This window comes from Streptococcus gingivalis (genome assembly GCF_035544715.1).
Taxonomy (GTDB): Bacteria; Bacillota; Bacilli; order Lactobacillales; family Streptococcaceae; genus Streptococcus; species Streptococcus gingivalis.
Genome location: NZ_JAYKTO010000001.1, coordinates 979,516 through 1,094,858, shown reverse-complemented (window position 1 = coordinate 1,094,858; position 115,343 = coordinate 979,516). Strand labels below are relative to the sequence as shown.

General features: G+C 41.9%; 106 protein-coding genes, 4 tRNA genes, 3 rRNA genes and 2 pseudogenes (2 of these 115 only partly in view). 100 read left to right on the top strand and 15 right to left on the bottom strand.

Annotated features, from left to right (window positions below; translation table 11 throughout):
- From SM122_RS05420 to SM122_RS05280, 29 genes are all read left to right on the top strand, one after another.
- Positions 1 to 612, top strand: partial view of a B3/B4 domain-containing protein gene (locus tag SM122_RS05420; RefSeq protein WP_155169294.1) — the 3' portion only. The gene continues 84 nt to the left of window position 1, outside the view; the window shows 612 of its 696 coding nt (coding positions 85–696); its start codon lies off the left edge, out of view; its stop codon occupies positions 610 to 612.
- Positions 613 to 785: 173 nt separating this feature from the next.
- Complete coding sequence (locus SM122_RS05415) at positions 786 to 2,399, top strand: CTP synthase (protein ID WP_155169292.1); 1,614 nt, start codon at positions 786 to 788, stop codon at positions 2,397 to 2,399.
- A gap of 265 nt (positions 2,400 to 2,664) precedes the next feature.
- Positions 2,665 to 2,750 (top strand) — tRNA-Leu (locus SM122_RS05410).
- Between the two features lie 80 nt (positions 2,751 to 2,830).
- The gene (locus SM122_RS05405; protein ID WP_155169290.1) at positions 2,831 to 3,283 is read left to right on the top strand and encodes a hypothetical protein; all 453 of its coding nucleotides are present in this window, start codon (positions 2,831 to 2,833) and stop codon (positions 3,281 to 3,283) included.
- A 344-nt stretch (positions 3,284 to 3,627) separates the two neighbouring features.
- Positions 3,628 to 4,509 (top strand): class II fructose-bisphosphate aldolase, encoded by an 882-nt coding sequence (locus SM122_RS05400; RefSeq protein ID WP_003004573.1) that lies wholly within the window; start codon positions 3,628 to 3,630, stop codon positions 4,507 to 4,509.
- Between the two features lie 84 nt (positions 4,510 to 4,593).
- The gene (locus SM122_RS05395) at positions 4,594 to 5,532 is read left to right on the top strand and encodes an alpha/beta fold hydrolase (RefSeq protein WP_155169425.1); all 939 of its coding nucleotides are present in this window, start codon (positions 4,594 to 4,596) and stop codon (positions 5,530 to 5,532) included.
- A 361-nt stretch (positions 5,533 to 5,893) separates the two neighbouring features.
- Positions 5,894 to 6,886 (top strand): ABC transporter ATP-binding protein, encoded by a 993-nt coding sequence (locus SM122_RS05390; protein WP_013904684.1) that lies wholly within the window; start codon positions 5,894 to 5,896, stop codon positions 6,884 to 6,886.
- A gap of 1 nt (position 6,887) precedes the next feature.
- Entirely contained in the window at positions 6,888 to 7,706 is an 819-nt protein-coding gene (locus tag SM122_RS05385; protein WP_324737861.1) for an ABC transporter permease, read from the top strand.
- Between the two features lies 1 nt (position 7,707).
- Positions 7,708 to 8,493 carry an ABC transporter permease gene (locus SM122_RS05380; protein WP_003004561.1) on the top strand — a complete coding sequence of 262 codons (786 nt, stop codon included), beginning with the start codon at positions 7,708 to 7,710 and terminating at the stop codon, positions 8,491 to 8,493.
- Positions 8,494 to 8,531: 38 nt separating this feature from the next.
- Entirely contained in the window at positions 8,532 to 8,993 is a 462-nt protein-coding gene (locus SM122_RS05375) for a GNAT family N-acetyltransferase (protein WP_195487464.1), read from the top strand.
- Positions 8,994 to 9,039: 46 nt separating this feature from the next.
- Positions 9,040 to 9,112: transfer RNA gene (locus SM122_RS05370), tRNA-Thr, on the top strand.
- Between the two features lie 200 nt (positions 9,113 to 9,312).
- Positions 9,313 to 9,624, top strand: a complete 312-nt coding sequence (locus SM122_RS05365; RefSeq protein ID WP_324737902.1) for a LiaF transmembrane domain-containing protein — start codon at positions 9,313 to 9,315, stop codon at positions 9,622 to 9,624.
- Between the two features lie 300 nt (positions 9,625 to 9,924).
- On the top strand, positions 9,925 to 10,371 hold the full coding sequence (locus tag SM122_RS05360) for a LytTR family DNA-binding domain-containing protein (RefSeq protein WP_003004160.1): 447 nt from the start codon (positions 9,925 to 9,927) through the stop codon (positions 10,369 to 10,371).
- 4 nt (positions 10,372 to 10,375) lie between these two features.
- The gene (locus SM122_RS05355; RefSeq protein WP_324737860.1) at positions 10,376 to 11,071 is read left to right on the top strand and encodes a LiaF transmembrane domain-containing protein; all 696 of its coding nucleotides are present in this window, start codon (positions 10,376 to 10,378) and stop codon (positions 11,069 to 11,071) included.
- A gap of 118 nt (positions 11,072 to 11,189) precedes the next feature.
- A complete protein-coding gene (rpmB, locus tag SM122_RS05350; RefSeq protein WP_001140948.1) occupies positions 11,190 to 11,378 on the top strand; it encodes a 50S ribosomal protein L28 in 189 nt (62 codons plus the stop codon).
- A 312-nt stretch (positions 11,379 to 11,690) separates the two neighbouring features.
- A complete protein-coding gene (locus tag SM122_RS05345; RefSeq protein WP_003004393.1) occupies positions 11,691 to 12,056 on the top strand; it encodes an Asp23/Gls24 family envelope stress response protein in 366 nt (121 codons plus the stop codon).
- A 2-nt stretch (positions 12,057 to 12,058) separates the two neighbouring features.
- The gene (locus tag SM122_RS05340; RefSeq protein WP_324737859.1) at positions 12,059 to 13,723 is read left to right on the top strand and encodes a DAK2 domain-containing protein; all 1,665 of its coding nucleotides are present in this window, start codon (positions 12,059 to 12,061) and stop codon (positions 13,721 to 13,723) included.
- 284 nt (positions 13,724 to 14,007) lie between these two features.
- Positions 14,008 to 14,562, top strand: coding sequence for an SP0191 family lipoprotein (locus tag SM122_RS05335; RefSeq protein WP_023919327.1), 555 nt, complete (start codon positions 14,008 to 14,010; stop codon positions 14,560 to 14,562).
- A 135-nt stretch (positions 14,563 to 14,697) separates the two neighbouring features.
- Positions 14,698 to 14,889 (top strand): hypothetical protein, encoded by a 192-nt coding sequence (locus SM122_RS05330; RefSeq protein WP_014712940.1) that lies wholly within the window; start codon positions 14,698 to 14,700, stop codon positions 14,887 to 14,889.
- 72 nt (positions 14,890 to 14,961) lie between these two features.
- Positions 14,962 to 15,879 carry an ABC transporter ATP-binding protein gene (locus tag SM122_RS05325; RefSeq protein ID WP_324737858.1) on the top strand — a complete coding sequence of 306 codons (918 nt, stop codon included), beginning with the start codon at positions 14,962 to 14,964 and terminating at the stop codon, positions 15,877 to 15,879.
- Positions 15,848 to 16,588 carry an ABC transporter permease gene (locus SM122_RS05320; protein WP_324737857.1) on the top strand — a complete coding sequence of 247 codons (741 nt, stop codon included), beginning with the start codon at positions 15,848 to 15,850 and terminating at the stop codon, positions 16,586 to 16,588. Before SM122_RS05325 ends, SM122_RS05320 begins: the two co-directional genes overlap by 32 nt.
- Positions 16,585 to 17,682 (top strand): sensor histidine kinase, encoded by a 1,098-nt coding sequence (locus SM122_RS05315; protein WP_324737856.1) that lies wholly within the window; start codon positions 16,585 to 16,587, stop codon positions 17,680 to 17,682. Before SM122_RS05320 ends, SM122_RS05315 begins: the two co-directional genes overlap by 4 nt.
- 1 nt (position 17,683) lies before the next feature.
- Complete coding sequence (locus SM122_RS05310; protein WP_324737855.1) at positions 17,684 to 18,283, top strand: response regulator transcription factor; 600 nt, start codon at positions 17,684 to 17,686, stop codon at positions 18,281 to 18,283.
- Positions 18,284 to 18,625: 342 nt separating this feature from the next.
- Complete coding sequence (locus SM122_RS05305; RefSeq protein WP_003004603.1) at positions 18,626 to 20,326, top strand: acetolactate synthase large subunit; 1,701 nt, start codon at positions 18,626 to 18,628, stop codon at positions 20,324 to 20,326.
- Positions 20,319 to 20,795, top strand: coding sequence for an acetolactate synthase small subunit (ilvN, locus tag SM122_RS05300; RefSeq protein WP_023919316.1), 477 nt, complete (start codon positions 20,319 to 20,321; stop codon positions 20,793 to 20,795). The genes SM122_RS05305 and ilvN overlap by 8 nt, the downstream gene beginning before the upstream one ends.
- Before the next feature lie 66 nt (positions 20,796 to 20,861).
- Complete coding sequence (gene ilvC, locus SM122_RS05295) at positions 20,862 to 21,884, top strand: ketol-acid reductoisomerase (protein WP_195487449.1); 1,023 nt, start codon at positions 20,862 to 20,864, stop codon at positions 21,882 to 21,884.
- Positions 21,885 to 21,960: 76 nt separating this feature from the next.
- Positions 21,961 to 23,211 (top strand): threonine ammonia-lyase IlvA, encoded by a 1,251-nt coding sequence (ilvA, locus tag SM122_RS05290; protein ID WP_195487450.1) that lies wholly within the window; start codon positions 21,961 to 21,963, stop codon positions 23,209 to 23,211.
- 110 nt (positions 23,212 to 23,321) lie between these two features.
- Entirely contained in the window at positions 23,322 to 24,215 is an 894-nt protein-coding gene (locus tag SM122_RS05285) for an SPFH domain-containing protein (protein ID WP_049475093.1), read from the top strand.
- A gap of 108 nt (positions 24,216 to 24,323) precedes the next feature.
- On the top strand, positions 24,324 to 24,539 hold the full coding sequence (locus tag SM122_RS05280; RefSeq protein WP_003004771.1) for a capsule biosynthesis transcriptional regulator: 216 nt from the start codon (positions 24,324 to 24,326) through the stop codon (positions 24,537 to 24,539).
- Positions 24,540 to 24,659: 120 nt separating this feature from the next.
- Here SM122_RS05280 and SM122_RS05275 read toward each other — a convergent pair whose 3' ends face one another.
- Both SM122_RS05275 and SM122_RS05270 read right to left on the bottom strand, forming a co-directional pair.
- Positions 24,660 to 25,400, bottom strand: a complete 741-nt coding sequence (locus tag SM122_RS05275; protein ID WP_049498720.1) for an amino acid ABC transporter ATP-binding protein — start codon at positions 25,398 to 25,400, stop codon at positions 24,660 to 24,662.
- Positions 25,400 to 26,962, bottom strand: a complete 1,563-nt coding sequence (locus tag SM122_RS05270; RefSeq protein WP_195424583.1) for an ABC transporter substrate-binding protein/permease — start codon at positions 26,960 to 26,962, stop codon at positions 25,400 to 25,402. The genes SM122_RS05275 and SM122_RS05270 overlap by 1 nt, the downstream gene beginning before the upstream one ends.
- Positions 26,963 to 27,079: 117 nt before the next feature.
- Between SM122_RS05270 and SM122_RS05265 the strand changes: the two genes are divergently transcribed.
- The 10 genes from SM122_RS05265 (at position 27,080) to sufB (ending at position 37,224) form a co-directional block, all read left to right on the top strand.
- Positions 27,080 to 28,525 (top strand): DUF2207 domain-containing protein, encoded by a 1,446-nt coding sequence (locus SM122_RS05265; RefSeq protein ID WP_324737854.1) that lies wholly within the window; start codon positions 27,080 to 27,082, stop codon positions 28,523 to 28,525.
- Positions 28,410 to 28,916 (top strand): DUF2207 family protein, encoded by a 507-nt coding sequence (locus SM122_RS05260; protein WP_324737901.1) that lies wholly within the window; start codon positions 28,410 to 28,412, stop codon positions 28,914 to 28,916. Before SM122_RS05265 ends, SM122_RS05260 begins: the two co-directional genes overlap by 116 nt.
- Before the next feature lie 108 nt (positions 28,917 to 29,024).
- Entirely contained in the window at positions 29,025 to 29,861 is an 837-nt protein-coding gene (locus SM122_RS05255) for an undecaprenyl-diphosphate phosphatase (protein WP_013904699.1), read from the top strand.
- A 135-nt stretch (positions 29,862 to 29,996) separates the two neighbouring features.
- Positions 29,997 to 30,734: an adaptor protein MecA gene (mecA, locus tag SM122_RS05250; protein ID WP_003004768.1), complete on the top strand. Its 738-nt coding sequence runs from the start codon at positions 29,997 to 29,999 to the stop codon at positions 30,732 to 30,734.
- The gene (locus SM122_RS05245) at positions 30,731 to 31,888 is read left to right on the top strand and encodes a glycosyltransferase family 4 protein (RefSeq protein WP_070595575.1); all 1,158 of its coding nucleotides are present in this window, start codon (positions 30,731 to 30,733) and stop codon (positions 31,886 to 31,888) included. Before mecA ends, SM122_RS05245 begins: the two co-directional genes overlap by 4 nt.
- Before the next feature lie 134 nt (positions 31,889 to 32,022).
- Positions 32,023 to 32,793 carry a Fe-S cluster assembly ATPase SufC gene (gene sufC / locus SM122_RS05240; protein ID WP_003004238.1) on the top strand — a complete coding sequence of 257 codons (771 nt, stop codon included), beginning with the start codon at positions 32,023 to 32,025 and terminating at the stop codon, positions 32,791 to 32,793.
- Positions 32,794 to 32,859: 66 nt separating this feature from the next.
- Positions 32,860 to 34,122 carry a Fe-S cluster assembly protein SufD gene (sufD, locus tag SM122_RS05235; RefSeq protein WP_324737853.1) on the top strand — a complete coding sequence of 421 codons (1,263 nt, stop codon included), beginning with the start codon at positions 32,860 to 32,862 and terminating at the stop codon, positions 34,120 to 34,122.
- Between the two features lie 9 nt (positions 34,123 to 34,131).
- A complete protein-coding gene (locus SM122_RS05230) occupies positions 34,132 to 35,358 on the top strand; it encodes a cysteine desulfurase (protein ID WP_324737852.1) in 1,227 nt (408 codons plus the stop codon).
- Positions 35,345 to 35,779 carry a Fe-S cluster assembly sulfur transfer protein SufU gene (sufU, locus tag SM122_RS05225; protein ID WP_003010276.1) on the top strand — a complete coding sequence of 145 codons (435 nt, stop codon included), beginning with the start codon at positions 35,345 to 35,347 and terminating at the stop codon, positions 35,777 to 35,779. The genes SM122_RS05230 and sufU overlap by 14 nt, the downstream gene beginning before the upstream one ends.
- 32 nt (positions 35,780 to 35,811) lie before the next feature.
- On the top strand, positions 35,812 to 37,224 hold the full coding sequence (gene sufB, locus SM122_RS05220) for a Fe-S cluster assembly protein SufB (protein ID WP_003010279.1): 1,413 nt from the start codon (positions 35,812 to 35,814) through the stop codon (positions 37,222 to 37,224).
- 58 nt (positions 37,225 to 37,282) lie between these two features.
- On the opposite strand, the gene SM122_RS05215 is transcribed toward sufB, so the two are convergent.
- Positions 37,283 to 38,524, bottom strand: a complete 1,242-nt coding sequence (locus SM122_RS05215; protein WP_324737851.1) for a serine hydrolase — start codon at positions 38,522 to 38,524, stop codon at positions 37,283 to 37,285.
- Between the two features lie 205 nt (positions 38,525 to 38,729).
- On the opposite strand from SM122_RS05215, the gene SM122_RS05210 reads away from it, so the two are divergent.
- The 11 genes from SM122_RS05210 (at position 38,730) to SM122_RS05160 (ending at position 51,884) form a co-directional block, all read left to right on the top strand.
- Positions 38,730 to 40,715, top strand: coding sequence for a peptide ABC transporter substrate-binding protein (locus SM122_RS05210; protein ID WP_324737850.1), 1,986 nt, complete (start codon positions 38,730 to 38,732; stop codon positions 40,713 to 40,715).
- Positions 40,716 to 40,788: 73 nt separating this feature from the next.
- Positions 40,789 to 42,288, top strand: a complete 1,500-nt coding sequence (locus SM122_RS05205) for an ABC transporter permease (protein WP_155169260.1) — start codon at positions 40,789 to 40,791, stop codon at positions 42,286 to 42,288.
- Positions 42,288 to 43,214: an oligopeptide ABC transporter permease OppC gene (gene oppC, locus SM122_RS05200; protein WP_003010290.1), complete on the top strand. Its 927-nt coding sequence runs from the start codon at positions 42,288 to 42,290 to the stop codon at positions 43,212 to 43,214. Before SM122_RS05205 ends, oppC begins: the two co-directional genes overlap by 1 nt.
- Before the next feature lie 11 nt (positions 43,215 to 43,225).
- On the top strand, positions 43,226 to 44,293 hold the full coding sequence (locus SM122_RS05195; RefSeq protein ID WP_003010293.1) for an ABC transporter ATP-binding protein: 1,068 nt from the start codon (positions 43,226 to 43,228) through the stop codon (positions 44,291 to 44,293).
- 10 nt (positions 44,294 to 44,303) lie between these two features.
- Positions 44,304 to 45,230: an ATP-binding cassette domain-containing protein gene (locus SM122_RS05190; protein ID WP_003010296.1), complete on the top strand. Its 927-nt coding sequence runs from the start codon at positions 44,304 to 44,306 to the stop codon at positions 45,228 to 45,230.
- Between the two features lie 250 nt (positions 45,231 to 45,480).
- Positions 45,481 to 47,028: ribosomal RNA gene (locus SM122_RS05185) — 16S ribosomal RNA — on the top strand.
- A 53-nt stretch (positions 47,029 to 47,081) separates the two neighbouring features.
- A tRNA-Ala gene (locus tag SM122_RS05180) sits at positions 47,082 to 47,154 on the top strand.
- Positions 47,155 to 47,278: 124 nt separating this feature from the next.
- Positions 47,279 to 50,182: ribosomal RNA gene (locus SM122_RS05175) — 23S ribosomal RNA — on the top strand.
- 79 nt (positions 50,183 to 50,261) lie between these two features.
- Positions 50,262 to 50,377: ribosomal RNA gene (gene rrf, locus SM122_RS05170) — 5S ribosomal RNA — on the top strand.
- The 16S, 23S and 5S rRNA genes sit together here with 2 tRNA genes alongside, the layout of an rRNA operon.
- Positions 50,378 to 50,382: 5 nt before the next feature.
- Positions 50,383 to 50,456: transfer RNA gene (locus tag SM122_RS05165), tRNA-Asn, on the top strand.
- A gap of 79 nt (positions 50,457 to 50,535) precedes the next feature.
- Positions 50,536 to 51,884, top strand: a protein-coding gene (locus tag SM122_RS05160; RefSeq protein WP_324737900.1) for an IS3 family transposase whose coding sequence is annotated in 2 segments (ribosomal slippage) — positions 50,536 to 50,986 and positions 50,986 to 51,884 — 1,350 coding nt in all. Because the reading frame shifts where the segments join, the coding sequence is not laid out codon by codon here.
- A 105-nt stretch (positions 51,885 to 51,989) separates the two neighbouring features.
- Here SM122_RS05160 and SM122_RS05155 read toward each other — a convergent pair.
- Positions 51,990 to 53,345 (bottom strand): aspartate kinase, encoded by a 1,356-nt coding sequence (locus SM122_RS05155; protein WP_118398485.1) that lies wholly within the window; start codon positions 53,343 to 53,345, stop codon positions 51,990 to 51,992.
- 240 nt (positions 53,346 to 53,585) lie between these two features.
- Between SM122_RS05155 and fabM the strand changes: the two genes are divergently transcribed.
- The 13 genes from fabM (at position 53,586) to SM122_RS05090 (ending at position 64,254) form a co-directional block, all read left to right on the top strand.
- Positions 53,586 to 54,377, top strand: coding sequence for a trans-2-decenoyl-ACP isomerase (gene fabM, locus SM122_RS05150; RefSeq protein WP_182448499.1), 792 nt, complete (start codon positions 53,586 to 53,588; stop codon positions 54,375 to 54,377).
- Positions 54,378 to 54,473: 96 nt separating this feature from the next.
- Entirely contained in the window at positions 54,474 to 54,908 is a 435-nt protein-coding gene (gene fabT / locus SM122_RS05145) for a fatty acid biosynthesis transcriptional regulator FabT (protein WP_003003993.1), read from the top strand.
- Positions 54,908 to 55,882 (top strand): beta-ketoacyl-ACP synthase III, encoded by a 975-nt coding sequence (locus SM122_RS05140; protein WP_155170530.1) that lies wholly within the window; start codon positions 54,908 to 54,910, stop codon positions 55,880 to 55,882. The genes fabT and SM122_RS05140 overlap by 1 nt, the downstream gene beginning before the upstream one ends.
- 58 nt (positions 55,883 to 55,940) lie before the next feature.
- A complete protein-coding gene (locus SM122_RS05135) occupies positions 55,941 to 56,165 on the top strand; it encodes an acyl carrier protein (protein ID WP_003003892.1) in 225 nt (74 codons plus the stop codon).
- 114 nt (positions 56,166 to 56,279) lie between these two features.
- Entirely contained in the window at positions 56,280 to 57,245 is a 966-nt protein-coding gene (gene fabK / locus SM122_RS05130) for an enoyl-[acyl-carrier-protein] reductase FabK (RefSeq protein ID WP_037608323.1), read from the top strand.
- Between the two features lie 22 nt (positions 57,246 to 57,267).
- Entirely contained in the window at positions 57,268 to 58,188 is a 921-nt protein-coding gene (gene fabD / locus SM122_RS05125) for an ACP S-malonyltransferase (RefSeq protein WP_003010459.1), read from the top strand.
- 12 nt (positions 58,189 to 58,200) lie between these two features.
- The gene (gene fabG, locus SM122_RS05120) at positions 58,201 to 58,935 is read left to right on the top strand and encodes a 3-oxoacyl-[acyl-carrier-protein] reductase (protein ID WP_155170528.1); all 735 of its coding nucleotides are present in this window, start codon (positions 58,201 to 58,203) and stop codon (positions 58,933 to 58,935) included.
- A 61-nt stretch (positions 58,936 to 58,996) separates the two neighbouring features.
- A complete protein-coding gene (gene fabF, locus SM122_RS05115; protein WP_003010454.1) occupies positions 58,997 to 60,229 on the top strand; it encodes a beta-ketoacyl-ACP synthase II in 1,233 nt (410 codons plus the stop codon).
- Positions 60,230 to 60,232: 3 nt separating this feature from the next.
- Positions 60,233 to 60,721, top strand: coding sequence for an acetyl-CoA carboxylase biotin carboxyl carrier protein (accB, locus tag SM122_RS05110; RefSeq protein WP_049506156.1), 489 nt, complete (start codon positions 60,233 to 60,235; stop codon positions 60,719 to 60,721).
- A complete protein-coding gene (gene fabZ, locus SM122_RS05105; protein WP_003004019.1) occupies positions 60,718 to 61,143 on the top strand; it encodes a 3-hydroxyacyl-ACP dehydratase FabZ in 426 nt (141 codons plus the stop codon). Before accB ends, fabZ begins: the two co-directional genes overlap by 4 nt.
- 13 nt (positions 61,144 to 61,156) lie before the next feature.
- On the top strand, positions 61,157 to 62,521 hold the full coding sequence (locus tag SM122_RS05100; RefSeq protein ID WP_045760281.1) for an acetyl-CoA carboxylase biotin carboxylase subunit: 1,365 nt from the start codon (positions 61,157 to 61,159) through the stop codon (positions 62,519 to 62,521).
- A gap of 103 nt (positions 62,522 to 62,624) precedes the next feature.
- Complete coding sequence (gene accD / locus SM122_RS05095; RefSeq protein ID WP_205010718.1) at positions 62,625 to 63,491, top strand: acetyl-CoA carboxylase, carboxyltransferase subunit beta; 867 nt, start codon at positions 62,625 to 62,627, stop codon at positions 63,489 to 63,491.
- On the top strand, positions 63,484 to 64,254 hold the full coding sequence (locus SM122_RS05090; protein WP_195529439.1) for an acetyl-CoA carboxylase carboxyl transferase subunit alpha: 771 nt from the start codon (positions 63,484 to 63,486) through the stop codon (positions 64,252 to 64,254). Before accD ends, SM122_RS05090 begins: the two co-directional genes overlap by 8 nt.
- 41 nt (positions 64,255 to 64,295) lie before the next feature.
- On the opposite strand, the gene serS is transcribed toward SM122_RS05090, so the two are convergent.
- From serS to SM122_RS05055, 7 genes are all read right to left on the bottom strand, one after another.
- Entirely contained in the window at positions 64,296 to 65,573 is a 1,278-nt protein-coding gene (serS, locus tag SM122_RS05085) for a serine--tRNA ligase (protein ID WP_195529440.1), read from the bottom strand.
- A 217-nt stretch (positions 65,574 to 65,790) separates the two neighbouring features.
- Positions 65,791 to 66,159 (bottom strand): DUF956 family protein, encoded by a 369-nt coding sequence (locus SM122_RS05080; RefSeq protein WP_023920226.1) that lies wholly within the window; start codon positions 66,157 to 66,159, stop codon positions 65,791 to 65,793.
- 80 nt (positions 66,160 to 66,239) lie between these two features.
- Positions 66,240 to 67,151: a PTS system mannose/fructose/sorbose family transporter subunit IID gene (locus SM122_RS05075; RefSeq protein WP_023022256.1), complete on the bottom strand. Its 912-nt coding sequence runs from the start codon at positions 67,149 to 67,151 to the stop codon at positions 66,240 to 66,242.
- A gap of 18 nt (positions 67,152 to 67,169) precedes the next feature.
- Positions 67,170 to 67,973, bottom strand: coding sequence for a PTS mannose/fructose/sorbose transporter subunit IIC (locus SM122_RS05070; protein ID WP_023022258.1), 804 nt, complete (start codon positions 67,971 to 67,973; stop codon positions 67,170 to 67,172).
- A 27-nt stretch (positions 67,974 to 68,000) separates the two neighbouring features.
- A complete protein-coding gene (locus tag SM122_RS05065) occupies positions 68,001 to 68,990 on the bottom strand; it encodes a PTS sugar transporter subunit IIB (protein ID WP_117745211.1) in 990 nt (329 codons plus the stop codon).
- A 373-nt stretch (positions 68,991 to 69,363) separates the two neighbouring features.
- Positions 69,364 to 70,386 carry an alcohol dehydrogenase AdhP gene (adhP, locus tag SM122_RS05060; protein WP_155170522.1) on the bottom strand — a complete coding sequence of 341 codons (1,023 nt, stop codon included), beginning with the start codon at positions 70,384 to 70,386 and terminating at the stop codon, positions 69,364 to 69,366.
- A gap of 190 nt (positions 70,387 to 70,576) precedes the next feature.
- On the bottom strand, positions 70,577 to 71,389 hold the full coding sequence (locus SM122_RS05055; protein WP_049474385.1) for a Cof-type HAD-IIB family hydrolase: 813 nt from the start codon (positions 71,387 to 71,389) through the stop codon (positions 70,577 to 70,579).
- Between the two features lie 175 nt (positions 71,390 to 71,564).
- On the opposite strand from SM122_RS05055, the gene SM122_RS05050 reads away from it, so the two are divergent.
- From SM122_RS05050 to lytR, 4 genes are all read left to right on the top strand, one after another.
- Positions 71,565 to 72,986: an NCS2 family permease gene (locus SM122_RS05050; RefSeq protein ID WP_070464909.1), complete on the top strand. Its 1,422-nt coding sequence runs from the start codon at positions 71,565 to 71,567 to the stop codon at positions 72,984 to 72,986.
- A 382-nt stretch (positions 72,987 to 73,368) separates the two neighbouring features.
- Positions 73,369 to 73,824: a tRNA (adenosine(37)-N6)-threonylcarbamoyltransferase complex ATPase subunit type 1 TsaE gene (gene tsaE, locus SM122_RS05045; protein WP_031575203.1), complete on the top strand. Its 456-nt coding sequence runs from the start codon at positions 73,369 to 73,371 to the stop codon at positions 73,822 to 73,824.
- Positions 73,817 to 74,347 carry a GNAT family N-acetyltransferase gene (locus SM122_RS05040; RefSeq protein WP_155125302.1) on the top strand — a complete coding sequence of 177 codons (531 nt, stop codon included), beginning with the start codon at positions 73,817 to 73,819 and terminating at the stop codon, positions 74,345 to 74,347. Before tsaE ends, SM122_RS05040 begins: the two co-directional genes overlap by 8 nt.
- Before the next feature lie 13 nt (positions 74,348 to 74,360).
- Positions 74,361 to 75,554, top strand: coding sequence for a glycopolymer--peptidoglycan transferase LytR (lytR, locus tag SM122_RS05035; protein ID WP_070594438.1), 1,194 nt, complete (start codon positions 74,361 to 74,363; stop codon positions 75,552 to 75,554).
- Between the two features lie 21 nt (positions 75,555 to 75,575).
- Here lytR and SM122_RS05030 read toward each other — a convergent pair whose 3' ends face one another.
- Positions 75,576 to 75,866, bottom strand: coding sequence for a hypothetical protein (locus tag SM122_RS05030; protein WP_003012641.1), 291 nt, complete (start codon positions 75,864 to 75,866; stop codon positions 75,576 to 75,578).
- Between the two features lie 12 nt (positions 75,867 to 75,878).
- Positions 75,879 to 76,292: an HIT family protein gene (locus SM122_RS05025; protein ID WP_003012582.1), complete on the bottom strand. Its 414-nt coding sequence runs from the start codon at positions 76,290 to 76,292 to the stop codon at positions 75,879 to 75,881.
- Positions 76,293 to 76,359: 67 nt separating this feature from the next.
- Between SM122_RS05025 and SM122_RS05020 the strand changes: the two genes are divergently transcribed.
- From SM122_RS05020 to SM122_RS04930, 20 genes and pseudogenes are all read left to right on the top strand, one after another.
- Entirely contained in the window at positions 76,360 to 77,091 is a 732-nt protein-coding gene (locus SM122_RS05020; RefSeq protein WP_045760251.1) for an ABC transporter ATP-binding protein, read from the top strand.
- Positions 77,088 to 78,143, top strand: a complete 1,056-nt coding sequence (locus SM122_RS05015) for an ABC transporter permease (RefSeq protein ID WP_195327271.1) — start codon at positions 77,088 to 77,090, stop codon at positions 78,141 to 78,143. Before SM122_RS05020 ends, SM122_RS05015 begins: the two co-directional genes overlap by 4 nt.
- 40 nt (positions 78,144 to 78,183) lie before the next feature.
- Complete coding sequence (gene ccrZ / locus SM122_RS05010; protein ID WP_003003852.1) at positions 78,184 to 78,978, top strand: cell cycle regulator CcrZ; 795 nt, start codon at positions 78,184 to 78,186, stop codon at positions 78,976 to 78,978.
- A complete protein-coding gene (gene trmB / locus SM122_RS05005) occupies positions 78,975 to 79,610 on the top strand; it encodes a tRNA (guanosine(46)-N7)-methyltransferase TrmB (protein WP_024056398.1) in 636 nt (211 codons plus the stop codon). Before ccrZ ends, trmB begins: the two co-directional genes overlap by 4 nt.
- A gap of 97 nt (positions 79,611 to 79,707) precedes the next feature.
- Positions 79,708 to 80,187, top strand: a complete 480-nt coding sequence (gene rimP, locus SM122_RS05000; protein ID WP_003003953.1) for a ribosome maturation factor RimP — start codon at positions 79,708 to 79,710, stop codon at positions 80,185 to 80,187.
- 44 nt (positions 80,188 to 80,231) lie between these two features.
- Positions 80,232 to 81,374: a transcription termination factor NusA gene (nusA, locus tag SM122_RS04995; protein WP_003010402.1), complete on the top strand. Its 1,143-nt coding sequence runs from the start codon at positions 80,232 to 80,234 to the stop codon at positions 81,372 to 81,374.
- A gap of 14 nt (positions 81,375 to 81,388) precedes the next feature.
- On the top strand, positions 81,389 to 81,685 hold the full coding sequence (rnpM, locus tag SM122_RS04990) for an RNase P modulator RnpM (protein WP_003010401.1): 297 nt from the start codon (positions 81,389 to 81,391) through the stop codon (positions 81,683 to 81,685).
- On the top strand, positions 81,678 to 81,977 hold the full coding sequence (locus SM122_RS04985) for a YlxQ-related RNA-binding protein (RefSeq protein ID WP_023920256.1): 300 nt from the start codon (positions 81,678 to 81,680) through the stop codon (positions 81,975 to 81,977). The genes rnpM and SM122_RS04985 overlap by 8 nt, the downstream gene beginning before the upstream one ends.
- 16 nt (positions 81,978 to 81,993) lie before the next feature.
- A pseudogene (locus SM122_RS10915) lies at positions 81,994 to 82,117 on the top strand (translation initiation factor IF-2 N-terminal domain-containing protein); the annotation flags it as partial.
- Positions 82,118 to 82,215: 98 nt separating this feature from the next.
- Positions 82,216 to 84,708 (top strand): annotated as a pseudogene (gene infB / locus SM122_RS04980) (translation initiation factor IF-2); the annotation flags it as partial.
- A 73-nt stretch (positions 84,709 to 84,781) separates the two neighbouring features.
- On the top strand, positions 84,782 to 85,132 hold the full coding sequence (gene rbfA, locus SM122_RS04975; RefSeq protein WP_003003976.1) for a 30S ribosome-binding factor RbfA: 351 nt from the start codon (positions 84,782 to 84,784) through the stop codon (positions 85,130 to 85,132).
- A 449-nt stretch (positions 85,133 to 85,581) separates the two neighbouring features.
- Complete coding sequence (locus SM122_RS04970) at positions 85,582 to 87,213, top strand: Na/Pi cotransporter family protein (RefSeq protein WP_324737848.1); 1,632 nt, start codon at positions 85,582 to 85,584, stop codon at positions 87,211 to 87,213.
- A 152-nt stretch (positions 87,214 to 87,365) separates the two neighbouring features.
- Complete coding sequence (nagA, locus tag SM122_RS04965) at positions 87,366 to 88,523, top strand: N-acetylglucosamine-6-phosphate deacetylase (protein WP_049472479.1); 1,158 nt, start codon at positions 87,366 to 87,368, stop codon at positions 88,521 to 88,523.
- A gap of 173 nt (positions 88,524 to 88,696) precedes the next feature.
- A complete protein-coding gene (locus tag SM122_RS04960; protein ID WP_023920264.1) occupies positions 88,697 to 88,915 on the top strand; it encodes a hypothetical protein in 219 nt (72 codons plus the stop codon).
- Positions 88,912 to 89,754, top strand: coding sequence for an aldo/keto reductase (locus SM122_RS04955; protein WP_049472469.1), 843 nt, complete (start codon positions 88,912 to 88,914; stop codon positions 89,752 to 89,754). The genes SM122_RS04960 and SM122_RS04955 overlap by 4 nt, the downstream gene beginning before the upstream one ends.
- A 268-nt stretch (positions 89,755 to 90,022) precedes the next feature.
- On the top strand, positions 90,023 to 94,441 hold the full coding sequence (locus SM122_RS04950; RefSeq protein WP_155170513.1) for a S8 family serine peptidase: 4,419 nt from the start codon (positions 90,023 to 90,025) through the stop codon (positions 94,439 to 94,441).
- 509 nt (positions 94,442 to 94,950) lie between these two features.
- The gene (gene glyQ, locus SM122_RS04945; protein ID WP_049474374.1) at positions 94,951 to 95,868 is read left to right on the top strand and encodes a glycine--tRNA ligase subunit alpha; all 918 of its coding nucleotides are present in this window, start codon (positions 94,951 to 94,953) and stop codon (positions 95,866 to 95,868) included.
- Positions 95,869 to 96,075: 207 nt separating this feature from the next.
- Positions 96,076 to 98,112, top strand: a complete 2,037-nt coding sequence (glyS, locus tag SM122_RS04940; RefSeq protein WP_324737847.1) for a glycine--tRNA ligase subunit beta — start codon at positions 96,076 to 96,078, stop codon at positions 98,110 to 98,112.
- Positions 98,113 to 98,145: 33 nt separating this feature from the next.
- On the top strand, positions 98,146 to 98,403 hold the full coding sequence (locus tag SM122_RS04935) for a DUF896 family protein (RefSeq protein ID WP_003012632.1): 258 nt from the start codon (positions 98,146 to 98,148) through the stop codon (positions 98,401 to 98,403).
- A gap of 163 nt (positions 98,404 to 98,566) precedes the next feature.
- Positions 98,567 to 99,949 carry an amino acid permease gene (locus SM122_RS04930; protein WP_155170508.1) on the top strand — a complete coding sequence of 461 codons (1,383 nt, stop codon included), beginning with the start codon at positions 98,567 to 98,569 and terminating at the stop codon, positions 99,947 to 99,949.
- Positions 99,950 to 100,050: 101 nt separating this feature from the next.
- Here the strand turns inward: SM122_RS04930 and SM122_RS04925 are convergent, their stop codons facing one another.
- The gene (locus SM122_RS04925) at positions 100,051 to 100,230 is read right to left on the bottom strand and encodes a hypothetical protein (protein WP_042759811.1); all 180 of its coding nucleotides are present in this window, start codon (positions 100,228 to 100,230) and stop codon (positions 100,051 to 100,053) included.
- Positions 100,231 to 100,380: 150 nt separating this feature from the next.
- On the opposite strand from SM122_RS04925, the gene rsmH reads away from it, so the two are divergent.
- The 13 genes from rsmH to pepC all read left to right on the top strand — a co-directional run bounded on the left by rsmH (position 100,381) and on the right by pepC (position 114,030).
- A complete protein-coding gene (gene rsmH / locus SM122_RS04920; protein WP_049490974.1) occupies positions 100,381 to 101,331 on the top strand; it encodes a 16S rRNA (cytosine(1402)-N(4))-methyltransferase RsmH in 951 nt (316 codons plus the stop codon).
- A gap of 11 nt (positions 101,332 to 101,342) precedes the next feature.
- Positions 101,343 to 101,678 carry a cell division protein FtsL gene (gene ftsL, locus SM122_RS04915; RefSeq protein WP_003014937.1) on the top strand — a complete coding sequence of 112 codons (336 nt, stop codon included), beginning with the start codon at positions 101,343 to 101,345 and terminating at the stop codon, positions 101,676 to 101,678.
- Complete coding sequence (pbp2x, locus tag SM122_RS04910) at positions 101,671 to 103,953, top strand: penicillin-binding protein PBP2X (protein WP_324737846.1); 2,283 nt, start codon at positions 101,671 to 101,673, stop codon at positions 103,951 to 103,953. Before ftsL ends, pbp2x begins: the two co-directional genes overlap by 8 nt.
- Before the next feature lies 1 nt (position 103,954).
- Positions 103,955 to 104,947 (top strand): phospho-N-acetylmuramoyl-pentapeptide-transferase, encoded by a 993-nt coding sequence (gene mraY, locus SM122_RS04905; protein ID WP_155170504.1) that lies wholly within the window; start codon positions 103,955 to 103,957, stop codon positions 104,945 to 104,947.
- A 135-nt stretch (positions 104,948 to 105,082) separates the two neighbouring features.
- Entirely contained in the window at positions 105,083 to 106,426 is a 1,344-nt protein-coding gene (locus SM122_RS04900) for a DEAD/DEAH box helicase (protein ID WP_155170502.1), read from the top strand.
- Positions 106,427 to 106,622: 196 nt separating this feature from the next.
- A complete protein-coding gene (locus tag SM122_RS04895; RefSeq protein WP_023920283.1) occupies positions 106,623 to 107,423 on the top strand; it encodes an amino acid ABC transporter permease in 801 nt (266 codons plus the stop codon).
- Entirely contained in the window at positions 107,423 to 108,166 is a 744-nt protein-coding gene (locus tag SM122_RS04890) for an amino acid ABC transporter ATP-binding protein (protein ID WP_155170500.1), read from the top strand. Before SM122_RS04895 ends, SM122_RS04890 begins: the two co-directional genes overlap by 1 nt.
- Positions 108,167 to 108,247: 81 nt before the next feature.
- The gene (locus SM122_RS04885) at positions 108,248 to 108,475 is read left to right on the top strand and encodes a DUF4059 family protein (protein ID WP_003003995.1); all 228 of its coding nucleotides are present in this window, start codon (positions 108,248 to 108,250) and stop codon (positions 108,473 to 108,475) included.
- Positions 108,476 to 108,534: 59 nt separating this feature from the next.
- Entirely contained in the window at positions 108,535 to 109,446 is a 912-nt protein-coding gene (trxB, locus tag SM122_RS04880) for a thioredoxin-disulfide reductase (RefSeq protein WP_155170498.1), read from the top strand.
- Between the two features lie 139 nt (positions 109,447 to 109,585).
- Positions 109,586 to 111,046 (top strand): nicotinate phosphoribosyltransferase, encoded by a 1,461-nt coding sequence (locus SM122_RS04875; RefSeq protein ID WP_324737845.1) that lies wholly within the window; start codon positions 109,586 to 109,588, stop codon positions 111,044 to 111,046.
- The gene (gene nadE / locus SM122_RS04870; RefSeq protein WP_155170496.1) at positions 111,043 to 111,867 is read left to right on the top strand and encodes an ammonia-dependent NAD(+) synthetase; all 825 of its coding nucleotides are present in this window, start codon (positions 111,043 to 111,045) and stop codon (positions 111,865 to 111,867) included. The genes SM122_RS04875 and nadE overlap by 4 nt, the downstream gene beginning before the upstream one ends.
- A gap of 209 nt (positions 111,868 to 112,076) precedes the next feature.
- Positions 112,077 to 112,628: a GNAT family N-acetyltransferase gene (locus SM122_RS04865; RefSeq protein ID WP_031575284.1), complete on the top strand. Its 552-nt coding sequence runs from the start codon at positions 112,077 to 112,079 to the stop codon at positions 112,626 to 112,628.
- 67 nt (positions 112,629 to 112,695) lie between these two features.
- Positions 112,696 to 114,030 (top strand): aminopeptidase C, encoded by a 1,335-nt coding sequence (gene pepC, locus SM122_RS04860; protein WP_009732326.1) that lies wholly within the window; start codon positions 112,696 to 112,698, stop codon positions 114,028 to 114,030.
- Positions 114,031 to 114,462: 432 nt separating this feature from the next.
- Here pepC and pbp1a read toward each other — a convergent pair whose 3' ends face one another.
- On the bottom strand, positions 114,463 to 115,343 hold the end of the coding sequence (gene pbp1a / locus SM122_RS04855; protein WP_021154545.1) for a penicillin-binding protein PBP1A. It continues 1,234 nt past the right edge of the window; 881 of the gene's 2,115 nt are visible here — the last part of the coding sequence; its start codon lies off the right edge, out of view — the gene reads right to left on this strand; the stop codon is at positions 114,463 to 114,465.

Sequence of the window (115,343 nt, the reverse complement as noted above, 5' to 3'; positions counted from 1 at the left end):
GCAGTTTTGCCCCCTTCTTTTCTTGAAAAGAAAAAAGAGCTTGAACAATGGGCGCTTCAGTGTCAGACAGAAGAAGTAGTGGCATCTCCTGTCATTAAAGGGTATACAGACCTTTTGCAAAAAGTAGGGCGTAGCATCAAGAAAAATCCACCAACAGTCCTAGCTCTTATCCGAAACATCCAGCATCGAGGAGCTCTTCCTCAGATCAATAGCATCATCGATATCTATAATGTCGAATCGCTGAAGTCTTTTCTCGCGATCGGAGGACATGACCTAGATAAGATTGAGGGACCGATTGAATTTACAGTGAGTCAAAGAGACGAACTATTTCTCCCTATCCTTTCTAGTGAAAAACATGTCGCACCGACAGATCCTGTCTACCGGGATCAAAAAGGAGTTCTGGCTTGGTTGGATGTACGCGATAGTGACCATTACAAATTTGAGGAGACTACGCAAAACGCCCTCTTTGTCATCCAAGGAAATACCGAGACGTCAGTCGAGATGCGTTTAGAAGCGCTAGAACGAATCCACAAGGACCTTGCTCTTTGCATGCCTCAGCTTCAATTTGAGAAATTTCTCGTCACACAAAATGGAGTGGAAAAGGTCGTGTAAACAGCGAAAATCATTTTCATGAAATTTTCAATTTGACAAAGTAATCCATTTGCGGTAAGATATTGTTCGGGCACCTCATTTTGAGGTCGGAGCTCCCTAAAGATTAGGGAGCTATTTTTGTTTTTTCTGCAAAGAGGAATGGCCTCTACAACATTAGAAGAAGAGGAAAGCACATGTCAACAAAATATATTTTTGTCACGGGTGGTGTCGTATCATCCATCGGGAAAGGGATTGTCGCAGCAAGTCTTGGTCGCTTGCTCAAAAATCGTGGATTGAAAGTGACGATCCAAAAATTTGACCCTTATATCAATATTGACCCAGGGACGATGAGCCCTTACCAACACGGGGAAGTATTTGTCACAGATGATGGCGCAGAGACAGACTTGGACCTTGGTCACTATGAACGCTTCATTGATATCAATCTGAATAAGTACTCAAATGTGACGACAGGGAAAATTTATAGCGAAGTCCTTCGCAAGGAACGTCGCGGAGAATACTTGGGAGCGACTGTACAGGTGATTCCTCATATTACAGATGCCTTGAAAGAAAAGATCAAACGAGCAGCGACGACGACGGATTCAGATGTCATCATCACAGAAGTCGGAGGAACAGTTGGAGATATTGAGTCCCTTCCATTCCTTGAAGCTCTTCGTCAAATGAAGGCAGATGTCGGTGCTGAAAATGTTATGTATATCCACACCACCCTTCTTCCTTACTTGAAAGCTGCGGGAGAAATGAAAACCAAGCCGACGCAACACTCTGTGAAAGAACTTCGTGGTCTTGGGATTCAACCAAATATGTTGGTCATCCGTACAGAAAAGCCAGCTGGTCAAGGAATTAAGAACAAGTTGGCTCAATTCTGTGATGTGGCACCAGAAGCTGTCATCGAGTCACTTGATGTGGAGCACTTGTACCAAATCCCATTGAACTTGCAAGCACAAAATATGGACCAAATCGTTTGTGACCATTTGAAATTGGATGTTCCTGCAGCAGATATGACAGAATGGTCTGCGATGGTCGACAAGGTCATGAACCTCAAGAAGCAGGTCAAGATTTCCTTGGTTGGAAAATACGTAGAATTGCAAGATGCCTACATTTCTGTCGTTGAGGCCTTGAAGCACTCAGGGTACGCCAACGATGCAGAAGTCAAGATTAATTGGGTCAATGCCAATGATGTGACAGCTGAAAATGTGGCAGAACTCCTTGGAGATGCGGATGGAATCATCGTCCCAGGTGGTTTTGGTCAACGGGGAACAGAAGGAAAAATTCAAGCCATCAAGTATGCGCGTGAACAGGACGTCCCAATGTTGGGTGTCTGCTTGGGTATGCAGTTAACCTGTATCGAATTTGCCCGTCACGTTTTAGGCTTGGAAGGGGCCAATTCATCCGAATTGGATCCAGAAACCAAGTATCCGATTATCGATATCATGCGAGACCAAATCGATGTGGAAGATATGGGAGGAACGCTCCGTCTCGGTCTTTACCCATCTAAACTCAAACGAGGCTCAAAAGCAGCTGCTGCCTATGACCATCAAGAAGTGGTACAACGTCGCCACCGTCACCGTTATGAGTTTAACAATGCTTTCCGTGAACAGTTCGAAGAAGCAGGATTTGTCTTCTCAGGTGTTTCACCAGACAACCGTTTGGTCGAAATCGTTGAAATCCCAGAAAACAAATTCTTTGTCGCTTGCCAATACCACCCAGAATTGTCAAGCCGTCCAAACCGCCCAGAAGGACTTTACACAGCCTTTATCACAGCGGCAGTTGAAAACCACGATAGCAAATAAAAATCAAGGCTGGGCAATAAGTGTCCAGCCTTTGGACTATAATAGTAATAACTACATGACGCAGTGGTTGATTGGCATCTTTGTTCGCTTTTCAAGCTCCAAAGATGACCTAATCAACTGTGCGGGGGTGGGAAGACGAACTCTTTTTAATTAGTCGGAGTTCTTTCCCACTCCCTTTTGTGAAAAAATGACAAACTCTGAAAAAAGTTTGAAAAAAATCTTGACAAAAAAGTCGTTGATTGATATACTAGTAAAGTACTCAATCGCGGGGATGGCGGAATTGGCAGACGCGCAGGACTAAGGATCCTGTGACCGCTTTAGGTCGTGAGGGTTCAAGTCCCTCTCTCCGCATCGGATCAAGATAGCTTCGGCTATCTTTTTTTGTTTTCAAATCTCTTTGTGGTAGAATAGGTGTGAGATGAGGTGAGAACATGAAGAAGAAGTATCTGGTTTTGGTCGATGGTCTCTTTGCACTATTGGGAAGTGCCATTAATTTTTTCGGTCCTATCCTGATTTTAGCGATGGGGATAGGCGCATACAAGGATACTTTTAGATATTTTATCGCCTTAAACATATGGAATGTTTTCATTTTTTTAGTGGCGATTGCTTCTAAGTATCTGCTCAGAGAAGAGAAAAGGATGAAAAGATGGATTCCCAATCTCTTTCTGATAGCAGGCTTTATTCTCTTTCTTGCCTCAATCCTTGCTGTGTGTGAGAATATTCCCTTTCTTGAGGAATTGCTAAACGGACTTCTTGGAAAAATGTTTACCGACAGTCAGTTATTTGCTGCTTATTTCTATTCTCAATGGGTTGTAGCAGCACTCCTTGTGATCTGCGGGATCGCCTTTCTCCTTTCGCTAAAAAATTTTAAAGAAGAGAATTGAGAGTGGGACAGAAATCGGTAATTCGTTAGAATTCGATTTCGTCGTCCCACCTCCGCACAGTTGAGTAGGGCTGTAAAAGCTGATGAAATCAGCGTAGTAGAGCCCACTCAACCACTGCGTCTTGCTAGACAATCCAAAAATAATTAAGAGGCTAGGATTTCTGTTCCACTCTCTTTTACTTATTTGCTAGGATGAAAGCCTTAGGAGATAGGAGATTCCGCCCTATTTATCATAAGAAAGTGCTTAAAGACACAGGAAAAGCTAGCAATTTCATCTAAAAAGTGATAAAATAAACAATGTAAGTGGGATCAATCCCACAAAAATTTATAGGAGGCCTATTACACATGGCAATCGTTTCAGCAGAAAAATTTGTCCAAGCAGCTCGTGACAATGGTTATGCAGTTGGTGGATTTAACACAAACAACCTTGAGTGGACTCAAGCTATCTTGCGTGCAGCAGAAGCTAAGAAAGCTCCAGTACTTATCCAAACTTCTATGGGTGCTGCTAAATACATGGGTGGTTACAAAGTATGTAAAGCCCTTATTGAAAACCTTGTAGAATCAATGGGTATCACTGTACCAGTTGCTATTCACCTTGACCATGGTCACTACGACGATGCTCTTGAATGTATTGAAGCTGGTTACACTTCAATCATGTTTGACGGTTCACACCTTCCAGTTGAAGAAAACCTTAAATTGGCGAAAGATGTCGTTGAAAAAGCTCATGCTAAAGGTATCTCAGTAGAAGCTGAAGTTGGTACTATCGGTGGTGAAGAAGACGGTATCATCGGTGACGGTGAATTGGCACCAATCGAAGATGCTAAAGCAATGGTTGCTACAGGAATCGACTTCTTGGCTGCAGGTATCGGTAACATCCACGGTCCTTACCCAGCAAACTGGAAAGGTCTTCACCTTGACCACTTGCAAAAATTGACTGAAGCTGTTCCAGGATTCCCAATCGTATTGCACGGTGGATCAGGTATCCCTGACGATCAAATCCAAGCAGCGATCAAACTTGGTGTTGCAAAAGTTAACGTGAACACTGAATGCCAAATCGCATTTGCAAATGCTACTCGTCAATTCGTACGTGAATACGATGCAAACGAAGCAGAATACGATAAGAAGAAACTCTTCGACCCACGTAAATTCTTGAAACCAGGTTTCGAAGCAATTACAGCAGCTGTTGAAGAACGTATCGACGTATTCGGTTCAGAAGGCAAAGCTTAATTGAAAACAGGAAAGCAAGGTCCCGTGTGGATCTTGTTTTTTTGTATGGGAAAAGTTGCTTCCGGGATTTAATTTTTGTACAATATGCCTATGAAAAAATTTAAACAGTTTAGCTGGATCGTTTGTAGCTTTCTCCTGCTCTTTTTAGGTGCTACATTTGTTTTTCATCAATTTAGTTTACGAAATGAAAGTAAGCTTCTAACACCCATTGGTAAACAAGTTACAGTCAATGGACATCGAATGAATGTCTCTGTTAAAGGAGAAGGATCTGAAACAATCGTTTTTCTTTCCAGTGCAGGTATCGCCTCTCCTATTTTAGACTTTAAGAATCTATCAGATTCCCTATCCAAAAAATACAAAGTTGTTGTCGTGGAGCGAGCAGGATATGGTTTTAGTGAAGATAGTGATCGTTCAAGAGATGTGATGGAGGTCCTTTCTGAGACCCGTCAAGCTTTGGCGCAAGCTCATGTTTCAGGTCCTTATGTGATTCTTTCTCATTCAATGGCTAGTCTTGAAAGTCTGGCTTGGCAGGAAAAGTATCCTGATGAAGTGAAAGCCTTGGTTGGTCTGGATTGGGCATTACCAGCAAGTTATGAGGATTTAAAGGATAATCAGGCCTTGCTTACTGTGGCTTATTGGAGTAGTAAGATTGGCTTATTACGCTATTTCCCTGAGTCCTTTTATATAAAAAATCCAACTCTGACTGAAACTGAACGACAACAATATAAATTACTAGCATATAAGCAGTTGATGTCACAAGCCATGCTTCATGAATCCCGTTTGGCAAAGGAAAATGCCAAGAAAGTTCCATCTAGCATTAATCCGAAAATTCCAGCCTTACTCCTGGTTTCTAACGGTGAAGGCACGACCTTTAGCCAATCAGAGTGGCAACGTTATGCAGAGAGATTTGCAAGCGACCAGTCTAATGTTCAAGTCGACTATATGGATGCGCCTCACGACCTCTATCATTATCAAAGCGATGCTATTGTTTCTCGTATTAAAAAATTTTTAGAGAATAATTGAGGGCTTAAAAATCCATTGAGACTGATGATAATAATTAAATGCTGAAGGATTAACAGTAGAATCGTTAATTTTCTCGATTAAAAAAATTCTTTTTCTTAACAATAAGCCTGCCCCTAAGGGCAGGTTTTTTGGTGTTTTAAGGAAACTATTAAACCAGAATTTCTGACTCAAAAGCATTATTTCAAGAGAGAAATTTCTAATTTCATAATCTATAAGCAAACGCTTGCATTCCTTTTTTTATTGGATTATAATAGGTTGGTATAAAGCCTTCTGTAATAATATTGAGTAAGTGTAGAAAGTAAGGATTTAGAATATTTGTGGTCAAAAATACAATGTTGCTTCTTACGATAGGGAGATAGATATGGCAATGATAGAAGTGCAACATCTTCGGAAAAATTTTGTGAAGACAGTTAAGGAGCCGGGTTTAAAGGGAGCCTTGCGCTCCTTTATTCATCCTGAAAAGCAGACCTTTGAAGCGGTCAAGGATTTAACTTTTGAAGTTCCAAAAGGGCAGATTTTAGGATTTATCGGGGCAAATGGTGCTGGGAAGTCAACCACCATCAAAATGCTGACAGGGATTTTAAAACCGACATCTGGTTTTTGTCGGATTAACGGCAAGATTCCGCAGGATAATCGCCAAGATTATGTCAAGGATATTGGAGTCGTTTTCGGACAACGCACCCAGTTATGGTGGGATTTGGCTCTGCAAGAGACCTACACGGTTTTGAAAGAGATCTATGATGTACCGGACTCGCTTTTCCATAAGCGTATGGACTTTTTGAATGAAGTTTTGGATTTGAAGGAATTTATCAAGGATCCTGTGCGGACTCTTTCACTAGGTCAACGGATGCGGGCGGATATTGCGGCTTCCTTGCTTCACAATCCCAAAGTTCTCTTTTTAGATGAACCGACTATTGGTTTGGATGTGTCGGTCAAGGACAACATTCGTCGGGCCATTACCCAGATTAATCAGGAGGAAGAGACAACTATTCTCTTGACTACTCATGATTTGAGTGATATTGAGCAACTCTGTGATCGGATTTTTATGATTGATAAGGGGCAGGAGATTTTTGATGGAACGGTTAGCCAGCTCAAGGAAACCTTTGGAAAGATGAAGACTCTCTCCTTTGACCTGACGCCAGGTCAAAATCATCTAGTCTCTCATTATGAGGGTTTGCCTGATATGTCCATTGATAGACAAGGAAATACTCTCAATATTGAATTCGATAGTTCCCGCTACCAGTCGGCCGATATTATCAAGCAAACCTTATCTGATTTTGAGGTCCGTGATTTGAAGATGGTAGATACGGATATTGAAGATATTATCCGTCGCTTCTATCGAAAGGAGCTCTAAGATGGTCAAATTGTGGAGACGTTATAAACCCTTTATCAATGCAGGGATTCAGGAGTTGATTAGCTATCGAGTCAACTTTATTCTTTATCGGATTGGCGATGTCATGGGTGCTTTTGTGGCTTTTTATCTATGGAAGGCTGTCTTTGATTCCTCCCAGGAGCCTTTGATTCAGGGCTTCAGTATGGCGGATATCACCCTCTACATCATCATGAGTTTTGTGACTAATCTTCTGACTAGGTCGGATTCTTCCTTTATGATTGGTGATGAGGTCAAGGATGGTTCCATTATCATGCGCTTGTTGCGACCAGTGCATTTTGCGGCTTCTTACCTCTTTACGGAGCTTGGTTCCAAGTGGTTGATTTTTATCTCTGTTGGACTGCCATTTTTAAGTGTCATTGTTTTGATGAAAATCTTATCTGGGCAAGGGATTGTAGAAGTGCTGGGACTAACTACCCTTTATCTTTTTAGCTTAACGCTGGCCTATCTGATTAACTTTTTCTTTAATATCTGCTTTGGATTTTCAGCCTTTGTATTTAAAAATCTTTGGGGTTCCAACCTACTTAAGACTTCCATAGTGGCCTTTATGTCTGGGAGTTTGATTCCCTTGGCTTTCTTTCCAAAGGTCATTTCAGATATTCTGTCCTTCTTACCTTTCTCATCCTTAATTTACACTCCGGTCATGATTATTGTTGGGAAATACGATGCTAGTCAGATTCTTCAAGCACTTTTGCTTCAGTTTTTCTGGCTTATAGTGATGGTGGGCTTGTCTCAGTTGATTTGGAAACGAGTCCAGTCATTTATCACCATTCAGGGAGGTTAGGATGAAAAAATATCAACGCATGCATCTGATTTTTATCAGACAGTATATCAAGCAAATCATGGAATACAAGGTAGATTTTGTGGTTGGTGTGTTGGGAGTCTTTCTGACTCAAGGCCTGAACCTCTTGTTTCTCAATGTCATCTTTCAACACATTCCCTCCCTAGAAGGTTGGACTTTTCAAGAAATTGCCTTTATCTATGGATTTTCCTTAATTCCAAAGGGACTAGATCATCTCTTTTTTGACAATCTCTGGGCTTTAGGTCAACGACTAGTTCGAAAAGGGGAGTTTGACAAGTATCTGACTCGTCCTATCAATCCTCTCTTTCACATCCTGGTTGAGACCTTTCAGATTGATGCCTTGGGTGAACTTTTGGTCGGTGGGATTTTACTAGCGACAACGGCGACTAGCATTGCTTGGACTCTTCCAAAATTCCTGATTTTTCTAGTTTGTATTCCTTTTGCGACCTTGATTTATACTTCCTTGAAAATTGCTACAGCCAGCATCGCTTTTTGGACCAAGCAGTCAGGTGCCATGATTTACATTTTCTATATGTTTAATGATTTTGCCAAGTATCCTATTTCTATTTACAATTCGCTCCTTCGTTGGTTAATTAGCTTTATTGTACCTTTTGCCTTTACGGCCTACTATCCTGCCAGCTATTTCTTGCAGGACAAGGATGGACTCTTTAATATTGGTGGTTTGATTCTGATTTCCCTTGTTTTCTTTGTTATTTCCCTCAAACTTTGGAACAGGGGATTGGATGCCTACGAAAGTGCTGGTTCGTAAGAGGTAAAGTAAGACTAAAATCAAGAAAGGAACTTATGATGTTTGTAATTAAAGAAGTCAAGGGTGAAGATCAAAAAATGGCAGTTGTCGCTGAGATTTTAAGGGATTTGCCAGAATGGTTTGGAATACCAGAAAGCACGCAAGCCTACATCGAAGGAGCCAAGGACTTGCAAGTGTGGGCCACCTATCAGGAGGATGATTTGCTTGGCTTTGTAAGCTTGTCCTATTCTAGTGAAGATTGTGCAGAGATTGATTGTCTCGGTGTAAAAAAAGCTCATCAAGGCAGGGGGATTGGAAGTCAGTTGCTTGCTACTTTGGAAAGTGAAGCCTGCAAAAAAGTCGACTATTTACAGGTAAAAACAGTGGCAGAAGGTTCTAATAAGAACTACGATCGAACAAATGTCTTTTATCGCAGTCTTGGTTTTAAAAAATTAGAGATTTTTCCGCAACTATGGGATCCACAGAATCCATGTCAGATTCTGATTAAAAAGATCAACTAAAAGTGCTTGACATCCGCTATCAGAGTGCTATACTAAGAAGGTAATCGCCGATTTAGCTCAGTTGGTAGAGCAACGCACTCGTAACGCGTAGGTCACAGGTTCGATCCCTGCAATCGGCATAGGAAGAAACTGCTTTGAAAGAGCGAGACGACGAATGATGTTCATCACATATTCGTTCGGTCTCGTTTCTTTTTTTGACCGCATAGGCGCCATTTTTGACCACTTAGTCAAAAGTCCTTGTCTCCGTAGGAGCTCTCTGCTATCATAGAATCATCAAAGGAAGAAATACTTCCGAATAATCAAAATGAGGTATATGATGATGAAAAAACTACTTGGACTTGGATTTATTTTGGCTGCTCTTGCGGTTGTCACAATGGGAATGGTTGGTTTTCCAAAGCTCGATGTGAACATCTGGCCCCTATTTCCTGTTCTCTTATTTGCTTTCTTTACTCTTGAAAATCTCTTGAAAAAAGATTACAAGGCAAGTGTTATCTGCGCCTTGATCGCACTGATGATCGCAAATGCGATTTACGATCTCTTGCCGGTCTCAAATGGTCTGGTCATCACAGCAGGTGTGCTCGCTTGTGTAGGTCTAAGTTTTCTTTTACCGGATAAGGAAAGTAATAAATAAAGAAAGGAGGCTGGGATAAAAGTCCTAGCCTCTCAATTGTCTTTGGATTGTCGAGCAAGACGCAGTGGTTGAGTGGGCTCTACTACGCTGATTTCATCAGCTTTTACAGCCCTACTCAACTGTGCGGAGGTGGGACGACGAAATCGAATTCTAACGAATTACCGATTTCTGTCCCACTCTCTTTTTTACTTCTCAAAAACTACCTCTTGATGGGGAAAACGTGCCACTTACTGAAAAGCCCTTGTTTTGTTTTCAACAGCTGTTATAATGGTACTATCAAAACGTTGGGAAAGGAGTTTTATGAAAGTTAGAATCGAATTGGATCCATCTATGGACGAGCCTGAGATCTTGATTCGAGCTCCGCGCTTGACCCCGGAGTTGACCCAGCTGCAAGAGAGAATCCTAGAACAAAAAGTCGCTCCTTTAGCCTTCTACAAGGATCGAAGTGAGTATTTTCTGGATGTGGCATCGATCCTCTTTTTTGAGACGGACGGGGAGAAGATTTTTGGACACACCAAGGACGAGGCCTATGAGGTCAAGCAGAAGCTCTATGAGTTGGAGGAGCTGCTTCCTATCGCCTTTTGTCGGATATCCAAATCCACCATTGTCAACGCCAAGCAAATCTATTCTCTAGAAAAGTCTTTTTCAGGGACCAGCACGGTCAATTTCTACCAGACCCATAAGCAGGTTCACGTATCTAGACGCTACTATCAACTCTTAAAAGAACGACTAAATGAAATGAGGTAATATCATGAGAAAAAAATTAATCGGAGTATTCTTAATCCTTTTAGCAGCCTTAATCCTTTTACAGGGCTATTTTGTAAAATGGGACATCAGTATCTGGACCTTAGCTTGGGTTACCTTGCTTGCCGTCCTGTCCCTCTCTAGTTTCTTAAAACGCCATTTTGGTTGGGGCTTCATCTATGGACTTTTAGCCCTCTTTTGTCTCAATGGGCAATACCATTTCCTTCCGGTGTCCAATTCAGTTGTCATCCTTTCCTCAATTCTCGCTGTGATTGGGCTCAATATTTTGTTTAAACCCTCTAAGAAAACAAAAGCCCGCCTAGCTTCCTATTCTGCTGGGTCCATGAGTAAGTCGGATGGCAATGACATCGATGTCACTTTTTCAACAGTGACAAAATATCTCAATGACCAACACTTTACCCGCGGAAGTGCAGATGTGAGTATGGGAGAAGCATCGGTTTATTTTGACAATTGCCACATCGAAGGTCCTTCTGCTCAGTTTGTTGTCGATGTTTCCCTTGGAAGTTTGAGCCTCTATGTGCCAAGTGATTGGCGCGTCCATGTTAATGTGGATAATTCCCTTTCAGCGATCCAGCATCAGGAAAATCCGAGTGCTCTGACAAGCAAGGATTTCTATATTACAGGTGATGTTTCCTTAGGAAATCTGGAAATTATCTATGTCGGAGCGAATTCGTTTTCTTAAGTCTGAAATGAAAAACTTTGGCCAAAAGCTTGCCAAGAGAGATTTTTTTTGGTAATATAGTACGGTATGTGGTGCTAGCACATCCGTTATATTAGATCTAATAGGAGGAAACACAGAAATGGCTAAAGTATGTTATTTCACAGGTCGTAAGACTGTATCAGGTAACAACCGTTCACACGCTATGAACCAAACAAAACGTGCCGTAAAACCAAACCTTCAAAAAGTAACTGTCCTTATCGATGGTAAACCTAAAAAAGTTTGGGCTTCAGCTCGTGCATTGAAATCTGGTAAAGTAGAACGCGTTTAATAAAGAAAGAAGGCTGGGCATAAAGTGTCCAGCCTTCGCTTTTTGATAGGAATAGTAGTATGACGCAGTGGTTGATTGGAACTACTCATGTTTGAAACATTCGTACTTCCTAATCAACTGTGCGGGGGTGGGAAAATTGAAAAGGTTTGGGGAACCTTTTCAACTTTTTTTTATTTTACGGAGTTCTTTCCCACTCCCTTTTCTTTTTCTCTAGAGACAGCTGTCACAGCGGGAGAAGAATAATCCCTACCCTTTTACAGCTGATCTCTTTTATGGTAAAATAGAATATAAAATACTTTTGAGGTAGAAATTATGACAGTAAAAATCAATACAAAGGACGGTCAAATTGAATTGACTGATGAGGTTATCGCAACTGTTGTAGGCGGTGCCGCTACTGAGATCTTCGGTGTGGTTGGAATGGCCAGCAAAAATGCGATCAAAGATAATTTCCAAGCCCTCCTAGGGAAAGAAAACTTCTCTAAAGGTGTTGTTGTCAAAACAACGGAAGCAGGAACTATCGCAGTTGATGTTTACACTGTTTTGAGCTATGGAACAAAGATTAGCGAAGTCTCAAAAAATATTCAAGAACGTGTGAAATTTAGTTTGGAAAATCAACTTGGAATCACTACGGATACTGTGAATGTCTATATTCAAAATATCAAGATTGTGGGAGAATAATCGTGGCTAATATTACTACAAGTTTATTTCAAGAAATGGTTCAAGCGGGGGCTACGCGCTTAAATAAACAAGCGGAATATGTAAACTATTTGAACGTCTTTCCTGTACCAGACGGGGACACAGGAACCAATATGGGAATGACCATCGAAAATGGGGCCAAAGAAGTATCTGACCGTTCTGCTTCAACTGTTGGTGAAGCAGCAGGGATCTTCGCTAAAGGTCTCTTGATGGGCGCGCGTGGGAACTCAGGAGTCATCACTTCTCAATTGTTCCGTGGATTTTCTCAAAGTGTCAAAGACAAAGAAGAATTGGATGGAGCAGCACTTGCAGCAGCCTTCCAGTCTGGTGTAGAAGTCGCTTATAAAGCCGTTATGAAGCCGGTTGAAGGTACCATTTTGACGGTTTCTCGTGGGGCAGCCATCGGTGCCAAGAAAAAAGCAGAATCGACTAATGATGCGGTAGAAGTCATGCGTGCAGCTCTTGAAGGAGCTAAAACAGCTCTTGCTAAGACTCCAGATATGTTGCCGGTCTTGAAAGAAGTTGGTGTGGTAGACTCTGGTGGTCAAGGTTTGGTCTTCATCTATGAAGGATTCTTGTCAGCCTTGACAGGAGAATTCATCGCTTCTGAAGAGTTCCAAGCAACACCTGCAACCATGTCAGAAATGATCAATGCAGAACACCACAAGTCAGTCGCTGGTCATGTCGCAACTGAAGACATCAAGTTTGGTTACTGTACAGAAATCATGGTCGCTTTGAAACAAGGTCCAACTTATGTCAAAGACTTCGATTACGATGAATTCCGTAACTATTTGAACAACCTTGGGGATTCCCTATTGGTGGTGAATGACGATGAGATTGTCAAAGTTCACGTCCATACAGAAGATCCAGGTCTTGTCATGCAAGAAGGTCTTAAGTACGGAAGCTTGGTCAAGGTCAAAGTCGACAACATGCGCAACCAACACGAAGCGCAAGTTGAAAAAGAAGAGCGCCAAGCCAAACCAGTTGAAGAAAAAGAATATGCCATCATCGCAGTAGTTGCTGGTGACGGATTGGCTGATATCTTTAAAGCGCAAGGAGTTGATTACATCATCTCTGGTGGTCAAACCATGAACCCATCAACAGAAGACTTTGTCAAAGCGGTTGAAGAGTTGAATGCGCGCAACATCATTATCTTGCCAAACAACAAAAATATCTTGATGGCGGCTCAATCTGCAGCAGAAGTGATTGATCAACCTGCAGCAGTTGTTGAGACCAAGACTATCCCTCAAGGATTGACTAGTCTTCTTGCCTTTGATGAAAGCAAATCGATCGAAGAAAACTACGAACGCATGAGCGCTTCATTGGGTGATGTTGCGTCTGGTAGTGTGACAACAGCGGTTCGCGATACCACTATTGATGGGCTTGAAATCCATGAAAATGATAATCTTGGAATGGTCGATGGCAAAATCGTTGTTTCAAATCCAGATATGATGGAAACCTTGGAAGAAACATTCGCTCATATGTTGGATGAAGACAGTGAAATTGTGACCATCTATGTCGGTGAAGACGGCAGTGAGGAGTTGGCAAATGAATTGGCCCAAGCCCTTGCTGAAAAATACGAAGATGTAGAAGTGGAAATCCACCAAGGTGGCCAACCAGTCTACCCATACTTGTTTAGTGTAGAATAATTGAACAGAAGGTTCCTTTCGGAACCTTTTTTTGTATATAGAAAAACGAGGAGATTCCCTATGAAAGCAGCGTGATTCAGAGGGATTGAGATTGAAGCGACCCCTACACGGAAGCTTTATTCGTGAGAAAAAGGGGTTTCTGCAAAAAGTCTCACATTCATCAGATTTTTATTCAAATGGAAGAGCTTGAAAAGAGGGGGAAATGGTTTGAGCAGTGGAGTTTTTAGACAAGAAAGACGCGATATGTTATACTGGTATCAGTATGTGAAAGGAGAGTTATAAAAATGAAGAAATTTTTTGTAACCCTTGGGCTAGCCATTTTGGTATTGACTGGTTGTTCGCAATCCCAAACAAAGAAAACTACAACCGCTAGCTCATCTAGCAGTTCCTCTGTTAAAAAAGAAGTAAAAAATGAAGAAAAAACCACAACCTTAGTAGGAGATATCAATGGAACAAAACACCGGGATATCATCAAGTCTAAGGGAGATAAGGTTGAAAACCTTCGCATCGAAGTGACGGCTGATCTGCCCCAACAACTTGGGACCATCGCAGCAGAAAAGTCACCTGAAGAGCTCACAGCAGCCATTCAAGCTTTGCTGGAACAAAATGAAGACTATAAGAAGCTAAAAACCGTTCCCGGTTTTAGTTTGGAATACACAGTCACCCCAGAGAAAAAATTGCTCTCAACCAGTGTGATTGACCTCAACCAAATTGACGCCAAGTCTCTAGAAGAAATTTCTTACTTCAAAGATGCTGGTCTCAATGATTTGAAAAACATGAAGGCAGATGCCTTGGTCAAGGCCTTGAAACTGCATGGCATGAAAGAAGAAGGTCAGTAAGAAGAATAGAAAAAGTCGAGTGAAGTCACTTGGCTTTTTTTAGTGACTTTTGTCATGTGAGCGAGTGACAAAATTATCTAGTGGCTGTTATTTTCTTTCGCTATAATATAGTCAGAAAGTAAGAGGTAAGGAAAAATGAAACAATGGTTCTATAAAGTGTTTACGTTAACAGTGGTGGGGATGGTCGTCTATTTGATCTTTTCAAAGGATGATAGTCTCTATTACCATTTTCCTTGGGAATTATTTGCTGGGATTGGCATCATGAGCTGGGCGGTTCAAGAAGGATTGAAAATGATCAAGGCGGTTAAAAAGGAGATGGAGCAATGAAAACAACGGGAGTAACCCTGGTTGTTTTTGCCATCATTCCGGCCGTTTAAGCCTGGTTGAAAGGAGAGTATCATGAGCGTCATTAGAGTAGAGAACTTGAAAAAAAGTATCAAAGGAAAAGTCATTTTAGAAGATCTTTCTTTTGCAGTTGAACGGGGGGATTGTCTGGCCTTGATCGGGCCAAACGGAGCTGGGAAAACAACCTTGATGAACTGTCTTCTGGGAGATATGAAGGCGACTTCTGGGATTATTGAAGTAGAGGGGAAGGCACCTGGTCATCCTCAGTTAAAGGCTAGTGTGTCCTATCTCCCTCAAGAGAATGCCATTGTGCAAAAGCTAACCGTGCAGGAACTGATCAACTTCTTTCGCTCTATTTATCCCCAACCCTTAACAGGGGAAGAAATCGATGATTTATTACGTTTTAGCTCAGAACAAAAGAAGCAATTGGCTAGTAAGTTGTCTGGTGGTCAAAAGCGTCTCTTATCTTTTGTTCTAACCTTGATTGGTCGTCCTAGCTTACTTTTCTTAGATGAGCCAACTGCGGGGATGGATACGTCCACTCGCCAACGCTTTTGGGAGATCGTCGGGCATTTAAAGGAAGAAGGCGTGACCATTGTCTATTCTTCGCATTACATCGAGGAAGTAGAACATACAGCTGATCGGATCCTGGTCTTGCATCAGGGCCATTTGCTTCGGGATACGACACCTCTCGCTATGAGAAGCGAAGAGGTAGAAAAACATTTCACCCTACCTCTACGCTACCAAGCTCTAGTGGCAGAGATGGAAGGCATTGGTCAAGTGGTCATTAAACCCGATGCTCTTCAGGTTGTGACACGCGACGCCAATCGTTTGTGGACTCGCTTGCAAGAAGAAGGATGTTCGATCCAAGAAATCGAAGTGACCAATCGAAGTTTATTGGATTCTATTTTTGAAAATACAAAGGAAGTAGGTAGAGAAGATGAAACGCATGAAAGCTCTCGGCGTGGTTGAGTGGCATTTGACCAGTCGCCAGGCCATTTATTACTTGTTATCAATTGGGATGCCCACGGCCTTTTATCTTTTCTTTTCAGGGATGTACCAGGACACGCCAGGGGCACCCGCTCACTTTATGAGGGATTATCTTTTGTCCATGACGGCTTTTTCCATGATGTCTACGGCTATCTTTTCTTTTCCAACCGTTCTTGAAACCGATCGACTCAATAATTGGCAAAAAGTCTTGCGCCATACCCCCGTATCTATGGTAGAATATTATCTAATAAAGGTTGTGGGTCTCTTTGTCGATTTTCTCCTATCGATTGGAGTTGTCTTTACCGTAGGCCATGTGGTGCGGCATGTGAATATGCCCCTGCAGGATTGGATCTTAGGAGCCTTCCTTCTCATCCTAGGAAGCCTAGCGTTTGTGGCTCTCGGTCTGGTCTTGACCCTGCTTCCTTCTAGTCAATTGATGTCTGTTGTAGGTAATCTCCTTTACATGGGACTGGCTGTCATGGGAGGGCTATGGATGCCGATTAGTCTCTTTCCAGAATGGATGCAAGCCATCGGCAAATGCTTACCAACCTATCAATTGATGGAACTGATTAAGACCTTTTTAAACAAGGGGCAGATTAATGTCTTTGCGAGTGCCTATTTAACCTTGTTTACCCTGGTCTTGTTTGCCCTTGTTATCGTCTATCGTCGTCATTCTGAGGTTCGTTCATGATTGAAAAACTCAAACATATTCACCATATGTTTTACGTAGGCTTAATCTTTATGGCCTTTCCCTTTGCTTCTATTTTCTTGGGGCAGATTCCCTGGTGGCATTTCTTTTTAGCCATCTTCTTTATGATAAGCTATCTAGGAATCCTCATTACTGAAAATAAGAAACTGACCTGGCTTTTTTGGATTTATCTTCTACTTTATATTGCAGGAAATACCTTTTTTGTTGGAACTAGCTTTTGTTGGTTTTACTATTATCTGAGCAATATTTTGCTCTATCGTTTAGGGATTCGCGATTTTCGCTCGCCCTTTCTTTGGACGGCTGTTGGATCACTACTGATCCTTTTGGGAGCCTTGTTATTTAATAGGGAGATGAGAGAAAATGATTGGCTTTTTGTCCTGATCGTCTCTTTGTTTATCGCGATCATGACCTATAGTATGGCCCGGGCTGAGATGATGGAAGAGTTGAAAGCTGACCATGCCAAGCAAAATGCCCAGATCAATCTTTTGCTGGCAGAAAACGAGCGCCATCGGATTGGCCGTGATCTGCATGACAGTCTAGGACACACCTTTGCCATGCTCAGTGTCAAGGCGGACCTAGCTGATCAATTCTTAGCATTGGGTCAGGTTGAGAAGGCGCAGGAGCAGGTGCAAGAGATTCAAGCCATCAGTCAAGAGTCCATGCACCAAGTACGTGAGATTGTGGAGAACTTGAAGCAGCGAACCCTGGCAAGAGAGCTGGAAACCGTCAAGCAAATGCTGGAAGTAGCTCAAATCAAAGTGGAGATTCAAAACGAGCTTGATACTGCTAGCATCTCGCCGATTCTAGAATCTGCTCTGGCCATGGTATCTCTGGAATTAGCTACCAATATGATCAAACACGCTAAAGCGACGCAGGCCCTTCTCTCTTATCGCTCCACCGAAACAGGTGTAGAAATGGTCGCAGAAGATAATGGTATCGGCTTTGACAAGGTCTCTGACAAAGACCTGCACTCGATTCGCGAACGGATTGCCTTGTTGGGAGGAGAGCTGGAGATCAGTCATCAACACAAGCCGACCCGGATAGAAATACGGATCCCCTATCAAGAAAGGAAATAAGATGCGTTTATTAGTTGCTGAAGACCAAAGTATGTTGCGCGATGCGCTCTGCCAGCTCTTGCTCCTACAAGAGGATGTGGAAGATGTCTTGCAGGCTGGCGATGGGCAAGAGGCTATTCGCTTACTCGAAACACATCCAGTCGATATTGCGATTTTAGATATCGAAATGCCCATCAAAACAGGGTTAGAAGTGTTGGAATGGGCTAAAAGTCAACAACCCCAGCTCAAGGTCGTCATCGTTACCACTTTTAAGCGGCCGGGCTATTTCGAGCGGGCCCTCAAGGCTGGAGTCGATGCCTATGTCTTAAAAGAACGCCGCATTACGGATTTGATGGCGACTCTTCATGCAGTATTAGCAGGGCAAAAAGAATATTCGCCTGAATTAATGGAAGGGATCTTGACCCATCCCAATCCTCTGAGCCCTCAAGAAAAGGCAGTTTTAAAGGAAGTCGCAAAAGGGGCTTCTAACCAAGAAATTGCTGATCGCTTATTCCTCTCAAACGGAACCATCCGCAATTATATGTCAGCTATTTTGACCAAGTTGGATGCGGAAAATCGGACGGAGGCAGCAAGGATTGCCCAAGAAAAGGGTTGGTTATAAGGAAGAAAAGAGAGTGGGACAGAAATCGGTAATTCGTTAGAATTCGATTTCGTCGTCCCACCTCCGCACAGTTGAGTAGGGCTGTAAAAGCTGATGAAATCAGCGTAGTAGAGCCCACTCAACCACTGCGTCTTGCTCGACAATCCAAAAACAATTGAGAGGCTAGGACTTTTGTCCCAGCCTCCTTTTTTTGTGATAGACTTAGCAATCCTGGAGAAACTCTCATTCTTCGGATTTGGATAGAAAATTCAGAAAATTTACTATTTTTCCTTGAAATATTTTCTAAAAATGGTATGATAGTAGCATGCTAATTTGATATACAAAGTACTGGAAAGGAGAGACATGGAGAAAATTACCTTAGAAACTGCAAAAACCGGTTCAGAGCTCGTTCTTGAAACCCTGCGTGATTTGGGCATTGACACGATTTTTGGTTATCCTGGTGGAGCGGTTTTGCCTTTATACGATGCCATCTATAGCTTTGAGGGTATCCAGCATATCTTGGGTCGTCATGAACAAGGATGCTTGCATGAGGCTGAAGGCTACGCCAAATCAACTGGAAAGCTGGGTGTCGCAGTCGTCACGAGTGGACCGGGGGCGACCAATGCCATTACAGGGATTGCAGATGCCATGAGCGATAGCGTTCCCTTATTAGTTTTCACTGGTCAAGTCAATCGTGCTGGGATCGGGAAAGACGCCTTCCAAGAAGCAGATATTGTGGGAATTACCATGCCCATCACCAAGTACAACTATCAAGTACGTGAGACGGCAGATATTCCGCGAATTATCACAGAAGCTGTCCATATTGCGACGACTGGACGCCCTGGTCCGGTGGTAATTGACCTTCCAAAGGATGTGTCTGCTTTAGAGACAGATTTTATCTATGAACCAAGTGTGAAGCTTCCAAGCTACCAGCCTACCATTGAACCCAATGAATTGCAGATCAAAAAGATTTTGAAGCAATTGAGTAAGGCTAAAAAACCAGTTCTTCTTGCTGGTGGTGGGGTGAGTTACGCTGGAGCTGCAAAAGAGTTGATTGCTCTAGCAGAGCGCTATCAGATTCCAGTAGTGACCAGTCTGTTAGGTCAAGGAACGATTGCAACCAGTCATCCTCTTTTCCTAGGGATGGGAGGAATGCACGGATCCTTCGCGGCCAATATCGCTATGACAGAGACAGATTTCATGATCAGTGTTGGTTGTCGATTTGATGACCGTTTGACAGGGAATCCAAAGACTTTCGCTAAAAATGCTAAGGTTGCCCATATTGACATTGATCCTGCAGAGATTGGGAAGATCATTGCTGTCGACATTCCTGTTGTTGGCGATGCAAAGAAAGCCTTGCAACAATTGCTAGCAGAGCCAACGGTTCATAACAACACAGAAAAATGGATCGAAAAGGTGACCCAAGATAAGAACCGGGTTCGTTCATACGACAAGAAAGAACGGGTTGTGCAGCCACAAGCTGTGATCGAACGCATTGGAGAGTTGACCAAGGGGGACGCTATTGTCGTCACAGACGTTGGACAACACCAAATGTGGGCAGCTCAATACTATCCTTACCAAAATGAGCGCCAATTGGTAACATCTGGTGGTCTAGGAACGATGGGATTCGGTGTTCCTGCAGCTATCGGAGCGAAAATTGCCAATCCAGATAAAGAAGTTGTTCTCTTTGTCGGAGATGGTGGGTTCCAAATGACCAACCAAGAATTAGCGATCTTAAATATTTATAAGGTTCCGATCAAGGTTGTTATGCTCAACAATCACTCGCTTGGGATGGTCCGCCAATGGCAAGAAGCCTTCTATGATGGTCGGACGTCAGAGTCAGTCTTTGATAGCCTTCCGGATTTCCAATTGATGGCGCAAGCCTACGGGATCAAGAATTATAAATTTGATAATCCTGAAACTCTTGAGAAGGATTTGGAAGTCATCACAGAAGATGTACCAATGTTCATCGAAGTAGACATTTCTCGGAAAGAGCATGTGTTGCCGATGGTACCAGCTGGTAAGAGTAATCATGAGATGTTGGGGGTGAAGTTTAATGCGTAGAATGTTAACAGCCAAACTTCAAAACCGCTCAGGTGTTCTGAACCGCTTTACAGGAGTCTTGTCGAGACGTCAAGTCAATATCGAAAGTATCTCTGTTGGAGCAACAGAAAACCCTAATGTATCGCGGATTACCATTATCATTGATGTTGCTTCGCATGATGAAGTAGAGCAAATCATCAAACAGCTCAACCGCCAGATTGATGTGATTCGCATTCGTGATATCACTGACAAACCACACTTGGAGCGCGAAGTGATTCTGGTGAAAGTTTCTGCACCAGCTGAGAAGCGGGCAGAAATCTTGGCCATTATTCAACCTTTCCGTGCGACCGTGGTCGATGTGGCCCCAAGCTCTATCACCGTTCAAATGACGGGAAATGCAGAAAAGAGCGAAGCCCTCATTCGTGTTATTCGACCGTATGGGATTAAAAACATCGCCCGCACCGGCGCAACCGGATTTACTCGAGATTAATTCTCGACTGAAAATTGTTATCCTCGCCTTAAAAAGGCAAATTAAAATAGAAAAGAGATTTTACTTATGGCAGTTCAAATGGAATATGAAAAAGACGTTAAAGTTGCAGCATTAACTGGAAAGAAAATTGCTGTGATCGGTTATGGTTCTCAAGGACATGCACACGCACAAAACTTGCGTGATTCAGGTCATGATGTCATCATCGGTGTGCGCCCAGGGAAATCATTTGATAAGGCAAAAGAAGATGGTTTTGATACCTATACAGTAGCAGAAGCAACTAAATTGGCTGATGTTATCATGATCTTGGCACCAGACGAAATCCAACAAGAATTGTATGAAGCAGAAATTGCTCCAAACTTGGAAGCTGGAAATGCTGTTGGTTTTGCCCATGGATTCAACATCCACTTTGAATTTATCAAAGTTCCTGCAGATGTCGATGTCTTTATGTGTGCTCCAAAAGGACCTGGTCACTTGGTACGTCGTACTTACACTGAAGGATTTGGTGTACCAGCGCTTTACGCAGTTTATCAAGATGCTACTGGTAATGCGAAAGATATTGCTATGGACTGGTGTAAAGGTGTAGGATCAGCACGTGTTGGTCTTCTTGAAACAACATACAAAGAAGAAACTGAAGAAGATTTGTTCGGAGAACAAGCAGTTCTTTGTGGTGGTTTGACTGCCCTTATTGAAGCTGGTTTTGAAGTCTTGACGGAAGCTGGATATGCTCCAGAATTAGCATACTTCGAAGTGCTTCACGAAATGAAATTGATTGTTGACTTGATCTATGAAGGTGGCTTCAAGAAAATGCGTCAATCAATCTCTAACACTGCTGAATACGGTGACTATGTATCAGGCCCACGTGTCATCACTGAGCAAGTGAAAGAAAATATGAAAGCTGTTCTTGCTGACATTCAAAATGGTAACTTCGCTAACGACTTTGTTAACGACTACAAAGCTGGACGTCCAAAATTAACTGCTTACCGTGAAGAAGCTGCTAACCTTGAAATTGAAAAAGTTGGTGCTGAATTACGTAAAGCAATGCCGTTCGTTGGTCAAAACGACGATGACGCCTTCAAAATCTACAACTAATTGTCTGTAGAAGACTAAGCAAGTTGGGACACCCTGGCTTGCTTTTTTCATCAAAACACAGCAACAGAGGTATGAAATGATAACAGCAAAAGATGTGGCTAAGGCCCATAAAATATTAAGAGGGGTCGTTGTTAATACGCCTCTTGAATACGACCACTATTTATCTGAAAAATATGGGGCAAAAATTTATTTGAAAAAAGAAAACGCCCAACGCGTTCGTTCTTTCAAGATTCGTGGAGCGTATTTTGCAATTTCTCAACTATCAAAAGAGGAGCGTGAGCGTGGGGTTGTTTGTGCTTCAGCAGGAAACCATGCCCAAGGGGTTGCCTATACTTGTAATGAAATGAAGATTCCTGCGACTATCTTCATGCCGATTACAACACCGCAACAAAAGATTGGACAAGTCCGCTTCTTTGGTGGGGACTATGTAACGATCAAGTTGGTCGGGGATACCTTCGATGCTTCAGCTAAGGCAGCACAAGAATTTACGCTTGCAGAAAAACGAACCTTTATTGACCCATTTGACGATCCACATGTACAGGCAGGTCAAGGGACAGTAGCTTATGAAATCCTTGAGGAAGCTCGAAAAGAGTCGATTGACTTTGATGCTGTCCTCGTTCCTGTTGGTGGAGGAGGGCTCATTTCAGGTGTGTCTACCTACATCAAAGAAACGGATCCTCGGATTGAAGTCATTGGGGTAGAGGCTGAAGGAGCCCGCTCCATGAAGGCGGCTTTTGAAGCAGGTGGTCCCGTCAAACTACCAGAAATTGATAAGTTTGCAGACGGGATTGCTGTGCAAAAGGTGGGACAATTGACTTATGAAGTGACCCGCCAGCATGTAGAAACCCTTGTTGGGGTCGATGAAGGCTTGATTTCAGAGACCTTGATTGATCTTTATTCCAAACAAGGGATCGTAGCTGAACCAGCGGGAGCGGCCAGTGTGGCATCCCTTGAAATCTTGCGCGAATACATCAAGGGGAAAACCGTTTGTTGTATTATTTCAGGTGGGAATAATGATATTAACCGCATGCCTGAAATGGAAGAACGGGCTTTGATCTACGATGGAGTAAAACACTACTTTATCGTCAACTTCCCACAACGTCCAGGAGCTCTTCGAGAATTTGTAAATGATATCTTAGGGCCAAATGATGATATCACACGTTTTGAATACATCAAGCGCGCTAGTAAGGGAACAGGCCCTGTCTTGATTGGGGTTACTTTAGCCAATAAACATGACTATGCAGGCTTGGTCAACCGTATCGAGCGTTTTGATCCGTCTTTCATTAACTTGAACGGCAATGAAACACTCTATAATATGCTCGTCTGAGTATCATACAGAAACAATCGACCATTTAAGCAATATATTTTTAAGGAATATATTGCTTTTTTATCAATACTTGTGATATGATATGCGTAAATTAAAAGGAGGAACTTTTTATGCCTGGATTTATTATCTTTGTTTTATTCTTGCTACTGGTTGCAGGATTCATTGTGATTAGCTCACTATATGTGGTCAAGCAACAATCCGTTGCCATCATCGAGCGCTTCGGACGTTATCAAAAAATTAGCGATAGTGGCATTCATATGCGAGCGCCTTTTGGTATCGATAAAATTGCAGCACGAGTTCAATTGCGCGTCTTGCAGAGTGAGATCGTGGTTGAAACAAAAACTCAGGATAACGTATTCGTTACCATGAATGTGGCTACGCAATACCGAGTGAACGAAAGCAACGTAAAGGATGCCTACTACAAGTTGATGCGTCCAGAATCACAGATTAAATCATACATTGAAGATGCTTTGCGTTCTTCTGTTCCCAAGTTGACCTTGGATGAATTATTTGAGAAAAAAGATGAAATCGCCCTTGAAGTTCAAAAACAAGTGGCAGAAGAAATGTCAACTTATGGATATATTATTGTAAAAACCTTGATCACCAAAGTTGAGCCAGATGCCGAAGTGAAACAATCCATGAACGAGATTAATGCGGCGCAAAGAAAGCGCGTGGCAGCTCAGGAATTGGCAGAAGCAGACAAGATCAAGATCGTTACTGCTGCCGAAGCTGAGGCGGAAAAAGACCGCTTGCACGGGGTCGGTATTGCCGAGCAACGGAAGGCTATTGTCGATGGATTGGCAGACTCTATTAAAGAGTTAAAAGGAGCCAATGTAGACTTGACCGAAGAGCAAATCATGTCTATTCTGTTAACCAATCAGTACTTGGATACCTTAAATAATTTTGCAGATAAAGAAGGGAATAATACGATTTTCCTACCAGCTAACCCAGATGGCGTCGAAAACATTCGTACACAAATATTATCAGCCCTGAAAGCAAAGTAAACTTTTTCTCATTTTTTAAAAAAGGTTCGTATTTTCAGCGATTTTAGTTGACAAAATGTGCAAAACAATTTATATTAGTATTGGAAATAATAATATAGGAGAAAGATCATGGCTAAATCGAACTTTGAAAAAGTAGAATCAGTTGTTGGATGGGTACGCGATAAGAAAATTACGGGATATCGTATCAGTAAAGAAACAAATGCCCGTGAAATGTCTATCATTGCCTTGGCTCAAGGACGTGCAAAAGTGAAGAACATCTCGTTTGAAACTGCACTCGGATTGATTGATTTTTATGACAAAAATCATCAAAAATTCGAAGATTAATTTGTTGTTCCAATTAAAAACCAGAGAGGCTTCCTCTCTGGTTTTTTTCTATGCCTTAAAAGAAGAGGAGGTACAAAAAACAGCTTGCTTCCATACTGGTAAGCAAACTGTTTCAAGAGATTAGTGTAAGAAGCGTTGAAGGAATTCCTTGGTCCGTTCTTCTTTGGGATTACTAAAGATTTCTTTTGGATCTCCCTGCTCAGCAATGACCCCCTTGTCCATGAAGATGACACGGCTAGAGACATCGCGGGCAAATTCCATTTCGTGGGTTACGACGATCATGGTCAAACCTTCTTTAGCGAGGTCCTGCATGATTTTCAAAACTTCCCCAACCATTTCAGGGTCCAGGGCGGAAGTTGGTTCATCAAAGAGGATGGCATCAGGATCCATGGAAAGGGCACGCGCGATAGCAACCCGTTGTTTTTGGCCTCCTGAAAGTTGTTTCGGACGGGCAGCCCAATATTGAGATCCCATACCGACTTTTTCAAGGTTTTCTTTGGCAACTTTTTCTGCGGTTTCACGATCACGCTTGAGGACAGTTGTTTGTGCAACGATCGTATTTTCCAAGACATTTAAATTTTCAAAAAGATTAAAGCTTTGGAAAACCATTCCCAATTTCTCGCGGTAGTGGGTAAGATCATATTCAGGGTCAAGAACATTTTGCCCACGATAGAGAATCTCTCCAGCAGTAGGAGTCTCTAGAAGATTGATGGAGCGAAGAAAGGTTGATTTTCCGCTACCTGAGCTCCCGATGATGGAGATCACCTCTCCTTTTTCAACCGTAAGGGAAATATCTTTCAAGACTTCATTTTGACCATAAGATTTTTTTAAATGTTGAATTTCAAGAATTTTTTCTGACATTATTTCACCTCATTGACTTGCATTTGATTGGCACCTGTAGTATAAGTATCAGAATCTAAGCGACGTTCGATGTAGCGAAGGATTCGTGTGATAGTAAAGGTGAGAACGAAGTAAATCACAGCGATGATCGTAAAGGTTGGGAAGTATTGGTAGTTTTGAGTTGCGACCGTATTTCCTGTAAAGTACAGTTCAACTACAGAGATAACATTTAAAACAGATGTATCCTTGATGTTAATAACAAATTCATTCCCTGTTGCTGGCAAGATATTGCGAACAACCTGTGGAAGGACGACCTTGCGCATGGTTTGTCCATGGGTCATTCCTAGAGCAGTCGCTGCTTCAAACTGACCTGGATCCACTGCTAAGATCCCACCACGAACAATCTCACTCATATAAGCTCCGGTATTGATGGATACGATAAAGATGGCGGCCCAGGTACGATCCAAGGAAATGTTGAAGGCTTGGGCGGAACCGTAGAAAATGACCATGGATTGAACGATCATCGGAGTTCCACGGAAGATTTCAATGTAGACATTGAGGAACCACCCAAAGGCAGTTTGGCATCCAGCAAGAAATTTATTTTTAGCCTTTGGAGCTGTCCGGAAGACACCGATTAACAAACCGATAATCAACCCAGCAATGGTCCCTGTCATGGAGATTAAGAGGGTCATACCAGTTCCCCGTAGGAACTGTGGACCATTATCCTTTAAAATCTTCATCATTTGGCTAAAGAATGTCTGCTTATCATCACTAGCATCACTGGAAGCTGGTTGCTTCTTAATCATATCATCCATGAGTTTGACTTGGTCTTCAGACGAAATCTTAGCTAGTGCGGCATTGACTTGATCAATTCTAGTGTCACCCTTCTTCATCCCGATAGCGATAGTCGCATCTTCTTCCCCAACTTCAAATCCTTTTTTGAATTGAATCATCTTAAATTTAGAATTAGCGGACTCGGCGGTTAGGGCTTCGGGACGTTCAGAAACATAGGCATCAATAACACCCGATTCTAAAGCTTGACGCATCTGGGCAAAATCACCCATTGCAGTTTCTTGTTTCGCACCCTTGAGTTGGGAAATGAGAGAATAGAGGTAGACCCCTTGTTGAGAGGTGACCTTTGCATCCTTAAAGTCATCTAAGGTAGTAGCATTTGCATAGTTTCCATCTTTACGAACGAGCATGACCGGTTCACTGGTATAGTAGCTCTTGGAGAAGGCGACCTCTTTTTTACGTTCAGCGGTTGGACTCATCCCAGCGATAATCATATCGATTTTACCAGAAGTGAGGGCTGGAATTAAACCGTTCCAAGATGTTTTTACGATCAGAGGTTTTTTACCTAACTCCTCAGCAACTTTTTTGGCGATTTGGACATCGTACCCATTGGCATATTGATTGGTACCGTCAATTTTAACAGCTCCATTTGCATCATCTTCTTGGGTCCAGTTGAAAGGAGCGTAGGCTGCTTCCATTCCGATTCGTAAATAGTCATCTGCATGAGCAACCTGTGTGATCCCCAGGCAAATGAAAAGCCCTGTTAAGAGCGCGAATAATGTTTTTTTCATTTTTTCTCCTCTTCCTTATTTTAACTTCTCCTATTGTACAGTAAAATAGGCGGCATTTCAAACATGGTCCTCTTTTTATTTAAAAAATGCTTTAATAATACAAAGGAGCGTGATCAAATGAAAAAGTATTTGTATGTTTTTTTCGCCTTTCTGGCCTGCCTTTTTGTCAGTCAGAATGTCCATGCATCTAGCCCATCTTATGATGTAGTTTACTATGGTGGAACTTTGACCTTGGACACCTGGGACGACGCCACCTATGAGGAAGAACTGGTTTATTATTTCAAAGATTCTTATAGAGGGCAGTATGTTAGCCTAGGAACTGCGGGGAACATGCCACAAGGCTTTGCAATTGAGATACCGCCAAAGGTTGAGGTGGAAGGTCGTGATCTTCAAAGAGAACCCGAGATTACGAATCTAGGTGATGGCTACCGGGTGAAAATTTATAACAGTGGTGTGGCGACAGATACAGTTAAAATTAAAGTCACATGGAAATTAAAAAATCTTCTTTATTCACACAAGGATATCTTGCAGTTGAACTGGAAACCAATTACTGATGGTGATCAGAAGGTGGATGAAGTTCAATTTCGTGTCATTCCTAAGTTCGCACCAGCCAATGCCCAATCGGAACTGTATATCCATACAGCCTTTATGGGACCAGATGTGACTGTAAAAAAAGAAGATGGAATCTATTCTGCTACTTTCTATAACTTAGGCAAGGGAAAAGCGGTGGAGTTGTATGGATACTGGTTGAAGTCAGACTTATCTACTTTGTATGATTCTGGTCGAAATACAGGATTGACCAAATTGGATGAATTTCATAAGAACCAAGCCAAAATTGAACAAGAAAAATACTGGACACGCATGTTTTGGAAATGGATATTGCCAGCCTTAATTATTGCACTCTGGCTTCTTTCTCTCTTGGGTCGCAATCGGTTCAAAAAAATGATTTGGCCTGGTGTTACCTATCCGACCGATACTCGTCTTTATGAGATTCCACAGGACATTGCACCTCTGATTATGAGTTCGGTTGTTTATTCAGCTGAACTAGATGAGGCTTCCCCTACCAATAAAGAGAAGGCGACTCCTCCGGTATTTACATTTGAAAAAATGCTTCAAACCACTTTGCTGGATTTGATGGATCGTGGAGTGATTGTCTACGAGCAACAAGGAAATGAAGTCGTTTTGACCAGGAAGTCTCATGGACATGTGGATGATTTTGAACGCTCTTTTATGAATATGGCTTTTGGGGATCAGGTTTCCTGTACCGTTAAAGATCTCTTTAAGAATTATGAATTTAGTGATGACGTATACAAACATGCCAAAAAAGCAGATCAAGATGCTATTCGTTCGCTAGGAAGTAGGGCTCAGGCTCACTTTGATACGGCTGTCAACCAAGTGGCCCGAGATGTTCATCGCAAGGTGGAAGATCTCCATTTGCCAAGCTACTATCGCCCTTGGAGCAGAAATCTTTGCCATCTTTGTTCTGGGGTGGTTCTCTGTTCCTTGTTTAATTGCAATTTTGACGCTTTGGTTTTTGCCAGCACGCTTCAATGGCGTCTTTAAGGCCTGCCTACGAGATGGGGTTGTCAATGTTGCGGGTGCTGAGCAACGCTATTACTGGGATAGTTTTGGTCGGATGTTAAAAGAGATTGCTCACCTCAACGATGCAGAGTTGCAGTCTCTTGTCCTATGGAACCGATTATTGGTCTATGCGGCCTTGTATGGTGTAGCCGATCAGGTCACAAAGGTCATGAAACTTCGGAATATTCAGTTAGAAAATCAAGCCTTAAACGCCTTCGTTTACACCCCATTCTATCATGATGTGACCCACTCAAGTCATGCCATGTCTACTTATGGATCGACAGCATCGACAGCTAGTCATTTCACAGTTTCTTCTGGTAGTGGAGGAGGCTTCTCTGGCGGAGGAGGCGGAGGAGGCTTTGGTGCCTTCTAAGCAGTATTAAGAATGGTCTTAGTCTCTCTTTCCCTTCTAGTTTGGAAGGCCTGGTCCAGTCCATAGATTTATGATATAATAGAGCAAATGTAAGTTTAGGAGAAAAAGATGTTTCTGATCGAATTAATCAAGGCGGTTCTTTTTGGGATTGTCGAGGGGATTACAGAATGGTTACCGATCTCAAGTACAGGTCACTTGATTCTGTTACAGGATTTTGTGCAGTTTAAAAATCAAGATCCAGCCTTTATGGAGATGTTCAATGTTGTGATCCAATTGGGAGCGATCCTAGCGGTTGTGGTGATTTATTTCGATAAATTATATCCCTTCAAACCTGGTAAATCTCCACTAGAAGTACGTCGAACTTGGCAATTATGGGCAAAAGTTGCGGTTGCAACCCTTCCGCTTGTCTTTGTTTTTAAATTAGATGATTGGTTTGAGGCGCATTTCCACAATTCGATTTCCGTTGCGATTATGTTGATCACCTACGGGATTGCCTTTATCTATCTGGAAAGACGGGAACAAGTTGAGCCAGCAGTAACGGAGTTGCATAAGCTCCCTTATCGAACAGCTCTTTATATCGGACTCTTCCAAGTTTTATCGCTATTTCCAGGAACAAGCCGTTCAGGTGCTACGATTGTAGGTGGTTTGATCAATGGTGTTAGCCGCCCAGTGGTGACAGAATTTACCTTTTATTTGGGGATTCCAGCCATGTTTGGGGCTAGCCTCTTAAAGGTTGGAAAATTCGCTCTTGGCGGACATTCACTAGCACTGGGGCAACTCTTTATTCTACTGGTAGCGATGGGAGTGGCCTTTGTGGTCAGCATGTATGCCATCCGCTTCTTGACAGATTATGTGAAAAATCATGATTTCACCGTCTTTGGGAAATACCGGATCGTTCTTGGTTCCATCTTGCTATTGTATGGACTCTTCCGTGTTATTTTCTAAGAGAAGGCTTGAACTTGATCAAATTGTTTTCTGAGGTTGGAGACTTTTGTCCCGACCTCTTTTCGATGCATCCTTTTTTTGAATTCTATCCAATTTTTTAGTATAATAGTAAGACTAGAAGTATGAGGTTATGCTATGAAGATGAAGCAAATTAGTGATTCAACAATTAAGATCACGATCCAACTAGAAGACTTAGAAGAACGTGGAATGGAAATTGCTGATTTCCTTGTCCCACAAGAAAAAACAGAAGAATTTTTCTACGCTATTTTGGATGAACTCGAAATGCCAGAAAGCTTCCTGGATAGCGGGATGCTGAGTTTTCGTGTGACACCAAAACCAGACAAATTGGATGTTTTTGTTACCAAATCAAAAATTGACCAACAATTGGATTTTGAGGATTTGTCAGATCTTCCTGATATGGAAGAGTTGTCGCGCATGACGCCAGATGAATTTATCAAAACCCTGGAAAAAACAATCTCTGATAAGACAAAAGGGGATGCAGAAGCCATTCACCATTTGGAACAAGAAGAGTTGCGGGACAATCAAGAACAAGATCCTACATCTGAAGCACCAGTAAGTCAGTATATTTATTACATTTTGCGTTTTTCAAATATCCAGCAAGCAGTTGCCTTTTCAAAAACGGTCAGCTTTCCAGTGGATACCTCTGAATTATACAAAATGGGATCTGATTATTATTTAACCGTCTTGATCGATACAGAGGATCAACCAAATCAATATCCAACCTGGTTACTGGCCATCATTCGGGAGTATGCGGATGATTCAGAAGTGACACGAGCTGTTCTGCAGGAACATGGTCACTTACTAATGGTGTCTGGTGCAATTGAGAATTTGAAGAAAGTTGCTAGCTTATGATGTCTTTTTCCTTGCAATTTGTTCTGGTGCTGATTGGAACTTTTATGATTGCCTTGGTATTGACGCCCTTGGTTCGCTTGTTCTCCTTTAAGATTGATGCCGTAGATTATCCGAATGCGCGTCGGATCAATACCAAGCCCATGCCAAGCGCGGGTGGACTGTCTATTGTGATTGCTTTTTCAATTGCGACTCTCATCTTTATTCCTATGCTGACATCCACTACCGCACCAATCAAAAGTTACCTATCTTATACCTTGCCGGTCGTGGGCGCAGGATGGATTATCGCTCTCACAGGCTTGATCGATGATGTAAAAGAGTTGTCTGCCAAGAAAAAGATGATCGGCATCCTGCTCGCAGCGAGTCTGGTCTGGTTTTTGACAGATTTTCGGCTGAATGATTTCAAGATTCCATTCGGTGGTCCCTTACTTCATTTTGAACCGTGGCTTTCTTATCTTTTGACAGTGATTTGGATTGTTGCTATTACCAATGCGGTCAATCTGATTGATGGATTAGATGGCTTGGTGAGTGGGGTCTCTATTATTTCCCTAGTGACAATGGGGATTGTATCCTATTTCTTTCTACCAGTACCCAATCTCTTTCTGACCATGACGATCTTTGTCTTGGTTGCGTCCATCGCTGGTTTCTTTCCCTTTAACTACCATCCGGCCATTCTCTATTTGGGAGACACCGGTGCCTTGTTTATCGGATTCATGATTTCTGTTTTGTCCTTGCAAGGTTTGAAAAATGCGACAGCTGTTGCAGTAGTCACCCCAATGATTATCCTTGGTGTACCGATTACAGATACCTTTTTAGCCATTATCCGTCGGACCCTGTCTGGTCAAAAATTCTATAAACCGGATCGCAATCACTTGCACCACCGACTTCTGTCTCTGGGCTTGACACATCGGGGAACTGTATTGGTGATCTATGGAATCTCGATGATTTTCTCCTTGATTTCTCTCTTGCTCAACATCTCGAGTCGCATTGGGGGCGTCCTACTTGTGATCGGGCTCTTGTTTGGAGTAGAGTTGTTAGCAGAATTGATTGGGGTTTTAGGGCCACATCATAGTCCTTTGTTAAATGTTCTGCGCTATATAGGGAATTCTTCCTATCGGGAGGAAGTTCGTCAAAAACGAAAAGAAAAAACTAAATAAGAATAGTTCTAATCAAAAGAAAAGCCATTTAGGCTTTTTTTTGATATACTTGAAAGGTAAAAAAATACTTTGTGATGAAGGAATCGATGCTTTGAGAACCTTCTAGACTTCAAAGTAAAAAGAAAGGGAATGCAATGTCGACATTAGAAATTAAAGACCTTCACGTTGAAATTGAAGGCAAAGAAATTTTAAAAGGTGTAAACCTGACCCTAAAAACTGGTGAGATCGCAGCCATCATGGGACCAAACGGAACAGGGAAATCTACTCTGTCAGCTGCCATTATGGGAAACCCAAACTATGAAGTAACTAAAGGGGAGATTCTGTTTGATGGTGTCAACATCTTGGAATTGGAAGTAGACGAACGTGCACGGATGGGCTTGTTCCTTGCCATGCAATACCCTTCAGAAATCCCAGGAATTACGAATGCAGAATTTTTACGTGCAGCCATGAATGCTGGTAAAGAAGAAGACGAGAAGATCTCTATTCGTGATTTTATCAAAAAATTGGATGAAAAGATGGAACTGCTCAACATGAAAGAAGAAATGGCAGAACGCTATTTGAACGAAGGCTTCTCTGGTGGTGAGAAAAAACGCAATGAAATCCTTCAATTGTTGATGTTGGAACCAACATTTGCCCTTTTGGATGAAATTGACTCTGGTTTGGATATCGATGCTCTTAAGGTCGTATCTAAAGGGGTTAATGCAATGCGGGGTGAAGGTTTTGGAGCTATGATCATCACCCACTACCAACGTTTGTTGAACTATATTACTCCTGACGTCGTTCATGTGATGATGGAAGGCCGTGTCGTGCTTTCAGGTGGGCCAGAATTGGCTGCACGCTTGGAACGTGAAGGCTATGCCCAACTTGCAGAAGAACTCGGTTACGACTATAAAGAAGAACTATAACCTGATGACAAGTGATCTAATGTTGTCATAAAATCAAACAGATAGTATCTTTATTAGGAGAAAAAAATGAGTATTGAAAATATTACCCTCTTTTCGGAACTGCATGCTGAGCCAAGCTGGCTGCAGGATTTACGAAAAAAAGCTTTTGACAAGATCGATCAGTTGGAATTGCCGGCCATTGAACGCGTCAAATTCCACCGCTGGAATCTTGGAGATGGGACGATCACAGAAAGCGAGGCTTCTGCCAATGTTCCTGATTTTACAGCCCTCGATTCAAACTTAAAATTGGTCCAAGTTGGAACTCAAACTGTATTTGAACAGGTGCCACAAGCCTTGGCAGACCAAGGAGTCCTTTTCACAGATTTCCATACTGCCCTAGAAGAAATTCCGCAGGTGGTAGAAGAATACTTCATGTCTTCAGTCAAATACGACGATGATAAACTAGCAGCTTACCACACAGCTTATTTTAATAGTGGGGCTGTCCTTTATATTCCAGATAATGTTGAAATTTCAGAACCAATTGAAGGCATTTTCTACCAGGATAGCGACAGTGATGTACCTTTTAATAAACACATTTTGATTATCGCAGGCAAAAACAGCAAGTTCAGCTATTTGGAACGCCTAGAATCAAAAGGTGATGGCTCAGCAACAGCAACTGCTAATGTGACGGTTGAGGTGATTGCCCGCTCAGGTGCCCAAGTGAAATTTGCGGCGATTGACCGCCTGGGTGAAAATGTCACAGCCTACATCAGTCGACGTGGGAAACTAGGTCAGGATGCCAGCATTGATTGGGCTATCGGTGTTATGAACGAAGGTAACGTGGTTGCAGATTTTGACAGTGACTTGGTTGGAAACGGAAGTCATGCAGATTTGAAAGTCGTTGCCTTATCAAGCGGTCGTCAGGTGCAAGGAATTGACACACGCGTGACCAACTTTGGTTGCAACTCGATCGGAAACATCTTGCAACACGGGGTTATTCTTGAAAAAGGAACCTTGACCTTCAACGGAATTGGTCATATTATCAAGGGGGCTAAAGGAGCAGATGCTCAGCAAGAAAGCCGTGTCTTGATGTTATCGGATCAAGCGCGTTCAGATGCCAACCCAATCCTCTTGATTGATGAAAATGATGTCACAGCAGGCCATGCTGCATCGATCGGTCAAGTGGACCCAGAAGATATGTATTACCTCATGAGTCGTGGTCTGGATCAACACACAGCAGAACGCTTAGTGGTGCGTGGTTTCTTGGGATCTGTTATTGTTGAAATCCCAGTTAAAGAAGTACGTGATGAAATGATTGCTACTATCGAAGAAAAGTTATCTCAACGCTAAGGAGAAACAATGCTAGATAAAAATACGATTGCTCAAGATTTTCCCATTCTCGATCAACTAATTCACGATGAGCCTTTGGTTTATCTAGATAATGCAGCGACGACGCAAAAACCTAAACGTGTTCTTGAAGCAGTCAATCACTATTATTTGCAAGATAACGCCAATGTCCATCGTGGAGTCCATACCTTGGCTGAACGAGCGACAGCAGCCTATGAGGCGGCGCGTGAGAAAGTCAGAAAATTTATCAACGCTTCATCAACCAAGGAAGTGCTCTTTACAAGAGGAACAACGACCGGACTCAACTGGGTAGCCCGCTATGCAGAAGAAGTCCTAAAGGAAGGGGATGAAGTCCTGATTTCCATCATGGAACATCACTCCAACATCATTCCTTGGCAGCAAGCCTGCAAGAAGACGGGAGCAAAACTGGTCTATGTCTATCTAAAAGATGGCTTACTGGATATGCAGGACTTAAAGAGCAAGCTTAGTGAGAGGACAAAATTTGTCTCCATCACCCATGCTTCGAATGTCTTAGGGGTGGTCAATCCGATCAAGGAAATTGCCCAATTAGCCCATGAAGTTGGAGCGATAATGGTCGTAGATGGGGCTCAATCAACCCCTCACATGGCCATTGATGTACAAGACTTAGATGCGGATTTCTTTGCTTTTTCTGGCCATAAGATGGCTGCACCAACAGGGATTGGTGTCCTCTATGGGAAGGAAGCAATCTTAGAGCAAATGTCTCCGATCGAGTTTGGGGGCGAGATGATTGACTTTGTTTACGAGCAATCTGCCTCTTGGAAGGAATTACCTTGGAAATTTGAAGCTGGAACACCTAATATGGCGGGAGCAATTGGTCTTGGTGCAGCGATCGATTATTTAGAGGAGTTGGGAATGGACCAGGTAGAAGCGCATGAGCAAGAATTGATTGCCTATGTGTTTCCAAAATTACAGGCTATCGAAGGCTTGACCATCTATGGTTCCCAAGACTTAGCCCAACGTTCTGGCGTCATTTCCTTCAATCTAGGAGATCTCCATCCGCATGACTTAGCAACAGCATTAGATTATGAAGGGATTGCTGTTCGTGCAGGTCACCACTGTGCACAACCGCTCCTTCAATACCTACAAGTCCCAGCGACAACGAGAGCAAGTTTTTATCTCTACAACACCAAAGCGGACTGTGATAAATTAATTGAGGCATTGATCAAAGCAAAGGAGTTTTTCAATGGCACTTTCTAAATTAGATTCGCTGTACATGGCGGTCGTAGCTGACCATTCAAAACACCCCCACCACCAAGGACAGATTGAAGATGTTGATCAGATCCAACTCAACAATCCAACTTGTGGAGATGTGATCCAGTTGAGTGTGAAATTTGATGAGAATGACAGGGTGGAAGATATTGCCTTTGTGAATTCAGGTTGTACGATCTCAACGGCTTCAGCTAGTATGATGACGGATGCTGTAATGGGAAAAACAAAAGAGGAAGTCGAAGAATTGGCACAGGTCTTTTCAGAAATGGTCCAAGGCCAATCAGATCCTCGCCAAGAGGAGTTGGGAGATGCAGCCTTCTTATCTGGAGTCTCAAAATTCCCACAACGGATTAAATGTGCAACCCTCTCCTGGAATGCTCTCAAAAAAGCGATCGAACGTAGCAAATAATTAAAAGAAGAAACAGAGAAAGAAAGGAAATTATGGCTGAAGAAAGAGTCGAACCGAAACCAATTGATCTCGGTGAATATAAATTTGGATTTCACGATGACGTTCAACCCATTCTCTCTACCGGGAAGGGATTGAATGAAGCGGTTATTCGTGAATTGTCTGCAGCAAAAAATGAACCAGAATGGATGCTCGAATTCCGTTTGAAATCTTTTGAAACCTTCAAAAAGATGCCCATGCAAACCTGGGGAGCCGATCTATCAGAAATTGACTTTGATGATTTGATCTATTATCAAAAACCTTCGGATAAACCTGCCCGTTCATGGGACGAAGTTCCAGAGAAAATCAAGGAAACCTTTGAGCGTATCGGGATTCCTGAAGCGGAACGTGCTTACCTAGCAGGGGCTTCTGCTCAGTATGAATCAGAAGTGGTTTACCACAATATGAAAGAAGAGTTTGAAAAGTTGGGGATTATCTTTACCGATACGGATTCTGCCCTAAAAGAATACCCAGACCTTTTCAAACAGTATTTTGCGAAGTTAGTACCACCAACGGATAACAAATTGGCTGCCCTCAACTCAGCAGTCTGGTCTGGTGGAACCTTCATTTATGTACCAAAAGGCGTAAAAGTAGACGTTCCCCTTCAAACTTACTTCCGTATCAACAATGAAAATACAGGTCAGTTTGAGCGTACCTTGATTATCGTGGATGAGGGAGCAAGTGTTCACTATGTGGAAGGCTGTACAGCACCGACCTATTCGAGCAATAGCCTCCATGCAGCGATTGTTGAGATCTTTGCCTTGGACGGTGCATACATGCGTTACACGACCATCCAAAACTGGTCAGACAATGTCTACAACTTGGTCACCAAGCGGGCCAAAGCTCAAAAAGATGCCACGGTTGAGTGGATTGACGGGAACTTAGGAGCGAAGACAACCATGAAGTACCCATCTGTTTATCTGGATGGAGAAGGAGCGCGTGGGACCATGTTGTCCATTGCCTTTGCGAATGCAGGTCAACACCAAGATACAGGTGCCAAGATGATCCACAATGCCCCTCACACTAGCTCGTCTATCGTGTCCAAATCCATCGCGAAGGGTGGCGGAAAGGTAGACTACCGTGGACAAGTTACCTTTAACAAAAATTCCAAGAAATCAGTTTCTCACATCGAGTGTGACACCATTATCATGGATGATTTATCTGCATCAGATACGATTCCATTTAATGAAATCCACAACTCACAAGTTGCTTTGGAGCACGAAGCCAAGGTTTCAAAAATCTCAGAAGAACAACTTTATTATTTGATGAGTCGTGGTCTGTCTGAATCAGAAGCGACAGAAATGATTGTCATGGGATTTGTAGAGCCCTTTACAAAAGAACTTCCAATGGAATACGCCGTTGAGTTAAACCGACTCATTAGCTACGAAATGGAAGGATCTGTAGGATAATTCGTTTTAATAGCAAAATAAAATCACAATGGATTTGACTCCATTGTGATTTTTTTGCTTATAGCTTTTCGTTGACATAACGAACAAATTCGTTCCACCAAACCTTTAAGAAAAAGCTTTTCTCAATGGTTCTTCCTGCTACCATATCGACTGTTGGTTCTTGATCTTCTAAGTAGCCACGTCCGATTTTATCTGGATCAGTGTAGTGTATTTTTCCAAGATTTGTGCCTGATTTGACAGGTGCTCGGAATGATTCTTGGTCACTCTTGAATTGAATTTTTGGTTCTGCTTGACTACCTTGTTTTTCGACGATATAGAAGTCTTTTTTTGCAACAGCTAAAACAGTCTCTGACTTCCCATCCATGATAGTTGCCTTACTTTTTCCGTAGGGATCTCCTTCTTTTACGACAATAGAAGAAACAAAGGTCCGTACCACGTAGTTCATTAGAGAAGAAGTAGCCACAAAGCGTGCATATGGATCACCGTCAACTGCCTCCACTCCTAGGACAACTGTGATCATATGGATGCCATTTTGCGTCGTTGATGCAGCAAAGGTGATGCCACCTTTGGTAGAGTTGCTGACCCGAAGGCCGTCAACGCCCGAACGGTAATTTGGCATGCCTTCTAGCATCAGGTTGGGGTTTTCAATCTGCGTGTTTGAAAAAAGAGCAGTGGGCTTTGAAGTATATTTGGTCACTTCAGGAAAATCCTGGAGTAAGTGCTTGGCAATAACAGCAATATCATAAGCACTCAATTGATTTTCGTCTTCTTTCCCGTCAGGATCTCCGCTGATGGTTTGAGTATTTAATCCGGTAGCATTAATTAAATGAGGAGATTGAATGCCCCATTCAGAAAGTTTCTGCTTCATTTTTTCAACGAAGCTTTTCTCAGAGCCACCCACTTTCTCAGCTAAGGCGAAGGCAGCAGTGCTAGAATTTCCAACTAAAAGAGCAGTCAATAACTGTTCAACTGTATATTGGTTCGCCTCCATAGGAAGAGTACCAGCACCTTCGATATCATTTAAGGCTAGAGCTTTCTCAGACAGTTTAATAGGATCTTTCAGAGAAAGTTTTTTTTCATGAATGGCTTCGAAAATCAGATAAGTGGTCAAGAGTGTAGATAGTCCCCCCACATCTCGCTTTTTCTCTGAATCCTTTTCATATAAGATTTTACCTGTATCAGCTTCAACAGCAATAGCACTTTGAGCAGGAAGATCTAGCTCATCTGCTAGAACGACTTGATAAGGTAAACTGCATAACAGCAGGATGAAGGTTAAAAAAGAAAGAAAGAATTTTTTCACAGTTGTTTCCTCGTTGCTTAGTCCTCTCTATTGTATCATACAAATGATTAATGGAAAATCGTAAAATCATCAATTAGGCTAAAAAGTCAATCATAGCAAGGTTTTTGGATGGGGTTGAAGCAAATATTCAGAAAATTTAGTTTACTTTTTTTTCTACTTGTGATATAATCTTAAACAAATCTAAAAAAACTATTGGAGAATTCCTATGAAAAAAGGTAAAGTATTCGCAGTTGCCGGAGTAACACTCCTTGCAGCTGGATTGTTAGCTGCATGTTCTAGTTCAAATACTAGCAAAGCAAGCTCAGGCGAAGACAAAAACTATGGTTATGTCTACACTTCAGATCCAACAACTTTGGACTACACAATTTCTTCTAAAGCTGCTACCCATGACATCACTACAAATGTGGTAGACGGTTTGTTAGAAAATGATAAATACGGCAACCTTGTGCCTTCACTTGCGGAAGACTGGTCTGTATCAAAAGACGGTCTGACTTATACCTACAAGATTCGTAAAGGTGTCAAATGGTACGATGCAGATGGTGAAGAACATGGCGAAGTGACTGCTCAAGACTTCGTGACTGGTTTGAAACACGCTGCTGATAAAAAATCGGAAACTCTTCCACTCGTTCAAGGCTCAATCAAAGGTTTGGATGATTATGTCCAAGGAAAAATCACAGACTTCAGCCAAGTTGGTGTCAAAGCGGTTGATGATTACACACTTCAATACACATTGAACAAACCTGAAACTTTCTGGAACTCTAAAACGACTAACGGAATTTTGTTCCCAATAAGCACAGAGTTCTTGAAGAGTAAGGGAGATGATTTTGGTCAACCAAACGATGTGAAGTCAATCCTTGCAAACGGACCATTCCTTTTGAAATCCATTACTTCAAAATCATCTGTTGTATTTGAAAAGAATGACAACTACTGGGATAAGAAAAACGTTCACCTGAAAGAAGTAAAATATACTTATTACGATGGATCAGACCAAGATTCATTGGCACGTGGATTCTCTGATGGTGCTTATACAAAAGCTCGCCTTTTCCCTGCAAGTTCAAACTTTGCAACTGTAGAGAAAAAATATAAAGACGATATCTTTACTACACCAGCAGGATCAGGTGTAGCAGTACTCGGATTTAATTTGGATCGCCAATCTTATAACCACACTGCTAAGAAATCAGATGCTGAAAAATCTTCTACTAAGAAAGCAATCTTGAACAAAGATTTCCGTCAGGCCATCACTTTTGCCTTGAACCGTGAAAACTACTCAGCACAAGTCAATGGTAAAGAATTTGCTAAACCAGCTATCCGTAATACCTACACAGCACCAGCCTTTGTCCAAGTAGATGGAAAAGACTTCGGAAATGTAGTTGCAGATAAGTTGACTACTTATGGAGACCAATGGAAGGGTATCAACCTTGAAGATGGTCAAGATGGTCTTTACAACAAAGATAAAGCGAAAGCACAACTTGAAAAAGCCAAAGCTGAACTTCAAAAAGATGGTGTTCAATTCCCAATTCATATTGATGTACCGGTAGCACAAAATTCTACAAACTTTGTTTCACGGATGCAATCTCTGAAACAAACTGTGGAAGATACTCTTGGTAAAGACAATGTCGTTCTTGATCTTCAAATGATGGACTCAGACGAAGTGTTGAATATTACTTTGAATGTGCCATCAGCTGCAGACGCAGACTGGGATCTTCAAGGAATGGTCGGATGGAACCCAGACTATGATGATCCATCAACTTACCTTGATACTCTTCAACCAGCTTCTGAGGACCAAACAAAAGTTTACCTTGGTTTTGCAGGTGGTGTAGATAACCCATCAGCAAAAGCAGTCGGTTTGGATGAATTCGCTAAACTTCTTGACGATGCAAATAACGAAACACAAGATGTTGTGAAACGTTATGAAAAATACGCAGCAGCTCAAGCTTGGTTGACAGATAGTGCGATTGTTATTCCAACGATGTCAAGTACAGGTGCTGCAACAGTTGTTTCTAAGGTAGTTCCATTCTCTGAACCATCATCACAAACAGGTAACAAAGGTTCAACATACTTGAAATACGTTGAAGTTCAAGATGAGCCAGTTACTAAGAAACAATACGAACAAGCACGTGAAAAATGGCAAAAAGAAAAAGCTGAGTCAAACAAAAAAGCTCAACAAGATCTTGAAAAACACGTTAAATAATTAAATTATTGCTTTTCATTAGAACTTTCTCTTCTAGGGGAGAAAGTTCTTTTGGACATTAAAGGAATGAAATATGAAAAAATATGTTTTTATGCGTATTTTGCGTTCGTTAGTGTCGATCTTTCTCGTCACGACATTAACCTACATGATTATCTATACGCTAACACCGAGAAATCTCATCTTTAAAAATGACCCCAACTACAATAAAGTAGCGAAGACAAAAGATTCGAAGATCAACTACGAAAATACTGTCTACGATCGCATGGGTTATTTGGAATACATGGATTCAAAGAGCTTGCAACAAAAAGCAAGTAAAGAAGATTCTTCCGTAACGGTTGATGCGACAACTGCTAATGAAAAGATCTACAAAAAATATATTGAAAAATTAGGTCATGGTTGGCAGTTGAAACGTTTCCCAGAGAGTAAGTCTTTCTATGCGGTGCGTGAAATTCCGGTTTTTGAACGTGTCATCAGCTTCTATGCGAATTTGATTCAGTTTGATCATCCAGGTTGGGTGAAAGATGCCTCAAATCCAAATCTCAAACGCTATATCCGTATTGAAAATGATCCATCTATTGGATGGTCTGTAGTGGGTTCTGGTACGAAACACAAATACCTCTTGTACTTTAATGGTCAGTTCCCATATGTACACCAAAACTTTGTAACCTTAAACCTTGGAAATTCATATCCAACTTATTCAAATACCCCTGTTCTTCAAGTTATTACCCAAGGACAAGGAACGACTAAGAAGACTGAAGTGAACTTCCCAACAGGTAAAAAGACATCTTCCATCGATATCTACTCACGTACCTACAAATCACCAAGTAAGGCAGATTCACAAGATATCAGTCGATTTGGTAAAGGGGATGCCTATACAGCAACGTTGAGCAACTATGAGAATCCATCCATGATTGCATCTTCTTCAATCATTGGTTTGATTGGTATTGCGATTGCCTACTTGATTGCGATCCCACTAGGATCTTATATGGCTCTTTTCAAGGACTCATGGTTTGATAGCATCTCTACTGCGGTCTTGACATTTATGATGTCTCTCCCAACCATTGCCCTTGTCTATATCGTGCGTCTAGCAGGTTCATTCTTTGGACTTCCAGACTCATTCCCAGTACTTGGAGCACAGGACTGGCGTTCATATGTATTGCCGTCTCTGATTCTTGGTTTATTGAGTGCGCCATTTATCGCCGTTTGGATTCGTCGTTATATGATCGATATCCATTCGCAAGATTTCGTCCGTTTTGCTCGTTCAAAAGGATTGTCAGAACGTGAGATCTCAAGAAAACACATCTTCAAAAATGCGATGGTTCCACTAGTTTCTGGAATTCCAGGGGCTATCATTGGAGTTATCTCAGGTGCGACGTTGACTGAAACAGTCTTCGCTTTCCCAGGTATGGGTAAAATGTTGATTGACTCTATTAAAGCATCAAACAACACCATGGTCATCGGACTTGTCTTCATCTTCACATCACTTGGTATCTTTGCTGCCATGTTAGGTGATATCTTGATGACAGTGCTTGATCCACGGATTAAATTAACGAATACGAAAGGAGGCAAATAATGGCTACAATCGATAAAAATAAATTTCAGTTTGTAAAACGCGATGACTTTGCCTCTGAAGTAATCGATGCTCCAGCGTATTCATACTGGAAATCTGTATTCAGACAATTCTTGAAAAAAAGAACCACGATCATTATGCTTGCTATTTTGATTGGGATTCTCTTGATGAGTTTTGTCTACCCGATGTTTTCAAATTTTGATTACAACGACGTAAGTAAGGTAAATGACTTTTCAGCACGTTTGAATCCACCAAGTGCCAAAGCTTTCTTTGGTACAGATAATAACGGTAAATCCCTCTTTGATGGAGTTTGGTTTGGTGCTCGGAATTCCATTATCATTTCTTTCATCGCCACTGTTATTAACGTGGTTGTCGGAGTTATCGTTGGTGGAATTTGGGGGATCTCAAAATCCATCGACCGTATCATGATGGAAGTTTATAACGTTATTTCAAACATTCCATTTATGTTGATCGTTATCGTCTTGACTTACTCAATGGGATCTGGTTTCTGGAACTTGATTCTTGCCATGTCCTTAACTGGATGGATCGGAATTGCCTATACCATTCGTGTCCAAATCATGCGTTACCGTGATTTGGAGTACAACCTTGCCAGCCGAACATTAGGAACACCAACTTTGAAAATTGTTACGAAAAATATTTTGCCTCAATTGGTATCTGTTATCGTGACACAAACATCACAGTTACTTCCAAGCTTTATTTCTTATGAAGCCTTCCTTTCCTTCTTCGGACTTGGTCTTCCAATCACAGTTCCAAGTTTGGGACGGTTGATTTCTGACTATTCTCAAAACGTAACTACAAATGCCTACCTATTCTGGATTCCGCTTACTGTTTTGATTTTAGTATCCTTGTCATTCTTTATCGTCGGACAAAACTTGGCCGATGCCAGCGACCCACGTACACATAGATAGGAGGAGTAGATATGACATCAAATAACAATATTATTTTATCTGCTCAAGATATCGTAGTGGAATTTGACGTGCGCGATCGCGTATTGACAGCTATTCGTGGCGTATCGCTTGAGCTAGAAGAAGGTGAAGTTCTTGCCTTAGTTGGTGAGTCGGGTTCAGGAAAATCAGTTTTGACAAAAACGTTCACCGGAATGTTAGAAGATAACGGCCGTATTGCCCAAGGTTCGATTAAATACCGTGGTCAAGAATTGACAGACTTGAAATCGAATAAAGATTGGGAAAATATTCGTGGATCTAAGATCGCTACAATTTTCCAAGACCCAATGACAAGTTTGGACCCAATCAACACAATTGGATCACAAATTACAGAAGTCATTATCAAACACCAAGGGAAAACAGCTAAAGAAGCCAAAGAAATGGCTTTGGACTATATGGAGAAAGTTGGAATTCCAGATGCTGAACGTCGTTTTGATGAGTATCCATTCCAATATTCAGGTGGGATGCGTCAACGGATCGTTATTGCCATCGCCTTGGCCTGCCGTCCAGATATTTTAATCTGTGACGAACCAACAACAGCCCTTGACGTAACCATTCAAGCGCAAATCATTGATTTGTTGAAATCCCTTCAAAAAGAATACCAATTTACAGTTATCTTTATCACCCACGACTTAGGTGTGGTTGCAAGTATTGCAGATAAAGTAGCCGTTATGTATGCTGGAGAAATTGTTGAGTTTGGTAAAGTAGAAGAAATTTTCTACGATCCAAAACATCCATACACATGGAGCTTGCTTTCAAGCTTGCCTCAATTGTCAACCTCAGATGGTGATCTTTACTCTATTCCAGGGACTCCGCCATCATTGTATGCTCCAATCAAAGGAGATGCCTTCGCACTTCGTTCAGACTATGCAATGCAGATTGATTTTGAAGAAGAGGCACCTGCTTTCAAAGTAACCGATACTCACTGGGCGAAGACATGGTTGCTCCATCCAGATGCACCAACAGTTCATAAACCAGAAGTAATCGAAAACCTTCACGAAAAGATTGGCTCAAAAATGGGCTTCACTCACATTACAGAATAGGAGGAAGGAAATGACTGAAAAATTAGTTGAAATTAAAGATTTAGAAATTTCCTTCGGTGAAGGAAGTAAAAAATTCGTTGCTGTAAAAAACGCCAACTTTTTCATTAATAAGGGAGAAACGTTCTCTCTTGTTGGTGAATCAGGAAGTGGGAAGACAACAATTGGACGTGCGATCATCGGTTTGAATGATACAAGTGCTGGAGAAATTATTTATGACGGTCGCAAGATCAACGGAAAAAACTCTCATAGTGAAAAATCAGAGTTGATCCGTAAGATTCAAATGATCTTCCAAGACCCAGCAGCAAGTTTGAATGAACGTGCAACAGTTGATTATATTATCTCTGAAGGTTTGATCAACCACCATTTGTTTAACAGTGAAGAAGAACGTCAGGAAAAAGTAAAAAATATTATGCATGAAGTCGGGCTTCTTGCAGAACATTTGACACGTTATCCTCACGAATTCTCAGGTGGTCAACGTCAACGGATCGGTATTGCACGTGCACTTGTCATGGAACCAGAATTTGTCATTGCGGATGAACCAATCTCAGCCCTTGACGTTTCAGTACGTGCGCAGGTCTTGAACCTGTTGAAAAAATTCCAAAGAGAATTAGGCTTGACCTACCTCTTTATCGCCCATGACTTGTCAGTTGTGCGCTTCATTTCTGACCGTATTGCAGTTATCTATAAAGGGGTTATTGTAGAAGTGGCAGAAACTGAAGAGCTATTTAACCACCCAATCCATCCGTACACACAATCCCTACTTTCAGCGGTCCCAATTCCAGATCCAATTCTAGAACGTAAAAAAGTTCTAAAAATCTACGATCCAGAACAACATGATTACTCTGAAGATAAACCACAAATGGTTGAAATTAAACCAGGTCATTATGTATGGGCTAACAAAGCTGAAGAAAACAAATACAGACAAGAATATAAATAGAGAGGATTCCCTCTCTATTTTCTTTATTTAAAAAAACTTTCAAAAAAATAAAATTTTTTGGAAAAAAGTGTTGACAGTAAGGAGAGGTCATGATATACTAATATAGTTGTCGCGCGAGAGCGACAAAGACCTTTGAAAACTGAACAAGACGAACCAATGTGCAGGGCGCTATAACGAAAGTTATAGTAACTGAACAATAAAAAAACAATAAATCTGTCAGTGACAGAATGAGTTTAAGACAAACAATTATTTTAATGAGAGTTTGATCCTGGCTCAGGATGAACGCTGGCGGCGTGCCTAATACATGCAAGTAGAACGCTGAAGCTTGGTGCTTGCACCGAGCGGATGAGTTGCGAACGGGTGAGTAACGCGTAGGTAACCTGCCTGGTAGCGGGGGATAACTATTGGAAACGATAGCTAATACCGCATAACAGTCGACATTGCATGATGTTGATTTGAAAGGGGCAATTGCTCCACTACCAGATGGACCTGCGTTGTATTAGCTAGTTGGTGAGGTAACGGCTCACCAAGGCGACGATACATAGCCGACCTGAGAGGGTGATCGGCCACACTGGGACTGAGACACGGCCCAGACTCCTACGGGAGGCAGCAGTAGGGAATCTTCGGCAATGGGGGCAACCCTGACCGAGCAACGCCGCGTGAGTGAAGAAGGTTTTCGGATCGTAAAGCTCTGTTGTAAGAGAAGAACGAGTGTGAGAGTGGAAAGTTCACACTGTGACGGTAACTTACCAGAAAGGGACGGCTAACTACGTGCCAGCAGCCGCGGTAATACGTAGGTCCCGAGCGTTATCCGGATTTATTGGGCGTAAAGCGAGCGCAGGCGGTTAGATAAGTCTGAAGTTAAAGGCTGTGGCTTAACCATAGTACGCTTTGGAAACTGTTTAACTTGAGTGCAGAAGGGGAGAGTGGAATTCCATGTGTAGCGGTGAAATGCGTAGATATATGGAGGAACACCGGTGGCGAAAGCGGCTCTCTGGTCTGTAACTGACGCTGAGGCTCGAAAGCGTGGGGAGCAAACAGGATTAGATACCCTGGTAGTCCACGCCGTAAACGATGAGTGCTAGGTGTTGGGTCCTTTCCGGGACTCAGTGCCGCAGCTAACGCATTAAGCACTCCGCCTGGGGAGTACGACCGCAAGGTTGAAACTCAAAGGAATTGACGGGGGCCCGCACAAGCGGTGGAGCATGTGGTTTAATTCGAAGCAACGCGAAGAACCTTACCAGGTCTTGACATCCCTCTGACCGCTCTAGAGATAGAGCTTTCCTTCGGGACAGAGGTGACAGGTGGTGCATGGTTGTCGTCAGCTCGTGTCGTGAGATGTTGGGTTAAGTCCCGCAACGAGCGCAACCCCTATTGTTAGTTGCCATCATTGAGTTGGGCACTCTAGCGAGACTGCCGGTAATAAACCGGAGGAAGGTGGGGATGACGTCAAATCATCATGCCCCTTATGACCTGGGCTACACACGTGCTACAATGGCTGGTACAACGAGTCGCGAGTCGGTGACGGCAAGCTAATCTCTTAAAGCCAGTCTCAGTTCGGATTGTAGGCTGCAACTCGCCTACATGAAGTCGGAATCGCTAGTAATCGCGGATCAGCACGCCGCGGTGAATACGTTCCCGGGCCTTGTACACACCGCCCGTCACACCACGAGAGTTTGTAACACCCGAAGTCGGTGAGGTAACCATTTGGAGCCAGCCGCCTAAGGTGGGATAGATGATTGGGGTGAAGTCGTAACAAGGTAGCCGTATCGGAAGGTGCGGCTGGATCACCTCCTTTCTAAGGAAATGGAAACCTGTACGTTGGTCTTGTTTAGTTTTGAGAGGTCTTGTGGGGCCTTAGCTCAGCTGGGAGAGCGCCTGCTTTGCACGCAGGAGGTCAGCGGTTCGATCCCGCTAGGCTCCATTAACACTTTAGTAGTGTTAAGTTTGAACATTGAAAATTGAATATCTATATCAAATAGTAACAAGAAAAATAAACCGAAACGCTGTAAATATTTAAAGAGTTTAGGTCGTAAGACCAAAAATAAGGTTAAGTTAATAAGGGCGCACGGTGGATGCCTTGGCACTAGAAGCCGAAGAAGGACGTGACAAACGACGAAATGCTTTGGGGAGCTGTAAGTAAGCGACGATCCAGAGATGTCCGAATGGGGGAACCCACTAGCTAATGGCTAGTACTCCTATCTGTTAAGGATAGGTAGAGGAAGACGCAGTGAACTGAAACATCTAAGTAGCTGTAGGAAGAGAAAGCAAAAGCGATTGCCTGAGTAGCGGCGAGCGAAACGGCAGGAGGGCAAACCGAAGAGTTTACTCTTCGGGGTTGTAGGACTGCAATGTGGACTTAAAGAGTATAGAAGAATGACATGGGAAGGTCAGCCAAAGAGAGTAAGAGCCTCGTATTCGAAATAGTCTTTATACCTAGCAGTATCCTGAGTACGGCGGGACACGAGAAATCCCGTCGGAATCTGGGAGGACCATCTCCCAACCCTAAATACTCTCTAGTGACCGATAGTGAACCAGTACCGTGAGGGAAAGGTGAAAAGCACCCCGGGAGGGGAGTGAAATAGAACCTGAAACCGTGTGCCTACAACAAGTTCGAGCCCGTTAATGGGTGAGAGCGTGCCTTTTGTAGAATGAACCGGCGAGTTACGATATGATGCGAGGTTAAGTTGAAGAGACGGAGCCGCAGGGAAACCGAGTCTGAATAGGGCGCTTTAGTATTATGTCGTAGACCCGAAACCATGTGACCTACCCATGAGCAGGTTGAAGGTGAGGTAAAACTCACTGGAGGACCGAACCAGGGCACGTTGAAAAGTGCTTGGATGACTTGTGGGTAGCGGAGAAATTCCAAACGAACTTGGAGATAGCTGGTTCTCTCCGAAATAGCTTTAGGGCTAGCGTCGACATTAGAGATTCTTGGAGGTAGAGCACTGTTTGGGTGAGGGGTCCATCCCGGATTACCAATCTCAGATAAACTCCGAATGCCAATGAATTATGGTCGGCAGTCAGACTGCGAGTGCTAAGATCCGTAGTCGAAAGGGAAACAGCCCAGACCACCAGCTAAGGTCCCAAAATAATTGTTAAGTGGAAAAGGATGTGGGGTTGCACAGACAACTAGGATGTTAGCTTAGAAGCAGCTATTCATTCAAAGAGTGCGTAATAGCTCACTAGTCGAGTGACCCTGCGCCGAAAATGTACCGGGGCTAAAACAATTTACCGAAGCTGTGGATACCTTTATAGGTATGGTAGGAGAGCGTTCTATGTGTGGAGAAGGTGTACCGTGAGGAGCGCTGGAACGCATAGAAGTGAGAATGCCGGTATGAGTAGCGAAAGACAGGTGAGAATCCTGTCCACCGTAAGACTAAGGTTTCCAGGGGAAGGCTCGTCCGCCCTGGGTTAGTCGGGACCTAAGGAGAGACCGAAAGGTGTATCCGATGGACAACAGGTTGATATTCCTGTACTAGAGTATGTAGTGAAGGAGGGACGCAGTAGGCTAACTAAAGCGTGCGACTGGAAGTGCACGTCTAAGCAGTGAGGTGTGAATTGAGTTAAATGCTTAATTCTATAACATTGAGCTGTGATGGGGAGCGAAGTTTAGTAGCGAAGTTAGTGACGTCACACTGCCAAGAAAAGCTTCTAGCGTTTAAACATACTCTACCCGTACCGCAAACCGACACAGGTAGTCGAGGCGAGTAGCCTCAGGTGAGCGAGAGAACTCTCGTTAAGGAACTCGGCAAAATGACCCCGTAACTTCGGGAGAAGGGGTGCTGGCTTTCAGTCAGCCGCAGTGAATAGGCCCAAGCAACTGTTTATCAAAAACACAGCTCTCTGCTAAATCGTAAGATGATGTATAGGGGGTGACGCCTGCCCGGTGCTGGAAGGTTAAGAGGAGTGCTTAGCGGTAACGCGAAGGTATGAATTGAAGCCCCAGTAAACGGCGGCCGTAACTATAACGGTCCTAAGGTAGCGAAATTCCTTGTCGGGTAAGTTCCGACCCGCACGAAAGGCGTAATGATTTGGGCACTGTCTCAACGAGAGACTCGGTGAAATTTTAGTACCTGTGAAGATGCAGGTTACCCGCGACAGGACGGAAAGACCCCATGGAGCTTTACTGCAGTTTGATATTGAGTGTCTGTGCCACATGTACAGGATAGGTAGGAGCCATTGAGATCGGGACGCCAGTTTCGATGGAGGCGTTGTTGGGATACTACCCTTGTGTTATGGCCACTCTAACCCGGTAGGTTCATCATCTACGGAGACAGTGTCTGACGGGCAGTTTGACTGGGGCGGTCGCCTCCTAAAAGGTAACGGAGGCGCCCAAAGGTTCCCTCAGAATGGTTGGAAATCATTCGCAGAGTGTAAAGGTATAAGGGAGCTTGACTGCGAGAGCTACAACTCGAGCAGGGACGAAAGTCGGGCTTAGTGATCCGGTGGTTCCGTATGGAAGGGCCATCGCTCAACGGATAAAAGCTACCCTGGGGATAACAGGCTTATCTCCCCCAAGAGTTCACATCGACGGGGAGGTTTGGCACCTCGATGTCGGCTCGTCGCATCCTGGGGCTGTAGTCGGTCCCAAGGGTTGGGCTGTTCGCCCATTAAAGCGGCACGCGAGCTGGGTTCAGAACGTCGTGAGACAGTTCGGTCCCTATCCGTCGCGGGCGTAGGAAATTTGAGAGGATCTGCTCCTAGTACGAGAGGACCAGAGTGGACTTACCGCTGGTGTACCAGTTGTCTCGCCAGAGGCATCGCTGGGTAGCTATGTAGGGAAGGGATAAACGCTGAAAGCATCTAAGTGTGAAACCCACCTCAAGATGAGATTTCCCATAACTATATGTTAGTAAGAGCCCTGAGAGAAGATCAGGTAGATAGGTTAGGAGTGGAAGTTGTGTGAGCAATGGAGCGGACTAATACTAATAGCTCGAGGACTTATCCAAAGAGTCAGAAGATATTGACAACGTGAGTTTAACTTGTTAGAATATAGATATTCAATTTTGAATGTTTAAGCATTCAGAGTTAAGTGACGATAGCCTAGGAGATACACCTGTACCCATGCCGAACACAGCAGTTAAGCCCTAGAACGCCGGAAGTAGTTGGGGGTTGCCCCCTGTGAGATAAGGTAGTCGCTTAGCTTGATTCCGCCATAGCTCAGTTGGTAGTAGCGCATGACTGTTAATCATGATGTCGTAGGTTCGAGTCCTACTGGCGGAGTATAGAAAAAAAGAGATCAGGTATGAACCGCACCCCAAAAGTTAGACAGAAAAAATCTAACTTTTGGGGTGTATTTATTATGAAATTGACATATAAGGATAAGGTTCAGATCTATGAACTTAGAAAACAAGGGCGAAGCTTCAAAGAGCTTTCAAATATATTCGGGATAAATATTCCTAATCTTAGGTACATGATTAAATTGATTGATCGTTACGGTATAGAGTTCGTCAAAAAGGGGAAGAACCGTTATTATTCTCCTAAATTAAAACGAGAAATTATTGATAAAGTTCTGCTTGAAGGTCGTTCTCAAATAAGGGTGTCTCTAGATTATGCTCTCCCAAACCAAGGAATGCTTCCAAATTGGCTGGCACAATACAAGAAAAATGGGTATACTATTGTTGAGAAAACAAGAGGGAGAGCACCTAAAATGGGACGCAAGCCAAAGAAAAAACCTGAAGAAATGACAGAGTTAGAACGTCTTCAAGCAGAAAATGAATTCTTGAGAGCGGAGAATGCTGTTCTAAAAAAGTTGAGAGAACTCCGATTGAAGGAGGAAAAAGAGCAAGAAGAAAAACGGAAATTGTTCAAGGATTGGTAACAGAGTTTTCTTTAGATATCCTTCTAAAGATTATTAAGCTTGCCCGTTCAACTTATTATTATCACTTAAAACAGCTGGATCAAAGCGATAAGGATGATCAAGTTAAAGCTGAAATTCAGTCAATTTATACTGAGCATAAAGGAAATTACGGCTATCGTCGCATGACTCTAGAATTACGAAATCGTGGCTTCGTAGTGAACCATAAGAAGGTGCAGCGTCTTATGAAAGTACTTGGTTTAACGGCTCGAATTCGCCGTAAACGGAAGTATTCTTCATACCAAGGAGAGGTTGGCAAGAAAGCAGATAACCTTATTCAACGTCAATTTGAAGCAACCAAACCAATGCAAAAGTGCTACACAGATGTGACAGAATTTGCCATTCCAGCAAGCAGTCAAAAGCTTTATTTATCACCAGTTTTAGATGGCTTTAACAGCGAAATTATCTCCTACAATCTTTCTACTTCGCCGAACTTAGTACAAATGAAAGCTATGCTAGAACAAGCCTTTACAGCGAACCATTACGAAAATACAATTCTCCATAGTGACCAAGGATGGCAATACCAACATGATTTCTATCATCATTTTTTAAAGAATAAGGGAATCCAACCATCTATGTCACGTAAGGGAAATAGCCCAGATAACGGTATGATGGAATCTTTCTTTGGCATTCTTAAGTCTGAAATGTTTTATGGTTATGAGAATACGTTTCAGTCACTTGAGCACTTGGAACAAGCTATTGTCGACTATATTGATTACTACAACAACAAACGAATTAAGGTAAAACTAAAAGGACTTAGTCCTGTACAATACAGAACTAAATCCTTTGCTTAAATTAATTGTCTAACTTTTTGGGGTCAGTACAGTAATTGATCTCTTTTTTACTTTTCATTTTAATGTTAATTAAAGCTCCGTTTAGTTAACGGAGCTTTTCTCTATTTAGTTATTTGGGAAAAATGCTTGATATAAGGCTTTAATTGCTTTTTCTTCTTGATCTTTACTTACAACGAACATAATGGAAACTTCACTAGAACCTTGCGAGATCATTTGAATATTCACTTCATTTTCTGATAGTGCTTTGGCTGCAGTGGCGGTAACCCCCACTTGACTCTTCATTTTCTCACCAACAATCATAATGATGGAAAGATCATGTTCAATTTCGGCTGTGTCAACTTCTAGCTTTTGCGTTAATTGTTTTAAAATTTCTTGTTCTTTAATTGGAGTAAGCTCACGTGAACGTAAGATAATGGACAGGTCGTCGATACCAGTTGGCATATGTTCCCAACTAATATTAAGATCTTCTAGTACTTGTAAAACTTTTCGACCAAACCCAACTTCACGGTTCATGAGGTATTTGGTCATATTGATACTTACAAACCCTGAATCTCCAGCGATTCCTACGACAGTTACATGATCATTTGAATGTTCCAAAACAATTCGGGTCCCTGGGTGGTCCGGATTGTTTGTATTTTTAATGACTAATGGAATTTTACCTCTGTAGGCTGGCACAAGAGCTTCATCATGTAAAACTGAAAAGCCAGCATAGGCTAATTCACGCATCTCTTTGTAAGTTAATTCAGGAATAGAATGTGGGTGTTTAATGTTACCTGGATGTGCTGCAAAAATACCATTTACGTCTGTAAAGTTTTCGTATAAGTCTGCTTTTACACCTGCTGCAATGATCGATCCTGTAATGTCGGATCCACCACGAGAAAATGTACAAATATCCCCATCTTGGGTAACACCAAAGAATCCTGGAATGACAATCACTTCACTTGAATCTTTTAGTTCTTCAATTTTATCGTAACTAGATGGTAAAATACGAGCGTTAGAAGGTTCTGCAGTGACCGTGATTCCTGCCTCTTTTGGATGGATATATCTTGCTTCTAATCCATTCTGATTGAAATAGGCAGCAATGAGTTTAGCATTGTTATTTTCACCTGCTGCTAAGAATGCATCGTATGTAAATGGATTTCCTTTTTTAGGCAAATTTGTCAGATCATAGATATCTTCAGCAATTTCCTGAATAATAGAATCTTTGAGACCCAATTCTTCTGTAATGGCACGATAACGTTCAATAATCCACTGTTGTGTTTGTGTGACATCCTTATCTGAAGTAAATTCTTTATAATACCGGATCAGAGCATCTGTTACTTTTGTGTCTTCAGCGTTGCGCTTACCTGGAGCTGATACAACTACAAATCTTCTTTCTGGATCATCTTTAATGATATCAAGTACTTTTTTTAATTGAGAAGCTGATGCTAGAGAACTTCCACCGAATTTAGTTACTTTCATATTTTCTCCTTAATAGTTTCATTAATACATTATACCAAAGTTCAGTTATTGATACAATGTATTTACAGATAGGGCATAAAATAATTGATTCTGTAGAGGAGAGAAATTGTAATTATTCAAATTTTACAATTTTGTTACATCTTATAGATATATTTTACTATTTTACTTTTTTGTGGTATGATATGTTATAATTCAAAAGTTTTAATATCAAAATATTTTATATTTAAACAAAAGGAGTCTGTGATGTTTGAAACAATTTTGTATTCTGTCGAAAACGACCTCGCGACAATCTCTTTAAATCGTCCTGAAGTATCCAATGGTTTTAACATTCCAATGTGTCAGGAAATTTTAGCTGCCCTGGAAGATGCAGAAAAAAATGAGGAAGTAAAATTCATTATTCTATCAGCAGAAGGGAAAATCTTTTCAGTTGGTGGAGATTTGAGCGAAATGAAACGCGCAGTCGATGCGGATGACATCGAGTCTCTTGTTTTAATTGCCGAATTAGTTAATACGATTTCAAAGAAAATCAAGCAATTGCCAAAACCGGTTATTATGGTGGCAGATGGAGCGGTTGCTGGAGCAGCTGCTAACATTGCAGTAGCTGTTGATTTTTGTATTATTAGTGATCGTACTAAATTTATCCAAGCCTTTGTTGGGGTTGGTTTAGCACCAGATGCGGGTGGGTTATTCTTGTTAGGAAAAGCCATTGGCATGTCTCGGGCTACTCATTTAGTAATGACGGGTGAAGCCTTGACTGCTGAAAAAGCATTTGATTATGGCCTAGCTTATCGTGTTTGTGAATCTGAAAAACTCGATAAAACCGTTGAGCAATTGCTTAAAAAATTAAGAAGAGGATCTTCAAATTCTTATGCTGCCATGAAAGAAATGGTTTGGGAAGCATTCTTGAAAGAATGGGACAAATATGCGGGTCTTGAATTGGATTTGCAAAAGAAACTAGCATTTACAGAAGATTTCAAGGAGGGTGTTATTGCCTACTCTGAGAAACGTCGGCCACAATTTAAAGGAAAATAAATTTGTAATTTTTCTATGTTTTGTGAAAAAATGCTTGCAAATTATTTTCATTTTTGATAAAATTTGACTATCAAAGTAAAATTAGGAGGTGGAGTTTTGAATTACCAATTAGTTAACGACTATTTAACATCCATCTTTAATAATGTTTTGGTTATTGAGGAGTCGAGCCTAAGAGCAAGTCGATTCAAAGATGTTTCTATTAAAGAAATGCATACGATCGATGTGATTGGTTCGACACCGAATGCAACCCCGAGTGATATTTCACGGGAGTTGATGGTGACTTTGGGGACTGTCACGACAAGTTTGAATAATCTTGAGCGCAAAGGGTATATCGAAAGAAGAAGATCGGAAGTTGATCGCCGGGTTGTACACTTGAGTTTAACGAAGAACGGTCGTCTACTTTATCGTCTTCATCAGCAATTCCATAAACGGATGGTCAACCAGATTATTGGAGATATGAGTCCCGAAGAGAAGAAAGTGATGCAAAAAGGATTGCAAAATCTGTATCGTTTCTTGGAGGAAATTAAATAATGGTCTTTGCTAAAATTAGTCAAGTTGCTCATTATGCACCTGACCAAGTCGTATCAAATGATGATTTGGCTGAGATCATGGATACAAGTGATGAATGGATCAGTAGTCGGACAGGTATCCTTCGGCGTCACATTTCAAAAGATGAGACGACAAGTGATCTAGCAACAATTGTTGCACAAAGATTATTAGCAAAAGCAAACTTAGATGCTGAGGAAATTGATTTCATCGTTGTTGCTACGATTACTCCAGACAGCTTAATGCCATCAACTGCAGCCCGAGTACAAGCTAATATTGGAGCTTCTCGAGCTTTTGCATTTGATCTGACTGCAGCATGTAGCGGATTTGTATTTGCATTAGCCACTGCTGAAAAATACATTTCTTCAGGAATGTATCGGCGAGGAATTGTGATCGGTAGTGAGACGCTTTCAAAAGTATTAGACTGGTCAGACCGTTCCACTTCAGTCCTTTTTGGAGATGGAGCTGGTGGTGTCTTGCTTGAAGCGAGCGATCAAAATTCGTTTTTGGCTGAGAATCTTTTTACGGATGGTAGCCGAGGTGCTAGTCTTGAGTCTTGCTATTTGGGTCTGTCTTCCCCTTATTCAGATGACGTTTCTGATCGAAGATATCTGACAATGGACGGACGGGCAGTTTTTGATTTTGTCATTCGTGATGTCACGAAAAGTATTCAAAAAATTATAGCAGACGCCTCTATGGAAGCAGAAGAGATTGACTATTTTCTGTTACACCAGGCGAATGACCGAATGTTAGATAAGATGTCAAAAAAACTGGGTGTCTCTAGAGAGAAAATCCCAGCAAATATGATGGAATATGGGAACACTAGTGCTGCTAGTATCCCCATTCTATTATCGGAGTGTGTCGAGAATCATCGAATCAAGATGGATGGAAGTCAAAAAATTCTTCTGACAGGATTCGGTGGAGGTTTGACATGGGGCACACTTCTTGTTACAATCTAGTTAAACATGTGGAAACACATTTTAAAAATTTATATATTATTTTTTAAGGAGGCCTATCATGGCAGTATTTGAAAAAGTACAAGAAATTATCGTTGAAGAACTTGGTAAAGAACCATCAGAAGTAACTCTTGAATCTACATTCGAAGATTTAGAAGCAGATTCATTGGATTTGTTCCAAGTTATCTCTGAAATTGAAGATGCTTTTGACATCCAAATCGAAACTGAAGAAGGATTGTCTACAGTTGGTGACCTTGTCGCTTACGTAGAAGAAAAAACAAAATAATGATAGATGAGAGTATCGAAAGATATTCTCTCTTGTTTAGGTAATAGTTTGAGGCTCAAAGAAACAATCTTTTAAACTCAAACTATTACTTAAGCGAAAAAAGAGGTAGGTATAATGCAAACACGAATTACTGAACTATTGAATATTAAATATCCAATCTTCCAAGGTGGTATGGCCTGGGTTGCTGATGGAGACTTGGCTGGAGCCGTTTCAAATGCTGGTGGACTCGGAATTATTGGTGGTGGTAATGCCCCTAAAGAAGTGGTAAAAGCTAATATTGATAGAGTAAAACAAATCACTGACAAACCATTCGGTGTTAATATCATGCTTTTGTCACCATTTGCAGATGACATCGTCGACCTCGTTATCGAAGAGGGTGTTAAGGTTGTTACAACAGGTGCCGGAAACCCAGGTAAATATATGGAGCGTTTCCACGAAGCTGGAATTACAGTAATCCCAGTTATTCCATCGGTAGCACTTGCTAAACGTATGGAAAAACTTGGAGCTGATGCTGTTGTCGCAGAAGGTATGGAAGCTGGTGGTCACATTGGTAAATTGACAACCATGGCACTTGTTCGCCAGGTTGCGGATGCGGTATCTATCCCAGTTATTGGTGCTGGTGGTGTTGCAGATGGACGTGGTATGGCTGCTGTTCTTATGCTTGGAGCAGAAGCTGTTCAGGTTGGTACTCGTTTCGCTGTTGCTAAGGAATCTAATGCACACCAAAACTTCAAAGATAAGATTTTGAAGGCTAAAGATATTGATACTGTTATTTCAGCCTCAGTTGTTGGACACCCAGTTCGTGCGATTAAGAATAAATTGGCTACAGAATATAACCAAGCTGAAAAAGATTTCTTGGCTGGTAAGAAGACTCAAGAGGAAATTGAAGAGCTTGGTGCAGGTGCCCTTCGTAACGCTGTTGTTGATGGAGATGTGGAATATGGTTCAGTTATGGCTGGACAAATTGCAGGTCTTGTTCGTAAAGAAGAAACATGTGCAGAAATCTTGGAAGACCTTTACACAGGTGCTGCCAAGGTGATTAAAGAAGAAGCTGCTCGTTGGGCAGATGTAAACGTCTAAAAACGTCGAAAGGATTAGGATAGTGACAAAACGTGCGTTCTTATTTGCTGGTCAAGGGGCTCAGAAATTGGGCATGGCGAGCGATTTGTATGCGGCTTATCCCGTTGTTAAAGAGACATTTGATACGGCTAGTCGTATTCTAGGCTATGATTTGCGTGAATTGATTGATTCTAACGAAGAAAAACTGAATCAGACACGCTATACTCAACCAGCTATTTTGACAACGTCAGTAGCCATTTATCGTCTCTTAGTAGAAAATGGTATCACTCCTGATATTGTTGCCGGTCTCTCTTTGGGGGAATATTCTGCCCTGGTTGCGGCTGGAGCTCTTTCGTTTGAAGATGCAGTAGCTTTGGTTGCGAAACGAGGTGAATTCATGGAAACGGCAGCTCCCGCTGGAAGTGGGAAAATGGTTGCTGTTATGAATACAGACCCAAGTTTGATCGAGGAGATTTGTCAACAAGCATCCGAAAAGGGTGTAGTAACACCAGCTAACTACAATACGCCAGCACAAATTGTGATTGGTGGTGAGGTTGCGGCTGTGGACTATGCTGTGGAACTATTGCAGGAAGCAGGTGCCAAACGCTTGATCCCTTTGAATGTGTCAGGTCCATTCCACACAGCCTTACTGGAATCTGCTAGTCAAAAATTGGCGGCTGAACTAGAAAAAGTATCATTTAATGATTTTGATCTTCCTTTAGTTGGGAATACAGAAGCTACTATCATGAAGTCAGAAGATGTGAAAGCACTTTTGGCCCGTCAAGTAAAAGAACCGGTTCGTTTCTATGATTCAATTGCTACGATTCAAGAATTTGGTGTAGATGAGGTCATCGAAATTGGACCTGGAAAAGTCTTGTCAGGATTCTTGAAGAAAATTGATAAAACTCTTCCAACTCATAACGTCGAAGATCAGGCTAGTCTAGATGCACTTCTGAATGCTTAAAACGAGGTAAAGATGGAACTTAAAAATAAAAATGTTTTTGTAACAGGTTCAACACGCGGAATTGGATTGGCTGTGGCTCATAAATTTGCGAGTCTCGGTGCTAATGTTGTCCTAAATGGACGTTCTGAAATTTCTGAGGACTTGTTTGCGCAGTTTGCTGACTATGGTGTGACTGTTGTTGGTATTTCTGGGGATATTTCTAATGGCGAAGATGCGCAACGTATGGTAGCTGAAGCAATTGAAAAGCTTGGAAGTGTTGATGTTTTGGTCAATAACGCTGGCATCACAAACGACAAGTTGATGTTGAAAATGACTGAAGAAGATTTTGAACGGGTCTTGAAAATCAACTTGACAGGTGCCTTTAATATGACTCAAGCTGTCTTAAAACCGATGTCTAAAGCTCGTCAAGGGGCCATTATCAACATGTCCTCTGTTGTTGGTCTAATGGGGAATATCGGTCAAGCGAACTATGCGGCTTCAAAAGCTGGTTTGATTGGTTTCACTAAATCAGTAGCGCGTGAAGTTGCGGCTCGTGGCGTTCGTGTGAATGCCATTGCACCTGGTTTCATTGAATCAGATATGACTGATGCTATTCCAGAGAAAATGAAAGATGCCATGCTAGCTCAAGTGCCAATGAAACGAATTGGTCAAGCTGAAGAAGTGGCAGAAGTTGCGGCTTTCTTAGCAGGTCAAGAATATTTAACTGGTCAAACAATTGCCATTGATGGCGGAATGACTATGCAATAATGAATGCTCACTGATCGAAAATCACTTACTTAAATATCCATCCGACAAAAGGAGAATATATATGTCTACAAATCGTGTTGTTGTTACAGGTTACGGTGTAACCTCACCAATCGGAAATACACCAGAGGAGTTCTGGAATAGCCTTCATGAAGGAAAAATTGGAATCAAGCCCATTACGAAATTTGATGCTTCTGAAATTCCAGTCTTTAATGCTGGTGAAATTCAAGATTTCCCATTCGATAAATATTTTGTAAAAAAAGATCAAAATCGTATGGATACTTACTCATTGTATGCAATCTATGCTGCGATGGAAGCTATTGAAAATTCAGGCTTGAACATGGAAGAAGAAGACCGCGATCGTGTAGGTGTGATTGTATCATCTGGTATCGGTGGTTTGCAAGAATTGGAAGATCAAATTATCCGGATGCATGAACGTGGGATGAAGAGAATCCAACCAATGTTTATTCCAAAAGCTCTTTCAAACATGGGGGCTGGAAACATCGCACTTAAGATTGGGGCTCAAGGGGTATGTAAATCCGTGACAACAGCTTGTGCTTCTGCCAATGATGCAATTGGTGAAGCTTTCCGTGAAATTAAATTTGGTATGCATGATGTTGTTTTGGCAGGTGGTGCTGAAGCTTCGATTACTAAGATTGGTATCGGTGGTTTCAATGCCCTTACGGCCCTTTCAACAACGGAAGACCCAGAACGCTCATCTATTCCATTTGACAAAGACCGCAATGGTTTTGTGATGGGGGAAGGTGCAGGGGTTCTTGTCATCGAAAGTTTGGAACATGCCCAAAAACGTGGTGCTAATATTTTAGCTGAGATTGTTGGTTACGGTTCAAACTGTGATGCCTACCACATGACAACACCAACACCAGATGGTTCAGGTGCGGCTAAAGCGATTAAATTAGCGATCAATGAAGCTGGTATCAAACCTGAAGATGTCGATTATGTCAATGCGCATGGTACCTCTACACCTGCCAATGAGAAAGGTGAAAGTGGAGCTATCGTTTCTGTACTTGGTAAAGAAGTTCCTGTATCATCTACTAAATCATTTACAGGACACTTGCTTGGTGCTGCTGGTGCGGTTGAAGCGATTGCTACCATCGAAGCGATTCGTCACAGCTTTGTACCAAAAACTGCTGGTACCAAAGAATTGTCTGACTATATCGAAGCAAACGTTGTTTATGGTGAAGGTCAAGAAGCGGATATTCAGTATGCTATCTCAAATACCTTTGGTTTTGGAGGACACAATGCTGTTCTGGCCTTTAAACGTTGGGAGGGTTAATTCATGAATATTTCTGAAATCAAAGATTTGTTGGCTCAATTTGATGCGTCAACTTTGCGTGAATTCTCATATAAAAATAATGGCGAAGAATTGAATTTGAGTAAAAACCAAACGAGTTCAGTTGCGGCTACACCGGTTGCTCCTGCAGTTGAAGTGGTAGCAACTCCTCAAACTCCTGTAGTAGCCCCTGTTGTTGAAGCCCCAGCAACTCCAGCTGTAGCGGCTGAACCAGTTGCTGCTCCAGCTCAGGCTGCAGAAGGTGATGTGGTTGAAAGTCCATTGGTTGGGGTGGCTTACTTGTCGCCAGCACCGGATAAATCAGCCTTTGTATCTGTAGGAGACAAAGTTACTAAGGGTCAAACACTCTTGATTATCGAAGCCATGAAAGTGATGAATGAAGTCCCAGCACCTAAAGATGGGGTAGTCACTGAAATTTTGGTAACGAATGAAGAAATGGTTGAATTTGGAAAAGGATTGGTTCGAATCAAATGACAATTGATATTAATGCTATTCGTGAGGCTTTGCCGCATCGTTACCCAATGCTTTTGGTGGATCGCGTATTGGAAACAAGCGAAGATACGATTGTTGCCATTAAGAACGTGACAATTAATGAACCATTTTTTAATGGACATTTTCCACAATATCCTGTTATGCCAGGTGTTCTCATCATGGAAGCTTTGGCACAAACAGCAGGTGTACTAGAGTTGTCAAAACCTGAAAATAAAGGAAAATTAGTCTTTTATGCAGGGATGGACAAGGTGAAGTTTAAAAAACAAGTCGTTCCAGGAGATCAACTGGTGATGACAGCTACTTTTGTCAAACGTCGTGGAACAATTGCTGTTGTTGAAGCGAAAGCAGAAGTAGACGGTAAGCTTGCAGCTTCAGGAACGCTTACTTTTGCAATTGGAAATTAAGAAAGGCCTATCTATGTTTCGTAAGATCTTAATCGCCAATCGTGGTGAGATTGCAGTTCGTATTATTCGTGCGGCTCGTGAACTTGGCATCGAGACGGTTGCAGTGTATTCTACTGCTGATAAAGAAGCCTTGCATACCTTACTAGCGGATGAAGCAGTCTGTATTGGACCTGCTAAATCAACAGAGTCTTATTTGAATATGAGTGCTGTCTTGTCTGCAGCTGTTCTAACAGGAGCAGAAGCTATCCATCCTGGTTTTGGATTTTTAAGTGAAAACTCAAAATTTGCGACCATGTGTGAGGAAGTGGGCATTAAATTTATTGGTCCTTCTGCTAAAGTCATGGATTTGATGGGGGATAAGATTAATGCTCGTAAACAGATGATCAAAGCAGGAGTACCTGTTATTCCTGGATCAGATGGTGAAGTGTATACTGCTGAAGAAGCCCTCGAGATTGCAGAGCGTATTGGTTACCCTGTGATGTTGAAAGCATCTGCAGGAGGCGGTGGTAAAGGAATTCGGAAGGTTGAAAAACCAGAAGATTTGGTTGCTGCTTTTGAATCTGCTTCCTCAGAAGCTCAAGCTGCTTTTGGAAATGGTGCCATGTATATGGAACGGGTGATTTATCCGGCACGCCACATTGAAGTACAGATTTTAGCGGATCAGCATGGACATGTTATTCACTTAGGTGAACGCGATTGTTCTCTTCAACGAAATAACCAAAAAGTTCTAGAAGAATCCCCTTCGATTGCTATTGGAAAAACGCTTCGTGATCGGATTGGTTCTGCAGCTGTTCGTGCAGCTGAATCAGTTGGGTACGAGAATGCTGGAACGATTGAATTCTTGTATGATGAAGGCAAGGGTGAGTTCTACTTTATGGAAATGAATACCCGTGTCCAAGTAGAGCATCCTGTCACGGAATTTGTAACAGGAGTTGATATCGTTAAGGAACAGATTAAAATCGCAGCTGGCCAAGAATTATCCGTTACTCAAGAGGACATTGTCATTAAAGGCCATGCGATTGAATGCCGGATCAATGCGGAAAATCCTTCCTTCAACTTTGCACCTAGCCCTGGTAAGATCACTAATCTCTATCTTCCAAGTGGTGGGGTTGGCTTGCGTGTGGATTCTGCTGTGTATCCTGGGTATACGATTCCACCATACTATGATAGTATGATTGCCAAAATCATTGTCCATGGGGAAAATCGCTTTGATGCACTGATGAAAATGCAGCGTGCTCTTTATGAGTTGGAAATCGATGGTGTCACCACCAATAGCAGTTTCCAGTTGGATTTGATTTCAGATTCACATGTGATCGCTGGTGATTATGACACTGCATTTTTGATGGAACAATTCCTTCCAAATTATAATAAGGAATGATGAAAAAGCCTGGACTTGTGAGGGAAGTATGAACATCATCTTCACAGTTTCAGGCTTTTATAGTAATGCTTCAGATACTGTAGCATATTATAAGGAGTAAGTAATGGCATTATTTTCTAAAAAAGATAAATATATTCGGATCAATCCGAATAGGTCAGCCTGGAAGGAGCCTCAGCCAAAACCTGAAGTTCCTGATGAACTATTTTCACAATGCCCAGGTTGTAAACATACCATTTACCAAAAGGATTTAGGTAGTGAACGAGTATGCCCGAATTGTGGCTATACCTTCCGTATTTCTGCTAAAGAACGCTTGGCGTTGACAGTGGATCCAGCTAGCTTTGAAGAAATGTTTACAGGAATCGAAACGACAGATCCTTTGAATTTCCCAAATTATAAGAAGAAATTAGCAACAGTGCGGGAAATGACAGGACTGGATGAAGCTGTCCTGACTGGAACTGCCTTGATTAAAGGTCAAAAAGTTGCGCTTGGGATCATGGATTCCAACTTTATCATGGCTTCAATGGGTTCTGTAGTAGGCGAAAAAATTACTCGTTTATTTGAATTTGCGACAAAAGAAAAATTGCCAGTTGTTCTTTTTACCGCTTCCGGTGGTGCTCGGATGCAAGAAGGAATCGTGAGTTTGATGCAAATGGCAAAAATTTCTGCGGCTGTTCAACGCCATTCCAAAGAAAAATTATTCTATTTGACGGTATTGACAGATCCGACAACTGGTGGGGTGACAGCCTCATTTGCTATGGAAGGTGATATTATCATGGCAGAGAGTCAGGCCTTGGTCGGGTTTGCCGGTCGTCGCGTGATCGAATCAACTGTGCGTGAAAAATTGCCAGATGATTTCCAAAAAGCAGAATTTCTACAAGAACATGGATTTGTAGACTTGATCGTGGAGAGAAGCCAAATCCGAGCAACAGTTGGACAATTATTGGCCCTTCATGGAGGTAAACATGAGTAAAATAACACAGATTATTAAAGAAGCACGTGACCAAGGAAGATTGACTGCTCTTGATTTTGCTCAAGGAATTTTTGATGATTTTATCGAATTGCATGGAGATCGAAACTTCCGTGATGATGGTGCGGTGATTGGTGGGATTGGACGCTTAGGCGATCAAACGGTTACAGTCGTTGGGATCCAAAAAGGAAAAAATCTTCAGGATAATCTAAAACGTAATTTTGGACAACCACATCCAGAAGGCTATCGAAAAGCTTTGCGCCTCATGAAGCAAGCGGAGAAATTTTGTCGTCCAGTTGTGACCTTTATCAATACAGCGGGTGCTTATCCTGGTGTTGGTGCTGAAGAACGAGGACAAGGTGAAGCCATTGCCCGTAACCTCATGGAAATGAGTGATTTAAAAGTTCCGATTATCGCGATTATCATCGGAGAAGGTGGTTCTGGTGGTGCCTTGGCTCTTGCTGTGGCAGATAAGGTCTGGATGCTTGAGAACTCCATCTATGCGGTCTTGAGTCCAGAAGGTTTTGCCTCTATTCTTTGGAAAGATGGAAGCCGTGCCATGGAGGCAGCAGAGTTGATGAAGATTACTTCTCACGAGTTGTTAAATATGGAAATTGTCGATAAGGTAATTCCCGAGCATGGATTTTCAAATGGAGAACTACTGGCTAACGTGAAGAAGGAATTACAGGAAGAGTTAAAGGTTTTACAAGCTTTACCTCTCGAAGAGCTTCTGGAGCAACGCTACCAACGTTTTCGTAAATATTAAAAAACTGAGCTTGCAATTTGCAAGACTCAGTTTTTTTAACTTTATTTTGGTGCGATGACTTCTACGCTACCCATGTATGGGCGAAGGACTTCTGGAATGGTCACAGAACCGTCTTCGTTTTGGTAGTTTTCAAGAATAGCAGCGACGGTACGTCCGACTGCCAATCCAGAACCGTTCAAAGTGTGAAGGAGTTTTACCTTGCCATCTGCTTCATCACGGTAGCGGATTTGCGCACGGCGAGCTTGGAAATCTTCTGTATTGGAACAGCTGGAGATTTCACGGTAGGTATTTTGTGCTGGAATCCATACTTCCAAGTCATAAGTCTTAGCAGCTGAGAAGCCCATGTCTCCAGTGGAGAGAGCTACCACACGGTATGGAAGGTTCAGTTTTTGAAGGATATTTTCAGCATTGACAACCATTTTTTCCAATTCATCATATGATTCTTCTGGCTTGGCAAATTTCACCATTTCAACCTTATGGAATTGGTGCAAACGGATCAAGCCACGGGTATCACGACCGGCTGAACCAGCTTCTGAACGGAAAGATGGACTCATAGCAGTGAAGTAGATTGGAAGATCTTTCCCATCAAGAATTTCATCGCGGTAGTAGTTTGTCAAAGGAACTTCAGCAGTTGGAATGAGGACATAATTGGTATCGCTAAGTTCAAAAGTATCTTCCTTGAATTTTGGATATTGTCCAGTACCAAACATAGAATCATGGTTGACCATGTAAGGAGGGATGACTTCAGTGTATCCTTCCTTGCCATGTTCGTCCAACATGAAGTTGTAGATAGCGCGTTCTAAGCGAGCTCCAAGTCCTTTGTAGAAGAGGAAACGAGCACCAGTGACTTTCGCACCGCGTTCCCAGTCAAGGATATCAAGGTCTTCTCCTAAATCCCAGTGAGCTTTTGGTTCAAAGCTAAATTCGCGCGGTGTTCCCCAACGGCGAACCTCAACGTTGTCATCCTCATCTGCTCCAACAGGGACACTGTCAGCAGGGATGTTTGGAAGGGTAGTAGTGAATTCAGTTAATTTGGCATCGATTTCAGCCAATTCTGTATCCAATGCTTTAACCTCTGCAGAAAGAGTTTGCATGGCAGCAATCTTATCATCTGCATTTTCTTTGTTGCGTTTAGCTTGTGCGATTTCAGCAGATACAGTGTTACGCTCTGCTTTGAGATTTTCTACTTTGACTAAGATGTCTCGACGTTTGGCATCGATTTCTTTCATTTCATTCAAAATAGCTGCATCTACGCCACGTGTTGCCAATTTTTTAGCAACCGCATCAAAGTCTGTACGAATCCGTTTAATATCTAACATAGCTTCTCCTTTAACAAAAAACACACCTGTTACAGTGTTGGAGTGGCAGAGCCACGGTTCCATCCAACTTCACAGGTGTGCACTTGATTCGATATTGTATTTTAAAGAAACGGTAGAATTTCAATTAAGATTTCTATCTGCTCGCAGCAACCGCAGACTTTCTGAAAGAGACTCTTAACTTACTTATCCGTTTGCGTCTATTATACAAGAAAAGATCCTATTTTGCAAATAGATTTTTAATTTTAGCCGTGATGATTTGGATCAACGTAGGAAGTTTGACAATTTTATCATTTCCTAGATGTTCCCGAGCAATCTTTAAAATTTTTCCAGAGTCTTTTGAAGCAAAGAGAAATTTTGATTCTCTGGTATAGATTTCAAAATGGCGGCTAATTTTACGTCCGGATACATTGGCTCCGATTCGCTCGATTTCTTGCCAGGGAATTTGGATGTAGTCTTCTACATTTGCATCCGCATAAAATTCAAAAGCGGCATTCCCGACTAGGATTTTTCCAACCTTTCCCCCCACTCCAAGGTAAGAAACCCCTGTAGTATGGAATTCAACGGTTTTATTCAATGATTGAGCCATGAGATCCTCCTGTATTGCTGTTCACTCCATTATATCATAATAAAAAGAAGGCCGAAACCTTCTTTTTAGTTGATCTTTGCTTACATCAAGCCAGCAACGTGTGCTAGTACACCGATTACAAAGAGGGCGATGATGATAGTGATTGGAGATACTTTCTTCTTAAGCAACCACATACAAGCGAAAGTAAGAAGCAATCCCATCAAACCAGGAATCAATGAATCCAAGTTTTGTTGGAAAGTTGTAACTTTTTCAGGTGTTTGAGATAGACCTGAACCAACTTGAGCGAAGGCTTCTTGGATACCCTTGTATCCTTCAGGAAGTTTATCCCAGTGGATATAAGCTTTGTCGTCTAATTTGACAGAAGAAACATTAAAGATAAATTTAATAGATACCCAACGTTCTACCAAGACAGCGAGGATAAACATCCCAAGGATAGAAGCTCCTTTAGTGATATCTTGCAAGATTCCACCAGACATATCTTTGGTAATTTCAGAACCGGCTTTGTATCCAAGTTCTTGGGTATACCACAAGAAGGACATACGAATTGCGTTCCATGCAAGGAAGAAGATGAGTGGACCAAGGATATTACCAGTCAAGGCAAGAGATGCACCAAGTGCTCCAAGGATCGGACGAACTGTAAACCAGAAGACTGGATCTCCGATACCAGCCAAAGGCCCCATCATACCAATTTTAACCCCTTGGATAGCAGCATCATCAATAGCAGCACCGTTTGCTTTTTCTTCTTCAAGGGCAAGAGTAACCCCGATGATTGGAGCAGCTACGTATGGGTGAGTGTTGAAGAACTCCATGTGACGCTCAAGAGCAGCCGCTTGGTCTTCTTTCTTGGTGTAGAGTTTTTTGATAGCTGGGATCAATGAGTAAGCCCAACCCAAGTTTTGCATCCGTTCGTAGTTCCAAGAACCTTGCAAGAAGGTTGAACGCCACCAAACTTTTTGACGATCTGATTTAGATAATTGTAATTTTTCAGTCATGATAGTGTCACACCTTTCTTAATAGTCTTCGAGAATATCGCCGATTGGGTCATTAGAAGTAGCGACTCCGCCACCTCCGTTGCCACCTTTCTTAGAAAGTGAAAGGTAAATCAAGGCAAGGGCAACACCAATCGCTCCAAGAGCAATCAAAGTTAATTCGCTGACGGCAGCAAGTGCAAAACCAATGGCAAAGAATGGCCAAACTTCACGGCTTGCCATCATGTTGATAACCATAGCATAACCAACGGCTACAACCATACCTCCACCGATTTGCATACCGTCTGACAACCAAGCAGGCATCGCTTCAAGCGCACCTTTAACGGTTTCAGCAGGGATCATCAAAAGAAGGGCTGCAGGAATGGCGATACGAAGACCTTGAAGGAGAAGTGCTACAAAGTGCGCACGTTCAACTCCTTTGATATCACCTTTTTTAGCAGCAGCATCGGCAGTGTGGACCAAACCAACGGAGAGAGTACGGACGATCATAGTCAAGAAAAGACCAGCGACTGCAAGTGGAATAGCCACACCTTGAGCCACAGCGATTCCTTTAGAACTAAAGTCACCACCAAGAACCAATATAATCGCAGCAGCGACAGATGCAAGAGCAGCATCGGGTGCAACGGCAGCTCCAATGTTTGCCCAGCCAAGTGCAAGTAATTGAAGGGAACCACCAAGCATCACACCGGCAGTCAAGTTACCTGTTACCAAACCGATTAAGGTACAAGCAACAAGTGGTTGGTGGAATTGGAATTGGTCAAGGATACCTTCAAGACCAGCTAAGAAGGCAACAACGACCACTAATACCATAGAAATAATAGACATGTTTAAAATCCTTTCGTAAGTAATCGATTATTGAACGTTGGCTTTGTTAATTAAGTCAAACAAATCTTTCTTAGAGTCATTTGGTACTTTACGGACATCAAATTCCACTCCAAGATCACGCATTTTTTCAAATGTAGCCACATCCTCTTTATCCATTGACAACACATTGTTAACCATGGTTTTACCAGTTGAGTGGGCCATTGAACCAACGTTCAAGGTTTTAATCGGAACACCACCCTCGATGGCACGAAGGGCATCTTGAGGTGTTTCAAATAAGATCAAAGCATGTGTTTCACCAAAGCGTGGATCTTTTGCAACGTCGATCAATTTCTGAATTGGGACAACATTTGCTTTGACACCATTTGGTGCTGCTTGCTTGATCAACTCTTTACGAAGTTCATCTTTGGCAACTGAGTCTGAAGCAACGATAATGCGATCTGCTTTTGAATCAGGAGTCCAAGCAGTAGCGACTTGTCCATGAAGGAGACGAGTATCTAAGCGAGCAAGATTAATCTTGAGCTTGCCATCTCCGATCACTGTTCCTTCTGGAATAGCAGCTTGGGCAACAGGGGCAGCGGAAGCAGTGCTTGCTTCTTCGACAGGATTCAATTCTTCTGGAAGAGCTTTGATTCCATCTTTAGATTCTTTGATGATGTTTGCAGCAACTTTATCAACGCCAGCATTTGCATCCATCAAACGCTCTGTATAAGCTTGAATCAACATCGGAAGGTTTAATCCAGTAATGATCGCAAATTTACGATCGGGATTTTCCCCCATGACACGACTTGCTTGGTTAAATGGAGAACCACTCCAAAGGTCAGCCAAAACCAAGATTTCATCTTCTGCATCAAATGCGGCAACAGCAGCATTGAATTTAGCATAGAGATCATCTGGGCCTTCACTTGGCATGAACGTAACCACTTGAACTTTCTCTTGATCCCCAAAGATCATCGAGCCGGATTGGTGGATTCCAGCTGCAAATTCACCGTGGCTAGCAATAATGATACCAATACTCATTATTGACATTCCTCCTTATAAAATTTGTTTGACTTTCAGTTTAAGAAAACTTTGAGCTTCTTTATTATAAACCGTTTTCATATTTAAGTCAATTTTTCTATCAAAATCTCGATGTAAAAACATCGATTTATTATATTAAATTATCGTTAGATAGAAAAAGAATGCTCTTGAATGAATTTTGTTTATTACTTGTTGATGCTTAAAAAATCAATAATAGATATGTTTTATAGGATTTTGTTCTCAATGAAAAGATTCCGAGAATCAAACGATATTCTCGAAAACAAAAATAAATATATAATAAATTGTAAATAAGAGTGATTGAGAGCACTCAAAAAGACTAGCCCAACTGGGCTAGTCCTGTAGGTTCAGTTGTTTAGTTTGTAAAGTCAAGTACCATACGTCCTTGAATGGTTCCAGCTTCCATTTCGTCAAAGACTTTGACAGCATCTTCTACTGGACGTTTTTGAACGACTGGCACTACCAAACCTTCTGCGCCAAATTGGAAGGCTTCTTCCAAGTCTTTACGAGTTCCTACAAGAGAACCAATGACTTGGATACCATCTAATACAGTTTTCACAATGCTGAGGTCCATCATTTCAGAAGGAAGACCAACTGCGACAATGCGGCCACCTGCACGAACAGAATCTACTGCTTGGTTGAAAGCTACTTTAGAAACAGCTGTTACGACAGCAGAGTGAGCTCCACCATTTGTTTTTTCTTTGATCAATCCTGGGACATCTTCGACTTCGCGACCGTTGATGACAAAGTCTGCACCAACTTCTTTCGCCAATTCCAGTTTGTCATTGTTGATATCAACAGCTATGACATGTGCGTTGAAGACTTTCTTGGCATATTGAACAGCCAAGTTACCCAATCCACCAGCTCCGTAGATAACGATCCATTGTCCTGGTTCTGCTTTGGCTTCTTTGATGGCTTTGTAAGTTGTAACACCTGCACAAGTGATAGAAGAAGCTTGGGCTGGATCTAATCCTTCAGGTACTTTCACTGCGTAATCTGCAGTAACGATACATTGCTCAGCCATTCCTCCGTCAACAGAATAACCAGCATTTTTTACAGTACGGCAAAGGGTTTCGCGACCGGTTGTACAGTATTCACAAGTTCCACATCCTTCGAAAAACCATGCGACACTGACACGATCTCCAACTTTTAGGCTCTTGACATCTGGAGCGACTTCTTTCACAATTCCGATTCCTTCGTGTCCAAGAACACGGCCTGGCACTTTACCGAAGTCTCCGTGAGCGACGTGCAAGTCAGTGTGGCAGACACCACAGTATTCGATTTGAACAAGAGCTTCCCCTGTTTCAAGTGGACGCATGTCTTTGTTTGCAACGATTTCAACACCAGTACCTTCTGGATTTACAACAACAGCTTTCATTTTGTTCCTCCTTAAGTGAACGAGAAGCGATTTAGAATTTTTGAAAGCGCTTCTTTAATAACTATGTTAATAATATCATAAACTAGATGGCAAGGCAATGAAAAAAATATAAAAATAGGAGGGTATTGATTAACCGATTAAGTATTTAGGATAGAAAAAGACATGAGGGGATAACTCATGTCTGTTCCTATTATAAGAATAATTGAATGAGTTGGCGCGCGACACCATCTTCGTTATTTGTGAAATCTGTGACGGAATCCGCGTAAGGGAGAAGGACGGAGCTAGCATTTTTCATGGCGTATCCATGACCAGCGAGAGCTAGCATGTCGGTATCGTTGTGCTCGTCTCCAAAGGCAATCAAATCCTTCTGATCCATATTGAGTTTATCTAGAAGGTAGGTCAGAGCAGATGCTTTGGTCACATTTTTGGGATTGCATTCCAGAATATTTAAGGGACCCCCCCAAGTATTTATAGACAGATTGTAGTCATAATGCCGATTCATTTCATCTGCCAGAGCATATTTGTCTTCCGCTTTCGTTTGAAAGAGGATACAGTTTGGGTCGCTCGTTACCCGCTCGGGATTGAATTGATTTTCTGGTTGGAAAGATTCAATACCGAATAATTTAGGGTCTGCAACGTGCTCATTTGGATCGGTAATAAAGAATTTATTGCGGTATTCGCCTGCTATAAAGTCCGCTTGGATGGTATCCCGGTTAGCGACCATATCTAGCAGGTATTTTTTATCTAAAGTCAAACATTGTTCATCCCCCCATTTTTTCTCAGGTAGATGCGTAAGGGAGCCGTTAAAATTGATCATCGGAGTATCTAGCTCTAGTTGTTTGTAATAGGTATGTGCCATACGGTAGGGGCGGCCTGTTGTAATAATGACTTTATGGCCAAGAGCACTAATTTTTTTTATCGTATCAATGGTAAAGTCGCTCAATTTGCTTTCGGAATTTAAGAGAGTGCCGTCTAGATCTAGAGCGATCATCTTTTTATGCATATTTCAGTTCCTTTCGAGAAGAATGAGACCATTATATCAGAAAAATCGGAAAAGCGCTCAAAAATCGAGAAGAGAAGTAGGATTTCTTGAAAGGCGAAAGATCTTTTGGTAAAATAGAAATAACGTTCGCAAATTGATTGGGAGCGAGAATGATGAAAAAGGAGTTTATTCTGAAATGGATAAGTTTTTTAAACTTTCAGAACATGGAACCACTGTTCGAACAGAGGTCCTTGCTGGTTTGACAACCTTTTTTGCGATGAGTTATATCCTCTTCGTAAACCCTCAAATGTTGTCACAAACAGGTATGCCAGCTCAAGGAGTCTTCCTTGCAACGATTATTGGATCCGTTGTCGGGACCTTGATGATGGCTTTTTATGCCAATTTGCCTTATGCACAAGCACCAGGGATGGGCTTGAACGCTTTCTTTACCTTTACCGTTGTATTTGGTATGGGCTACTCATGGCAAGAGGCTTTAGGAATGGTCTTCATTTGTGGTGTGATTTCATTAATTATCACATTGACAAATGTTCGGAAGATGATCATCGAATCGATTCCGACTGCTCTTCGGTCTGCTATTTCAGCGGGGATCGGGATTTTCTTGGCCTATGTTGGGATTAAGAATGCAGGATTTTTGAAATTCACGATTGACCCTCATACCTATACAGTGGTCGGGGAAGGAGCAGATAAGGCGAATGCAACGATCTCAGCCAATGCATCTGCTGTTCCTGGATTGGTTGATTTTAACAATCCGGCTGTCCTCTTGGCTCTTGTTGGTCTTGCGATTACTATTTTCTTTGTTGTCAAAGGGATTAAGGGAGGGATTATCCTTTCTATCTTAGCAACGACTGTGCTTGGAATTCTCATCCATGTGGTTGATATCACTAAAATTGACTTTGCAAGTAACCATCTAGGAGCTGCCTTTAATGATTTAGGCACGATCTTTGGTCAAGCTTTGGGATCAAAAGGATTGGGTTCTTTGATTTCCAATACGTCTCGTTTGCCTGAGACCTTAATGGCAATTTTAGCCTTCTCCTTGACTGATATTTTTGATACAATTGGAACTTTAATCGGTACGGGTGAAAAAGTTGGGATTGTTGCGACAAATGGGGAAAACCATCAATCAGCGAAATTAGATAAGGCCCTCTATTCAGACCTTGTAGCGACTTCAGTCGGAGCCATTGCAGGAACTTCAAACGTAACGACTTATGTTGAATCTGCAGCTGGTATTGGAGCTGGTGGACGCACTGGTTTGACAGCCTTGGTTGTGGCAATCTGTTTTGCTATTTCAAGTCTCTTTAGTCCTTTGTTGGCGATTGTACCGACCGCTGCTACAGCTCCAATTTTGATTGTTGTTGGGATCATGATGTTGAGTGGCTTGAAAAATATCCATTGGGAAGATATGTCAGAAGCAGTTCCTGCCTTCTTCACCTCTATCTTTATGGGCTTCAGCTACTCGATTACACAAGGGATCGCTGCTGGATTTATCACCTATAGCTTAGTGAAAGTGGTTAAAGGACAAGCCAAAGAAGTGCACAGCATGATTTGGATTTTAGATGTTCTCTTTATTTTAAACTACGTTAGCATGGCCTTGAATTAAGTATCAGAAAAGTGCCAAAAAGGAATGGGAGTTGTCTCCCATTCCTTTCAGATTGAAGACAAAGTTATACCAAAAACATTCCTTAGGTGAGTACGGACGTCAGCGAACTTCTTTGAAGTTCCATGACTAATTATTGAGCCTAAGGTCTCAATAATTCCGAGTGCCTGAAACGTTATTGTTTCAGGCACTTTTCTCACAGCGGAAAGTTTCAGTATTTTCTTAAATCGATTTAAAAATTGGAACTCAAATTTATTTTTTTTTGCAGAATCACTTAACTTATTTTACTTTAAAATAGTTTGTCTATCTATCTAAAAAGCAAACCTGAGTCGAACAATTTCTAAAAGAAAGAGCAGATTTTTAAAAAGTTTGGTATAATAGAGAAATGATTAGTCACAATGAAACGGAGCTGATCGCTCTAGGAAAACAGCTAGGAAAACTCTTAGAAAAGCAAGACGTGATTATCTTATCAGGTGATCTAGGAGCAGGAAAAACGACCTTTACCAAAGGAATTGCAAAGGGGTTAGGGATTGATCAGATGATTAAAAGCCCGACCTATACCATTGTTCGTGAATACGAAGGTCGCTTGCCTTTATACCATTTGGATGTTTACCGGATTGGGAATGATCCAGATTCTATTGATTTAGATGATTTTCTATTTGGAGATGGTGCTACCATTATTGAATGGGGAGAGCTGATTGAGCCGAGTCTCTCGGATGCTTATCTAAAAATTTTTATCCGAAAATTAGAAGATGGGCGAGAGTTAGCTTTTGAAGCTCATGGAGCGCGTGCAGAAGCTTTGCTGGCATCCTTTGAGCAGGTGGAAAAAACCGATGACTAAGGAAAAGGAAGTAACATTAGAAATTCGGCAAGCTGACAGTGCAGACGCGGCTCTTGTCGTTGATTTCTTAAATCAAGTTGGGAAAGAGTCAGATTACATGACGCTAGATGAAGCTGGAATTGGCATGTCTCCAGCAGACATGGAGCAATTTCTGATGGTGCAAGAGATGGCGGAAAACCGGATTTGCCTCTTGCTATTTCTAGATCAGGAACTGGCAGCTTTGTTAAATATCACTGCAGCTTCTCAACGGTCCATTCAGCATATTGGTGATGTCTTTATTGTGGTTCAAAAAGCTTATTGGAATCAAGGGCTTGGACAGATCTTGTTGGAAGAAGGAATTGAGTGGGCGCACTCGACCGGTGTTCTCAGGAAACTAGTCTTGAATGTCCAAGTGCGCAATGAACGAGCAGTTCACCTGTATAAAAAGTTAGGTTTTGAGATCGAAGGTTGTCAAGCTCGTGGAGCTTGTTCAGCTGAAGGAGAATTCTTAGATGTTTACCTTATGGGGAAACTGATAGATTAGAGAGAGATTCTAAATGGTTAAAAAAATTATTTTGATGTTTTTGAGCTTATTGACGGTAACAGTGATTGGGATTGGGGCCTATGGCCTTACCATCCTAAACCAAACGACTGGGACTCTCAGTAAGACCTATAAAGGCTTTGGAAATGAGACCAATGTCATTGCAGAAAACAAGCCGATGACTATCCTTTTGATGGGGGTTGATACAGGTAGCGGTTCTCGGGAAGATCCTTGGGCCGGCAATAGTGATACCATGATTTTGGTGACTGTCAATCCTCAAACAAAAGAAACAACCATGACGAGCTTGGAAAGAGATATCCTAACCAATATTACTTCAGATGGCGAAACGGTCCAAGCAAAATTGAATTCGGCTTATGCTCAAGGTGGTGCCAAGTTAGCCATTAAGACCATTCAAGATCTTTTGAATATCCATATTGACCGCTATGTCATGATCAATATGAAGGGATTGGTTCAATTAGTGGATAAGGTTGGTGGTATCACGGTTAACAATCCATTTGACTTCGATATCTCGATCGAGGAAAATGAGCCAGAATATACGGCTAAGATCGCACCAGGACGTCAGGAGATTAATGGGGACCAAGCTCTCGTTTATTCACGCATGCGCTACCAAGACCCAGAAGGAGACTATGGACGTCAAAAACGCCAACGTGAAGTGATCAAAAAGATTGTTGAGAAAGTTTTAAGCCTCAATAGTTTGAGTCACTACAAAGGAATCATTGAGTCTGTTAGTGACAATATGCAAACCAACATAGCGCTTGACAGTAATAGTCTTCTTCAATTGCTAGGGTATAAAGACGCCCTTTCAACGATTCATCAGTACCAGTTGAAAGGAGAAGATGCCACCTTAGCAGATGGCGGAAGTTATCAGATTGTCACTTCAAAACATCTCTTGAAAATTCAAAATATCATCCGCAAAGCTTTGGGACTAAAAGAAATCAAAACATTGAAAACCAATGCTTACCTATTAGATGGAGATGAAGATTTGAAGTCTTCTTCTTCTCAAACTGAAAATCCAGTTCCAGCATCTGGGGAAGCACCTGTTTACCAAGAGTTTAACCAACTACCAGTTGTACCATCGACCCAGGATACGGGAGTGGTGACGCCTCAAAGTTCTGTTGCACCAGTGACACCAGTTGCTCCTGCAGCTACAGAGTCGAGCAGTGTGACACCTACGGTGCCTTCAGAATAAGAAAAAAACGATTGAGTTTTCTCAATCGTTTTTACTTGGTTGCCAGATGTCTTGAATTTCTTTTAGAGAAGCTGTTGCTTGTTGACTAAATAGTTTGGTCTTGTATTGGAAATCCGTTACCAATTCTTGAAGATTGGTCTTTTGGTCTTGGATAATATCCAGATTGCGTTGGATTTTTGCTAGGTTATCTTGAATTCCCTTGACCAATTGGCTGGATTCAGTCACCTCTGTTTTAATTTCTTTGCGGTTTTTTACTAGGTGGTAGCTAATGCTAGCTCCTGTTGCAAACCAAAAGAGATTTTTGAGTTTCATATGGCCTCCTTTTTAACTGTTTTTGATGGTTTCTGCGAGAACTGCTAGTTGTTCAAAATTAGGCTCGTGTTCAGTAAATGAAATGGCAAGCTCATCTTGATCGGAATAGCGAGGGATAATGTGGACATGTGTGTGAAATACGGTTTGTCCAGAAACTTCTTCCATGTTGCTGATGATATTCATTCCCTTAGCTTGGGTAGCAGCTTCTACTTTTTTAGCAACTTTAGAAACACGTGCAAATAGTTGAGCTGTGGCGGTTTCGTCCATCTCTAAGAGGTTGCGAGCGTGTTTTTTTGGAACCACTAACGTATGACCTGGTGTAACCTGAGAGATGTCCAAAAATGCGAGGACTTCCTCGTCCTCATAGACTTTGGAGGAAGGAATGTCGCCAGCTATAATCTTACAAAAAATACAATCATCAACCATAAATACACCTCATTTAGACTAAATTTTGTTATAATATAAGAACATTATACCAGAAATCGGAGAAAATATGTTAGAAATCAACAAGTTGACAGGGGGCTATGTCAACATCCCTGTCCTGAAAGAGGTGAGTTTTTCAGTTCCGGATGGCCAACTGATTGGTTTGATTGGACTTAATGGAGCTGGGAAGTCAACCACGATTAATGAAATTATTGGTCTCCTGCATCCTTATGCTGGGGAAGTACGGATTGACGGCTTGAGTCTTCCAGAAGCTCCAACAGACTATCGTAAAAAAATCGGCTATATTCCAGAAACCCCTAGCCTATATGAAGAATTAACCTTGAGAGAGCATATCGAAACCGTAGCTATGGCCTATGATTTAGACATGGATCAGGTCATGGTGCGCGTCCAGCCTTTGTTGGAACGATTTCGTTTGGCTGAAAAATTAGATTGGTTCCCGACCCAGTTTTCAAAAGGGATGAAGCAAAAGGTCATGATTATTTGCGCCTATGCAGTGGATCCAAGTCTTTATATTGTCGATGAACCCTTTTTGGGATTGGATCCTGTTGCGATTGCAGATTTGATTCAGTTATTGGCAGATGAGAAAGCAAAAGGAAAATCGATTTTGATGAGTACCCACGTTCTGGATTCGGCTGAAAAGATGTGTGATGGTTTTGTGATCCTCCATAAGGGTCAGGTCCGAGCAAAAGGGACCTTGGACGAGCTGCGTTCAACTTTTGGGGATGAGAAAGCAAGTCTAAATGATATCTACATGACCTTGACAGAAGAGGAAACAGCATGAAAGAGTTGATGAAAAAACGGCAAGAAACGTTTCGAACTCAATGTGTAAAATATAGCCGCTATGTTCTCAATGATCATTTCGTTCTCTTTATGTTGATTTTCATAGGATTTTTGGCGGTTCAATACAGCCAATTCTTGCAAGATCTACCCAAAGATACAAGCCTGATCCGCTGGAGTCTCATGATTGGCTTGCTCCTCTTGGTTCCGATTGGCTCCATTGCGACCTACTTAGAGAAGCCCGATGCTTTATTCCTTTTGGTAAAGGAAGAGGAAGTGAAACGTTATGTCAAAGGGCAGGCCAAGAAGTCTTTTGTGTTTTGGTTTTTGATTCAAAGTTTTGTCCTTCTATTATTTGTGCCTCTTCTTCTGGCAACAGGGCTGGATAAACTTGCTATTGTAGCTTATATCCTTGTCTTAGGGGTGGCTAAAGGGGCTGTTTTTAGCTGGAAGGAAGCGCGTTTCTACCAGGATGAAAATTTAAATTGGCCCTTGGCTATTGCTCGTGAGAATGCAAGGAAACAATTGATTCTTCGCTTCTTTGCCTTGTTTACAACGGTGAAAGGTATTACTAACAGTGTCAAAAGAAGAGCGTACTTGGATGGTTTCTTAGGGCTTCTTCCCAAAACACATGGCAATACGTGGCTGCACTTATATATGCGCTCCTTCCTACGGAATGGAGATCTTTTCTCTATGACTCTACGACTCTTGGCTCTTTCCATTCTCGCTATCATCTTTATTCCCCAGCCTCTCGTAGTGATTGCCCTTGTAGCCTTGCTCAATTACTTGGTTATTTTTCAATTACTGGGGCTTTACAGTGCTTTTGATTACCAACCCTTGACCCTCCTTTTCCCGATGAAAAAGGGCAGTAAAAAGGCAGGGTTGAACAAAACGATTCAGCTGGTCATGGGGATGATAACGGTGATAGAAGGAGGAATTGGCCTGGTCTTTATTTCAGATAAAGTCCTGTTGTTAGGCCTACTGGCTTATACAGTTGCTTTAATCCTACTCTATCTTCCATTTAAGATGGCGCGCTTGGTTGACGAAAGTCGTTAAAATTAGTAAAATAGATTGGAAACTTTTTACGGAGGAAAAGATGGACTCGAATGAAAAAGAGCTAAGCCTCACCCCAATTCCTGGGAAGAGTGGGAAGGCCTACATGGGGACCTACCCAGATGGTGGGCGCGTTTTTGTAAAAATGAATACGACCCCAATCCTTGCGGGTCTAGCAAAAGAACAGATTGCTCCTCAATTGTTATGGAGTCGACGCTTGCCAGATGGAAATGTGATGAGTGCCCAAGAATGGTTGAATGGGGAAATTCTCACGCCAAATGGGATGTCGAAAAAACAAGTCGTCAATATTTTAACGAGATTGCACCGTTCTAGACCTTTGATGACTCAATTAAAAAAACTTGGCTATCCTGTGGAATCTCCATTAGAATTGCTCAATTCTTGGAGTAACCGGTTGCCAATTGCCCTACGTCAGAACCACTATATCCAATCAGTCGTAAAGAATTTACGTAAGACAGTGCCTGCCTTTCGGGAGGATTATGCGACGATCGTCCACGGAGATGTTCGTCATAGTAACTGGATTGAGACAGAGAGCGGCTTGATTTATCTAGTCGATTGGGACTCTGTTCGTTTGACAGACCGGATGTTGGATGTGGCGCATATCTTGAGTCACTATATCCCAGATTCTAATTGGCGCGATTGGTTAGGCTATTATGGCTACAAGTACAATCAAAAAGTATTTGATAAACTCTATTGGTTTGGTCAATACTCTTTCTTGTGCCAAATTGCTAAATACTATGAAAATAATGATTTAGAAAATGTCAATCGCGAGATCTATGCTCTGCGCAATTTCCGGTTGAAATATGGAAAGGAAATATGAGAGTTAGAAATCGCAAGGGAGCGACTGAATTATTAGAAGCGAACCCGCAATATGTGGTCCTAAATCCAGAAGATGCCAAGGGAAAGTGGCATGAGATTTTTGGAAATGACCATCCTATTCATATCGAAGTGGGTAGCGGAAAAGGGGCCTTTATTACTGGGATGGCCAAGGCCAATCCAGAGATCAACTACATCGGAATTGATATTCAAAAATCAGTCTTAAGTTATGCTTTAGATAAGGTCTTAGAAGCTGATGTTCCTAATATTAAATTACTTTGGGTAGATGGGGATAGCTTGACTAACTATTTTGAAGATGGAGAAATTGATCAGCTCTATCTGAATTTTTCAGATCCATGGCCAAAGAAACGTCATGAGAAGCGTCGCTTGACTTACAAGACCTTCCTAGACACCTTCAAGCAAATTCTTCCAGAACATGGGGAGATTCACTTTAAAACAGACAACCGAGGTTTGTTTGAATACAGTTTGGTGAGTTTTTCGCAATATGGAATGACTTTGAAGGGAGTCTGGTTAGACCTTCATGCTAGTGACTTTGAGGGCAATGTCATGACGGAATATGAGAAGAAGTTCTCAAGTAAAGGCCAGGTCATTTACCGTGTAGAAGCACAGTTTTAGCATATTCCTTGCAATCATTGGGAAATCGTGCTATAATACATTAAATGAATAGAAAAGGAGAGGCGGGGAAATATCTTCGCCTCTTATCTATGAGGAGGTGGCAACCATCGCAACGATTGTTGACTTAGTAACAGAAGTGATTCAGCCAGCTATAAAGGAACCATTTGAATTGGTTGATGTTGAATATGGCAAAATGGGTGGTGACTACGTCTTAAGCATTTTCGTAGACAAACCAGAAGGAATCACACTGAATGATACAGCGGATTTGACAGAAATCATCAGTCCGCTATTGGATCAAATCAAACCAGACCCATTTCCAGAACAGTACTTTTTAGAAGTCACCAGTCCTGGCTTGGAGAGACCTTTGAAAACCAAGGAAGCACTCGAGGGAGCTGTTGGTAAGTACGTCAATATCAGCTTGTACAAGGCTGTTGAAAAGCAAAAGGTCTTTGAGGGGAACCTGGTAGGTTTTGAAGAGGATGTTTTGACCATTGAATATATGGATAAAACACGAAAGAAAACAGTGGATATTCCTTATAACCTTGTGTCCAAAGCAAGGTTGGCTGTAAAATTGTAACAGAATGAAAGAAAGGATGCCTTTATAGAAGAGGCAAGAAAAACATGAGTAAAGAAATGCTAGAAGCCTTCCGCATTTTGGAAGAAGACAAAGGGATCAAAAAAGAAGATATCATCGAAGCAGTCACAGAATCATTGCGTTCAGCCTATCGCCGTCGTTATGGACAATCAGAAAGTGCAGCGATTGAATTCAATGAAAAAACTGGAGATTTCCGTGTTTATACGGTTCGTGAAGTGGTGGATGAAGTCTTTGATAGCCGTTTAGAAATCAGCTTGAAGGATGCCTTAGCCATTAGCTCTGCTTATGAGTTGGGTGACAAGATCAAATTTGAAGAAGCACCAGCTGAATTTGGTCGTGTAGCAGCTCAATCTGCCAAACAAACCATCATGGAAAAAATGCGGAAGCAAACGCGCACCATAACCTATAATACTTATAAAGAACATGAAAATGAAATCATGAGTGGAACGGTGGAGCGCTTTGACAATCGATTTATCTATGTCAATCTTGGTTCAATCGAAGCACAATTGTCTAAGCAAGACCAAATTCCAGGAGAAGTGTTCCAATCTCATGATCGAATTGAAGTATTTGTCTACAAGGTAGAAGATAATCCACGTGGTGTCAATGTCTTTGTTAGTCGAAGCCACCCTGAAATGATCAAACGTTTGATGGAACAGGAAATTCCTGAAGTCTATGATGGAACTGTTGAGATTATGAGTGTAGCGCGTGAAGCTGGAGATCGTACAAAAGTTGCGGTTCGTAGCCATAACCCAAACGTAGATGCGATTGGGACTATCGTTGGTCGTGGTGGATCGAATATTAAAAAGATTACCAGCAAGTTCCACCCAGCTCGATACGATCAAAAATTAGACCGTATGGTTCCGACAGAAGAAAATATCGATGTCATCGAGTGGGTTCCAGATCCAGCTGAATTTATCTACAATGCGATCGCTCCTGCAGAAGTGGACCAAGTTATTTTTGATGATGAAGATAGCAAACATGCTCTCGTTGTGGTTCCAGATAATAAACTATCTCTTGCCATCGGTCGTCGTGGTCAAAACGTTCGTTTGGCAGCTCATTTGACTGGTTACCGCATCGATATCAAATCTGCTAGTGAGTTCGAAGAAATGGAAGCAGCTCAAGAAACTTTTGAAGACCAAGTAGAAAGTGGCGAAGAGCAAGTCGATTAAGAGAGGGAGGGAACATGGTAAAAACAAGAAAAATCCCTTTAAGAAAATCTGTCGTTTCAAATGAAATTATTGATAAGCGCGATTTGCTCCGCATTGTCAAAAATAAAGAAGGACAAGTCTTTATCGATCCAACTGGCAAAGCCAATGGTCGAGGCGCTTACATCAAGCTAGACAATGAAGAAGCGGCACTTGCTAAGAAAAAGAAAGTTTTTAATCGTAGCTTTAATATGGAAGTGGAAGAAGCTTTCTATGATGAATTGATCGCTTATGTAGATCATAAGGTGAAGAGAAGAGAGTTAGGCCTTGAATAAGCAAAAGATAAGTAATTTGTTGGGCTTGGCGCAAAGAGCAGGAAAACTCATTTCTGGAGAAGAACTCGTGATCAAAGCAATCCAGGAAGAAAAAGCACAATTAGTTTTTCTGGCAAATGATGCAGCTAGTAACCTGACAAAAAAGGTGACAGATAAGGGTCACTATTATGAGGTTCAAGTATCTACCGTGTTTTCAACACTAGAATTAAGCACTGCAATTGGACGTGCCCGTAAGGTCGTCGCTGTTGTAGATGCTGGATTTTCAAAGAAAATGAGGTCTCTTATGGAATAGAAGAGGAGGACAGCAATTGTCTAAGAAAAGATTATACGAAATTGCCAAAGAATTGGGCAAGGAAAGTAAGGAAGTCGTCACTCGTGCGAAAGAATTAGGTTTTGACGTCAAGAGTCATGCATCTAGTGTCGATACTGATGTTGCTGAAAAGTTGATCAAGAGCTTTTCAGCGAAAAAAGAAACAGTCGAAAAGAAAGTAGCAGAAGTGGCTGCCAAGACAACGGCTGTCGCAGAGAAAAAAGAAGCAGCGCCCGTCAAAAAAGAAGGAGCAACTGAGACAAAATCAGTAACGCCAGCTGCTAAACCAAAGAGTCGTAACTTTAAAGCGGAACGAGAAGCGCGTGCAAAAGAGCAGGCTGAACGTAGGAAACAACAAGATAATCGTCCAAAACGCGATCGCAAGGACAATCAGCGTCATGGTGACAACCGAAATCAACGACCACAAGAGCGAAATGAACAACGAAATCAAGGTTCTGAGCGTCGCAATAACCGACCAGATCAAAGACGTAGTGCACAACCCCAAGTGGCACCAAAAGTTGATTTCAAAGCGCGTGCAGCAGCACTGAAAGCTGAACAAAATGCTGAGTACGCACGTGGAAGTGAAGATCGCTACAAACAACAAGCTGCAAAAGCAGAACAAGAACGTCAACAGCGCCGGAAACGGGTAGAAGCACCAGAAGTGAAAGCACCTGTACAGGAGCCAGCTGTTGAGAACCATACAAAACCAGCTGTTGCTGCTGCTCCAGCTCAAGTCGATACACGTCGGAAGAAACAAGCGCGACCAGATAAGAAACGCGATGATTTTGATCGTGAAGAAGATGGTCCAAGAAAACAACAAAGGAATCGAAATAGTCAAAATCAAGTGAGAAATCAGAGAAATAGTAACTGGAATAACAATAAGAAAAATAAAAAAGGAAAGAACAACCGTAATGATGCTCCAAAACCAGTAACAGAGCGTAAATTCCATGAATTACCAAGTGAATTTGAGTATACGGATGGAATGACGGTTGCAGAAATCGCAAAACGCATCAAGCGTGAACCGGCTGAAATCGTCAAGAAACTCTTTATGATGGGAGTCATGGCGACTCAAAACCAATCGCTGGATGGAGATACGATTGAACTCTTGATGGTGGATTATGGAATTGAAGCCAAGAAAAAGGTTGAAGTGGACAATGCCGATATCGAACGCTTCTTCGTTGAAGATGGTTATTTAAATCCAGATGAGTTGGTAGAGCGTCCACCAGTTGTCACCATCATGGGACACGTTGACCACGGGAAGACTACCCTTTTGGATACCCTTCGTAATTCCCGTGTAGCAACAGGTGAAGCGGGAGGAATCACCCAGCACATCGGTGCCTACCAAATCGTGGAAAATGGTAAGAAGATTACCTTCTTGGATACACCTGGACACGCGGCCTTTACTTCTATGCGGGCGCGTGGTGCATCTGTTACCGATATTACCATCTTGGTTGTAGCAGCAGATGATGGGGTGATGCCACAGACCATCGAAGCCATCAACCACTCAAAAGCTGCCAATGTCCCAATCATTGTGGCTATTAACAAGATTGATAAACCAGGTGCCAACCCAGAGCGTGTCATCGGTGAATTGGCAGAGCATGGGGTTATGTCAACTGCTTGGGGTGGCGATTCTGAGTTTGTAGAAATCTCAGCTAAGTTCAACCAAAATATCGACGAACTCTTGGAAACGGTCCTTCTTGTGGCTGAAATCCAAGAACTCAAGGCAGATCCAACTGTTCGTGCCATCGGTACTGTTATCGAAGCGCGCTTGGATAAAGGAAAAGGTGCGGTGGCAACCCTCCTTGTTCAACAAGGTACCTTGAATGTTCAAGACCCAATCGTTGTCGGAAATACCTTTGGACGTGTCCGTGCCATGACCAATGACCTTGGACGTCGTGTGAAGGTGGCAGGACCATCTACTCCGGTTTCTATCACTGGTTTGAACGAAGCGCCAATGGCGGGTGACCACTTCGCGGTTTATGAAGATGAAAAATCAGCGCGTGCAGCGGGTGAAGAACGTGCCAAACGTGCTCTGATGAAACAACGTCAAGCAACCAACCGCGTCAGCCTTGAAAATCTCTTTGATACCTTGAAGGCTGGGGAAGTGAAATCTGTTAATGTCATCATTAAAGCCGATGTACAAGGTTCGGTTGAAGCCCTTGCTGCCTCCCTTCAAAAGATTGAAGTGGAAGGTGTGAAAGTGACCATCGTTCACTCAGCAGTTGGTGCTATCAACGAATCAGACGTGACCCTTGCAGAAGCTTCAAATGCCTTCATCATCGGATTTAACGTCCGCCCTACGCCACAAGCACGTCAACAAGCTGAAGCTGATGAGGTAGAAATCCGTCTTCACTCAATTATCTACAAAGTGATTGAAGAAATGGAAGATGCCATGAAGGGTATGTTGGATCCTGAGTTCGAAGAGAAAGTCATCGGGGAAGCAGTTATTCGTGAAACCTTTAAGGTCTCTAAAGTGGGTACCATCGGTGGATTTATGGTCCTCAGTGGTAAGGTCACTCGTGATTCCAAGGTTCGTGTCATTCGTGACGGTGTCGTGATATATGACGGTGCTCTTGCAAGCTTGAAACACTTCAAAGATGATGTCAAAGAAGTGACAAATGGTCGTGAAGGTGGATTGATGATTGAAGGCTACAATGATATCAAGACAGACGATACCATTGAAGCCTACATCATGGAAGAAATTAAAAAATAAGAGGCTGACTAGGAAAAAAGAGGAATTTTCTCTGATTTCCTAGTTTTTAAACACAAAGCAGAAAGGAGTTCCTATGGCAAGTCATTTTCGGACAGATCGAGTAGGGATGGAAATCAAGCGTGAAGTCAATGAGATTTTACAAAAGAAAGTCCGTGACCCGCGTGTTCAAGGCGTTACTATTACGGATGTTCAAATGCTAGGTGATTTGTCTATGGCCAAAGTGTATTATTCAATTATGAGTGATTTGGCTTCAGACAATCAAAAGGCTCAGACAGGCCTTGAAAAAGCAACAGGAACCATCAAGCGTGAATTAGGTCGGAATTTGAAACTGTACAAGATTCCGGATCTTACTTTTGTCAAAGACGAGTCTATCGAATACGGTAACAAGATCGATGAGATGTTACGCAATTTGAACAAAGACTAGAGAGGTTGGAAATTTTCCACGCCCAGATTGAAAGACAAAGTCTTCTTAGAAACTTTCCTTAGGTGAGTACGGACGTCAGCGAACTTCTTCGAAGTTCCATGACTAATTATTGAGCCTAAGGTCTCAATAATTCCGAGTACCTGAAACTATTAAGTTTCAGGTACTTTTCTCACGACGAAAAGTTTCAGTAGATGATTGAATCACTCTAACGAGTAACATTTCTTTTTATAGAATTTATTAGATTTATAAAAAAGAATAGTTTGTCTACAGTCTCGGGTTGGAAATTTTCCACCCTCTTTTTTTGGCTCTTAAAACGAGGAAAATAAAACAGAAGGAAAAACGGTTTCAAAAAATAATAGAAATTTACAGAAATCTCTTGTGTGATTGGAAATTATCCTTTACAATAGGAGAGGAGTTTTATTTCTGATCTCAAATTTGGAGGAATGAACATGTCGATTAACTGGCAGGAAATTGTATTTAACTTTTTGGGAGGCCTGGGGCTCTTTCTCTATAGTATTAAAACCATGGGAGAAGGCTTGCAACAGGCTGCAGGAGATCGACTTCGATACTATATTGATAAATATACGAGTAATCCCTTTCTAGGGGTTCTAGTAGGGATTGGGATGACTGCCTTGATTCAGTCGAGTTCAGGGGTTACAGTGATTACGGTCGGTCTGGTGAGTGCAGGACTTCTAACCCTCCGTCAAGCTATTGGTATTGTTATGGGGGCCAATATTGGAACGACTATTACCTCCTTTATCATTGGTTTTAAATTAGGAGACTACGCTCTTCCCATGCTCTTTATCGGAGCGGTTTGTCTCTTCTTTACCAAAAATCGTTTGGTTAATAATGTTGGACGAATCGTTTTTGGTGTCGGTGGTATCTTCTTTGCCCTCAACTTGATGAGTGGGGCTATGGAACCTCTTAAAGATTTGCAAGTCTTTCGTGACTATATGGTGCAGTTAAGTAAAAGTCCTATCTTGGGTGTCTTTGTTGGATCAGGCTTAACACTTTTGATTCAGGCCTCTTCTGCAACCATTGGTATCTTGCAAAATCTCTATGCTAGTCATTTGATTGACCTGAAAGGAGCCCTCCCAGTTCTCTTTGGTGATAATATCGGAACGACCATTACAGCTATCATTGCTTCCTTGGGAGCTAATATTGCGGCCAAACGTGTGGCAGGTGCCCATGTAGCCTTTAATGTTATCGGAACCATTATCTGTCTTGTCTTCCTTGTTCCGTTTACCTCTTTGATTCAATGGTTTGAAACGACTCTTCATTTATCCCCAGAAATGACCATAGCCTTTGCTCACGGAACCTTTAATATAACCAATACCATCATCCAGTTCCCATTCATTGGAGCTTTGGCATACTTTGTGACCAAGCTGATTCCTGGTGAGGACGAGGTTGTCAAATATGAACCGCTCTACTTGGATGAAAATTTGATCACTCAAGCACCTTCGATTGCTCTTGGAAATGCGAAAAAAGAGTTGCTTCATTTAGGTGGATATGCAGATAAAGCCTTTAGCCTCTCTTATGATTATATTGTTCATCAAAATGAGAAAACAGCTGAAAAGGGTCATAAGACAGAAGAAGCCATCAATACCATCGATGATGATTTGACTCGCTACCTGATTCGTTTGTCAAGTGAAGCCTTGAGTCCGAGAGAAAGTGAAGTTCTCACCAATATCTTGGATTCTTCACGGGATTTGGAGCGGATTGGAGATCACGCGGAAGCCTTGATCAATCTGACCGATTATTTAATTCGTAAGAAAGTGGTCTTTTCAGAAGCGGCCTTGGCTGAATTGGAAGATATTTACAACCAAACCCATCAATTTGTAGAGGATGCTTTGAAATCTATCGAGCACAATGATGTGAGTCTTGCAAATCAACTAGTAGCACGTCACGATGCAATTGAAAAATTGGAGAAAAGACTTCGGAAAACTCATATTCGTCGGTTGAACCAAGGTGAATGTACGCCACAAGCAGGAGTGAACTCTATTGATATCATTTCTCACTATACACGTGTTGCAGACCATGCCATGAATCTAGCTGAAAAAGTACAAATCGAGCAAATTTAATGAATGTCAAACAGAGTAAGTAGGAAGCTTGCTCTGTTTTTATATGATTCTATCTAAAAATAGGTCTAGACCATTTACAAATGGAAGTGAAAGCGTTATAATATGTATGAATATAAATGGAACACAGTTCCTACAATGGAAAGGACGATTTTATGTCTACATATATTAAAGCAGATCAATTCTATTACCCGCATGGGGTTCGCCGTGGAGGTTATTTGGAGCTCGTCAATGGCAAGTTTGGAAAACATGTGGAAAGCTTACCAGAAGGAGCAGATGTGCTGGATTATTCAGGTTACAGTATTGCTCCGGGCTTGGTGGATACCCATATACACGGTTTTGGTGGAGTAGATGTTATGGATAATAATATCGAAGGCACTCTCCATACCATGAGTGAAGGTCTCTTGAGTACCGGGGTCACAAGCTTTTTGCCTACGACTTTGACTTCCTCTTACGAACAACTTTTGGCGGTAACTGAAAATATTGGTGCACGATACAAAGAAGCAACAGGCGCTAAGATTCGCGGTATTTATTTTGAAGGACCTTATTTTACAGAAAAATACAAGGGAGCTCAAAATCCAGCTTATATGAAAGATCCAAGTATGGAAGAATTCCGTGCTTGGCAAAAAGCGGCTAATGGTCTGTTGAATAAGATTGCCCTTGCTCCTGAGCGTGAAGGGGTAGAAGACTTTGTTCGGACCATTACAGGAGAAGGAGTGACAGTCGCCCTGGGACACTCCAATGCTACTTTTGAAGAAGCTAAAAAAGCGGTTGATGCAGGAGCGAGTGTCTGGGTGCATGCCTATAATGGTATGCGTGGTTTGACTCACCGTGAACTCGGTATGGTTGGAGCTATGTATGAGTTGCCTCATACTACAGCAGAGTTGATCTGTGATGGTCATCACGTTGATCCGCTAGCTTGTGATATCCTGATGAAACAAAAAGGAAAAGAAAATGTTGCCTTGATCACTGACTGTATGACAGCTGGGGGCTTAGAAGACGGGGACTACATGCTTGGGGAATTCCCAGTTGTGGTCGCTGAAGGGACTGCTCGCTTGAAATCAACTGGTAATTTAGCTGGCTCAATCTTAAAATTGAAAGATGGATTAAAAAATGTCGTAGAGTGGGGGATTGCCAACCCTTACGAAGCGGTGATGATGGCCAGTCTCAATCCGGCAAAATCAGTCCATATTGATGACGTTTGTGGTCAAATTCGAGAAGGTTATGATGCGGACTTCATCGTGCTTGACCAAAATTTGGATCTGGTTGCGACCTATCTCGATGGAGTTAAACGTTACCAAGCTGCCAACTAGATTCAAGAATTAAAGATAGAATACTTCCTCTCTAGGTCATACCTGGAGAGGTTTTTGTGATGTATTCATAGGGGGATCAGTATGTAGGATCTTTTTTTGTTTATCCATGGTAGTGCAATTTTGTGAATGCTGTCTTTTCATGCTATAATGGGAATTGAAATGTGAGGTAGCTTATGAAGGCAATTGATATACGTTTTTTATTGATGGGAATTTTTTTCTTGCTCTATGGTATTGTAAGAAAAAATATTTTTATTGTGATCGTTGGTGGGGCATTCTTAGTTTATAGTTTTTATAGCAAGAAGATGGAGCCAACCAAGAAGAATATTTTTAAACCAGAGCTCAAGCTTCGAGGGCCTAAGAAACCGAAATTGAAGAAAGGAAAGAAAAAATGAATCATTATCGTTTAAATAATGGGGTGGAGATTCCTGTATTGGGATTTGGAACTTGGAAAGCAGCGGATGGAGAAGAAGCCTATCAGGCTGTTTTAGCTGCTTTAAAAGCAGGTTACCGGCATATCGATACAGCTGCGATTTATCAAAATGAAGAGAGCGTTGGTCGGGCGATCAAGGATAGTGGTCTTAAACGCGAAGACTTGTTTATTACTACCAAACTTTGGAATACGAATCATACTTATGAAGATGCTCAAGCTGCTTTGGACGAGTCTCTTGAGAAACTGGGTTTGGACTATGTCGATCTTTATTTGATTCATTGGCCAAATCCAAAACCCCTTCGAGAAAATGATGCTTGGAAAGTGCGAAACGCTGAGATTTGGCGAGCCATGGAAGATATGCTAGCTGTTGGTAAGGTTCGGGCTATTGGCATTAGCAATTTTCTTCCCCATCATTTGGAAGCGCTCCTTGAAACAGCTCGGGTCATCCCAGCTGTGAACCAAATTCGTCTAGCACCTGGGGTTTACCAAAGCGAAGCCATTGCTGCAAGTCGCAAGCAGGGTATCTTACTAGAGGCTTGGGGACCTTTTGGCCAAGGGGAATTGTTCCAAAATGAACAAGTAAAAGAAATGGCTACTAAATATGGAAAGACCGTTGCTCAACTAGCTTTAGCTTGGAGTTTACAAGAAGGCTTCCTTCCTTTGCCAAAATCGGTTACGCCTGAGCGGATTGCGAGTAATCTAAATTGCTTTGATTTTGAATTGACGGCAGATGATGTGGAACTCCTGCGCCATCTTCCGGTTGAAGCAGGTGCACCAGATCCGGACACCAAAGATTTTTAAAAGAGAATTTCTATTCATTAATGAAAACCGAGGACAGTTTCGTTCTCGGTTTTTAAAAACCTTTCAAACATGAAGTAATTTTAAGGATCCAAAAAAAACAGATGTTCTATAATATTTTCCTGTTCAACTTCAAAAATTTCCGAACGAAAATAAGTTAATAATTAGTAATATACGTAAATATTACAATTGTGTTACAATTCATTTTTGAATGAATTTTCAGATAATTTTGCGTTATAATAGTTACTATTAAAATAAAAGGGGAGTTTCTATGAATAGACAAGAGCGTTTTTCATTAAGGAAATACAAATTTGGTGTAGCCTCAGTTTTATTAGGGGCTGTTTTGGTATTTGGATCTGCACAAGCGAGTGCAGAAGAACAAACAGCGGGTCAAACGAGCGCTGGGACACAGCTTGTAGCAAACAGTCAACAGGCACCTGCTGAAGAAGAGCATTCACAAGCAACAGAAGCAAGTACAGCAGTTGCTAGTGAGAAAGTTGAAGTTACAAAAGACGCAGCTGTTGCTGAAAAGGCAAGTAATACAAAAGACGCAGCTGTAGTTGAAAAAACAGAAGCTCCGAAAGAGGCAGCTGCTGTTCCAGAAACAAAACCGGAAGAAGCGAAAAAACCTGTTGAAAAAGCAACAGTAGTGGCTACTGCGACAAGTTCGGGAACAACGAATCGCCATGAGTCAACTGAAAAACCTCAAAGCATCGAAAGTGACGAAATCATTACTGTTCCCCAAACCTGGAAGCAAGGCTACAAAGGGGAAGGGATGGTGGTCGCCGTCATCGACTCTGGTTTGGATGTGAACCACGAGGTTCTTCGGATTACCGATCCTTCAAAAGCTAAGTTTAAAAATCAAGAAGAAATCGAAGCTGCTAAGAAAGCAGCAGGAATTGATTATGGTAAATGGTACAACGACAAAGTTGTCTATGCCTATGACTATTTTGATGGTACAGATAATATCAAAGAGGCTGAAAGAGATTCTCACGGGATGCACGTTACAGGGATTGCGACAGGGAATCCTGATAAAGAAGCAGGAAACGGAGAAAAGATCTATGGTGTAGCACCAGAAGCGCAAGTTATGTTTATGCGTGTCTTCTCAGATCGTCAAAAAACAACGGGTTCTGCTCTTTATGTAAAAGCAATTGATGATGCTGTAGCTCTTGGTGCAGATACCATCAATATGAGTCTTGGATCTTCTACTGGTTCTACGGTCAATGCAGGTTCAGATATCATTGACGCCATCAAACGGGCGCGTGCTAAAGGTGTATCTGTCCTAATCTCTGCAGGAAATAGCAATACTTTTGGGAATGGCTATTCAAGACCAGCTGCAGAAAATCCAGATTACGGCTTGGTCGGAAACCCATCAACAGTAGAGGACTCTATTTCTGTTGCTTCAATCAATAATAAAATCATTACCACAGAGGTTTTCGAAGTCAAAGGTCTAGAAGGTAATGCAGAAGTAGATAACGGGAAATTTGACTACAGTAAATCTGCAACAGATACAGACTTTGAAAAAGGCAAAGAATATGAGTATGTATCTGTTGGTCTTGGGAAAGAAGATGATTTCAAAGATCTAGATCTTACTGGTAAATTAGCGCTTATTCAACGTGGAGAAATTCCATTCACAGAAAAAATTGCGAATGCCCTCCATCATGGTGCAGTAGGGGCTTTGGTCTACAATAATGTGGAAGGATCAAACCTTGGAATGTCAATTGATGGGGATGCTAAGAAAATTCCATCTGTCTTTATTTCAAAACGCTATGGGGAAGCTCTTAAAGCTGGATCTTACAAAGTTGTCTTTAACAATACCATGGCCAACCGTCCATCTCCAGAAGCAGACCAATTGTCTGATTTCTCAAGCTGGGGTGTAACAACAGATGGTCAGTTGAAACCAGATGTCACTGCACCTGGTGGGAACATCTTCTCTTCTTTAAATGACAATACCTATGGGGATATGAGTGGTACTAGTATGGCCTCACCTCACGTAGCAGGTGTTGCAGCCTTGGTTAAAGAATACCTTGTGAAGAACCATCCAGAATTAACTCCAGAACAAGTTTCTGAAACAGTGAAAGCCTTGATCATGTCTACGGCTAAACCACACGTTAATAAAGAAACGGGTGCTTATACTTCTCCTCGTCAACAGGGAGCAGGGGTTGTTGACACAGCAGCTGCCGTTTCAACAGACTTGTATGTGACCGGTGAAAACAACTATCCAAGCGTCACTCTTGGTAATGTTGGAGATAGCTTTACCTTTGATGTTACGGTTCACAATATTTCAGATACCGATCGTACCTTGAAAATGTTGGTGAATACTGACACAGATGAAGTGAAGGATGGTAAATTTACCCTCCGTCCACGTAAATTGACTGAAACAGCTTGGCCTGAAGTAACTGTGAAAGCTCATAGCTCTGAAACAGTTACAGTGAAAGTCGACACAAGGAAATTCACAGAAGAATTAAGTAAAGAAATGCCAAATGGCTATTTCCTTGAAGGATTTGTTCGTTTTGTCGATCCAGCAGATGATGGGGATGTAGTTAGCTTGCCATTTATGGGATTCAAGGGAGAATTCCAAAACCTTCCAGCTGTTGAAAAACCAATCTATGATTTGGTTCGTGAAGGAAAAGATGGCTTCTACTATCATGTTCCAAAAAATTTGAATATCTCTTCTAGTGCGAATGTTTCTGCACTCGTCACCCAGCAAAATGACTTCCTTCTCACTCAAGGAAAACGAGACGGTCGTCGGATTACAGTCCTTGGTATTGACGAAAATGCAGAAGGAACTCACACCCTTCAACTAGATGAAAACGGAAATGTTCGCATTGCCATTTCACCAAATGAAGATGGAAATAAAGATTTCGTCGAATACAAGACAGTTGCCCTTAGAAACATTGAAAACCTTCGTGCAACTGTTTATGCAGCAAGTGATACGGAACATAAAAATCCATTGTGGGAAGGAACTCCATCTGACCATCGTAAGAACTTCTTCAACGGTGACCAAAAGAATCCACGCAGCTACACATTAGATAATACTGCTTGGAATGGTATTGATGCGAATGGGAATGCAGTAGCAGATGGTCTATATGATTATGTCATCCATTATACCCCAATGGTTCCTGGAGCTGAGGAGCAATCAACGACCTTCAAGGTTCGGGTTGATACTCAAAAACCAGTGATTACATCTGGCTATATTCGCTTTAAAGACGGAGCACAACAGTTTGTTGCACGTAAAGCCAAAGATGTTGGTGAAGGCGGTATTTTGACAGAAAAACTAGTTTATGTCACACCATTTGATGAACAAGGAACGATGGTCCAAACCAGTGAAGATAAGAATGGTACTCGTGCGCTTGAAAATTACCATGTGATCAAGGCCAATACAGATGGTAGCTTCGATCTTCCTGAAAACATCGATAAGAAGAATATCTACTACTATGTAGAAGACTTTGCGGGGAACGTAGATTATGTTTCACTAGCTGATTTAGTTCGGGATCAAAATAGTGGTCGGGTTCAAATCGCAGTTCGTGACGCTAAAACGAACAAAGCTTTGGATACTATGTATGTTTACCGAATCAAAGATAGCAATGGTCAATATGTATCAGTTGACAAGACAAAAGATATTAACTTCTTGAACTTTGGTCATTACACTGCAGAAATCTTTACTTATGATCGTACAGAAGTGAAATTTGTCAGCAGCTTGACGCAAGAATTTGATTTGACAGAAGATAATAGTTTCCAAACGATCGCTTTTCTTGCCAATACTTTAGAATATGCACCAGTTAGCATCAGCTTTGATCAACCGGTTTCAAAAGCAGCTACGATCGTATTAAAAGGGGCAGATGGTGAAAACTTTGTCTTGCCTGCTGAAAAATATGGTAAAAATGGCTTTGGTAAATCTGTAGCGACTGGTCAATATACCTTGGTTGCAACTCTTCCTACAGGCTATGAACTAGCTGAGGAAGCACCAGTGATCTCAGTTGTCGCAGGGCGTAACAACAATTATCGTATTGGAGTGATCTCAAAAGTGGATCTCTTAGCTGCTTTGAACAACCAAGCAGATGTTACAAAGACAGCGCAATACTTCAATGCCAGTGTGGATAAGAAGGAAGCCTATGATCAAGCCTTGCAAGCTGCCCAAGCAGCCTTGATCAATAAGGCCAGTCAAGAGCAAGTCAACCAAGCTCTAGCTAGTCTTGAAGCTGCTAGCCAAGCTTTGGATGGGAAAGATTCAAACGTTGCGGCTTTGAAAGAAGCCATGCAAGCTTATGATGCTACGACTAAAACGGGTCGTTATGCTAATGCCAAAGAAAAAGTACGTCGAGACTACGATCGCGCTTTCCAAACAGTGGCCTTGCTTGCAGTTGATCCAACTGTGAAACAAGAACAAATCAATCAAGCACTTGCTGAGCTTAGCCGTGCGGAAGGAAAATTAAACGGGAAAGCAACTGATTTTTCAAGCCTTGAAAAATACATCAAGGAAGAATTGAAGTTCCAAGAAAAGAATGCGAAATTCATCTATGCTGGAAATGAAGAAAAAGAAGCTTACCTAGTAGCCTTCAAGGATGCACAAACTATCCTTTCAAATCCAGGAGCAAGCCAACAAGATGTGAAAGATGCTTTGACAGCCTTGAAGAATGCCAAGAAAAAACTTCATGGTAAAAAACCAAAAGCTGCAAGACGTCCATAAGAAAAACAACATTGTTTGTTAGCCTAAAATCCGTATGAAACGATTGCTTCATGCGGATTTTAATTTACAAGTCACTAAAAATCTGCTATAATACTAGTCAAGAAAGAAGGGCTTACGGCGTTTTTCTAGCGAGCTTGGGATAGTGAGAGCCAAGTAGAGCAAAGTAAGCAAGTGGCGCTTTCTCTCAGTAAAAAGCTGAGTAAAGTAAAATAAAATGAAGTAATAAATTAGGGTGGAACCGCGTTTCTGACGCCCCTAGGTCAAAGGACTTAGGAGCAGAGACACGGTTCTTTTTGTATCCTAAGTCACAAGAAACTTTATGAATAAGGAGTATTCAATGTCAAAAAAACTAACCTTTCACTGCGTTAGTGGCAGATACCTCCTTACAGTCGGACTGCCCCAAGCTCAGGCACCCTGGTGCCTGAGCTAGACGCAGTACTAACTCGTCTTGCTTCGTAAAATCGACGAGGCAGACTCATGTCGCAAGAATTTATAAAAAGGAGAAGAAGATGTCAAAAAAACTAACCTTCCAAGAAATTATTTTGACTTTGCAACAATACTGGAATGACCAGGGTTGTATGCTGATGCAGGCTTATGATAACGAGAAGGGTGCGGGAACCATGAGTCCTTATACCTTCCTCCGTGCCATCGGTCCTGAGCCATGGAACGCGGCTTATGTGGAGCCATCACGTCGTCCTGCGGACGGTCGTTACGGGGAAAACCCAAACCGTCTTTACCAACACCACCAATTCCAAGTGGTCATGAAACCATCGCCTTCCAATATCCAAGAACTCTACCTAGAGTCATTGGAAAAATTGGGGATCAATCCTTTGGAACACGATATTCGTTTCGTTGAAGATAACTGGGAAAACCCATCAACTGGATCAGCTGGTCTAGGTTGGGAAGTTTGGCTTGACGGTATGGAAATCACTCAGTTCACCTACTTCCAACAAGTTGGTGGATTGGCAACTGGTCCGGTAACTTCTGAGGTCACTTACGGATTGGAGCGTTTAGCTTCTTATATCCAAGAAGTCGATTCTGTTTACGATATTGAGTGGGCTCCAGGCGTTAAATACGGAGAAATCTTCCTTCAACCAGAATATGAACACTCAAAATACAGCTTTGAAGTTTCTGACCAAGATATGCTTCTTGAAAACTTCGAAAAATTTGAAAAAGAAGCAGGACGTGCTTTGGGATTGGGCCTTGTTCACCCAGCCTATGACTACGTTTTGAAATGTTCACATACCTTCAATTTGCTAGATGCTCGTGGAGCAGTATCCGTTACAGAACGTGCCGGCTACATTGCCCGCATCCGTAACTTGGCTCGTGTCGTAGCCAAAACTTTCGTCGCAGAACGTAAAAAACTTGGTTACCCACTTCTCGACGAAGCCACACGCGCCAAACTCCTAGCAGAAGAGGAAGAATAACGAGAGCGTATTAGATGGGATTGGCTGATCGAGCAATCCTACAGAACCAATTGCCACAGTGATAAAGGTATCGTTAGAGAAACTAACGATACCAGGCAAAATTGGAGACCTTAGGCTCCAATTTTAGCAATGAAACGACGAAGTCGGTTGCTTGCGTGCCAATCACATAAGGCAAACTGGAAAAAAGATATTTTTCGGAGAAAAAACATGACAAAAAACTTATTAGTAGAACTTGGACTTGAAGAGTTGCCAGCCTACGTTGTCACACCAAGTGAAAAACAACTCGGTGAGAAAATGGCAGCCTTCTTGGATGACAACCGACTTTCATACGAAAGCATTCAAACCTTCTCAACACCACGCCGTTTGGCTATCCGTGTGATTGGTTTAGCAGATCAACAATCTGATTTGACCGAAGATTTTAAAGGACCTTCTAAGAAAATCGCCTTGGATGCAGATGGAAACTTCTCAAAAGCGGCTCAAGGATTCGTCCGTGGGAAAGGCTTGACGGTTGATGATATCGAATTCCGTGAAGTCAAGGGTGAAGAGTACGTTTATGTTACGAAGCACGAAGCTGGAAAACCAGCTAAAGAAGTCTTGGCTGGCCTTCCAGAGGTGCTTGCTTCATTGACCTTCCCTGTTAGCATGCACTGGGCTAACAACAGCTTTGAATACATTCGCCCAGTTCACACCTTGATCGTTCTTTTGGGCGACGAAGCACTCGACCTTGATTTCTTGGATATCCAATCAGGTCGTGTGAGTCGTGGCCACCGTTTCCTTGGACATGAAGTAGAAATTACCAATGCGGATTCGTATGAAGAAGACCTTCGCACGGTTTACGTGATTGCGGATAGCAAAGAACGTGAAAACATGATTCGTGAGCAAATTAAGGCTATCGAAGCAGAACAAGGTGTTCAAGTTCAAATCGAAGAAGGACTTTTGAACGAAGTCTTGAACTTGGTCGAATATCCAACTGCCTTTATGGGAAGTTTTGACACTAAATATTTGGATGTTCCAGAAGAAGTTTTGGTGACCTCAATGGAAACGCACCAACGTTACTTTGTTGTACGTGACCTTGATGGTCAGCTCAAACCAAACTTCATCTCCGTCCGTAATGGGAACGCTGAGCACTTGGAAAATGTTATCCGAGGAAATGAAAAAGTCTTGGTGGCACGTCTTGAAGATGGTGAATTTTTCTGGCGTGAAGACCAAAAACTTAAGATTGAAGACCTCGTTGCTAAATTGGCGAACGTGACCTTCCATGAAAAAATTGGTTCTCTTTCAGAACACATGGCGCGTGCGGGTGTTATTGCAGCGTCACTAGCTGAGCAAGCTGGTTTGACTGCAGAAGAAACGGCAGCCGTCGCTCGTGCAGCTGAAATCTACAAATTTGACCTCTTGACGGGTATGGTCGGTGAGTTTGATGAATTGCAAGGAATCATGGGTGAAAAATACGCCCTTCTCGCTGGTGAAGATGCTGCGGTTGCGAGAGCTATCCGTGAGCACTACCTTCCTGATTCAGCAGACGGAGCCCTTCCAGAGACTAAGGTTGGTGCCATTCTTGCCCTTGCAGATAAATTGGATACCCTTCTTTCCTTCTTCTCAGTTGGCTTGATTCCATCAGGTTCCAATGACCCTTATGCACTTCGTCGTGCAACACAAGGGATTGTTCGTATCTTGGATGCCTTTGGTTGGCACATCCCTATGGATGAGTTGATTGACAGCCTTTACGGACTTTCATTTGATAGCCTTTCCTATGACAATCAAGCAGAAGTGCTCAACTTCATCAAGGCGCGTGTGGACAAGATGATGGGACGCACACCAAAAGATATCAAAGACGCTGTTCTTGCTGGTTCAAACTTTGTCGTGGCTGATATGCTGGAAGCAGCTGAAGCTCTTTCAGAAGCTGCGAAGACCGATGGTTACAAGGCAGCTGTTGAATCCCTCTCACGTGCTTTCAACTTGGCAGAAAAAGCAGATGCTTCAGTAGCAGTCGACGCTAGTCTCTTTGAAAATGATCAAGAAAAAGCCCTTGCTAAAGCGATTGAAGAGCTTGAATTGACCGGTTCAGCTAGCGACAAATTGGCTCAACTCTTTGCTCTGAGCCCAGTCATTGATGCTTTCTTTGACAATACCATGGTGATGGCAGAAGATGAGGCTGTTAAAAACAACCGTTTGGCCCTTCTTGCAGGTCTTGTAGCGAAAGCTAATGCTGTTGCAGCCTTCAACCAATTGAACACAAAATAAGTACCTGATGACAGGTAGAAAGTAGGTTTTATTATGACACCTGAAAAAATCGCTCGGATCAATGAGCTTGCTAAAAAGAAAAAAACAGAAGGTTTGACTCCTGAAGAAGCAGTGGAACAAGCAAAACTTCGTGAAGAATACATTGAAGGTTATCGTCGTTCGGTTCGTCACCACATCGAAGGGATCAAAATTGTGGATGAAGAAGGTAACGATGTAACACCTGAGAAACTACGCCAAGTGCAACGTGAAAAAGGTTTGCATGGCCGTAGCCTCGATGACCCTAATTCATAAGCAAAAGAGTGCTGGAAGAGACTCCAGCACTCTTTTTAATCTATAAAATTCAGAATATTCTGGACTGGATTGACCAATTTTTAAAAACATGGTATAGTAGATTGTATGAAAATTTGAAGTATACTTTTCTGAAAATGTACAGAAAAAGAATGGGAGTAATTATATGTCAAAAAAACATCATCCTGGTGAAGAAACCGAAAATGGGATGGTTCGTGGTCTGCAAAATCGGCATGTTCAGCTGATCGCTATTGCAGGAACCATCGGGACAGGACTCTTTCTTGGAGCCGGTCGTTCCCTTTCTTTGACAGGGCCCTCTATTATTTTAGTCTATATGCTGACTGGCGCCTTCATGTACTTGATGATGCGGGCAATCGGAGAAATGCTCTATATGGACCCTGATCAACACACCTTTATCAACTTTATCACCAAGTATATAGGAAAAGGTTGGGGTTATTTTTCAGGATGGTCCTATTGGGTCTCCTTGGTATTTTTGGGAATGGCAGAGATCACCGCTGTTTCCAACTATGTCCAGCTTTGGTTTCCAAATTGGCCAGCCTGGCAGATTCAAATTATCTTTTTAGCGCTCTTAAGTTGTGTAAACTTGATCGCTGTGAAGGTTTTTGGAGAGGTTGAATTCTGGTTTGGAATGATCAAGATTGTCACTATTTTAGCTTTGATCGCAACAGGGATCTTTATGGTGACGACGAATTTTGAAACACCAGCTGGACACGCTAGCTTAACCAATATTACCAGTGGTTTTCAAATGTTTCCAAATGGTTGGGTCAAGTTTGTCATGGCCTTCCAAATGGTCTTCTTTGCTTATCAAGCGATCGAGTTTGTCGGAATTACTACTTCTGAAACCGCTAATCCCCGCCAAGTATTGCCAAAAGCCATTAAAGAAATTCCAATCCGAATTGTAATCTTTTATGTAGGAGCTTTGTTGGCGATTATGGCTATTTTCCCTTGGCAACAGCTTCCCGTCAATAAGTCACCGTTTGTAACGGTCTTTCAGATGGTAGGAATCAAGTGGGCAGCAGGATTGATTAATTTTGTTGTACTGACAGCTGCTGCATCTTCCTTGAATTCCACCCTCTATTCAACAGGGCGTCACTTGTACCAGATTGCAAAAGAAACACCAAACAGTAAAGTGATGAATCGTTTGAAACTGAATAGCTTATCTCGTATGGGGATTCCAAGTCGCGCGATTATTTTTTCTGCGATTGTGGTTGCTGTTTCTGCCTTTATCAATGTCTTGCCAGGTGTCTCAGATGCCTTTGCCTTGATTACGGCATCTTCTTCTGGTGTCTACATTGCTATTTACATTTTGACCATGCTTGCCCATCTTAAGTACCGTAAATCGAAAGAATTTATGCCAGATGGTTTTGTCATGCCAGCCTATAAAGTGTTGAATCCATTGACCATTGTTTTCTTCCTCTTTGTATTCGTTTGTCTCTTCTTGCAAGAATCAACTTACATTGGAGCGATTGGAGCAACTATCTGGATCATTCTTTTTGGGATTTACAGCAATTGGAAACATAATAAATAAACCGCAAAACTCACCCGTAGGTGAGTTTTTATTTCTGAGCTAGTTTGCTTTTTTTAAGAAATTTCTTGGAGTGATTAAAAGAAAAACAGAGATGGAAGAAATTATTTTTCTTCCATCTCTGTTTTTTGTCCTTGAATGGCTTTTTTGAACCACCAAAGTGAGCCGACTAGGATCAGGGCAGCAAGCCAAAAAATCCAAGCCTCAATAGTGGTTAGAAAAAAGTAGAGAGCGATAGCATCGACCAATAAAAGTGGGATGAGAATCTGTTTTCTTATTTTCATAAGAATATTGTATCATAAATCCTAGAGGAAACAAGTGAAATCAAGCCTTTCTAGGTATTTTGTAGGATCCGAAAAGGTCCGATAGGATTAGTTAGTGAATTTTCTTTCAGGAGTGCATCTTGGTCCCATTTGTGGTAAAATAGTAAAGATATGAGTAAAGAATTTCATCATGTAACGGTTTTGCTTCATGAAACGATCGATATGCTGGATGTTAAGCCAGATGGGATCTATGTAGACGCCACATTGGGTGGGGCAGGCCACAGCGAATATTTGTTAACAAAATTAAATGAATCGGGCCATCTTTATGCCTTTGACCAAGATCAGCATGCAATTGAGAATGCTAAGATTCGATTGGCACCTTTCATTGAGAAAGGCATGGTGACCTTCATTAAGGATAACTTTCGTCATTTGAAGGAACGTCTAAACGAATTGGGTGTGACTGAAATTGATGGAATCTGTTATGACCTAGGTGTCTCTAGTCCTCAGTTAGATGAACGGGAACGCGGATTTTCTTACAAGAAAGATGCGCCGTTAGACATGCGGATGAATCAAGAAGCTTCCTTGACAGCCTATGAGGTTGTAAATAGCTACGATTACCATGATCTAGTCCGTATTTTTTTCAAATATGGAGAGGACAAATTTTCCAAGCAAATTGCGCGGAAAATTGAGCAAGCACGAGCAATTAAACCGATTGAAACGACGACTGAATTAGCAGAGATTATTAAATCTGCTAAACCAGCTAAGGAGCTCAAGAAAAAGGGCCATCCTGCTAAACAGATTTTCCAAGCCATTCGTATCGAAGTCAATGATGAACTGGGAGCTGCAGATGAATCGATTCAGCAAGCCATGGATTTGTTGGCCCTCGATGGTCGTATTTCTGTGATTACCTTTCATTCGTTAGAGGATCGATTGACCAAACAATTGTTTAAAGAAGCTTCGACGGTTGAGGTTCCAAAGGGACTTCCCTTTATTCCAGATGATTTGAAACCAAAGATGGAGTTGGTCAACCGGAAACCTATTTTACCAAGTGAAGAAGAGCTTGAGGATAATAATCGATCCCATTCAGCAAAACTACGGGTTGCTCGAAAAATACACAAGTAAGAGGAATTGATATGGCAGCAAGAGATGAGAGAACAAGAACACAGCTACTGCAAGACCGCTTTCGCCGTTTCTCTAGAGTAGAAAAGGCTTTTTATGGGTCGATTGTCCTAACAGCTGTTATTTTAGCCATTAGTATCGTCTTTATGCAGACACGGATTTTACAAGTTCAGAGTGAATTGACTGATTTGAATACGGAACTAGAAGCCAAAAAGACGGAATTAGCAGATGTTCGTCAAGAGGTCAATGAATTAACACGTTATGACCGCTTATCACAGTTGGCTAGCTCCCAAGGAATGAAGCTGCAAAAAGAAAATCGAAAAACAGTGAGTGCAAGTAGTGATGAATAAATTCAAAAAATTTTTGATCGGGTATTCGATAAAGAAACGTCGCTTGCCGGATCAGAATCGAAAACAAGTTGGGAAAAATCTTAGTGTACTGGCGATTTTCCTCTTTTTTCTCTTTCTGATTAATTTTGCAATGATCATTGGGACTGACAAAAAATTTGGTGTAACCTTATCGGATCAAGCCAAAAAAGTCCATGAGCAGACGGTCATTGTTCCTGCAAAACGTGGAACGATCTACGACCGAAATGGAGCAGTAATTGCTGAAGATGCTACGACCTATAACGTTTATGCTATTATTGATAAAAAGTACAAATCAGCAACTGGGAAAATCCTCTATGTAGAAGAGAGCCAATTTAAAAAAGTAGCAGAAATCTTTAAGCAGTACTTAGGGATGGATGAGGATTACGTCATTCAACAGTTGTCGCAAAAGAAATTGAAACAGGTTTCTTTTGGCTCGAACGGAAACGGCATAACTTATAGTAATATGACAGCCATCCGTGAGGCCATGGAAGCGGCGAAGATTGAAGGGGTTGCCTTTACAACCAGTCCAAATCGAAGCTATAAAAATGGAGTTTTTGCTTCTCAATTTATAGGTCAGGCCTCTCTTCAAGAAGATAAAGAGGGGAATAAAACTCTGAAGGGGCAATCAGGGATGGAGAAATCCCTCGATCGTATTCTCGCTGGTCAAAATGGGGTTATCACCTATGACAAAGACCGAAACGGCAATATCGTTCCTGGTTCAGATAAGGTTTCTGTCAAAACAGAAGATGGAAAAGATGTCTATACGACCATTTCAGCAGAATTACAAACCTACCTTGAGACGCGAATGGATGTTTTCCAAGAAAAAGTAAAAGGAAAGTATGTTAGTGCGACTCTTGTGAGTGCAAAAACTGGAGAAATCCTGGCTACAACGCAACGTCCATCCTATAATGCGGATACCAAACAAGGGTTGGATCTGAAAAACTTGAAAACCTGGAATACCATCCTTTATCAAGATCAATATGAACCGGGTTCAACGATGAAGGTCATGTTATTAGCTTCGGCGATTGATCATGGAACCTTCCCAGCCTATAATGAGGGATACTACAATAACGAACTACAAGTAAAAGATGCGACCATCCGTGACTGGGATGTCAATATGGGACTGTCAGAAGGTCGCTATATGAATATTGCCCAAGGTTTTGCCTATTCAAGTAACATTGGGATGACCAAGCTTGAACAGAAGATGGGCAATAATGTCTGGATGAATTACCTCACACTCTTTAAGTTCGGACTTCCTACACGTTTTGGAATGGGGGACGAAAGTTTTGGAGGCCTACCAGGTGATAACTATGTCACTCAAGCCATGTCTTCCTTCGGTCAAGGGATTTCGGTGACCCAAACGCAGATGTTACGTGCATTTTCTGCCATTGCAAATGATGGGGAAATGTTGGAGCCGAAGTTTATTAGTGCCATTTACGATAAGAAATCAGACACAGCCCGCAAATCAAAAAAAGAAGTTGTTGGAAAACCAGTTTCAGGATCAGCTGCGCAACAGACTCGAAATTATATGATCACGGTCGGAACAGATCCAGAGTATGGGACTTTGTACAGTGATGGACCTATCATTCAGGTACCCGGTCAAAACGTTGCAGTGAAATCAGGGACTGCCCAAATGGCGACAGATCAAGGATACTTGCAAGGAGAAAATGATTATATCAACTCGGTTGTAGCCATGACACCTGCAGAAGACCCTGAATTCATCATGTATGTGACGGTCCAACAACCAGAAGTGAAATTCTCAGCTACTAGCTGGGAAGAGCTGGTCAATCCTATTTTGGAAGATGCAGTTGCTTTAAAAGACGAATTGCACTTAACATCAGAGGCACCAACTTTGGATGATGTGACTAAAGAAACGACTTACAAAATCCCTTCAGTGGAAACTCTCTCTAAAGAGTTGAATCTGAAGCAAAATCTAAGCCCAGGTGCTTATTCAGAGGAATTGCGTCGCAATTTGGTGCAACCAATTGTACTAGGGACCGGGAAAAATATCCGCAAGATGTCTGTGGATGTGGGTTCTAAAGTCAAAGCCAATCAACAAGTATTGTTATTGACAGAAGACTTTGATGTTGTTCCAGATATGTATGGTTGGACTAAGAAAAATGCAGACATCTTTGGAGAATGGACTGGAATTGAAATTACCTATAAAGGTAGTGGAAAGAAAGTAACCAAACAAAGTGTCAAAATGAACACCTCACTCAATAAAACCAAAAAGATTACGTTAACATTAGGAGACTAAGATGTATATTGCTACGATCCTTGTATCGTTTCTATTAACAGTGGCTGCTATTCCAGCCTTTATTCGATTTTACCATCGTGCTCATATTTCTGGGCAACAAATGCATGAAGATGTGAAACAACACAAAGCGAAAGCTGGCACTCCAACAATGGGTGGAGTGGTGTTTCTCATTACAGCAGTTCTAGTCAGTTTTGTCGTTACCGTATTGACTGGAAATTTCACGCGCCCCGTTCAACTGATTCTATTTATCTTGATTCTATATGGAATTGTTGGATTTTTAGATGACTTTTTAAAAGTTTTTCGTAAGATTAATGAAGGGCTCAATCCAAAGCAAAAATTAGCTCTTCAACTCGTTGGTGGAATCATCTTCTATATTTTTTCTGAACGCCACGGTGCAGGAAGCCTTTTGAATGTCTTTGGTTACGATCTTTACTTGGGCCATTTCTATATTCTCTTTGCTTTGTTTTGGTTGGTTGGTTTTTCAAATGCTGTCAATTTGACAGATGGGATTGATGGATTAGCCAGCATTTCCGTTGCCATTAGCCTGAGTGCCTATTCCTTTATTGCCTATATGCAAGGAAAATGGGATATTCTCTTTGTCACCTTAAGTATGATTGGGGCCTTGCTTGGATTCTTTGTCTTCAACCACAAGCCGGCTAAAATCTTTATGGGAGATGTTGGTAGTCTAGCTCTTGGTGGGATGCTTGCAGCCTTGTCAATGGCGCTGCATGTCGAGTGGACGCTGCTCTTGATTGGTCTGGTCTATGTCATTGAAACAGGTTCAGTGATGCTACAAGTGACCTATTTCAAATGGACCAAGAAACGCTACGGAGAAGGACGTCGGATTTTCCGAATGACTCCTTTCCACCATCATTTAGAACTGGGTGGCCTTTCTGGTAATGGGCAAAACTGGTCAGAATGGAAAGTGGATGCCTTTATGTGGACCATTGCCTTGGTAACAAGTGTCATCACTCTTGTTCTTCTCTACTTATAAAAAAGACGGTGGGCTTGTCCATCGTCTTTTTGCTGACTCAGAGAGACTTTGTTGGTTAGGAAAAATGACTCATAAGAGAGGCACGAAGTCAGCTTTTCTGATATAATAATAGAGATCATGAAAGGAACTGAGAAAATGAAATTTACAGAGTTTAATTTTAAGCCTTATATTCAAGAGGCACTGAAAGAAATCAATTTTAGAGAAGCAACCGAAGTACAGGAAAAACTAATTCCGATTGTCTTAGCTGGGAATGATTTGGTTGGGGAATCTAAGACAGGATCTGGAAAAACCCATACATTCCTCTTGCCGATTTTTCAAACGTTAAATGAAGACAACGATCATGTTGAAGCGGTGATTACGGCTCCTAGTCGGGAGTTAGCAACGCAAATTTACCAAGCTGCTCGTCAAATCGCTAGTCATTCTGAAAAAGAAATTCGGATTGCCAATTATGTTGGAGGAACGGATAAAAGTCGTCAGATTGAAAAATTGCAGGTCAAACAACCGCATATCGTGATTGGAACTCCAGGACGGATCTATGATCTGGTTGCATCTGGAGATCTGGCCATCCATAAGGCCCATACCTTTGTGGTGGATGAGGCGGATATGACACTGGATATGGGATTTTTGTCTACCGTGGATAAGATTGCTTCAAGACTTCCGCAACAACTGCAATTTTTAGTCTTTTCGGCTACGATTCCACAAAAATTGCAGCCTTTCTTGAAAAAATATCTCTTCAATCCAGTCATGGAGCAAATTAAGACCAAGACGGTGATTTCAGATACCATCGATAATTGGCTGGTTTCTACCAAGGGGCGGGATAAAAATGAGCAAGTTTTCCAATTGACCAAGACCTTGCAACCTTATTTGGCCATGATTTTCGTCAATACAAAAACGAGAGCAGATGATCTTCATGCCTATTTAGTGGCTCAGGGCCTAAAAGTGGCGAAGATTCACGGAGATATCCCACCACGTGAACGGAAACGGATCATGAATCAGGTTAAAAACCTTGACTTTGAGTATATTGTGGCCACAGATTTAGCAGCGCGTGGAATTGATATCGAAGGGGTGAGTCATGTCATTAACGATGCCATTCCTCAAGATCTTTCTTTCTTTGTTCACCGAGTCGGTCGGACAGGACGCAATGGTCTACCAGGTGTAGCCATTACCCTTTATCAACCGAGTGATGATTCAGATATCCGTGAACTAGAAAAAATGGGGATTCGTTTCGTACCGAAAGTGTTGAAAAATGGGGTTATTGAAGATACTTATGATCGGGACAGACGGGCGAATCGTGAGAAAAAGCAAGAGAAACTCGACATCGAAATGATCGGTCTGGTGAAGAAGAAAAAGAAAAAAATCAAACCAGGTTACAAGAAAAAAATCAAATGGGCAGTTGATGAAAAGCGGAGAAAAGCTAAGCGAGCTGAAAACCGAGCGCGTGGTCGGGCGGAAAGAAAGGCCAAACGCCAAACTTTCTAATCCCTGGTTTCAAATGTTCAGAGCAAAACATAAATTTTCTTTATGAACTCCATAAAGAAAAACTATTAGGAACTTGTCTAAAATTATGATAGACTAAATTTGAGTAGTCTATCATTTTTCTATTTCTGTAGCAATTTTTGGGATTCCGATAGTGAATGTGATAGAATGTTTATGTTCGAGAAAGGAAGTAACAAGAATGTTTACAACTAATCTATTAACAGCCAACTGGTATGCCGACTTTTTAAAACACGTTCCAGATAGCAAGCTGTTTAGTTTGAGAGCTGTATTGGATGCATTCCCGGCTGTCATAGGGAAACTGCCTGTGACGATTTTACTAGCCCTGGGAGGCGCATTTGTTGGGATTATTTTTGCCATGATTTTTGCTCTGGTCAAAATTAATCGTGTACGAATCCTCTACCCGATTCAAGCTGTTTTTGTCAGCTTTTTGCGGGGGACTCCTTTGTTGGTTCAATTGATGTTGACCTATTATGGGATCCCTCTTATTTTAAAAGCGATCAATCAGTCTTATGGAACAGCTTTTAATATTAATGCCATTCCAGCTGAGCTATTTGCGATTGTGGCCCTTGCCTTTAATGAGGCAGCGTATGCGAGCGAGACCATCCGGGCAGCGATTTTATCGGTGGATCCTGGTGAGATAGAGGCAGCACGTAGTCTTGGAATGACCAACCGTCAAGTTTATCGCCGGATTATTATTCCCAATGCAGCAGTCGTTGCAACTCCAACCTTAATCAACTCTCTCATTGGTTTAACCAAGGGGACATCGCTAGCCTTTAGTGCCAGTGTGGTTGAAATTTTTGCCCAAGCACGGATTATTGGGGGGAGCGATTTGAAGTATTTTGAACGCTTTATCACGGTATCGATTGTTTACTGGATTGTGAATATCCTCATAGAAATGCTAGGCCGACACATTGAACGTCGACTGGATATTGAGACTCCCGTAGCAATTGATTTACCAGATCAGGAGGTCCGTATCTAATGATTTATATTTCAGAATTATCAAAGACATTTTCAGGTCAAAAGGTTTTAAATAATCTAAGTTTGGAAATTCAAAAAGGGGAAGTAGTAGCCTTGATTGGGTCTTCTGGAGCGGGTAAATCGACCTTTTTACGCAGTTTAAACTATTTGGAAGCACCAGACAGTGGTAGAATTAAGATTGATGATTTCGAAGTTGATTTTGAGCACATTACCCAAGATCAAATCTTAACTTTGCGGAGAAAGTTGGCCATGGTTTTCCAACAGTTTAATTTGTTTGGAAGGAAAACAGCTCTTGAAAATGTGAAAGAAGGGCTCATTGTTGTAAAGGGCTTATCCGATCAAGAAGCAACGAAAATTGCACGAGAAGAACTGGCCAAGGTTGGCTTATCGGATCGTGAAAATCACTATCCTCGTCACCTCTCAGGCGGACAAAAGCAACGCGTGGCTTTGGCTCGTGCCTTGGCCATGAAACCAGAAGTTCTTTTGCTGGATGAACCGACTTCAGCCTTGGATCCAGAATTGGTTGGAGAAGTTGAAAAATCCATTGCCAATGCCGCAAAAACGGGACAAACTATGGTACTGGTCAGCCATGATATGTCTTTTGTAGCGCAAGTGGCAGATAAGGTCTTATTTTTGGATAAAGGACGGATTATTGAAACTGGAACTCCAGAGGAAATCATGCAGCATCCAAAAGAAGAACGGACAAAAGAATTCTTTGCTAGTTACAAACGGACCTATGTTTGATATAATAGAAAAGAGGTAAGACTCAGCTGGCGATGCTAGCTGGGTTTGTTTTCTGAAAATGTAAAAATATTTGGAGTCGTGATGTTAAATAAATTATTGTCCTTATATTTACAAAGTTTAGTGACGACAACGATTTTAGTTGGGATCGCTTCTTGTATTTGGATTGGCTACCGTGCCCTTAAGAAGAAAGATAAAACAGCCAAGCAACGACAAGCGCATTTGTATGATATCCTCTTAATTGATATCATGACGATTCCTATTTTAACCTTTGCGGTCATAGGGATCTTGTTTATCTTTCAAGCACGATAATTGCAAAAATGCCGTGTTAGAATTATAATGATTACAACGAAACGGAAAAGAGGTTGACTATGTTTGATACAGTGATTATTGGAGCAGGTCCTGCAGGGATGACTGCGGCCCTTTATGCAGCACGAAGTAATTTAAAAGTCGCATTGATTGAGAGAGGGATTCCAGGCGGCCAAATGAACAATACGTCTGACATTGAAAACTATCCTGGCTATGCCAATATTAGTGGCCCGGAGTTGGCTGAAAAAATGTTTGAGCCCTTAGAAAATCTTGGTGTGGAACATTTGTTTGGTCAGGTAGAGCGCATCGAAGACCACGGAGTAACCAAAAAGATTGTCACAGATGACGGGGAATTTGAAGCTAAGACCCTTGTGATTGCAACAGGGTCTAACCACCGTTTATTAAATGTCCCTGGTGAAGAGGAGCTGAATAGTAGAGGGGTTTCCTACTGTGCTGTTTGTGATGGAGCTTTCTTTAGAGATGAGGATCTCTTGGTCGTTGGTGGTGGCGATTCTGCGGTAGAGGAAGCTGTCTTTTTGACGCAGTTTGCAAAAACAGTGACCATTGCTCATCGTCGTGATCAGTTGCGTGCCCAAAAAGTTCTTCAAGACCGTGCCTTTGCCAATGATAAAATTCACTTTGCTTGGAATACAGTTGTTGAAGAAATTAAGGGGGAACAAAAAGTAACGTCTGTCCTTTTAAAAGATGTGAAGACAGGAGAGGTTAGAGAGCAGGCCTTCGGTGGTGTCTTTATCTATGTCGGTTTAGATCCTGTCAGTGATTTTGCGACGGAACTTGGTATTTTAGATGAAAATGGCTGGGTGGTGACGGATGATCATATGAGGACCACAGTCCCAGGTATTTTTGCGGTTGGTGATGTTCGTCAAAAAGACCTACGTCAAGTGACGACAGCAGTCGGAGACGGTGCGATTGCTGGCCAAGAAGTTTATAAATATATCACAGAAAACTTTTAATCTTTTAAAAATCTGAGGTTTGTGTCTCAGATTTTTTTTGTGCTTTCCTTTCAGTATTCAATAGGGCTGAAATGTGCTATAATGGTACTAATTTTATGGTAGGAATTCATAGAACAAATCAAAAAAAAGAGGTATTCATATGTATCCAGATGACAGTTTAACCTTGCATACTGATTTATACCAAATCAACATGATGCAGGTCTATTTTGATCAAGGTATCCACAATAAACATGCTGTATTTGAAGTGTATTTTCGTCAACAGCCTTTTAAAAACGGCTATGCTGTATTTGCTGGCTTAGAGCGAATTGTGAAATATTTGGAAAACTTGAGTTTTTCTGAGAGCGATATTGCCTATTTAGAGTCACTTGGTTATCATGGAGCCTTCTTGGAATATCTCCGTGATCTTAAATTGGAACTGACAGTACGCTCGGCTCAAGAAGGTGACTTAGTTTTTGCCAATGAACCAATTGTCCAGGTCGAAGGTCCTCTGGCTCAGTGTCAATTGGTGGAAACAGCCCTCTTAAATATAGTCAACTTTCAAACCTTGATAGCCACAAAGGCTGCACGCATTCGTTCGGTCATTGAAGATGAGCCTTTGATGGAATTTGGGACACGTCGCGCGCAAGAAATGGATGCTGCGATTTGGGGAACTCGTGCGGCAGTCATCGGAGGTGCTAATGGGACTAGTAATGTTCGGGCAGGAAAACTCTTTGGAATCCCTGTTTTAGGAACCCATGCCCATTCTCTTGTACAGGTATATGGAAATGACTACCAAGCCTTTAAGGCCTATGCGGAAACCCATAAAGATTGTGTCTTCCTCGTCGATACCTATGATACCCTTCGTATTGGGGTACCAGCAGCTATTCAGGTAGCGCGTGAAATGGGAGAGAAGATCAATTTCTTAGGCGTTCGGATTGATTCAGGAGATATTGCCTATATTTCTAAAAAAGTTCGCCAGCAATTAGATGAGGCTGGGTTTACAAATGCTAAAATCTACGCTTCTAACGACTTGGATGAAAATACCATCCTCAACTTAAAAATGCAAAAAGCAAAAATTGATGTATGGGGTGTGGGAACCAAACTAATTACGGCTTACGATCAACCAGCACTTGGGGCGGTATACAAAATTGTTTCTGTTGAAAACGAAGCAGGAGAGATGATCAATACCATCAAGCTTTCTAATAATGCAGAGAAAGTTTCTACTCCAGGTAAAAAGCAAGTCTGGCGGATTACCAGTCGTGAAAAAGGTAAGTCAGAAGGGGACTACATTACTTATGATGGAGTAGATGTTTCTCAACTGACAGAACTTAAAATGTTCCATCCGACTTATACCTACATCAATAAAACGGTCCGAAACTTTGAGGCTATTCCTCTTTTAGTGGATATTTTTAAAGAGGGGCAATTGGTTTATCAACTACCACCATTATCAGAAATTCAAGAATATGCTCGTAAAATTTACGATCAATTGTGGGATGAATACAAGCGTGTCCTTAATCCACAGCATTACCCAGTTGACTTGGCAAAAGATATTTGGCAGGATAAGATGGATCTAATCGAGGAAATGCGTAACAAGGCCAATGGAGAAGGAGAAGCAAAATGAGTTTGCAAGAAGAGATTATCCAACAATTGGGTGTCAAGCCTAGCATTGATCCTCAGGAAGAGATTCGCCGCTCGGTTGATTTCTTAAAAAGATATCTAAAAAAACATCCCTTCTTGAAAACATTTGTATTAGGGATCTCAGGAGGACAAGATTCGACTCTTGCTGGACGATTAGCTCAATTAGCCATGGAAGAAATGCGCGCAGAAACAGGAGATGCCTCCTATCAATTTATTGCTGTTCGTCTTCCTTATGGGGTACAGGCAGATGAAGCAGATGCACAAAAAGCATTGGCCTTTATCCAGCCGGATGTTAGTCTGGTTGTGAATATCAAGGAGTTTGCTGACGAAATGGTACGAGCAGTAGAAGCGACTGGAACAGAAGTTTCTGATTTTAACAAAGGCAATATTAAGGCTCGCAGTCGCATGATTGCTCAGTATGCTCTAGCTGGAGCACGTAGCGGAGCGGTGATTGGGACGGATCATGCTGCAGAAAATATTACTGGTTTCTTCACAAAATTTGGAGATGGTGGTGCAGATATTTTACCCCTTTTCCGTTTGAACAAGCGCCAAGGAAAACAATTGCTTAAAGCCTTGGGAGCTGATCCTGCTCTCTATGAGAAAATCCCAACTGCAGATTTGGAAGAAGAAAAACCAGGAATAGCAGACGAAGTAGCGCTGGGTGTCACCTATAATGAAATCGATGATTACCTAGAAGGCAAACAAGTGAGCCCAGAAGCTCAAGCCACTATTGAAAAATGGTGGTACAAAGGCCAACACAAACGCCACCTGCCAATCACAGTATTTGATCATTTCTGGGAGTAAAAAGGTCCACTGGACCTTTTTAGCCCGAGTCTTAAAATAGGAAAACGAGACAGAAATCGGTAACTCGCAGAGTTCGATTTCGTAGTCTCACCATACAATATTGTGAAAAGCATCAAAAAGAAGGGCGATTTCATCCGTCCTTTTCTTCTAGATTAAAGTAACCAACTTGCAACGTTCAAGTTGCATGAAAAAATGAAGGGAGACAATCTATGAATCATCTTGGAAGTCTTGTCATAGAGACAGAGCATTTATACTTGAGGCCTTTCGTTTTGGAAGATGCACCAGCGATGTTTGAAAATTGGGCTTCGGATCCTGAAACCCTGAAATATGTCACTTGGGATGCCCATGCATCTACTGAGAGAACCAGAGAATCGATCAAAAGATGGATCGAACAGTATCGTAAACCAGATACTTATAAATGGGCGCTTTGTTTGAAAACATCACTGGATCAGGTAATTGGAGATATTAGTGTGGTTTCTCAAGACCAGGAAAGTCAATCATGCGAGCTAGGTTATATCCTTGGCAAGAAATTCTGGGGGCGGGGATTCATGACAGAAGCCGTCATAGCTGTTTTGGATTTCTTATTGAACAAAGTCGGATTTAAAGAAATCAAAGCCACTTATGTCAGTTTAAATCCTGCTTCAGGGAAAGTCATGGAAAAGGCAGGAATGCAGTATGTAGAAACCATCCCTCATGCCATTCAACGCAAAGGATATTGCGGGGATAAAATCATCTATTCTAAACAGAATCCCTCTCTATAGGGTGATTTTTACTTGAAGATTCTGCTCAAAGGATTATAATAGTAAATAATGAAAAAAGGAGATTGCTATGTCAGAATTAACGAAAGAATTTACAGACCAGCTCTATGCTAATTATGAAGCAAATGTGAAATATGCGGCTCTTGAAAATGCTGTTACCCACAATGGGATCCATGCATCGCTTGAAACGCGCAAGAGTGCAGTAGAAAATACACCAGTTTTTTCACTTGATTTGACCAAGGATAAGGTGACAAACCAAAAAGCATCTGGACGTTGTTGGATGTTTGCGGCTTTAAATACCTTCCGTCACAAGATGATTTCAAGCTTCCAATTGGAGGATTTTGAATTGTCTCAAGCACATACTTTCTTTTGGGATAAGTATGAAAAATCAAACTGGTTTTTGGAGCAAGTGATTGCTACAGCAGATCAAGAATTGACCAGCCGTAAGGTGGCTTTTCTCCTACAAACCCCACAACAAGATGGTGGTCAATGGGATATGGTGGTATCCCTCTTTGAGAAATACGGAGTGGTTCCAAAATCAGTTTATCCGGAATCGATTTCTTCAAGTAATAGCCGGGAATTGAACACCTACCTCAATAAACTCTTGCGTCAAGATGCGCAAATCTTGCGTGACTTGATTCACTCAGGCGCAGATAGTGAGGCAGTTGCGAGCAAGAAACAAGCGTTGTTGCAAGAAATCTTTAACTTCTTGGCTATGTCTTTAGGATTGCCTCCGCGTGAATTTGACTTTTCATACCGTGATAAGGACAACCAATTCCATACCGAAAGTGGCTTAACTCCACAAAGCTTCTACAAAAAATATGTAGACCTTCAATTAGACGATTACGTCTCCATTATCAATGCCCCAACTACAGATAAGCCATATGGAAAATCTTACACCGTAGATATGCTGGGCAATGTGGTTGGTAGCCGTCCAGTCCGCTACCTAAATGTTCCAATGGATCGATTGAAAGAATTAGCTATTGCTCAAATGAAAGCAGGAGAAACTGTCTGGTTTGGTTCAGATGTAGGCCAAGTCAGCAACCGTAAAGCCGGAATCCTGGCAACAGATGTCTACGATTTTGAAGCAGGCATGGACATTCATTTGACACAAGACAAGGCGGGTCGCTTGGACTATGCAGAAAGTCTCATGACACACGCTATGGTCTTGACAGGGGTTGATTTAGACGAAGCAGGTCAGCCTCGTAAATGGAAGGTTGAAAATTCATGGGGAGACAAGGTCGGTACAGATGGTTACTTTGTGGCTTCTGATGCTTGGATGGATGAATATACCTATCAAATCGTGGTTCGTAAAGAATTCCTAACAGCAGACGAATTAGCAGCCTATGAAGCAGAACCAATTGTCCTAGCACCGTGGGATCCAATGGGAGCTTTAGCAAAATAATGATATAGAAAAGAGCCGAAAGGCTCTTTTCAGATTGAAGACAAAATATCTTAAAAACTTTCCTTAGGTGAGTACGGACGTCAGCGAACTTCTTTAAAGTTCCATGACTAATTATTGAGTCTAAGGTCTCAATAATTCCGAGTGCCTGAAACAATAACGTTTCAAGCACTTTTCTCACAGCGGAAAGTTTCAGTATTTTCTTAAATCGATTTAAATATTGGAACTCAATTTTGTTTTTTGCAGAATCACTTAACTTATTTTGCTTTAAAATAGTTTGTCTACATTCTAATAAGAGCCGAAAGGCTCTTTTTTTTATATACTCAAAAATAAAAAAGCTGGGAAGTCTAACTAAATAAATCAGATTTTATTCGTTCTGGTTTTTTAACCATTGTTTTAAAAAAAGCCGGGCAAAAGCCCGACTTCTCCATTCTATTATTCGTTATGATTGTTAGAGTCTTGCGAAGAAGGCTCAGATGGTTTAGATTGATTTTCTTCGTTCGAAGAGCTAGACGATGGTTCTTCATACGAATACTGATCAGTGGAATAACTTGGCTCATAGTAGTAGTTATTGTAGTTGTTCTTACCATTGTTTAAGTAGAGATAAGAACCACTTCGATACAGTCCACTTGGTTGCGTCCAATCCGTATGACCAGAGTTATTATTATTAGCAAGATAGAGCATCATTTGACGGTAGACATCCGTTGCGACCTGTATTCCATTATCCAATACTGGTGTAAAGCGATTGGAATAACCTGTCCATACTGCCATGGCATATTCAGGAGTGTAGCCTACAAACAATTCATCCGGTGTTACAATATTTGAATAAGCATTTTTTGTCAATTTACCGATTTCGTTATCAGCATAGTTTGATGTACCTGTCTTACCAGCTTGGTAGATTCCCGAAATGGCAGCATTTGTACCGGTACCAGACAAGAGAACTGTCTTCATCATATCTGTCATCATGTAGGCAGTTGTTGCTTTCATTGCACGAGTTCCTTCGGACTCAAATTCCTTGGTTGTGCCATCACTAAAGACAACCCGACTAACATAGGATGGTTTGTAATAGGTACCGCCATTGGCAAAAGCAGCATAGGCAGCTGCCATTTTCTCACTGCTGGCTCCGTATTTGTTGCTAGAATCGCTAGTGTTACTCGAGATAGCGTTGGCGTAAACCATTTCTGGGTAATCGATCCCTAATCCATTGAGGAATTTCTTAGCTTGTTTAAGACCAACTTTTTCCAGGGCCTTCACCGCAGGCACGTTACGAGATTGTTGAATTGCGTAGGTAATGGACATGCTACCATAGTATGAAC

Coding starts and splice junctions, on each gene's coding strand:
- SM122_RS05415 (WP_155169292.1), top strand. CDS start 786: ATGTCAACAAAATATATTTTTGTCACGGGTGGTGTCGTATCATCCATC.
- SM122_RS05405 (WP_155169290.1), top strand. CDS start 2,831: ATGAAGAAGAAGTATCTGGTTTTGGTCGATGGTCTCTTTGCACTATTG.
- SM122_RS05400 (WP_003004573.1), top strand. CDS start 3,628: ATGGCAATCGTTTCAGCAGAAAAATTTGTCCAAGCAGCTCGTGACAAT.
- SM122_RS05395 (WP_155169425.1), top strand. CDS start 4,594: ATGCCTATGAAAAAATTTAAACAGTTTAGCTGGATCGTTTGTAGCTTT.
- SM122_RS05390 (WP_013904684.1), top strand. CDS start 5,894: ATGGCAATGATAGAAGTGCAACATCTTCGGAAAAATTTTGTGAAGACA.
- SM122_RS05385 (WP_324737861.1), top strand. CDS start 6,888: ATGGTCAAATTGTGGAGACGTTATAAACCCTTTATCAATGCAGGGATT.
- SM122_RS05380 (WP_003004561.1), top strand. CDS start 7,708: ATGAAAAAATATCAACGCATGCATCTGATTTTTATCAGACAGTATATC.
- SM122_RS05375 (WP_195487464.1), top strand. CDS start 8,532: ATGTTTGTAATTAAAGAAGTCAAGGGTGAAGATCAAAAAATGGCAGTT.
- SM122_RS05365 (WP_324737902.1), top strand. CDS start 9,313: ATGAAAAAACTACTTGGACTTGGATTTATTTTGGCTGCTCTTGCGGTT.
- SM122_RS05360 (WP_003004160.1), top strand. CDS start 9,925: ATGAAAGTTAGAATCGAATTGGATCCATCTATGGACGAGCCTGAGATC.
- SM122_RS05355 (WP_324737860.1), top strand. CDS start 10,376: ATGAGAAAAAAATTAATCGGAGTATTCTTAATCCTTTTAGCAGCCTTA.
- rpmB (WP_001140948.1), top strand. CDS start 11,190: ATGGCTAAAGTATGTTATTTCACAGGTCGTAAGACTGTATCAGGTAAC.
- SM122_RS05345 (WP_003004393.1), top strand. CDS start 11,691: ATGACAGTAAAAATCAATACAAAGGACGGTCAAATTGAATTGACTGAT.
- SM122_RS05335 (WP_023919327.1), top strand. CDS start 14,008: ATGAAGAAATTTTTTGTAACCCTTGGGCTAGCCATTTTGGTATTGACT.
- SM122_RS05330 (WP_014712940.1), top strand. CDS start 14,698: ATGAAACAATGGTTCTATAAAGTGTTTACGTTAACAGTGGTGGGGATG.
- SM122_RS05325 (WP_324737858.1), top strand. CDS start 14,962: ATGAGCGTCATTAGAGTAGAGAACTTGAAAAAAAGTATCAAAGGAAAA.
- SM122_RS05320 (WP_324737857.1), top strand. CDS start 15,848: ATGAAACGCATGAAAGCTCTCGGCGTGGTTGAGTGGCATTTGACCAGT.
- SM122_RS05315 (WP_324737856.1), top strand. CDS start 16,585: ATGATTGAAAAACTCAAACATATTCACCATATGTTTTACGTAGGCTTA.
- SM122_RS05310 (WP_324737855.1), top strand. CDS start 17,684: ATGCGTTTATTAGTTGCTGAAGACCAAAGTATGTTGCGCGATGCGCTC.
- SM122_RS05305 (WP_003004603.1), top strand. CDS start 18,626: ATGGAGAAAATTACCTTAGAAACTGCAAAAACCGGTTCAGAGCTCGTT.
- ilvN (WP_023919316.1), top strand. CDS start 20,319: ATGCGTAGAATGTTAACAGCCAAACTTCAAAACCGCTCAGGTGTTCTG.
- ilvC (WP_195487449.1), top strand. CDS start 20,862: ATGGCAGTTCAAATGGAATATGAAAAAGACGTTAAAGTTGCAGCATTA.
- ilvA (WP_195487450.1), top strand. CDS start 21,961: ATGATAACAGCAAAAGATGTGGCTAAGGCCCATAAAATATTAAGAGGG.
- SM122_RS05285 (WP_049475093.1), top strand. CDS start 23,322: ATGCCTGGATTTATTATCTTTGTTTTATTCTTGCTACTGGTTGCAGGA.
- SM122_RS05280 (WP_003004771.1), top strand. CDS start 24,324: ATGGCTAAATCGAACTTTGAAAAAGTAGAATCAGTTGTTGGATGGGTA.
- SM122_RS05275 (WP_049498720.1), bottom strand. CDS start 25,400: ATGTCAGAAAAAATTCTTGAAATTCAACATTTAAAAAAATCTTATGGT.
- SM122_RS05270 (WP_195424583.1), bottom strand. CDS start 26,962: ATGAAAAAAACATTATTCGCGCTCTTAACAGGGCTTTTCATTTGCCTG.
- SM122_RS05265 (WP_324737854.1), top strand. CDS start 27,080: ATGAAAAAGTATTTGTATGTTTTTTTCGCCTTTCTGGCCTGCCTTTTT.
- SM122_RS05255 (WP_013904699.1), top strand. CDS start 29,025: ATGTTTCTGATCGAATTAATCAAGGCGGTTCTTTTTGGGATTGTCGAG.
- mecA (WP_003004768.1), top strand. CDS start 29,997: ATGAAGATGAAGCAAATTAGTGATTCAACAATTAAGATCACGATCCAA.
- SM122_RS05245 (WP_070595575.1), top strand. CDS start 30,731: ATGATGTCTTTTTCCTTGCAATTTGTTCTGGTGCTGATTGGAACTTTT.
- sufC (WP_003004238.1), top strand. CDS start 32,023: ATGTCGACATTAGAAATTAAAGACCTTCACGTTGAAATTGAAGGCAAA.
- sufD (WP_324737853.1), top strand. CDS start 32,860: ATGAGTATTGAAAATATTACCCTCTTTTCGGAACTGCATGCTGAGCCA.
- SM122_RS05230 (WP_324737852.1), top strand. CDS start 34,132: ATGCTAGATAAAAATACGATTGCTCAAGATTTTCCCATTCTCGATCAA.
- sufU (WP_003010276.1), top strand. CDS start 35,345: ATGGCACTTTCTAAATTAGATTCGCTGTACATGGCGGTCGTAGCTGAC.
- sufB (WP_003010279.1), top strand. CDS start 35,812: ATGGCTGAAGAAAGAGTCGAACCGAAACCAATTGATCTCGGTGAATAT.
- SM122_RS05210 (WP_324737850.1), top strand. CDS start 38,730: ATGAAAAAAGGTAAAGTATTCGCAGTTGCCGGAGTAACACTCCTTGCA.
- SM122_RS05205 (WP_155169260.1), top strand. CDS start 40,789: ATGAAAAAATATGTTTTTATGCGTATTTTGCGTTCGTTAGTGTCGATC.
- oppC (WP_003010290.1), top strand. CDS start 42,288: ATGGCTACAATCGATAAAAATAAATTTCAGTTTGTAAAACGCGATGAC.
- SM122_RS05195 (WP_003010293.1), top strand. CDS start 43,226: ATGACATCAAATAACAATATTATTTTATCTGCTCAAGATATCGTAGTG.
- SM122_RS05190 (WP_003010296.1), top strand. CDS start 44,304: ATGACTGAAAAATTAGTTGAAATTAAAGATTTAGAAATTTCCTTCGGT.
- SM122_RS05155 (WP_118398485.1), bottom strand. CDS start 53,345: ATGAAAGTAACTAAATTCGGTGGAAGTTCTCTAGCATCAGCTTCTCAA.
- SM122_RS05140 (WP_155170530.1), top strand. CDS start 54,908: ATGGTCTTTGCTAAAATTAGTCAAGTTGCTCATTATGCACCTGACCAA.
- SM122_RS05135 (WP_003003892.1), top strand. CDS start 55,941: ATGGCAGTATTTGAAAAAGTACAAGAAATTATCGTTGAAGAACTTGGT.
- fabK (WP_037608323.1), top strand. CDS start 56,280: ATGCAAACACGAATTACTGAACTATTGAATATTAAATATCCAATCTTC.
- fabG (WP_155170528.1), top strand. CDS start 58,201: ATGGAACTTAAAAATAAAAATGTTTTTGTAACAGGTTCAACACGCGGA.
- fabF (WP_003010454.1), top strand. CDS start 58,997: ATGTCTACAAATCGTGTTGTTGTTACAGGTTACGGTGTAACCTCACCA.
- accB (WP_049506156.1), top strand. CDS start 60,233: ATGAATATTTCTGAAATCAAAGATTTGTTGGCTCAATTTGATGCGTCA.
- fabZ (WP_003004019.1), top strand. CDS start 60,718: ATGACAATTGATATTAATGCTATTCGTGAGGCTTTGCCGCATCGTTAC.
- SM122_RS05100 (WP_045760281.1), top strand. CDS start 61,157: ATGTTTCGTAAGATCTTAATCGCCAATCGTGGTGAGATTGCAGTTCGT.
- accD (WP_205010718.1), top strand. CDS start 62,625: ATGGCATTATTTTCTAAAAAAGATAAATATATTCGGATCAATCCGAAT.
- SM122_RS05090 (WP_195529439.1), top strand. CDS start 63,484: ATGAGTAAAATAACACAGATTATTAAAGAAGCACGTGACCAAGGAAGA.
- serS (WP_195529440.1), bottom strand. CDS start 65,573: ATGTTAGATATTAAACGGATTCGTACAGACTTTGATGCGGTTGCTAAA.
- SM122_RS05080 (WP_023920226.1), bottom strand. CDS start 66,159: ATGGCTCAATCATTGAATAAAACCGTTGAATTCCATACTACAGGGGTT.
- SM122_RS05075 (WP_023022256.1), bottom strand. CDS start 67,151: ATGACTGAAAAATTACAATTATCTAAATCAGATCGTCAAAAAGTTTGG.
- SM122_RS05070 (WP_023022258.1), bottom strand. CDS start 67,973: ATGTCTATTATTTCTATGGTATTAGTGGTCGTTGTTGCCTTCTTAGCT.
- SM122_RS05065 (WP_117745211.1), bottom strand. CDS start 68,990: ATGAGTATTGGTATCATTATTGCTAGCCACGGTGAATTTGCAGCTGGA.
- adhP (WP_155170522.1), bottom strand. CDS start 70,386: ATGAAAGCTGTTGTTGTAAATCCAGAAGGTACTGGTGTTGAAATCGTT.
- SM122_RS05055 (WP_049474385.1), bottom strand. CDS start 71,389: ATGCATAAAAAGATGATCGCTCTAGATCTAGACGGCACTCTCTTAAAT.
- SM122_RS05050 (WP_070464909.1), top strand. CDS start 71,565: ATGGATAAGTTTTTTAAACTTTCAGAACATGGAACCACTGTTCGAACA.
- tsaE (WP_031575203.1), top strand. CDS start 73,369: ATGATTAGTCACAATGAAACGGAGCTGATCGCTCTAGGAAAACAGCTA.
- SM122_RS05040 (WP_155125302.1), top strand. CDS start 73,817: ATGACTAAGGAAAAGGAAGTAACATTAGAAATTCGGCAAGCTGACAGT.
- lytR (WP_070594438.1), top strand. CDS start 74,361: ATGGTTAAAAAAATTATTTTGATGTTTTTGAGCTTATTGACGGTAACA.
- SM122_RS05030 (WP_003012641.1), bottom strand. CDS start 75,866: ATGAAACTCAAAAATCTCTTTTGGTTTGCAACAGGAGCTAGCATTAGC.
- SM122_RS05025 (WP_003012582.1), bottom strand. CDS start 76,292: ATGGTTGATGATTGTATTTTTTGTAAGATTATAGCTGGCGACATTCCT.
- SM122_RS05020 (WP_045760251.1), top strand. CDS start 76,360: ATGTTAGAAATCAACAAGTTGACAGGGGGCTATGTCAACATCCCTGTC.
- SM122_RS05015 (WP_195327271.1), top strand. CDS start 77,088: ATGAAAGAGTTGATGAAAAAACGGCAAGAAACGTTTCGAACTCAATGT.
- ccrZ (WP_003003852.1), top strand. CDS start 78,184: ATGGACTCGAATGAAAAAGAGCTAAGCCTCACCCCAATTCCTGGGAAG.
- trmB (WP_024056398.1), top strand. CDS start 78,975: ATGAGAGTTAGAAATCGCAAGGGAGCGACTGAATTATTAGAAGCGAAC.
- nusA (WP_003010402.1), top strand. CDS start 80,232: ATGAGTAAAGAAATGCTAGAAGCCTTCCGCATTTTGGAAGAAGACAAA.
- rnpM (WP_003010401.1), top strand. CDS start 81,389: ATGGTAAAAACAAGAAAAATCCCTTTAAGAAAATCTGTCGTTTCAAAT.
- rbfA (WP_003003976.1), top strand. CDS start 84,782: ATGGCAAGTCATTTTCGGACAGATCGAGTAGGGATGGAAATCAAGCGT.
- SM122_RS04970 (WP_324737848.1), top strand. CDS start 85,582: ATGTCGATTAACTGGCAGGAAATTGTATTTAACTTTTTGGGAGGCCTG.
- nagA (WP_049472479.1), top strand. CDS start 87,366: ATGTCTACATATATTAAAGCAGATCAATTCTATTACCCGCATGGGGTT.
- SM122_RS04960 (WP_023920264.1), top strand. CDS start 88,697: ATGAAGGCAATTGATATACGTTTTTTATTGATGGGAATTTTTTTCTTG.
- SM122_RS04955 (WP_049472469.1), top strand. CDS start 88,912: ATGAATCATTATCGTTTAAATAATGGGGTGGAGATTCCTGTATTGGGA.
- SM122_RS04950 (WP_155170513.1), top strand. CDS start 90,023: ATGAATAGACAAGAGCGTTTTTCATTAAGGAAATACAAATTTGGTGTA.
- glyQ (WP_049474374.1), top strand. CDS start 94,951: ATGTCAAAAAAACTAACCTTCCAAGAAATTATTTTGACTTTGCAACAA.
- glyS (WP_324737847.1), top strand. CDS start 96,076: ATGACAAAAAACTTATTAGTAGAACTTGGACTTGAAGAGTTGCCAGCC.
- SM122_RS04935 (WP_003012632.1), top strand. CDS start 98,146: ATGACACCTGAAAAAATCGCTCGGATCAATGAGCTTGCTAAAAAGAAA.
- SM122_RS04930 (WP_155170508.1), top strand. CDS start 98,567: ATGTCAAAAAAACATCATCCTGGTGAAGAAACCGAAAATGGGATGGTT.
- SM122_RS04925 (WP_042759811.1), bottom strand. CDS start 100,230: ATGAAAATAAGAAAACAGATTCTCATCCCACTTTTATTGGTCGATGCT.
- rsmH (WP_049490974.1), top strand. CDS start 100,381: ATGAGTAAAGAATTTCATCATGTAACGGTTTTGCTTCATGAAACGATC.
- ftsL (WP_003014937.1), top strand. CDS start 101,343: ATGGCAGCAAGAGATGAGAGAACAAGAACACAGCTACTGCAAGACCGC.
- pbp2x (WP_324737846.1), top strand. CDS start 101,671: ATGAATAAATTCAAAAAATTTTTGATCGGGTATTCGATAAAGAAACGT.
- mraY (WP_155170504.1), top strand. CDS start 103,955: ATGTATATTGCTACGATCCTTGTATCGTTTCTATTAACAGTGGCTGCT.
- SM122_RS04900 (WP_155170502.1), top strand. CDS start 105,083: ATGAAATTTACAGAGTTTAATTTTAAGCCTTATATTCAAGAGGCACTG.
- SM122_RS04895 (WP_023920283.1), top strand. CDS start 106,623: ATGTTTACAACTAATCTATTAACAGCCAACTGGTATGCCGACTTTTTA.
- SM122_RS04890 (WP_155170500.1), top strand. CDS start 107,423: ATGATTTATATTTCAGAATTATCAAAGACATTTTCAGGTCAAAAGGTT.
- SM122_RS04885 (WP_003003995.1), top strand. CDS start 108,248: ATGTTAAATAAATTATTGTCCTTATATTTACAAAGTTTAGTGACGACA.
- trxB (WP_155170498.1), top strand. CDS start 108,535: ATGTTTGATACAGTGATTATTGGAGCAGGTCCTGCAGGGATGACTGCG.
- SM122_RS04875 (WP_324737845.1), top strand. CDS start 109,586: ATGTATCCAGATGACAGTTTAACCTTGCATACTGATTTATACCAAATC.
- nadE (WP_155170496.1), top strand. CDS start 111,043: ATGAGTTTGCAAGAAGAGATTATCCAACAATTGGGTGTCAAGCCTAGC.
- SM122_RS04865 (WP_031575284.1), top strand. CDS start 112,077: ATGAATCATCTTGGAAGTCTTGTCATAGAGACAGAGCATTTATACTTG.
- pepC (WP_009732326.1), top strand. CDS start 112,696: ATGTCAGAATTAACGAAAGAATTTACAGACCAGCTCTATGCTAATTAT.